Source organism: Pseudoxanthomonas sp. SORGH_AS_0997, from assembly GCF_031453535.1.
Taxonomy (GTDB): Bacteria; Pseudomonadota; Gammaproteobacteria; order Xanthomonadales; family Xanthomonadaceae; genus Pseudoxanthomonas_A; species Pseudoxanthomonas_A winnipegensis.
The window spans coordinates 3,134,900-3,250,242 of the sequence record NZ_JAVIZI010000001.1 but is presented as its reverse complement, the minus strand read 5'-3'; the positions used below and the strand labels follow the sequence as shown (position 1 = coordinate 3,250,242).

General features: G+C 70.5%; 79 protein-coding genes and 3 pseudogenes (1 of these 82 cut by a window edge). 42 read left to right on the top strand and 40 right to left on the bottom strand.

Going from position 1 to position 115,343, the window contains the following annotated elements; genetic code table 11:
* The 7 genes and pseudogenes from QE438_RS14175 to QE438_RS14145 form a co-directional block, all read right to left on the bottom strand.
* Nucleotides 1–321 carry the start of a glycoside hydrolase family 18 protein gene (locus tag QE438_RS14175; RefSeq protein WP_306994786.1) on the bottom strand. It extends 861 nt beyond the left edge of the window, so 321 of the gene's 1,182 nt are visible here — the first part of the coding sequence; it begins with the start codon at nt 319–321; its stop codon lies off the left edge, out of view.
* A 25-nt stretch (nt 322–346) separates the two neighbouring features.
* Nucleotides 347–1,144 (bottom strand): rhomboid family intramembrane serine protease, encoded by a 798-nt coding sequence (locus tag QE438_RS14170; protein ID WP_306994788.1) that lies wholly within the window; start codon nt 1,142–1,144, stop codon nt 347–349.
* A gap of 97 nt (nt 1,145–1,241) precedes the next feature.
* Nucleotides 1,242–2,207 (bottom strand): TerC family protein, encoded by a 966-nt coding sequence (locus QE438_RS14165; RefSeq protein ID WP_130520687.1) that lies wholly within the window; start codon nt 2,205–2,207, stop codon nt 1,242–1,244.
* A gap of 349 nt (nt 2,208–2,556) precedes the next feature.
* A complete protein-coding gene (locus QE438_RS14160) occupies nt 2,557–2,973 on the bottom strand; it encodes a hypothetical protein (protein WP_306994790.1) in 417 nt (138 codons plus the stop codon).
* Between the two features lie 220 nt (nt 2,974–3,193).
* A complete protein-coding gene (locus tag QE438_RS14155) occupies nt 3,194–4,846 on the bottom strand; it encodes a long-chain-fatty-acid--CoA ligase (RefSeq protein WP_306994792.1) in 1,653 nt (550 codons plus the stop codon).
* 3 nt (nt 4,847–4,849) lie between these two features.
* Entirely contained in the window at nt 4,850–5,191 is a 342-nt protein-coding gene (locus QE438_RS14150; protein ID WP_309734849.1) for an alpha/beta hydrolase fold domain-containing protein, read from the bottom strand.
* 148 nt (nt 5,192–5,339) lie between these two features.
* Nucleotides 5,340–5,669: pseudogene (locus tag QE438_RS14145) on the bottom strand (alpha/beta hydrolase fold domain-containing protein); the annotation flags it as partial.
* Between the two features lie 472 nt (nt 5,670–6,141).
* Here QE438_RS14145 and QE438_RS14140 point away from each other — a divergent pair.
* Nucleotides 6,142–7,560 carry an alpha/beta hydrolase gene (locus QE438_RS14140; protein WP_306994796.1) on the top strand — a complete coding sequence of 473 codons (1,419 nt, stop codon included), beginning with the start codon at nt 6,142–6,144 and terminating at the stop codon, nt 7,558–7,560.
* A gap of 219 nt (nt 7,561–7,779) precedes the next feature.
* Here QE438_RS14140 and QE438_RS14135 read toward each other — a convergent pair whose 3' ends face one another.
* The 7 genes and pseudogenes from QE438_RS14135 to QE438_RS14105 form a co-directional block, all read right to left on the bottom strand.
* Nucleotides 7,780–8,745 (bottom strand): hypothetical protein, encoded by a 966-nt coding sequence (locus tag QE438_RS14135; protein WP_306994798.1) that lies wholly within the window; start codon nt 8,743–8,745, stop codon nt 7,780–7,782.
* Nucleotides 8,746–8,863: 118 nt separating this feature from the next.
* Nucleotides 8,864–11,569, bottom strand: coding sequence for a bifunctional acetate--CoA ligase family protein/GNAT family N-acetyltransferase (locus QE438_RS14130; RefSeq protein WP_306994800.1), 2,706 nt, complete (start codon nt 11,567–11,569; stop codon nt 8,864–8,866).
* 460 nt (nt 11,570–12,029) lie between these two features.
* The gene (gene mgtE / locus QE438_RS14125; RefSeq protein WP_306994803.1) at nt 12,030–13,412 is read right to left on the bottom strand and encodes a magnesium transporter; all 1,383 of its coding nucleotides are present in this window, start codon (nt 13,410–13,412) and stop codon (nt 12,030–12,032) included.
* A 239-nt stretch (nt 13,413–13,651) separates the two neighbouring features.
* Complete coding sequence (gene aceK, locus QE438_RS14120; protein WP_306994805.1) at nt 13,652–15,358, bottom strand: bifunctional isocitrate dehydrogenase kinase/phosphatase; 1,707 nt, start codon at nt 15,356–15,358, stop codon at nt 13,652–13,654.
* Between the two features lie 39 nt (nt 15,359–15,397).
* Nucleotides 15,398–16,402 (bottom strand): carbohydrate kinase, encoded by a 1,005-nt coding sequence (locus tag QE438_RS14115; protein ID WP_306994807.1) that lies wholly within the window; start codon nt 16,400–16,402, stop codon nt 15,398–15,400.
* 38 nt (nt 16,403–16,440) lie between these two features.
* Nucleotides 16,441–18,336 (bottom strand): amylosucrase, encoded by a 1,896-nt coding sequence (locus QE438_RS14110; protein ID WP_306994809.1) that lies wholly within the window; start codon nt 18,334–18,336, stop codon nt 16,441–16,443.
* 47 nt (nt 18,337–18,383) lie between these two features.
* Nucleotides 18,384–20,826: pseudogene (locus tag QE438_RS14105) on the bottom strand (TonB-dependent receptor).
* 280 nt (nt 20,827–21,106) lie between these two features.
* Here QE438_RS14105 and QE438_RS14100 point away from each other — a divergent pair.
* The gene (locus QE438_RS14100) at nt 21,107–22,480 is read left to right on the top strand and encodes an MFS transporter (RefSeq protein WP_306994813.1); all 1,374 of its coding nucleotides are present in this window, start codon (nt 21,107–21,109) and stop codon (nt 22,478–22,480) included.
* Here the strand turns inward: QE438_RS14100 and QE438_RS14095 are convergent.
* From QE438_RS14095 to acs, 3 genes are all read right to left on the bottom strand, one after another.
* Entirely contained in the window at nt 22,477–23,514 is a 1,038-nt protein-coding gene (locus tag QE438_RS14095; protein ID WP_306994815.1) for a LacI family DNA-binding transcriptional regulator, read from the bottom strand. The two genes, QE438_RS14100 and QE438_RS14095, sit on opposite strands and share 4 nt — an antisense overlap.
* Nucleotides 23,515–23,679: 165 nt before the next feature.
* Nucleotides 23,680–24,348, bottom strand: coding sequence for a response regulator transcription factor (locus QE438_RS14090; RefSeq protein WP_130520703.1), 669 nt, complete (start codon nt 24,346–24,348; stop codon nt 23,680–23,682).
* Nucleotides 24,349–24,465: 117 nt separating this feature from the next.
* Entirely contained in the window at nt 24,466–26,409 is a 1,944-nt protein-coding gene (gene acs, locus QE438_RS14085) for an acetate--CoA ligase (RefSeq protein WP_306994818.1), read from the bottom strand.
* Between the two features lie 271 nt (nt 26,410–26,680).
* On the opposite strand from acs, the gene QE438_RS14080 reads away from it, so the two are divergent.
* From QE438_RS14080 to zapE, 14 genes are all read left to right on the top strand, one after another.
* Nucleotides 26,681–28,108, top strand: a complete 1,428-nt coding sequence (locus QE438_RS14080; RefSeq protein WP_306994820.1) for a hypothetical protein — start codon at nt 26,681–26,683, stop codon at nt 28,106–28,108.
* A gap of 123 nt (nt 28,109–28,231) precedes the next feature.
* Nucleotides 28,232–29,893: an MFS transporter gene (locus QE438_RS14075; protein ID WP_130520707.1), complete on the top strand. Its 1,662-nt coding sequence runs from the start codon at nt 28,232–28,234 to the stop codon at nt 29,891–29,893.
* A 438-nt stretch (nt 29,894–30,331) separates the two neighbouring features.
* Nucleotides 30,332–33,175 carry a serine/threonine-protein kinase gene (locus tag QE438_RS14070; RefSeq protein ID WP_306994822.1) on the top strand — a complete coding sequence of 948 codons (2,844 nt, stop codon included), beginning with the start codon at nt 30,332–30,334 and terminating at the stop codon, nt 33,173–33,175.
* A 41-nt stretch (nt 33,176–33,216) separates the two neighbouring features.
* A complete protein-coding gene (locus tag QE438_RS14065) occupies nt 33,217–33,744 on the top strand; it encodes an ECF-type sigma factor (protein ID WP_306994824.1) in 528 nt (175 codons plus the stop codon).
* A gap of 1,053 nt (nt 33,745–34,797) precedes the next feature.
* Nucleotides 34,798–38,094 (top strand): autotransporter outer membrane beta-barrel domain-containing protein, encoded by a 3,297-nt coding sequence (locus QE438_RS14060; protein WP_306994826.1) that lies wholly within the window; start codon nt 34,798–34,800, stop codon nt 38,092–38,094.
* 13 nt (nt 38,095–38,107) lie between these two features.
* Nucleotides 38,108–39,643: a DUF6065 family protein gene (locus QE438_RS14055; protein ID WP_306994828.1), complete on the top strand. Its 1,536-nt coding sequence runs from the start codon at nt 38,108–38,110 to the stop codon at nt 39,641–39,643.
* Nucleotides 39,644–39,787: 144 nt separating this feature from the next.
* Entirely contained in the window at nt 39,788–40,258 is a 471-nt protein-coding gene (locus QE438_RS14050) for a nuclear transport factor 2 family protein (protein ID WP_165494553.1), read from the top strand.
* Nucleotides 40,259–40,327: 69 nt separating this feature from the next.
* On the top strand, nt 40,328–40,462 hold the full coding sequence (locus QE438_RS14045) for a hypothetical protein (RefSeq protein WP_306994830.1): 135 nt from the start codon (nt 40,328–40,330) through the stop codon (nt 40,460–40,462).
* A complete protein-coding gene (locus QE438_RS14040; RefSeq protein WP_306994832.1) occupies nt 40,459–41,259 on the top strand; it encodes a hypothetical protein in 801 nt (266 codons plus the stop codon). The genes QE438_RS14045 and QE438_RS14040 overlap by 4 nt, the downstream gene beginning before the upstream one ends.
* Before the next feature lie 130 nt (nt 41,260–41,389).
* Nucleotides 41,390–42,319: a nuclear transport factor 2 family protein gene (locus QE438_RS14035; protein WP_306994834.1), complete on the top strand. Its 930-nt coding sequence runs from the start codon at nt 41,390–41,392 to the stop codon at nt 42,317–42,319.
* 179 nt (nt 42,320–42,498) lie between these two features.
* Nucleotides 42,499–43,377: an ABC transporter ATP-binding protein gene (locus QE438_RS14030; RefSeq protein ID WP_130524571.1), complete on the top strand. Its 879-nt coding sequence runs from the start codon at nt 42,499–42,501 to the stop codon at nt 43,375–43,377.
* 16 nt (nt 43,378–43,393) lie between these two features.
* Nucleotides 43,394–47,083, top strand: a complete 3,690-nt coding sequence (locus QE438_RS14025) for an ABC transporter permease subunit (protein ID WP_307184117.1) — start codon at nt 43,394–43,396, stop codon at nt 47,081–47,083.
* A gap of 51 nt (nt 47,084–47,134) precedes the next feature.
* A complete protein-coding gene (locus tag QE438_RS14020; protein ID WP_130520725.1) occupies nt 47,135–47,806 on the top strand; it encodes an alpha/beta fold hydrolase in 672 nt (223 codons plus the stop codon).
* Between the two features lie 11 nt (nt 47,807–47,817).
* A complete protein-coding gene (gene zapE, locus QE438_RS14015) occupies nt 47,818–48,906 on the top strand; it encodes a cell division protein ZapE (protein ID WP_306996281.1) in 1,089 nt (362 codons plus the stop codon).
* A 304-nt stretch (nt 48,907–49,210) separates the two neighbouring features.
* Here zapE and QE438_RS14010 read toward each other — a convergent pair whose 3' ends face one another.
* From QE438_RS14010 to QE438_RS14000, 3 genes are all read right to left on the bottom strand, one after another.
* A complete protein-coding gene (locus QE438_RS14010) occupies nt 49,211–49,417 on the bottom strand; it encodes a hypothetical protein (protein WP_306994841.1) in 207 nt (68 codons plus the stop codon).
* 213 nt (nt 49,418–49,630) lie between these two features.
* A complete protein-coding gene (locus QE438_RS14005; protein ID WP_306996282.1) occupies nt 49,631–51,310 on the bottom strand; it encodes a phosphoethanolamine--lipid A transferase in 1,680 nt (559 codons plus the stop codon).
* 2 nt (nt 51,311–51,312) lie between these two features.
* Nucleotides 51,313–52,002 (bottom strand): phosphatase PAP2 family protein, encoded by a 690-nt coding sequence (locus QE438_RS14000; protein ID WP_309734810.1) that lies wholly within the window; start codon nt 52,000–52,002, stop codon nt 51,313–51,315.
* A 251-nt stretch (nt 52,003–52,253) separates the two neighbouring features.
* On the opposite strand from QE438_RS14000, the gene QE438_RS13995 reads away from it, so the two are divergent.
* The 4 genes from QE438_RS13995 to QE438_RS13980 all read left to right on the top strand — a co-directional run bounded on the left by QE438_RS13995 (nt 52,254) and on the right by QE438_RS13980 (nt 58,819).
* Complete coding sequence (locus QE438_RS13995; protein ID WP_130520729.1) at nt 52,254–52,949, top strand: response regulator transcription factor; 696 nt, start codon at nt 52,254–52,256, stop codon at nt 52,947–52,949.
* Complete coding sequence (locus QE438_RS13990) at nt 52,939–54,213, top strand: HAMP domain-containing sensor histidine kinase (protein WP_130531911.1); 1,275 nt, start codon at nt 52,939–52,941, stop codon at nt 54,211–54,213. Before QE438_RS13995 ends, QE438_RS13990 begins: the two co-directional genes overlap by 11 nt.
* 430 nt (nt 54,214–54,643) lie before the next feature.
* On the top strand, nt 54,644–58,090 hold the full coding sequence (locus QE438_RS13985) for a PAS domain-containing hybrid sensor histidine kinase/response regulator (RefSeq protein ID WP_306994846.1): 3,447 nt from the start codon (nt 54,644–54,646) through the stop codon (nt 58,088–58,090).
* An 87-nt stretch (nt 58,091–58,177) separates the two neighbouring features.
* Complete coding sequence (locus QE438_RS13980) at nt 58,178–58,819, top strand: exopolysaccharide biosynthesis protein (protein WP_306994848.1); 642 nt, start codon at nt 58,178–58,180, stop codon at nt 58,817–58,819.
* A 6-nt stretch (nt 58,820–58,825) separates the two neighbouring features.
* Here the strand turns inward: QE438_RS13980 and QE438_RS13975 are convergent, their stop codons facing one another.
* Nucleotides 58,826–59,812 carry a DUF1684 domain-containing protein gene (locus tag QE438_RS13975; RefSeq protein ID WP_165394656.1) on the bottom strand — a complete coding sequence of 329 codons (987 nt, stop codon included), beginning with the start codon at nt 59,810–59,812 and terminating at the stop codon, nt 58,826–58,828.
* Nucleotides 59,813–59,844: 32 nt separating this feature from the next.
* A complete protein-coding gene (locus tag QE438_RS13970; RefSeq protein WP_309734766.1) occupies nt 59,845–62,880 on the bottom strand; it encodes a TonB-dependent receptor in 3,036 nt (1,011 codons plus the stop codon).
* Between the two features lie 265 nt (nt 62,881–63,145).
* Here QE438_RS13970 and QE438_RS13965 point away from each other — a divergent pair, with 265 nt between their 5' ends.
* Complete coding sequence (locus QE438_RS13965) at nt 63,146–64,324, top strand: OsmC family protein (RefSeq protein ID WP_306994853.1); 1,179 nt, start codon at nt 63,146–63,148, stop codon at nt 64,322–64,324.
* A 531-nt stretch (nt 64,325–64,855) separates the two neighbouring features.
* Here QE438_RS13965 and aroE read toward each other — a convergent pair.
* The 5 genes from aroE to QE438_RS13940 all read right to left on the bottom strand — a co-directional run bounded on the left by aroE (nt 64,856) and on the right by QE438_RS13940 (nt 68,404).
* A complete protein-coding gene (gene aroE / locus QE438_RS13960) occupies nt 64,856–65,695 on the bottom strand; it encodes a shikimate dehydrogenase (RefSeq protein WP_306994855.1) in 840 nt (279 codons plus the stop codon).
* Nucleotides 65,696–65,723: 28 nt separating this feature from the next.
* Entirely contained in the window at nt 65,724–66,092 is a 369-nt protein-coding gene (locus QE438_RS13955) for a hypothetical protein (RefSeq protein ID WP_309734762.1), read from the bottom strand.
* A 4-nt stretch (nt 66,093–66,096) separates the two neighbouring features.
* The gene (gene hemB, locus QE438_RS13950; RefSeq protein WP_130520742.1) at nt 66,097–67,089 is read right to left on the bottom strand and encodes a porphobilinogen synthase; all 993 of its coding nucleotides are present in this window, start codon (nt 67,087–67,089) and stop codon (nt 66,097–66,099) included.
* 74 nt (nt 67,090–67,163) lie between these two features.
* On the bottom strand, nt 67,164–67,421 hold the full coding sequence (locus QE438_RS13945; protein ID WP_306994857.1) for a bestrophin family ion channel: 258 nt from the start codon (nt 67,419–67,421) through the stop codon (nt 67,164–67,166).
* A gap of 5 nt (nt 67,422–67,426) precedes the next feature.
* A complete protein-coding gene (locus QE438_RS13940; RefSeq protein ID WP_306994859.1) occupies nt 67,427–68,404 on the bottom strand; it encodes a bestrophin family protein in 978 nt (325 codons plus the stop codon).
* 87 nt (nt 68,405–68,491) lie between these two features.
* On the opposite strand from QE438_RS13940, the gene QE438_RS13935 reads away from it, so the two are divergent.
* Complete coding sequence (locus QE438_RS13935) at nt 68,492–68,944, top strand: hypothetical protein (RefSeq protein ID WP_306994861.1); 453 nt, start codon at nt 68,492–68,494, stop codon at nt 68,942–68,944.
* 9 nt (nt 68,945–68,953) lie between these two features.
* Here the strand turns inward: QE438_RS13935 and QE438_RS13930 are convergent, their stop codons facing one another.
* The 4 genes from QE438_RS13930 to QE438_RS13915 all read right to left on the bottom strand — a co-directional run bounded on the left by QE438_RS13930 (nt 68,954) and on the right by QE438_RS13915 (nt 74,543).
* Nucleotides 68,954–69,313, bottom strand: coding sequence for a VOC family protein (locus tag QE438_RS13930; RefSeq protein WP_306996284.1), 360 nt, complete (start codon nt 69,311–69,313; stop codon nt 68,954–68,956).
* A 5-nt stretch (nt 69,314–69,318) separates the two neighbouring features.
* The gene (locus QE438_RS13925) at nt 69,319–71,106 is read right to left on the bottom strand and encodes a DUF885 domain-containing protein (protein ID WP_306996286.1); all 1,788 of its coding nucleotides are present in this window, start codon (nt 71,104–71,106) and stop codon (nt 69,319–69,321) included.
* Nucleotides 71,107–71,416: 310 nt separating this feature from the next.
* Nucleotides 71,417–73,645, bottom strand: coding sequence for a S9 family peptidase (locus QE438_RS13920; RefSeq protein WP_306994863.1), 2,229 nt, complete (start codon nt 73,643–73,645; stop codon nt 71,417–71,419).
* Between the two features lie 211 nt (nt 73,646–73,856).
* Nucleotides 73,857–74,543 carry a glutathione S-transferase N-terminal domain-containing protein gene (locus QE438_RS13915; RefSeq protein ID WP_306994865.1) on the bottom strand — a complete coding sequence of 229 codons (687 nt, stop codon included), beginning with the start codon at nt 74,541–74,543 and terminating at the stop codon, nt 73,857–73,859.
* A 112-nt stretch (nt 74,544–74,655) separates the two neighbouring features.
* Here QE438_RS13915 and QE438_RS13910 point away from each other — a divergent pair, with 112 nt between their 5' ends.
* From QE438_RS13910 to QE438_RS13875, 8 genes are all read left to right on the top strand, one after another.
* On the top strand, nt 74,656–75,276 hold the full coding sequence (locus QE438_RS13910; protein ID WP_130520748.1) for a TIGR00645 family protein: 621 nt from the start codon (nt 74,656–74,658) through the stop codon (nt 75,274–75,276).
* 265 nt (nt 75,277–75,541) lie between these two features.
* A complete protein-coding gene (locus tag QE438_RS13905) occupies nt 75,542–78,637 on the top strand; it encodes a TonB-dependent receptor (RefSeq protein ID WP_306994867.1) in 3,096 nt (1,031 codons plus the stop codon).
* Nucleotides 78,638–78,853: 216 nt separating this feature from the next.
* On the top strand, nt 78,854–80,404 hold the full coding sequence (locus QE438_RS13900) for a tryptophan halogenase family protein (protein ID WP_306994869.1): 1,551 nt from the start codon (nt 78,854–78,856) through the stop codon (nt 80,402–80,404).
* Nucleotides 80,405–80,419: 15 nt separating this feature from the next.
* Nucleotides 80,420–81,115, top strand: a complete 696-nt coding sequence (locus QE438_RS13895) for a SapC family protein (protein ID WP_306994871.1) — start codon at nt 80,420–80,422, stop codon at nt 81,113–81,115.
* Complete coding sequence (locus QE438_RS13890; RefSeq protein WP_306996288.1) at nt 81,115–82,131, top strand: cupin-like domain-containing protein; 1,017 nt, start codon at nt 81,115–81,117, stop codon at nt 82,129–82,131. The genes QE438_RS13895 and QE438_RS13890 overlap by 1 nt, the downstream gene beginning before the upstream one ends.
* 22 nt (nt 82,132–82,153) lie before the next feature.
* Nucleotides 82,154–83,659, top strand: coding sequence for a tryptophan halogenase family protein (locus tag QE438_RS13885; RefSeq protein ID WP_306994873.1), 1,506 nt, complete (start codon nt 82,154–82,156; stop codon nt 83,657–83,659).
* An 882-nt stretch (nt 83,660–84,541) separates the two neighbouring features.
* Nucleotides 84,542–86,752 (top strand): DNA helicase II, encoded by a 2,211-nt coding sequence (gene uvrD, locus QE438_RS13880; protein WP_130535338.1) that lies wholly within the window; start codon nt 84,542–84,544, stop codon nt 86,750–86,752.
* A 658-nt stretch (nt 86,753–87,410) separates the two neighbouring features.
* Nucleotides 87,411–87,857, top strand: coding sequence for a universal stress protein (locus QE438_RS13875; RefSeq protein WP_306994876.1), 447 nt, complete (start codon nt 87,411–87,413; stop codon nt 87,855–87,857).
* 219 nt (nt 87,858–88,076) lie between these two features.
* Here the strand turns inward: QE438_RS13875 and QE438_RS13870 are convergent, their stop codons facing one another.
* The 6 genes from QE438_RS13870 to QE438_RS13845 form a co-directional block, all read right to left on the bottom strand.
* Nucleotides 88,077–89,381: an SAF domain-containing protein gene (locus QE438_RS13870; protein ID WP_130535341.1), complete on the bottom strand. Its 1,305-nt coding sequence runs from the start codon at nt 89,379–89,381 to the stop codon at nt 88,077–88,079.
* Nucleotides 89,382–89,405: 24 nt separating this feature from the next.
* On the bottom strand, nt 89,406–89,969 hold the full coding sequence (gene rfbC / locus QE438_RS13865) for a dTDP-4-dehydrorhamnose 3,5-epimerase (RefSeq protein WP_130524595.1): 564 nt from the start codon (nt 89,967–89,969) through the stop codon (nt 89,406–89,408).
* Nucleotides 89,966–91,012 (bottom strand): SDR family oxidoreductase, encoded by a 1,047-nt coding sequence (locus QE438_RS13860; protein ID WP_130524596.1) that lies wholly within the window; start codon nt 91,010–91,012, stop codon nt 89,966–89,968. The genes rfbC and QE438_RS13860 overlap by 4 nt, the downstream gene beginning before the upstream one ends.
* Before the next feature lie 6 nt (nt 91,013–91,018).
* Nucleotides 91,019–91,792 (bottom strand): glucose-1-phosphate cytidylyltransferase, encoded by a 774-nt coding sequence (rfbF, locus tag QE438_RS13855; protein ID WP_130520769.1) that lies wholly within the window; start codon nt 91,790–91,792, stop codon nt 91,019–91,021.
* A 127-nt stretch (nt 91,793–91,919) separates the two neighbouring features.
* A complete protein-coding gene (locus tag QE438_RS13850; RefSeq protein WP_306994878.1) occupies nt 91,920–93,104 on the bottom strand; it encodes a glycosyltransferase in 1,185 nt (394 codons plus the stop codon).
* A gap of 326 nt (nt 93,105–93,430) precedes the next feature.
* Nucleotides 93,431–95,038 carry a glucan biosynthesis protein D gene (locus QE438_RS13845; protein WP_130524598.1) on the bottom strand — a complete coding sequence of 536 codons (1,608 nt, stop codon included), beginning with the start codon at nt 95,036–95,038 and terminating at the stop codon, nt 93,431–93,433.
* 308 nt (nt 95,039–95,346) lie between these two features.
* Between QE438_RS13845 and QE438_RS13840 the strand changes: the two genes are divergently transcribed.
* The 9 genes and pseudogenes from QE438_RS13840 (at nt 95,347) to QE438_RS13800 (ending at nt 105,525) form a co-directional block, all read left to right on the top strand.
* Nucleotides 95,347–97,179: an ATP-binding protein gene (locus QE438_RS13840; protein WP_306994881.1), complete on the top strand. Its 1,833-nt coding sequence runs from the start codon at nt 95,347–95,349 to the stop codon at nt 97,177–97,179.
* Nucleotides 97,176–97,619, top strand: coding sequence for a response regulator (locus tag QE438_RS13835; RefSeq protein WP_306994883.1), 444 nt, complete (start codon nt 97,176–97,178; stop codon nt 97,617–97,619). Before QE438_RS13840 ends, QE438_RS13835 begins: the two co-directional genes overlap by 4 nt.
* 5 nt (nt 97,620–97,624) lie before the next feature.
* Nucleotides 97,625–99,124, top strand: coding sequence for an ATP-binding protein (locus QE438_RS13830; RefSeq protein ID WP_306994885.1), 1,500 nt, complete (start codon nt 97,625–97,627; stop codon nt 99,122–99,124).
* Nucleotides 99,125–99,136: 12 nt separating this feature from the next.
* Nucleotides 99,137–99,734 (top strand): annotated as a pseudogene (locus QE438_RS13825) (DUF938 domain-containing protein).
* 408 nt (nt 99,735–100,142) lie between these two features.
* The gene (locus tag QE438_RS13820) at nt 100,143–101,369 is read left to right on the top strand and encodes a lytic murein transglycosylase (RefSeq protein WP_306996290.1); all 1,227 of its coding nucleotides are present in this window, start codon (nt 100,143–100,145) and stop codon (nt 101,367–101,369) included.
* Nucleotides 101,366–102,511 carry an acyltransferase gene (locus QE438_RS13815; RefSeq protein ID WP_306994889.1) on the top strand — a complete coding sequence of 382 codons (1,146 nt, stop codon included), beginning with the start codon at nt 101,366–101,368 and terminating at the stop codon, nt 102,509–102,511. Before QE438_RS13820 ends, QE438_RS13815 begins: the two co-directional genes overlap by 4 nt.
* Before the next feature lie 45 nt (nt 102,512–102,556).
* Nucleotides 102,557–103,300, top strand: coding sequence for an ATP-binding cassette domain-containing protein (locus QE438_RS13810; RefSeq protein WP_306994891.1), 744 nt, complete (start codon nt 102,557–102,559; stop codon nt 103,298–103,300).
* Between the two features lie 11 nt (nt 103,301–103,311).
* Nucleotides 103,312–104,775, top strand: a complete 1,464-nt coding sequence (locus QE438_RS13805) for a glycine betaine ABC transporter substrate-binding protein (protein ID WP_306996292.1) — start codon at nt 103,312–103,314, stop codon at nt 104,773–104,775.
* A gap of 390 nt (nt 104,776–105,165) precedes the next feature.
* Nucleotides 105,166–105,525, top strand: a complete 360-nt coding sequence (locus tag QE438_RS13800; RefSeq protein WP_306994893.1) for a hypothetical protein — start codon at nt 105,166–105,168, stop codon at nt 105,523–105,525.
* Here QE438_RS13800 and QE438_RS13795 read toward each other — a convergent pair.
* Nucleotides 105,522–106,697 (bottom strand): aminotransferase class V-fold PLP-dependent enzyme, encoded by a 1,176-nt coding sequence (locus QE438_RS13795; RefSeq protein WP_306994895.1) that lies wholly within the window; start codon nt 106,695–106,697, stop codon nt 105,522–105,524. The two genes, QE438_RS13800 and QE438_RS13795, sit on opposite strands and share 4 nt — an antisense overlap.
* Nucleotides 106,698–106,847: 150 nt before the next feature.
* Here QE438_RS13795 and egtB point away from each other — a divergent pair, with 150 nt between their 5' ends.
* Genes egtB through QE438_RS13780 form a run of 3 tightly spaced genes read left to right on the top strand, consistent with a single transcriptional unit; the run spans nt 106,848 to nt 109,260 of the window.
* Entirely contained in the window at nt 106,848–108,062 is a 1,215-nt protein-coding gene (gene egtB, locus QE438_RS13790) for an ergothioneine biosynthesis protein EgtB (RefSeq protein ID WP_306996294.1), read from the top strand.
* Nucleotides 108,059–109,045 (top strand): L-histidine N(alpha)-methyltransferase, encoded by a 987-nt coding sequence (gene egtD, locus QE438_RS13785; RefSeq protein WP_306994898.1) that lies wholly within the window; start codon nt 108,059–108,061, stop codon nt 109,043–109,045. Before egtB ends, egtD begins: the two co-directional genes overlap by 4 nt.
* Nucleotides 109,042–109,260, top strand: coding sequence for a DUF3253 domain-containing protein (locus tag QE438_RS13780; protein ID WP_306994901.1), 219 nt, complete (start codon nt 109,042–109,044; stop codon nt 109,258–109,260). Before egtD ends, QE438_RS13780 begins: the two co-directional genes overlap by 4 nt.
* A gap of 453 nt (nt 109,261–109,713) precedes the next feature.
* Here QE438_RS13780 and ilvA read toward each other — a convergent pair whose 3' ends face one another.
* Together ilvA and QE438_RS13770 are read right to left on the bottom strand one after the other, a co-directional pair.
* Nucleotides 109,714–111,258, bottom strand: a complete 1,545-nt coding sequence (ilvA, locus tag QE438_RS13775; RefSeq protein ID WP_130524608.1) for a threonine ammonia-lyase, biosynthetic — start codon at nt 111,256–111,258, stop codon at nt 109,714–109,716.
* A 294-nt stretch (nt 111,259–111,552) separates the two neighbouring features.
* Entirely contained in the window at nt 111,553–115,266 is a 3,714-nt protein-coding gene (locus QE438_RS13770; protein WP_306994903.1) for an indolepyruvate ferredoxin oxidoreductase family protein, read from the bottom strand.
* Between the last annotated feature and the right edge of the window lie 77 nt (nt 115,267–115,343).

Genomic DNA, 115,343 nt, shown 5'->3' with positions numbered 1-115,343 from the left:
CCAGCCGCCGATGGACAGCACCACGCGCAGGCCCGGCGCCTGCTGGCGCAGACGCACCAGCGCGGACAGCGCGGCGGCGTTCTGCGTCGTGCCCAGGCTGACCCGGTGCGCGGCATCGGGCGCGGCGAAGGCGAAGTTGGCCACGTCCAGCTTGGCGGCGGCGCTGGCGCGGACCGGTTCGCCGGCGGTGACGTAGCCGACCAGGGTCAGCGGCGTGCGCGGGAAGGTTGGCTGCGCCGGCGAAGGCGCGCTGGCGCAGCCGGTGAGGGTCAGCAGGCAGGCCAGCACGGCCGACAGGCCGGAAGAGGCGATCAGGCGCATGGCAGGGCCGGCAGCGAACGGCCGGCTAGTCTAGCCGCTGACCCGACGCGTCCTGCGGAGGCCGGGGCGGAAACACCAGCACCGTGCCGCGGCCCGGCGGCGCCGGCTGCCACAGCACCGGCACCTCGCGCGGCGAGGGCGGCTCGAGCGTGCTGGCGTCCTCGTCGTGCGCGGCGAGTTCCTCTTCCACTTCCCAGCTGTAGCGCTTGCGCGGCAGCGGCGGGTCGGCGCGGCGCAGCCACCAGGCCGCCAGCAGCCCGGCCACCGCGCCGCCCAGGTGCGCCTGCCAGGACACGCCGGGCTCGCGCGGCAGCACGGTCAGCAGCATGCCGCCGTAGAACAGGAAGGCGATCAGGCCGGCGGCGATCGACGCACGATCGCGGCGCAGCAGGCCCAGCCCGATCACCAGGAACATCAGCCCGTGGCCCAGCCCGCTGGCGCCCAGGTGGCGCGTGCCGGCATCGCCCAGCCACCACGCCCCCAGGCCCGAGCCCAGCCACAGCAGCGGCCACGCACGCAGCGTGGCCTTGGGATACACGCTGCCGGCCAGCGTGCCCAGCATCAGCAGGGCGATGGCGTTGGAGGCGATGTGTTCGACCGAGCCATGCAGCAGCGGCGCGGTCAGGATGCCGACCAGGCCCTGCACGGTGTGCGGCGCGATCGCCAGGGCCCGCCAGTCTAAGCTGGACTGCATCCAGTAGCACAGCACCAGCAGCAGCACGAAGGCCAGCGACGCGTTGAAGGCGCGCAGCAGGCGCCGCCGGTCGGCACGGGCCTGGGCCTGCGCGTCGTAGCGCGGATCGTCGGGGTGGTAGGCGTCCATCCCGCTTCGATGGCGCCGCCAGGCTGCGAAAACAAGCGCGCCGCGACGTCCCATGGATGGAACGCCGCGGCGCGGGTCGATCACCGATCCGGCAGGCTTACGCCTGCGGACCGGCCTGCGGCTTCTGCGGCCGCACCAGGCTCAGCCACACCGTGACCGCCAGGATGCCGAACACCACGCCCAGCGACACCAGCACCGGGATCTTGACCACATCGATCAGCAGCATCTTGGCGCCGATGTAGACCAGCACCACCGCCAGGCCGTAGGGCAGCAGATGGAAGCGGTCGGCCATGCCGGCCAGCAGGAAGAACATCGCGCGCAGGCCCAGCACCGCGAACACGTTGGAGGTCAGCACGATGAACGGGTCGGTGGTGATGGCGAAGATCGCCGGGATCGAGTCGACCGCGAAGATCACGTCGGTCACCGCGATCAGGATCAGCACCACGAACAGCGGCGTGAACCAGCGTTTGCCATCGCGCTTCACCGACAGGTCGTGGCCGACGTAGCCATCGGTCAGGCGCAGATGCTTGCGCATGAACTTCAGCGCCGGATTGGCTTCAAGGTCCGGCTCGCTGCCGGCCGAGAACCACATCTTGATACCGGTGAACAGCAGGAACGCGCCGAACACGTACAGCAGCCAGTGGAACTTGGTCAGCAGCGCGGCGCCGGCGAAGATCATGATCGCGCGCAGGAAGATCGCGCCCAGCACGCCGATCACCAGCACGCGCTGGCGCTGCTCCTCGGGCACGGCGAAGTAGGACATCACCATCAGGAACACGAAGATGTTGTCCACCGCCAGCGACTTCTCGACCAGGTAGCCGGTCAGGAATTCCAGGCTGATGCGGTTGGCGTTGGCCGCGTCGATGGTCTGGTGCAGGTACCACCACAGGCCGGCGTTGAAGGCCAGGGCCAGGGCGACCCAGCCGATCGACCACCACAGCGCTTCCTTGAAGGTGACCTTGTGCGGGCCGCCGTGGCGCATCAGCACCAGGTCGGCCAGCAGGGCGGCGATCACTACCACCACGAATCCACCCCACAGCCAGGGGTTTGCAATTGTCTGCATGCGAATGCTCCACGTGTAAGCCAAGGGACGAAGGCTGCGACGAGTCCAGTGAAGCGCACGGAATCCGGGAAAGAAGGAGATCCGGGACACACACACCTTCGCCGTTGCGGCGAAGGTCTCGCTCACAGCCGGCCCTAGCAGTGGGCCGGTTGCCGCTGGACCGGGGCGTGAAGCCCGTCATGACGATCGCAGCGCGTGGGAGCTACTCCCCTTCTGTGGGCGATTGTCGCGGCGCGGCACGCGCCGGGTCAACGTCCAGGCTGAGCGGGTCGTTCAGATCGGGCCCGATCTGTCCGCATTGTCACGGCGCGTCGTCGACGGCCGACCAGCGCATCGCCGCGGTCGCGGTCTACGGATACCCGCGCCAGTAGCCGCCGTAGGGGCCGCCGCCGAACGGGCCATCGCTCTTGCTGACGTGGATGTCCAGGCGCATCACGCTGGTGCGCCCCTCGTCGCTGGTGAACGCCTTGGCCACGCTCAGATCGGCCGCGTTGTAGGTGCTGCTGCCGTAGCCCTTCGAATAGCCGATGCCGGTGGTGAACGCGCCATGCACGTGGGCCTTGCCGTCGTCCAGCTCGGACACCGGCCGCGCCGGGTCGGTGTCCACGACCGGGCCGCTGTGGTCGCCGTAATAGGTGCCCGGCGGATCGCCCGCGCCGGAGAAGCTGGTGTCGTCCTTGAGCTTGAGGTTCAGCGGCTGGGTCTGGGCCAGGGCGGCGGGCGGCGCGCAGAGCAGCAACAGGGAGACGACGGCGATGGACTTCATGGCGGCAGACCTTGCGGTGCGTGTCCGTTGCGCGGTGCGGGCCGTCTGGCCAGCAGGCCGGCAGGGATCACCCATGCACGCTAGCAGCCGCGCCTTAAACCCAGGCTGGCCGGCGCGATGCCTGTCCGTGACGGTGCGTGCCGTCCGCTGGCGCCGGCACGCCGCCAGCGTGCCGCGGGCCGGGGCCGACGGCGTCAGCGCATCGATCGCCCGGGTCGGATCAGTCGCGCTGGAAGGCATCGCGTTGCGCCAGGCGCGCGCGCAGGGCCTTCTTGTCGATCTTGCCGACGCTGGTGCGTGGCAGCTCCTCGACCACGATCAGCTCGTCGGGCAGGGCGTAGCGGCTGATCGTGCCGCTGTCCACGTGCTGCTGCAGGTGCGCGCGCACGCCCTCCAGCGAGATCTGCGCGCCCTCGGCGGGCACCACGAAGGCCACCGGCCGCTCGCCCCAGCGCGGATCGGCCACGCCCACGTACGATGCCGCGCAGATGCCGGGGCCGGCCACGGTCAGGTCCTCCATTTGCGCTGAGGACACCCATTCGCCGCCGGTCTTGATCACGTCCTTGAGCCGGTCGCGGATCACCACGCGGCCATCGGCGGCGATGCTGGCCACGTCCTGGGTGTGCAGCCAGCCACCCCGCCACAAGGCCTCGCCGGCCTGGACGTTGCCGCCGTAGCTGGCCGTCAGCCACGGCGTGCGCGCGACCAGTTCGCCCTGGTGCTGGCCATCGGCCGGCAGTGCCTGCATGTCCGGGTCGACCACGCGCAGCTGCGCCAGCGGGACCGGGTGCCCGGCGCTGCACAGCTCGGTCTCGCGCTGCGCGCCCGGCGCCGCGAACGAGCGCGCGATGCTCAGCACCGGCGCGGTCTCGGACATGCCGTAGCCGGACAGCGCGGTGATGCCCTTGGCGGCCGCGGCGCGATGCAGCGCGCGCGGCTGCACCGAGCCGCCGACGATGATGGTCCAGCGCCGGTCGACCGGGTCCTCGGGGCCGAAGGCGTCCAGCAGCATCTGCAGGATGGTCGGCACGCAGTGGGAGAAGGTCACGCCCTCCTCGCGCCGCAGCCGCAGCAGCTGCGCCGGCACGTAGCGGCCGGGATAGACCTGCTTGAGGCCCAGCAGCGTGGCCAGGTACGGCAGGCCCCAGGCATGCACGTGGAACATCGGCGTCACCGGCATGTAGACATCGCCGTGGCGCAGCCCCTGGCCCTCGGGCTGCGTGCCCAGCGTGGTGCCGACGGCCAGCGTGTGCAGCACCAGCTGGCGGTGCGAGAAGGCCACCGCCTTCGGGTCGCCGGTGGTGCCGGTGGTGTGGAAGGTGGTGGCCAGCGCGCGCTCGTCGATGTCGACGAAGGCGTGCCGGTCCTCGGCCGCGGCCAGCAGCGCCTCGTACTCGCCTGCGACGGCCAGCGGCAGCGAGGCCGGCGGCTGGCCGTCGTGGGTCAGCACGAAGCGCTCCAGCTGCGGCAGCTGCGTGGCCAGCTGCGCCACCAGCGCGGCGAAGTCGGCGTGGAAGACCACCACGCGCGCGCCGGTGTCGCGCAGCGTGTAGGCGATCTGCTCGGGCGACAGGCGCACGTTGACCGTCTGCAGCACCGCGCCCAGCATCGGGATGGCGAAGTAGCACTCCTGGTAGCGATGGCTGTCCCAGTCCATCACCGCCACCACATCGCCCGGCGACACCCCCAGCGCGGTCAGGACATTGGCCAGGCGGTGCACGCGCCGGCCGAACTCGGGATAGTCGTGGCGGCGTCCGTCGCTGCCGAGGATGGACTGGCCGCTGCGGGTCTCCAGCGCGCTGCGCAGCAGCTGGCCCACGTGCAGCGGATAGTCGTAATGGCCTTCGGCCGGGGTGGCGTAGCGCAGGCCCATGGTCTAGCGCCCCTTGCCCGCGGCCGGCGCCTGGCCGAGGTGGCGGTCGAAGAAGCGCCAGATCACCGCATAGGCCTGGCGCGACTCGGGCAGCTCGGGATCGACGAAGAACGCGTGCCACATGCCGTCCCACACATGCAGTTCGGCGTCCACGCCGGCCGCGTCGAGCAGCGCGTGGCTGTGCAGCACCGAGCTCAGGGCGAAGTCGCGGCTGCCGCTGATCAGCAGCGTGGGCGGGAAGCGGGCGAGGATGGCCTGCGAGTTGGCCGGGAACACCAGCGGATCGGACAGGTCGGCGCCGCGGAAGTACGGGTAGTCCGAGAGCCTGGGCGGGCCGGCGGGCACCTTCTGCCCCTCCAGCGCGGCCGAGGTGTAGATGGAGTCGCCATCGGGCGCGGCCAGCGATCCGCAAAAGGTGCCGATCGCGCCCGGGCAGCGGCAGCTGCTTGGAGATCAGGCGCGCCACCGCCTGCGCGGTGAGATAGCCGCCGGCCGAGCAGCCGTAGATGCCGATGTCCTGCGGGCGGTGGTCGCGCAGCAGCGCGCGGTAGACGGTTTCCACATCCTCGCTGGCGGCGGGGAAGGCGTACTCCGGTCCCTGGCGGTAATCCACCGAGACCACCTTGACTTTGCCCACGCCGGCGATCGGGATGGCCTCGGCCAGCGCGCCGCTGCGCGCGCCCCACAGGAAGGCGCCGCCGTGCAGGTTGATCAGCACACGCGTCTTGTTGGCTGGCACGATGCCGTCGGCCGGCTCGGCCACGTCGGCCAGCACGCCGTCGAAGCGCTGCTCGCTGGTGCGTACCGGCCACAGCTTGCGCATGCGCGCCACGCGGTCGCTGTTCTGCGCGTCGTAGAACGCCCGCGCCGCGGCGATGTCCTGGCCCGGGCCCTCGCCGCGGGCGTGCGCATCGAGCATGGCCTGGAAGCGCACGCGCGCCTCGGGCGAGGCGAAGGCCGACAGCGGCACCTGCACGCCGTTGAGCGGCACGCGCGGATCGGGCGTCTCGGCGGCGCGCACCGTCCACATCGAGGCGAACAGCGCGAGCAGGGTCCCACAAGAAAGGATGGCGGTTCTCAACGCGGTGCTCCAGCGGATGGAAGGAACTCACTCCTGTCCCGCCAAGCTGCCTGATCGCCTGCGCCGGGTCATGCTGCGCCGCACAGGGCGCTTGCCCCCGTCGACTGGCCTTGCCTTGCCTATGACCGCTGCCGGGACAGAGCCGCAGCACGTCCACTTAAGGAGCCCTCCGCAAGGCCATACACTCCGCCCGGTCATTCGAGGGAGTTTCCGCATGAATCCGATCGCACGACGTGCGCGCGGCATGGCCATGACGCTGCTGACCATGACGCTGATATCCGCCTGCAGCGCCACGCACCAGGCCGTCACGCCTGCGCGCCCCGCGGTGGACACCTCCGCCACCACCTCGGCCAAGGCGCCGACCGAGCCGACCAGCGCGCAGCGAGCCCTGGCCGCGCGTGCCGCCGCGCTTGGCGCGACCGAGGTCAGCGCCGTGCCTGGCCCGGAGGGCGGCCTGCTGCTGGGCGGCAAGCTCGGCGGCGATCAGTTCGCCGTCGCCATTCCAGCGCAGTGGAACCACGATGCCCTGCTCTACGCGCACGGATACTCCACGCCGGGCAGCCCCGTGAACGTGCTCGATGACCCCACCGCCCCGGGCACCGGCGCGACCGGGGTCCTGAAGGCCGCCTACGACGCGGGCCTGGCGGCCGGGCACAGCGCCTATGCCAAGGCCGGCATGGGCGTGGAGACCGCGACGGTCAACACGCTGCGGCTGCGCGATTTCCTGGTGCGCCTGGGCGCGGACAAGGTCTATGTCAGCGGCAGCTCGATGGGCGGCAACATCGTGCTCTCGCTGCTGGAGCAGCACCCGCAGGCCTTCGCCGGCGGGCTGGCCATGTGCGGGGTGACCGAGGGCTGGGAGCCGCTGTTCGCGCAGCTGTTCGACATGCGCGTGGCCTGGAACCAGCTCACCCGCGGCACGCCCTACGCGCTGCCGGGCGAGCAGGACGCGCTGCGCACCGCGCTGCCCACCGTGCCGCCGCCGGGCGATGCGACCGATCCGGAGCAGTTCCGCGGGATGCAGATGGCCCGCCTCGCCACGCCGGTGCTGGCGCTGTTCAAGGCGGCGCAGGAACGCCCCGATGGGCCCGAGGCGCGCATCGCGCGGCAGGTGGCGGCGATCGGCGGCTTCGAGAACGAGCCGGCCTCGGTCGCCTATCCGCTGCTCACCATCGCCCTGGGCGCCGACGATCTGCGCCAGACCATGGGCGGCCAGCTGTACGGCAACCGGGGCAAGGTCTATCGCGTGCCGGACATGAGCGCGAATGAGCTGGCCGAGTTCAACCGGCAGGTGCAGCGCTTCGGCGCCGACCCGGCGGCCATCGCCTACGCGCGGCGCTGGCACCAGGCCACCGGCCGCTTCCAGGTGCCGCTGGTGACGCTGCACAACCGGATCGATTCGCTGGTGCCCTATGCGCAGTCGCAGGGCCTGGGCCGCATCGTCCACCAGGCCGGCAACGACGCGCGCCTGGTGCAGTTCACCGTGCCGGGGGTGAAGGCGCCGCTGCCGATCGGCGGCGTGGTGGGCTACACGCACTGCGGCTTCGATCCGGCGCAGACGGTGGCGGCCTGGAACGCATTGCACGCGTGGGTCGAGCGCGGCACGCGGCCGTCCGAGGATCTGGTGCACTGAGCCGCTTGATCGCCTGGGTGGCCGCGGGGCTCGGGGCTTGCGCGCGCAGCGACCGATGCCATGTTTCCCGTGCCAAGCCCGACGCGATGCGACCTCGTCATGCACGCGCCGCGTGTCGACTGGAACGACGGTAGAAGGTTGCTGGCAGTTTCCGAGTGACGCGACACCGGAGGCGTCACGATCGTCGCGGTCGTGCAGGCGGGCTCGGTGCGGGCGGGCTCAGTCGCCGGCGCGGCGGCGCGCGCTGCCGCGCAGGCGCTGCCACAGCCGCGCCAGGGGCGAGGTGCCGGGCGGCGGTGGCGGGGCGTCGGGGGAAGCGGTGGCGAGGGCGTCCGCCTCGCCTTCCAGCACGGCGTGGCCGCTGAGGTAGGCGGCGTTGAAGAAGGCGCGCGCCGCGCCGGGGTCCATGTCCAGCTGCGCGGCGGCCTCGGTGGCGGTCATGGCCTGCTTGAGCAGCAGCGAGCACAGCCGGAAGTCGTCATGGCGGTGGGCCAGCACGCGGAAGTCCGGCCACTGGCGCATGTGCAGGGCGGTGGTCTCGGTCAGCGGCGCGATCAGCTTCGGCACCATGCGCATGCGCAGCGCGGTCTGCCACAGCAGCGGGGTCAGGGCCAGGCGCGGGGCCTGGCCGGCCGGCGAGAACGCCACCTCGCGCAGCACCAGCCGATCGAAGCCCGGCCCCAGCAGTCCCGGCACGTTGTCCACCGCCTGCCGCGCGCTGTGCAGCGGCACGGCCTGGCCGGCGACGAAATCCAGATGCAGCACGTCCACCCCATCCAGCGACAGCACCGCCTGCGTGCGCCGGGCCTGCAGGTGCTCGTGCAGCTGCTCGGCGAAGGGGCGTGCCGGGGTGGACGGGGCGACGTCGGCCTGCGCATGCGGGGCGTGCAGGGCCTGCAGCACCTCACGGATCGCCTGCTCGTGCAGCGGCGCGGCGCCCTGGCGCGGGTCGGACAGGCGCCCGCCGGCATCGATCAGCCACAGCGGCCGGTCCGGCCGCTCCTGCGCCAGGCGTGCGCCGGCCACGCGCGTGGTCGCCGTCTCGTGCAGCACCAGCAGGTCGCAGCCATCGGGGTTGTGGATCAGGGTCAGGCTGTCGGGGGGCAGGCCGGCAATGCGCTGCAGGCGGCGCATCAGCGCCACTTCGGTCTGCACATCCGAACCCACGATCGCCACCCGCACCACGTCACGCCCCTTGTTGCCGCATCCATGCCTTGTGCCGCATGGGACGAGCCTAACGCGCCGCCGCCGCCTCGCAACAGGGGGCAAGTCCCGGAAGGTGACACCCGGCTCGTTTTGCCGCTCAGGTCTGCGCGCGGGCGCTCTGGATCGGCAGGGTGACGTTGACGATGGACGGGTCGTCCGGATCGGGCCTGAGGGTGAAGCCCAGCTGCTGGCACATGGCCAGCATGGTGCGGTTCTCGCGCAGCACCTGGCCCTCGACCTGGCGCAGGCCCTGCCAGTGCGCGTACTCGATCATGATCCGCATCAGCTGCCAGCCCAGGCCCGCGCCCTTCTGGTCCGAGCGCACCAGGATGCCGTACTCGCCGCGATCGTAATCGGCGTCGGCCAGCAGCCGCACCGCGCCGAGCATCTGCCCGTTGGCCGGGTCGATGGCCACCAGCGCGATCGAGCGCGCGTAGTCCAGCTGGGTCAGGCGGGCGATGAACTCGTGGCTGAAATGCTTGACCGACTGGAAGAAGCGCAGGCGCAGGTCCTCGTCGGTGACGCGGGCGAAGAAGGCGCGGAACAGCGCATCGTCCTCAGGCCGCACCGGCCGCACGAAGACCGTGCCGCCATCGCTCAGGGCCAGGGTGCGCTCCCATTCCTTGGGATAGGGGAACACGGCGAAGCGCGGGTGCCCGCGGCCCTTGTGCAGCGCACGCGAGGGGGCCACGGCGATGCGCGCGTCCACCGCCACCACGCCGGTGGCGTCGGCCAGCAGCGGGTTGATGTCCAGGCTGCGGATCTCGGGCAGATCGGCGGCCAGCTGCGCCAGCTTGACCAGCACCAGGGCCACGGCGCGCTCGTCGGCGGCGGGCACGTCGCGGTAGGCCTTGAGGATGCGCGAGACGCGGGTGCGGCCGATCAGCTCATGGGCCAGGCGCAGGTCCAGCGGCGGCAGCGCCAGGGCCACATCGTCGATCACCTCGGCGGCGGTGCCGCCGCGGCCGAACACGATCACCGGGCCGAACACCGCATCGTCGGCGATGCCGGCGATCAGCTCGCGCGCCTTGGGCCGCAGCACCGTCGCCTGCACCACCACGCCGTCGATGCGCGCGTCCGGGCGCAGCCGCCGGGCGCGCTCGATCAGCGTCTGCGCGGCCATGTGCACGGCCTCGGCCGAGACCAGGTTCAGGCGCACGCCATCGACATCGGACTTGTTGGGGATGTCCGGCGAAAGCACCTTCAGCGCCACCGGCTGGCCCTGGTCCAGCAGCGGCTGGGCGAAGCGCACCGCGGCCTGCGCATCGGCCGCCACCCACAGCTGCGCGGTCGGGATGCCGTAGGCGCGCAGCACCGCGTTGGCGGCGACCGGGTCCAGATAGCGCCGTCCCTCGCTCAAGGTCTGTTCGACCAGCGCGCGCGCGGCGGCGGTATCGACCACGAAGTCCTCGGGCAGGCTGGGCGGGGTCTCCATCAGCGCGGTCTGCGCCTGCCGGTAGCGCACCAGGTGCATGAAGCCGGCCACCGCATCGGCCTCGGTGGCGTAGCTGGGGATCTGCGCCGCGTTGAGCGTGGACAGCGCCGCCTCGCCGCCGCCCAGCCACACCGCGAACACCGGCTTGGCATGGCTGTGGCGCGGGCGCGCGCCGGCGCTGCGCACAAGCGCGCTGGCGGCATCGGCCGAGGAGGTGAACGCCGTCGGCACGTTGACCACCAGCAGGGCGTCGTTGTCCGGATCGGCCAGCAGCGCCTCGACCGCGGTCGCGTAGCGCTCGCCATCAGCGTCGACCACGATGTCCACCGGGTTCTCGCGCGTCCAGCCGTGCGGCAGCACGCCGTCCAGGCGCTGCACCGTGGCCGGCGACAGCGTGGCCAGGCTGCCGCCGAGCAGGGTCAGCTGGTCGCGCGCCAGCGCGCCCACGCCGCCGCCGTTGGACAGGATCGCCAGGCGCCGGCCGGGGAAGGTGCCCAGCCGGCCCAGCGTCTGCGCCGCGGCGAACAGCTCGTCCAGCGCGCCCACGCGCAACAGCCCAGCGCGGCGGAAGGCCGCGTCGTAGATCGCGTCGGGCCGGGCCAGCGACTGGCTGTGGGTGTCCTCGCCGCCGCCGGCGCGGGCCACGCCGGATTTGACCACCACCACCGGCTTGGCGCGCGCGGCCGCGCGTGCGGCGGACATGAACTTGCGCGCATCGCGGATCGATTCGACATAGAGCAGGATCGCGCGGGTGCGGTGGTCGATGGCGAAGTGGTCCAGCAGGTCGCTGAAGTCCACGTCGATCGCATCGCCCAGCGACACCACCGCCGAGAACCCGACCTGGTGCTGCACGCCCCATTCGACCAGCGCCGCGGCGATGGCCGAGGACTCGGAGATCAGCGCCAGGTCGCCGGCCATCGGCGTGTGCGCGGCGATGCTGGCGTTGAGCCGCGCGTGCGGGGCGATCACGCCCAGGCAGTGCGGCCCGAGCAGGCGCAGGCCGTGGGCGCGCGCGGCGCGCTCGGTGGCCTCGGCCAGCGAGCCGGAGCCGTGGCCGAGCCCGGCGGTGAGGATGATGGCCGCGGCCACGCCGCGCTGGGCGGCGTTGGCCACGACCTTGGGCACGGTGTGCGCCGGGGTGGTGACGATCACCAGGTCCGGCACGTAGTCCAGGTCGGACAGCCGCGGCACGGTGTCGACCTCGTCGATGCGCTTGTAGCGCGCATTGATCCAGGCGATCCGCCCGGGGAAGCCGGCCGCGCGCAGGTTGCGCACCACCGCCCGCCCGGCCGAGCGATCGCGCGGGCTGCCGCCGATGATGGCGATCGAGGCCGGCGCGAACACGGACTTGAGGCGGTAGGTGCTCATGCGGTGGCGGCGGCGGCCTGGAAGCGGGACATCGCCCCACACGTTACACGCCCCGGCGGCGCCCCTGCATGACGCGCCCCGCGAACGTGTGAGGAGGAGCAAAGGTCCCCTTACGCGTCGGCGATGCGCGCTTAGCCCCCTCCCTTTGGCCGCAGGCCAAGGGGAGCTCGAAGTCGCGACCTAGCGACTGAGGGGAGGGGGTGCTCTCCGCGGGAAAGCTGAAAAGCACCCCCTCCCAGCCTCCCCCTTCGCTACGCGAAAGGGGAGGGGCCCAGCGTGCGTGGCAGCCGTTGTCTCTCCCGAGCGCAGCGCGGCCTCCTTGTAGAGCGGAGCTTGCTCCGCTGGGCCTTCCCGATAATCCGGCCGAAACGCAGCGGAGCAAGCTCCGCTCTACCGGTGGAGGCCGCCCTTGTGGCCTCTTCGCCAATGGTGGCTCCAACGAACCGCGCTCGCCGCGCGCCTACAGCAGCGTCCCGCTCAGGATCAGCAGGGCGATGCTGAAGTAGATGACCAGGCCGGTGACGTCCACCAGCGTGGCCACGAACGGCGCCGAGGCGCTGGCCGGGTCGAAGCGCAGCCGCTGCAGCACGAACGGCAGCATCGAGCCGGCCAGCGAGCCGAAGGTCACGATGCCCACCAGCGCCGCGCCTACGGTCAGGGCCACCAGCGGCCAGTGCGGGCCGTAGTCGTAGATGCCCAGCTGCTGCCAGGCGACCACGCGCACGATGGCGATCACGCCCAGGATCGCGCCGAGCAGCATGCCGGTGGGCAGCTCGCGCAGGGCCACCTTCCACCAGTCGCGCAGGCGCAGCTCGCCCAGGGCCAGGGCGCGGATCAGCAGCGAGGTCGCCTGCGAGCCGGAGTTGCCGCCCGAGCTCATGATCAGCGGGATGAACAAGGTCAGTACCAGCGCCTTGTCCAGCTCGCCCTCGAAGTGCTGCATCGCGCTGGCGGTGAGCATCTCGCCCAGGAACAGCGCGCACAGCCAGCCGGCGCGCTTGCGGATCATCCGCCAGAAGCCGATCTGCATGTACGGCGCGTCCAGCGCCTCCATACCGCCGAACTTGTGCGCGTCCTCGGTGCTCTCCTCCATCATCGTGTCGATGATGTCGTCCACGGTGACGATGCCCAGCATGCGGCGCTGCTCGTCGACCACGGCCAGCGAGAGCAGGTCGTGGCGGCGGATCAGGCGCGCGACCTCCTGCTGGTCGGTCAGCGGCGAGACGGTGACCGGCGGATTGACCTGGGCCACGCTGAGGATGTTGTCGCCCGGCGCGCCGGTGATCAGCCGGCGCAGGGTCACCACCTGCTGCAGCACGTCGCTGCCCGGGGCGAGCACGTAGATGGCGTAGACGGTCTCGCGCTTGCGCTCGACCTCGCGCACGTGGTCCAGGGTCTGGCCCACGGTCCAGTCGGCGGGCACGCCGACGTATTCGGTGGTCATCAGCGCGCCGGCGGTGCGCGGGCGGTAGCGCATCAGCTTCTGTATCGCGTGCGCGCTGGCCGGCGCGCACGCGGCCAGGTCGGCCAGGACCGTGGCCTGGTCGGTCAGCTCCAGCGCCTGGACCACGTCGGCGGCGCGGTCGTCGGCCATGCCTTCGAGCACGCGCGCGCGGCGCGGCCGCGGCAGGGCCTGCAGCAGCTGCGGGGCGCGCAGCAGTTCGGGCGCTTCGAGCACGTTGATCGCGCGCTCGTCGGACAGGCCGGCGAAGGTGGCATCGGCCAGGGCGGGCTTGAGCTTGTTGAGCCGCTCGACCACGTCGGCGGTGTTGAGCGGACGCAGCGCGTCCAGCTGGGCGGCCACCGGGTCGGTGGTCTTGAAGGAGAAGTGCTTCAGGTTCATCGGGACGGCCTGGTTGGGCAGCCGCAACGGCCGCCTGGCCGAACCCGATCAGGACTCAGCGCGCAGCCACCGTTGACGGCAGACAAGATCGACTGGAAGGGTCGCTGGGCATGAGGAGGAAAGCTTCACGAAAGGGACCGGCGCGCTGTGGCCTGCGCCGGGCGGGCGGAAGTCTGTGCCTGCATCCTTGAAGCGTCAACCACTTTCTCGCGATGCGGCATGGCCGATGGGCGCGGCGTTCAGGCCACGCGCAGCGAGGGCGGATAAGGCGGCGTGTCGGGATAGCGGTCCTGCGCCAGCGCGGCCTGCAGCTCGCGCCACCAGGCCGGGTCGAACAGCTGGCCATGCACCGCGCGCACGGCCTGCGTCAGCGCGGCGGGCAGGCCCATGAACTGCGCGAAGCGCTCGGGGAACACATCGCCCGGCGCGACATGGAACCAGGGCTCGTCGGCCATCTGTTCCTCGTAGCTCTGCGCCTTGGGCCAGTCGCGGAAGCGGCAGTCGGTGATCAGCCGCACCTCGTCGTAGTCGTAGAACACCACCCGCCCATGGCGCGAGACGCCGAAGTTCTTCAGCAGCATGTCGCCGGGGAAGATGTTGTTGCGCGCCATGTCGACGATGGCCTGGCCGTAGTCCAGCGCCGCCGCGCGCGCGGCCTCGGCCGGCTGCTCGCGCAGGTACAGGTTGAGCGGGCGCAGCCGGCGCTGCACGTAGCACAGGGCGATGATCACGTCCTCGCCCTCGAAGCTCAGGCTGCTGGCGCAGGTCTGCTGCAGTTCCTCCAGCAGCGCCGGGGCGAAGCGCGCCAGCGGGAAGCGCAGCGAGCGGTAGGGCTGCGCATCGAGCAGGCGGCCGACGCGGTCGCGGTTGAACACCAGCGCGTAGCGGTCCTCCACGTCCTGGCGCGTGACCTGCTTGGTTTCGGCGAAGCGGTCGCGGATCAGCTTGAACACCAGCGGATAGCTGGGCAGGGTGAACACCGCCATCACCAGGCCGCGCGTGCCCTCGGCCTGGATCAGCTGCTCGCCGGGGTGGTCGTTGAAGTGGTGGTAGAAGGTGCGGAAGCGCTCGGTCTTGCCCTGCTTGGCGCGGCCCAGCACGGTGTACAGCTCGTCGATGGGCTTGTGCGGCAGCAGCGTGCGCAGGAACACCACCGCGTCGCCCACCGTGGGCAGGTCGGCGTGGAAGTAGCTGCGCGAGATGCCGAACAGCTGGGCCACGTCCGCGCGCCGGGTCAGCACCGCGTCCACGCGCAGGCCGGCCTCGTCGTGGATCAGCGCGATCATGCACGGGGCGAAGCGCGTCTCGCCCAGCACGCGGCCGACCAGGTAGGCGCGGCGTTCGCGGTAGAACACCGTGTCCAGCAGTTCCACCGCGCGCACCGGCTCGCCCCAGCCGGTCAGGTCGTCGTGCAGGCGCACGGCGATGGCCGCCGCGCAGCGCGCCTGGTGCGCATAGGGCACGGCGAAGACGTAGTCGCCCAGCAGCCGGGCGAAGGTGTCCATCGGCCGGGTCTGCGAGACCAGATAGTTGTGCCGCGCCACCGGATGGGTGATGGCCTCGGTGGGCGCGATGTCCAGCGCCACGAACTCGACCTGCGCATCCACGCCCTGGGTGCGGAAGAAGCGCCGGGTCAGCGTGTTGTAGAAGGTCTTGTACAGCTCACGGTCGATCTGGTTATCGATCAGCGCCGCATAGCGCGCGCGGATGGCATGCCACAGCGTGCGGTCGAACGCGCGCTGGCCCATCACCGCCTGCAGGCGCAGCCGGCACTCGTCCACGCAGGCGTCGTAGAGCGCGATGCGCTCGACCGCATCGTCGCGCGCGCCGTTCCAGTCGCGCTGCTCGAAGCGCGTCTTGGCGCGCCGGGTGATGTCCGCGAAGCGGGCGTGGTAATCGGCGAAGGCCTCGTCGATCAGGCTGGCGTAGGCGGCGGCGTCGTCCATGCGGGCGGCCCGGGGCAGGGGAGCGACAGCCTAGAGCATTCACACCACGATGGCGTCGTCGCGGCGCTCGGTCTCCAGCAGGGCCTGCACCTGCGCCAGGCTGGGCATGGCGGCGAAGGCGCCGGCGCGGGTGACCGCCAGCGCGCCGGTGGCCGCGGCGAAGCGCAGCGGTTCGTCGAGCGCTTCCGCATCCTCGGCCAGCGCATCCAGCCCGGCGGCATCCACGCCGCGTCGGGCCAGCGCGAACAGCAGCCCGGCGACGAAGGCATCGCCGGCCGCGGTCGTGTCGCGCACGGTCACCTCGAAGCCCGCACGCTCGCCGCGCCCGGTGCGCGTGTACCAGCGCAGCGGCGCGCCGCCGTCGGTGATCACCAGCAGCCGCGTGTGGCCGGCCAGCAGCTGGGCGATCGCCGCCTCGTCGGTGGTCTGCAGGAACGCGGCCAGATAGGTCAGCTCCTCGCGCGAGAGCTTGACCAGGTCGGCCAGCGCCAGCGCCTGCGCGATGCGCTCGCCCGGCGTCACATCGGCCGGCCACAGCGCCGGGCGCAGGTTCATGTCGAAGCTGACCAGCGCCCCGGCCTCACGCGCTCGGCGCATGCCGTCCAGGGTGGCCTGCGCGACGCCCTCGCCGGTCAGGCTGTTGGAACACGCGTGGAAGGTGCCGAGCGATTCGAAGCATGCCGGCTGGAAGTGCGCGCATTCGAACAGCAGGTCGGCCGACGGCGGCCGGTAGAAGCTGAAGCTGCGCTCGCCCTGCGCGTCCAGCGAGACGAAGGCCAGCGCGGTGCGCGCCGCGTCGGTGCGCTGGACGTGGCCCAGGTCCACGCCGGCCGCGGCCATGCGTTCGAGCAGGAAGTCGCCGAACAGGTCGCGCCCCAGCATCCCGACGAAACACGCCGCGCCGCCCAGCCGGGCGATGCCGACGGCGACATTGGCCGGCGCGCCGCCGGCGTTCTGATGGAAGGCGGTGGGCGCGTCGGGATGGCCGGTGGGCAGGCCGAGCATGTCGATGAGCGCTTCACCGAAGCAGACGATCTTGCGCATGACTCTCTCCTCAAGGATGGGCGCGTTCGCGCGCGGCGTCAGACGGGGCGGGACAGCCAGGCGAATCCCCACGGCCCCAGGTGCACGGCCGTGTCGGCGTGACGCGCCTGCCCGCCGGCGACCAGCGTCCAGGCGCCGTCGGACAGCACGTCCAGGCTCAGCGTGCAGTCCGCGTCGGAGAAGTTGCCGACGGCTAGGAAGTCCGCGCCGCGGCGCACCGCCAGCACGCGCGCATCGCCGGTGTCGACGGTGTCCAGCGGCTCGGTGCTGGCCAGCGCGGGCAATCGCTTGCGGGTCGCGATCAGCGCGCGCAGGCCGGCCAGCGCCCGGCCATGCGGCGTGCCGGCGTCGGCCTGCGCCTGGGCCAGCAGGTCCCAGTCCATCGGCGGGCGGTGCAGCCAGCGGCCTTCGCCACGGCGCAGCGGGTCCGCGCGCCAGGTCGTATCGTTGCCCAGCGCCAGCTCATCGCCCATGTACAGCATCGGGATGCCGGGCATGGCCATGGCCAGCGAGTACAGCAGCAGCATGCGGTCGATCGCGCGCTGCGCCTGCGCCGGGTCGCCGGCCTCCTCGGCCGCCTGCAGCCCGCACAGCGCCGAGGCCATGCCGTTGCTGCCGTGCACGCCCTCGCCATCGCTCTGGAAGGACTCGCCCCGGGCGAAGGACCCGGGCGTGCGCCCGGCGTAGAAGCCTTCCACCTGCGCCAGCGAGAACGGCGCCAGCCCGGTCGCGCCCGAGGCCTCGGCGCGCAGCACGTTCCAGCCGATGTCGTCGTGGCAGCGCACATAGGCCAGCCAGCCCGCGGCCGGCGGCAGCGGCGGCGTGCGCGCGATGACGTTGGCCACGATGTCGGCGCGCTGCAGCGCCAGCGCCGACCAGCCGGCCGCCATCAGCGAGCTGTGGTAAGCCAGATGGCATTCCTCGCCCGCGTGCGCGCCCTGGCCGAAGTAGGGCGGCAGCTGGTCCATCGGCACGATGGCCTCCGCCTTGAGCGCCACGCAGGGCGCGGCGATGTCCACCAGCGCGCGCAGCGCACGCAGGATGATGTGGGTCTCGGGCTGGTTCATGCAGTCGGTGCCCGGTCGCTTCCACAGATAGGCGGTGGAATCCAGACGGAACACCTCCACGCCCAGGTTGGCCAGCTCCAGCAGCGCCAGCGCCATGTCGCCGAAGACGTGCGGATTGCGCCAGTCCAGGTCCCACTGGAACGGGTAGAACGTGGTCCACGCCCAGGCCTGCGCGTCTTCGACCCAGCTGAAGTTGCCCGGCGCGGTGCGCGGGAAGACCTGACCCAGCGTGCGCTCGTAGGCATCGGGCACGCGGCGGTCGGGATAGAGGTGGTAGTAGTCGCGGTAATGTGGATCGCCGGCGCGCGCGGCCTGTGCCCAGGCGTGGTCGTCGGCGGTGTGGTTGAGGACGAAGTCCGCGCACAGGCTGATGCCGGCCGCGCGTAGCTGCGCGGTCAGGGCGCGCAGGTCGTCATTGCTGCCCAGGCGCGGATCGACCTGCCCGTAGTCGCTGACCGCGAAGCCGCCGTCGCTGTCGCCCGGCCGCATGCGCAGGAACGGCAGCAAGTGCAGATAACGCACGCCCAGGTCCTGCAGGTACGGCACGCGCGCGGTCAGCCCGCGCAGGTCGCCGGCGAAGCGATCCACATAGGTGCTGTAGCCGGCCATGTCCGGCTGGCCGAACCAGTCCGGCGCACGCGTGGCGTCCAACTGCGCCAGCGCCTGTGGCCGTTGCCCCATCTTCTCCGCCACCGCCTGCAGCCAGGACGACAGCCAGCCGGCATAGTCGGGATGCTCGCCGTACAGCGCGCGCAACGCCTCGAGCAGGCGCGGCGCGTGCCGCGCCCAGCGCGGGCCAAGCGCCAGGCCCTCCGGGTCGGGCGCATCGGAAACGAGGGTGGCGCGTGGGGCAGGCGTGTGGGTCATGATGGCGCCGCGCCCGGGCGGGCGCGGCAGGCTCCTTGGGTGATGGATCAGAAGTCGTAGCGCAGGCCGAGGCTGGCGGTACGCCCGGCGATCGAGCGGGCGCGGATGATGTTGTCGCCCGGGATGCTGGCTTCTTCCGCCTCGGTCAGACCGAAGGCGTTGAACAGGTTGTTGACGCTGGCCGAGAGCGTCAGCGCGCTGGTGATGTGGTAGTTGGCGAACAGGTTGACCTGCGTATAGCCGGGCATCTTCAGCTGGTTGGAATCCTGGGTGTAGGCCGAGGTCGTGCCGATCAGGTTGACGCCGGCCTCGTAGCGCTCGCCGCGGTAGCTCGGGGTGAGCTGCCAGACGAACTTGGCCTGGCGGCGCGGGGTGTTGCCGACGTTGCTCGGGGTGATCTGGTCCTTGTCGATCTTCGCGTCGGTCCAGGTCAGGCCGCCGTTGAGGCCGAAGCCGCCGGTGCGATAGGCCGCCTCCAGCTCCAGGCCGTGCGCCTTGTAGCTGCGGTTGAGGAAGCGCTGGCTGGTGGCCTCGTAGTTCTGCTCCTGGGTGTGCGCGGCGAAGGCGGTGGCGAACAGGCTCAGGCCGCCGCTGCGCCACTTCAGGCCGCCCTCGAGCTGCTTGACGAAGTTCACCGCCTCGCTGGAGGACACCGAGCCGTCGTCGCGCACGATGCCGAACAGCAGGCGGTCGGCGTTGGCGCGCGCGCCGCGGCTGTAGCGGGCGAAGGCCGCCAGGTCGTCGTTGATCAGGTAGTTGCCGCCGAAGGAGTAGGACAGGTAGTTCCAGTCGTAGTGCACCGGCTTGCGGTTGGCGTAGTCGATCACCGCCACCTGCTGCTCGGGCGCCTCGATGACGCCATCGCCGTTGACGTCCATCGCGGTGGTCGTGGCGGCCGCGTAGGTGCCGCGTGCGGTGCCCATGTCGTAGCGCAGGCTGCCGTCCAGCGACAGCGGGCCCTGGTCCCAGGTCAGCGCCACGTAGGGCGCGTTGACGGTGTAGCGGGTGTCGTAGTTGCGCGTGCAGCAGTTGCCCCAGTAGGGCTGGCCGTAGGCGTACACGCCGTTCTGCGACAGCGAGGCGCCGGCGGCGTTGTACACGTCCAGCAGTCGCGCGCGGTGCTCCAGCGACTGCACGTACGAGGTCCACAGCCAGTCCACGTCGATCACCTGGCGCGAGGAGTACAGGCCGGCCTTCAGGTCGAGCGAGCCGCCGTCGCCGGCGGCGAAGCTGCGGGTCAGGTTGAGGTCGTTGGTCGTGTTGTTCAGGTCGTTGAGCTTGACGTTGAACAGCATCGTGCGCACCGCCATGCCGGTGTAGGCCTGGCCGGCGCCGGGGCCGCTGGCGACCTGCAGGCGCGAGCCGGCGCCGCCGATCTCCGCGGCCAGGGTCGCCGCGTCGGTCACCTCGGCCGGGAACGGCGCGACGAAGCGCCCGGAGTTGTCGGCGAAGCGGAAGCGGTCGGTCAGCGTCCAGCCGCCCAGGTCGAACTGCGCCTCTGCGCCGATCGCCTGCGACTTGGGATGCATGCCGTCGCCCAGCTGCACCGTCTCGGGCCGGTTGTCGCCGTTCAGCGCCAGGGTGCGGCGGATGTAGGGGCTGTAGAGCGTGTCGCTGCCGGCATCGAAGCCGGGCAGGTCGTAGAAGTGCGGCGAGCCGTCGCTGCCGCGCACGCCCACCGGCGCGGGCAGGTAGCCGGCGGCGCGATCGTCCAGGTACTTGCCGTAGACGCGCACATAGCCGTTCTCGAACAGGCGGGTGAGGTTGGCCTTGATCTGGCCGCCCTTGTCGGTGGCGAAGCCCGCATCGCGCACGCCGTCGCCGCGGCGGTAGAAGCCGCCGACGTTGAACTGCCAGTGCTCGGCGAAGGGCTGGCCGTAGTCGAAGTCCAGGCGCGTGTTGTCCCAGTCGCCCAGGCCGCGGGTGATGCCGACGCTGCCGCCGCGGCTCTCGCCGGTCTTGCTGATGAAGTTGACGATGCCGCCGGGCGAGTTGGAGGCCATGGTCGAGGCCGAACCGCCGCGGATGGCCTCGATGCGTTCGACGGTGTTGTCCGCGCGCAGGAAGATGTCGGCGTTGCCGAAGGCGATGTCGCCGAACTCCATCACCGGCAGGCCGTCCTCGTGCAGCTGCAGGAACTTGGCGCCGCCGGAGGCGACCGGCAGGCCGCGCACGGCGATGTTGGCGTTGCCCTCGCCGCCGCTGGACTCCGAGCGGATGCCGGGGATGTTGCGCAGGATCTCGGCGCTGGAGCGCGGCGCGGACTGCTCGATCGCCTCGGCGCCCACCGTGCTGACCGACACCGCGCTGCGCAGCTTGGTCTTGGCGCTGGTGGTGCCGGTGACGAAGACCATGTCCAGGTTGGTGGCGCCGTCGGCGGGCGAGACGGTCGCCGAGGCGGCCTGCTGGGCCAGCGCGGCCGGTGCGGCCAGAGCCGCGCCTCACCGCGCAGGCCAGGACGTGGATGCGACATGTGGTCTTGATGGACATCGGATTACCCCTCTCACGGTTCGTGGTGTGTGGCGTGATACGCGCACCTGACCGTCCCTCCCCGGGCCGGGCCGACCGGATGGCCGGCGGTGTGGCGGCGGAGTATTGGGGTTTTGCAATCGATTGCAACTTGCACTGCAGCATCGATAGATTGCAAATGAATGTCCTAGCGATTGCAAGGATTTCTTGCTGCGCTGCGTCGTTACAAACGATTGCAAAGCTCGCAGGCTATGTCGCGCCGGCCCTGCCGGACCCGCCTCCCGTTCTCCAAGGCAACGGCATGTCCTCGCGTCCCACCACGTTCCCGCTCATGCGCGTGCTGCTGCTCAACGCCGGCTTCTTCGGCGTGCAGTACAGCTTCGGGCTGCAGCAGAGCAACATGAGCCCGATCTACAGCTACCTGGGCGCCGACCACGCCAGCCTGCCGTACCTGTGGCTGGCCGGCCCGGTGACCGGGCTGGTGCTGCAGCCGCTGGTCGGCGCGATCAGCGACCGCACCAGCACGCGCTGGGGGCGGCGGCTGCCCTTCATCGTGCTCGGCGCGCTGGTGTGCAGCCTGTGCCTGCTGACCATGCCCTTCAGCACCGCGCTGTGGATGGCGGTGTGCCTGCTGTGGGTGCTGGATGCGGCCAACAACGTGGCGATGGAGCCGTATCGCGCGCTGGTCAGCGACGTGCTCACGCCCGAGCAGCGCCCGCTCGGGTTCCTGACCCAGAGCGCGTTCACCGGACTGGGCCAGACCCTGGCCTATCTGACGCCCTCGCTGCTGGTGTGGTTCGGCATGGACCAGGACGCGGCCAACAGCCATCACATCCCCTACGTCACCATCGCCGCGTTCGTGATCGGCGCGGCGTTCTCGGCCGGCTCGATCCTGCTCACCGCGCGCAGCGTGCGCGAGCCGCAGCCCACGCCCGCCGAGCGCGCGCGCCTGCGCCAGGGCGGGCAGGGCCTGGGCGCGGCGCTGCGCGAGATCGTCTGCGCGCTGCGCGAGATGCCGCCGACCATGCGCCAGCTGGCGCCGGTGATGCTGTTCCAGTGGTATGCGATGTTCTGCTACTGGCAGTACATCGTGCTGTCGCTGTCGACCACGCTGTTCGGCACCACCGATCCGGCCTCGCACGCGTTCCGCCAGGCCGGGCTGATCAACGGGCAGATCGGCAGCTTCTACAACTTCGTCGCCTTCGTGGCGGCCTTCGCGATGGTGCCGTTCACGCGGCGCTTCGGCCCCAAGCCGACCCACGCGGCCTGCCTGACCGCGGCCGGCATCGGCATGCTGCTGCTGCCGGTCATCCAGGACCGCTGGCTGCTGCTGCTGCCGATGATCGGCATCGGCCTGGCCTGGGCCAGCATGATGGGCAATCCCTATCTGATGCTGGCCGAGCGCATCCCGCCCGAGCGCACCGGCGTGTACATGGGGCTGTTCAACCTGTTCATCGTGCTGCCGATGCTGATCCAGATCCTGACCTTGCCGCTGTACTTCGACCGCCTGCTCGGCGGCGATGCGCGCAACGTGATCCGGCTGGCCGGGGCGCTGCTGCTGGCCGCGGCGGTGTCGATGCTGTTCGTCGGCGTGCAGCGCGTGCGCGCGCCGCGGGCCGGCGCCGCGCGTTCAAGCGCGGGCGCGGGCTATCCGGGCGTGGAAGAGCGGCGCTAGGCCGACTCGCGCACCACCAGCTGCACCGGCATCTCCAGCGAGTCGGCGGTGCCGCCGTCGACCAGGGCCAGCAGCCGATCGACCATATGGCGCGCGGCCAGCGTCAGGTCCTGGCGCACCGTGGTCAGCGGCGGCTGGCTGTAGCTGGCCAGCGGCAGATCGTCGAAGCCCACCAGCGAGACGTCCTGCGGCACGCGCAGGCCGGCCTCGGCCAGCGCGCGGATCGCGCCGAGCGCGATCAGGTCCGAGGCGGCGAACACCCCGTCCGGCGGGTCGGCCTTCTTCAGCATCGCGCGGGTCAGCCGGTAGGCGTCCTCGCTGACGAAGTGGCTGCGCGCGTGCAGGCGCGGATCGAACACCAGCCCGTGCTGTTCCAGCATCGCCCGATAGCCGGCGAAGCGCGGCGCGACCTCGGGCAGCTGCTCGTCGCCGAGGAAGGCGATGCGCCGGCGCCCGGCCTCGATCAGGTGCGCGGTCGCCAGCTCGCCGCCGCGCCGGTTGTCGCTGCCGACGCTGACATAGGCCTGCCCGGGCATGCGGCTGCCCCAGACGACCATCGGCCAGCCCTCGCGCGCGGCGGCGTTCATCGCCTCGTGCTCGGAGCTCTGGCCCAGCATCACCAGCCCGTCGGCGCGGCTGCTGCGCGCCAGCCGCTCGACCCAGCCGTCCTGGTGCCGGTCCACCTTGGACAGCAGCATGCTGTAGCCGTTGCCGGTCAGCTCCTCGGCCAGCAGCGCCAGCATGGTCATCATGAAGGGGTCCGACAGCGGCTGCTCGAAGGCGTGCATCAGCGGCACCGCCACGCAGATGGTGTTGGAGCGGCGCGAGCGCAGGCTGCGCGCGACCGGGTCCACCTGGTAGCCGGCGCGCGCGGCGAGCTGCTTGACGTAGGCGCGGGTGCGCTCGGCGACCAGCGGGTTGTCGGCCAGCGCGCGCGAGACGGTGGACTCGGACACGCCCGCCATGCGGGCGATGTCGGCCATCTGCACCTTGGCGCGCGGCGCGTCGCCGGACCGGGAGGGTTTGTCGGACATGGAGGGCGCGGTTGGGCCTTCTTGGGCTGATCACCTTACTGCATGGATGCCGCCGCGCCGCCGACGCTCCTACCGTCGTTCCCGCGCGCGCGGGAACCCAGCGACTTTCCCGCAGGCGCCAAGGTCACCCGGTCCCGCCTTCGCGAAAACCGGCGGCCCTGGTGCTCAGTCCTGGTCTTCCGGCGGCGGCGTCAGCCCATCCGGATCCACCGACAGGCGCCCGGCCATCAGCACCGCCTGGGTGCGGTTGGTGACGCCCAGCTTGCGCAGGATCGCGGTGACGTGCGCCTTGATGGTGGCCTCGGATACGCCCAGGTCGTAGGCGATCTGCTTGTTGAGCCGGCCGGCGCCGAGCATCTGCAGCACGCGGAACTGCTGCGGGGTCAGGTCGCGCAGGCGTTGGGCGACCTCCTGCTCGTCACGGCCGATGGCCGGCGCGTTGTGCGCCTCCTCCGGCGCCCAGCGCTCGCCGTCCAGCACCAGGCCGATGGCCTCCCCGATGGTGTCCGAGTCGGCCGACTTGGGGATGAAGCCCAGCGCGCCATGGTCCAGCGCGCGGCGCATCACCGACGGTTCCTCGCGTGCGGACACCACCACCACCGGCAGCTGCGGATGCAGCGCGCGCAGGTGCACCAGCGCATTGAAGCCGTGCGCGCCGGGCATGTTGAGGTCCAGCAGGAGCAGGTCGGCGTCGGGGTTGGCTTCGACCAGCGCGTACAGCGCATCGACGCTGTCGGCTTCGTGCAGGGACACGCCGGGCAGCACGCGCTGCACGGCGCCGCGCAGGGCCTCCCGGAACAGGGGATGGTCGTCGGCGATGAGCAGTGTGGTCATGGAGGCGGGGGGCGTGGGGACGGAAGCGTCCGACGCGTCGTGCGCCGTACGACTGGCATAGTGCCAGACCAGGCGATCGGCTTTCGATGCTTCCTTGCCCACGGCCGCCATCACGTCTTATTTGACCTTGCGCTCGGACACCAGCGAATCGACCACCGAGGGGTCGGCCAGGGTCGAGGTGTCGCCGAGCTGGTCGGGCGCGTTTTCGGCGATCTTGCGCAGGATGCGGCGCATGATCTTGCCCGAGCGCGTCTTGGGCAGGCCCGGCGCCCACTGCAGGTGGTCGGGCGAGGCGATCGGGCCGATCTCCTTGCGCACGTGGGCGATCAGCTCCTTGTGCAACTCCTCGCTGGGCATCTCGCCGGCCACCAGGGTGACGTAGGCGTAGATGCCCTGGCCCTTGATGTCGTGCGGGAAGCCCACCACCGCCGCCTCGGCCACCTTGGGGTGCGAGACCAGCGCGCTTTCCACCTCGGCCGTGCCGATGCGGTGGCCGGAGACGTTGATGACATCGTCCACGCGGCCGGTGATCCAGTAGTAGCCGTCGGCATCGCGGCGGCAGCCGTCGCCGGTGAAGTAGGTGCCCGGATAGGTGCGGAAATAGGTATCGATGAAGCGCTGGTGGTCGCCGTAGACCGTGCGCATCTGGCCCGGCCAGGAGTCCTTGATCACCAGGTTGCCCTCGGCCGCACCGTCCAGCTCGGCGCCGTTGGCGTCCACCAGCGCCGGCTGCACGCCGAAGAAGGGCACGGTGGCCGAGCCGGGCTTGAGCGGGGTGGCGCCGGGGATCGGCGTGATCATGTGGCCGCCGGTCTCGGTCTGCCACCAGGTGTCCACGATCGGGCAGCGGGAATCGCCGACCACCTCGTAATACCAGCGCCAGGCCTCGGGGTTGATCGGCTCGCCCACCGTGCCGAGCAGGCGCAGGCTCTTGCGCGAGGTCTTCTTCACCGGCGCGTCGCCATCGCGCATCAGCGCGCGGATCGCGGTGGGCGCGGTGTAGAACAGGGTGACCTGGTGCTTGTCCACGACCTCCCAGAAGCGCGAGTTGCTCGGGTAGTTGGGCACGCCCTCGAAGATCAGCGAGGTGGCGCCGTTGGCCAGCGGGCCGTAGACGATGTAGCTGTGGCCGGTGACCCAGCCCACGTCGGCCGTGCACCAGTAGATGTCGTCCTCCTTCAGGTCGAACACCACCTCGTGCGTGTAGGCCGCCCACAGCAGGTAGCCGCCGGTGGTGTGCAGCACGCCCTTGGGCTTGCCGGTGCTGCCGGAGGTGTAGAGGATGAACAGCGGATCCTCGGCGTTCATGCGCTCGGGCTCGCAGGTCTCCGGCTGGCCCTCGACCACGTCGTGGAACCAGCGGTCGCGCGGGGCCTGCATCTGCACCGCGCCGCCGGTGTGGCGCACCACCAGCACGGTCTCCACGCTGTTGGTGCCGGGCAGCTTGAGCGCGGCATCGACATTGGCCTTGAGCGGCACCTTCTTGTTGCCGCGCAGGCCTTCGTCGGCGGTGATGATCAGCTTGCTGCCGCAGTCGGACACGCGGTCGGCGATGGAATTGGGCGCGAAGCCGCCGAACACCACCGAATGCACCGCGCCGATGCGCGCGCAGGCCAGCATCGCCACGGCCGCGTCGGGGATCATCGGCAGGTAGATGGTGACTCGGTCCCCCTTGACCACGCCCAGCTTGCGCAGCGCGTTGGCAAGCTTGCACACGCGCGCATGCAGCTCGCGATAGGTCACGCCAACGCTCTGGCTGTCGGGGCTGTCGGGTTCGAACAGCAGGGCGATCTTGTCGCCGCGCTTCTCCAGCTGGCGGTCCAGGCAGTTGACGCTGGCGTTGAGCTCACCATCGGCGAACCAGTTGATGCGGAAGTCGTCGATGTCGAAGCTGACGTCCTTGATCTGCGTCGGCGCCTTCATCCAGTCCAGTCGCTGCGCCGCCTTGGCCCAGAACGCGTCGGGTGCTTCCACCGACGCCTTGTAGTCGCGCGCATAGGCCTGCGCATCGACCAGGGCCTGGCTGGCGAATGCGGGATCGACGGGATACAGATCAGACATGGAATCTCCTTACCTCATCTTGCTTGGAACGTGGCGGATGGACCAACCGTTGCGGGGTGCGGCCAGCGACTTGTCGAGGCCTTGAAGTTTGACCGATCCACTGTTTGCGCAGTGCAGCAGCTGGCTTAGACCATGGTCTTAAAGCCCTTGTTTTGAGACCAAAGGCGAATGGTGGGCGCTGTCATGCGTGCGCAATCTGCGGCGCACATCGCGCTCTCGCAAAGGGGAGGGCGCGCCGCGGTGAATCACCGGACTCTTGGGAGAGGGGAGCATGACCACACGCATCGCAACGATGGCGCGTCGCCCATTGGCGCTCGCCATGATCGTGGCCTTGATGGCGCCGGGCGTGGCCCTGGCGCAGTCGAAGAAGGAGAAGGCGCTCGAGGCGCGCGTCGCCCAGCTCGAGGCGCAGGTGCAGCAGCTGCTCTCGGCGCAGCAGCAGACCCAGGCGCAGGTCGTGCAGACCCAGAGCCAGGTCAGCCAGACCCAGACCCAGGTGGCCGACACCAAGACCGAGCTGGATCAGGTCAAGGCCACCGCCGCCGCCAAGCCGGCCGCGCCGCAGTTCACGACCGCGCCGGGCATGTCGGTGGCCTTCCACGGCTTCGTCAACGCCACGGCCTTCCAGCAGTCGCGGCCGTTCAACTTCGGCAACGGCCAGAACGCCGAGTGGCCCACGCCCGGCGGCAAGGGCGACCTGAGCGGCGTGGACATCCGCAATACCCGCTTCTGGGTGGACATCACCGGCGCCAAGATGGGTGAGCACTGGACCGGCGGCGCGCGTCTGGAGATGGATTTCTTCGGCGGCAACAACGGCACCGGCGCCTACAGCGGCCAGCAGCCGGTCCCGCGCCTGCGCCAGGCCTACCTGGACATGGACAACGCCGCCACCGGCACCAAGGTGCGCGTGGGCCAGCAGTGGACGCTGATGTTCCCGCTGGACAACGTGCCCGACTCGGTCGCCCACGTGGCCTTCCCGCTCGGCTTCGGCACCGGCATGATCGGCTGGCGCTACCCGGGCGTGGTGGTCATGCAGGACCTCAACCACGGTTCGGATGGCCCGAAGTGGCGCCTGGACGTGGGCGCCTTCAGCGGCAACTGGTCCGGCCCGGGCAGCACCACCAACTACCTCACCGGCGGCAACGCCGGCTTCAACCCGCAGTTCGAGGCGCGCGTGCGCGTGGCCGGCAGCAACTGGGTGGCCTATGCCGCCGGGCACTACTCCAAGATCGACCTGGGCGGCGTCGACGGCGCCACGCCCACGCCGATCCGTTCGGACATCAAGAGCACCGCCTTCGAAGTGGGCGGCATGGTCAAGCCGGGCAACTGGAACATCAAGGCGTTCGCCTTCACCGGCAACGGCATGGGCCAGAACTTCGGCGCGCTCTCCCAGTTCGGCGACATCTCCGAAACCGGCGGCTACGCGCAGGTGGGCTACAGCTTCAACAAGAACTGGAGCCTCAACGCGTTCTACGCGGTGGACAACCCCGACAAGGACGACGTGCTGCGCTGGCGCGGCACGGCCGTGGGCCTGCTGGGCAACCGCCAGACCGCGCTCAACCTGATCTACGCCAACGGTCCCTACAAGCTGGGCCTGGAGGCGATGCACGACAAGCTCGAGCACACCGTCGGCACCACCGCCAACACCACCACCGAAAGCGGCAACCAGGTCAGCGTCAGCGCCCAGTACACCTTCTAGGGCGCTGTACCTGCCTGCCCCGTGCCGGAAGGGCTCGCCTTCCGGCGCGAGACCCACGGCTGCTCCATGGCCAACTGACATCCACGCCAGCACCACGGCATCCAGCTTCGAGGGAAAGCTCCCATGTCCAGCGTCAACGTCACCGCCGGCCAGCCGGCCGGACTCACCCAGGGTCACAAGCGGGTCATCCTCGCTTCGTCCCTGGGCACCGTGTTCGAGTGGTACGACTTCTTCCTGTACGGTTCGCTGGCGGCGATCATCGCCAAGCAGTTCTTCAGCGGCGTCAACGAGACCACGGCCTTCATCTTCGCGCTGCTGGCCTTCGCCGCCGGCTTCTTCGTGCGGCCCTTCGGCGCGGCCTTCTTCGGCAGCCTGGGCGATCGCATCGGTCGCAAGTACACCTTCCTGGTGACCATCCTGATCATGGGCCTGTCCACCTTCCTGGTGGGCGTGCTGCCCTCGTACGCCACCATCGGCGTGGCAGCGCCGGTGATCCTGATCTGCCTGCGCCTGGCCCAGGGCCTGGCGATGGGCGGCGAGTACGGCGGTGCGGCGACCTACGTGGCCGAGCACGCGCCGGCCAACAAGCGCGGCTTCTACACCAGCTTCATCCAGTGCACCGCGACCATCGGCCTGTTCCTGTCGCTGCTGATCATCCTGGCCTGCCGCAGCGCGCTGGGCAACGAGGCCTTCGAGGCCTGGGGCTGGCGCATCCCGTTCCTGGTCTCGATCATCCTGCTGGGCGTGTCGGTGTGGATCCGCATGCAGCTGAGCGAGTCGCCGCTGTTCCAGCAGATGAAGGCCGAGGGCAAGGGCTCCAAGACCCCGTTCCGCGACAGCCTCAAGGGCGGCAACTTCAAGCTGATGCTGCTGGTGCTGCTGGGCGCCACCGCCGGCCAGGCCGTGGTGTGGTACGGCGGCCAGTTCTACGCGCTGTTCTTCCTGACCCAGGCGCTCAAGGTGGATGCCACCACCGGCGCGCTGCTGATCGCCGGCGCGCTGGCGCTGGCCACGCCGTTCTTCCTGTTCTTCGGCTGGCTGTCCGACCGCATCGGCCGCAAGGTCATCGTGCTGGGCGGCTGCCTGCTGGCCGCGCTGCTGTACATCCCGATGTTCAAGGCGCTGACCCACTACGCCAACCCGGCCATCGAGGAGGCGCGCACCAGTGCGCCGGTGGTGATCAACGCCGATCCGGACACCTGCAGCTTCCAGTTCGACCCGGTCGGCAAGAAGACCTTCACCAGCTCCTGCGACATCGTCGCCACCGCGCTGACCAAGGCCGGCGTGCCCTACACCGTCAAGGCCGCCCCGCCGGGCACCATCGCCACGGTCAACGTGGGCAGCAACCAGATCAATTCCTACGAAGGCAGCGGGCTGTCCAAGGAAGAAGGCAAGGCCAAGGCCGATGCCTTCGGCAAGCAGCTCAAGGGCGCGCTGACCGGCGCCGGCTATCCGGAGAAGGCCGACCCGGCGCGCATCAACAAGCCGATGGTGATCGCGGTGCTGTTCGTGCTGGCGCTGTTCGTGACCATGGTCTACGCGCCGATCGCGGCCTGGCTGGTCGAGCTGTTCCCGACCCGCATCCGCTACACCTCCATGTCGCTGCCTTATCACATCGGCAACGGCTGGTTCGGCGGCTTCCTGCCAACCATCTCCTTCGGCCTGGTCGCGGCCACCGGCAACATGTATTACGGCCTGTGGTATCCGATCGGCGTCGCGCTGATGACCCTGGTGATCGGCGCGATCTTCCTGCGCGAGACCAAGGACGTGGATATCACCAAGTAAATCTCTGGGAGGGGCAGGGCCTGTCGTCCCTTCCCGGGCAGGTCGCGTTGGCGCTGCAAGGCCGTCAGGTTTGCGTCGCGTGGCGCAGGCTTGACTGGCCGTCAGGCCAAGCCGCGCGGCGCGAAGATGGCGGCCTTGCAGCGCCAACCCGGAGGGCCGCCCTTGCGCGCACCCGGCCTCACCACGCAGTGCGTGGTTCGACGTCATTGCTCGGTCGTGGACGGACGTCCACTCCCTCCCGCTTCCTTGCCCCGGGCACGCGCAAGGGCGGCGCGACCTGCCCGGGAAGGGACGACAGGCCCTAGGCCGGGGCGAATCAACGCCGGCCCACACCGACGCCGGTCCGTGGGGGGCCGGCGTCGCTGCTTGCGGGGCCTGGCCGCGCCGCGCCGCGCTATGCTCCGGCGCGGGGCAGGGGGACTGGCCTGGAACCTTCCGATGACGCAGAGCGACGGGCAGGGCGTGCACGCCCTGCTGGAGCAGCTGTTGGCCTTGCCGCCGGCGCAGCGCCAGGCGGCGCTGGCGCGCGCCTGCGAGGGACGGCCGGATCTGCTCGAACGCCTGCAGCGGCTGCTGGCCCTGGCCGAGGGCGGTGACGGCTTCCTGGACCGTTCTCCGTTCGGCGAAGGCGCGGCCCAGGAGGCCGATCCGCGCACGCCCGGCCGCGTGGTCGGGCCTTATCGATTGCTGCGCTGGCTCGGCGCCGGTGGCATGGCCCAGGTGTGGCTGGCCGAGCGCATCGCCGGCGGCTTCCGCCAGCAGGTGGCGATCAAGCTGATCGCGCAGATGCCCGATCCGCTGCAGGGCCGGCTGTCGGCCGAGCGCGACATCCTGGCCTCGCTGGTGCACCCGGGCATCGCCCGGCTCTACGACGGCGGGGTGACCGACGAGGGCCTGGCCTGGATGGCGATGGAGTACGTGCAGGGCCAGGACCTGGTCAGCTGGTGCCAGGCGCGCCACAGCGGCGTGGCCGAGCGCCTGGCGCTGTTCCTGCAGGTCTGCGATGCGGTGGCCTACGCGCATACCCGGCTGGTCGTCCATCGCGACATCAAGCCGGCCAACATCCTGGTCACCGACGACGGCCAGGCGCGGCTGCTGGATTTCGGCCTGGCCCGGCTGCTCGAGGACGCGCCGGGGGGCGCGGCGGCCAGCACCACGCGCACGCTGCAGCTGTCGCCGTCCTATGCCGCGCCCGAGCAGCTCGACGGCGGCCTGGTCGGCACCGCCACCGACGTCTACGCCCTGGGCGTGACCCTGTACGAACTGCTCGCCGGCCGCCTGCCCTGGGCCCTGCAGGGCAGCGCGCTGGCCACCGCGGTGCGGCGCCTGGCCGCGGCCGAACCGCCGCCGCCCAGCCGCGCCGTGGCCGCCGACGGCCCGGTGCCGGCCCGCGCGCTGCGCGGCGACCTGGATGCCATCGTCGCCCGCGCGATGCGGCCCGCGGCCGAGCAGCGCTATCCCGACGCCCGCGCCCTGGCCGAGGACATCCGCCGCCATCTGGAACACCGCCCGGTGCTGGCACGCGCTGGCGCGCGCAGCTACCAGGCGCGCCGCTACGTGCGCCGGCACTGGCGCGGACTGGCGCTGGTGGGCGTGGCCTTCCTGGCGCTGGGCACCGGCCTGGTGACGCTGGCCTGGCAGGAGCGCCGCACCGAGCGCGAGGCGCAGCGGGCCGCGGCCATGCAGGCCTTCATGGTCGATCTGTTCCGCACCAACACCAGCCGCCAGGCCGACCCGGTGCGCGCGCGCCAGACCACCGCGCGCGAGCTGCTGGACATCGGCGCGGCGCGCATCCAGTCCGAGCTGGACCAGGCGCCGGAGAACAAGCTGGCGCTGCTGCGCCTGTTCGGCAACCTGTACGACGAGTTCGCGCTGAGCGCCGAGCAGCTGCCGATGCGCCAGCAGGCCGTCGCGCTGAGCCGCCAGCTCTACGGGCCCGATTCGGTCGAACTGGCCAGCGACCTGATCGCGCAGGCGCGGATCAGCTTCAGCGATCACGACCAGGCCGAAGCCCTGCTCGCCCAGGCCCGCGCCATCCTCGACCGCCAGGGCGACACGCGCTCGCAGCTGCGTGGCCGGCTGCTGATCGCCTCGGCCGCGAACAACTACACCAACGATCCCGGCCGCGCCCTGGACGATGCGACCCAGGCGGCGGCGGTCCTGTCGGCGTATCCGCCTTCGTCCGAGCTGGCCCGCGCCCTGCAGCTGCAGGGCGTCGCCACCGCTTACCGCGGCAAGACCGCCGAGGCCGTCCCGGTACTGCGGCGCTCGGTGCAGGTCTCCATCCAGGCCGACGGCGATCCCAACCCCGCCCTGGCCGGCTACTACATCCAGCTGGGCGAGACCGAGAGCTACGCCTACGAGCACGCCGCCGCCGAGGCCGATCTGCGCCGCGGCATCCAGCGCGCTGAAGGCTCGACCGCGGAGAACGACCTGGCCCTGGTGCGCGCCCGCGCCACGCTGGCCGTGGCGCTGGTCAATGCCGATCGTGCCCGCGAAGGCCTGGTCGAAGCCGCGCTGGCCCGGGCGGCCGCGCCGCGCCAGGACACAGGCCCCGAGGCCTTGTTCCTCACCATCCAGACCCTGTCGACCAGCAGCCGGGCCAAGGTGCGTGCCGGCGATCCGGCGGCGGCGCTGATCGATGCGCGGCAGGCCGTGCGCCTGGCGCGCCAGGCCGATCCGGGCGGTACCGTGCTGACCAGCAACCTGCAGCGGGAGGCCGAGGCGCTGGTCGAGCTGGGTCGCTACGACGAGGCCCGCCAGCGGCTGGACGAATGCGACCGGCTGATGGACGCGCTCGGCACGCCCGGCCCTAACGACTTCAACATGCTGCTGCGCGTGCGCGCGCTGCTGGCGCAGGGCCAGGTGGCCCAGGCGCAGGCCGGGTACGCCAGGCTCAAGCCGCCCAGTGGCGATGGCCCCAAGGCGCAGACCCGCCGCCTGCAGCGCGCGCTGGCCGAGGCCGAGCTGGCGCTGGCCGGCGGCGATGCCGCTGGCGCCGCGACGCGCGCCCACGCCGCGACCGAAGCGGCCCGCACCAGTGCGCTGGTGCCGTTCCTGCGCTCGATGATCGCCGACGGCCAGCTGCTCGAAGGCCGCGCCGCGCTGGCCCAGGGCGACGCCGCCGGCGCCGCGCGCCTGCTGGATGCCTCGCTGACGCTGCGCCGCACCCTGGACCTGCCGCAGAGCCCGCGCATCGTCCAGGCGCAGCAGCTGCTGGCCCAGGCGCAGCGCAAATCGGGCGCGCCCGCCAAGGGCACGCGCCTGGCGCTGCAAGGGTGAGTCACCCCGGCGCGCGCGGCGTGGGGCAGAATCTAGCCGCCATGGCTTCCGTCCCCTCCCAGCCAGATGCGTCCCTGGTCGATGATCTGGCGCGCATGTTCTATGCCGACCTCAAGCGCCTGGCCCGTCGCGAGCGCGGCCGGGCCTTCCCGCGCGCGGCCACGCTGGAGACCACCGCGCTGGTGCACGAGGCCTACCTCAAGCTGAGCCGCCACGGCGCCTTCGAAGGCCAGGCCCATTTCCTCAACACCGCCGCCCTGGCCATGCGCCAGGTGCTGGTGAGCCACGCCCGCGCGCGCCTGCGTCACAAGCGGGACCCGGGCCGCGCGCTGCTGGACATCGACACCGTCGAGGTGCTGGCCGAGAGCGACGAGCGCATCGTCGCCCTCGACGAGGCCCTGGCCGAACTGGAGCGCCAGCAGCCGCGCCTGGCGCGCATCGTCGAATGCCGCTATTTCGCCGGCTATTCCGACGCCGAGACCGCCCTGGCCCTGGGCGTCTCCGAGCGCACCGTGCAGCGCGACTGGGCCGTCGCCAAGGCCTTGCTGTACGAAGCCCTGGGCACCTGAGCCAGGCGCCCGGACGGGGCCCGTCCAGCGCTCCGTCAAAGCCTTGGTTCTTCGCCGCAGTCGACCACGCCGCGCCCTCCTTGTAGAGCGGAGCTTGCTCCGCTGCCTTTCGACCAGATCATCGGGAATACCCCAGCGGAGCGAGCTCCGCTCTACAGGCGTCGGTCCGATGCTGCTCTTTCGCATTCGGCAAGGACACATCGCACCCGCGTGCCGCCCCGAACCACCCCGCGCCCTCCTTGTAGAGCGGAGCTTGCTCCGCTGCCTTTCGACCAGATCATGGGGAAAGCCCCAGCGGAGCGAGCTCCGCTCTACAGGCGTCGGTCCGATGCTGCCCTTTGGCATTCGACAAGGACGCATCGCACCCGCGTGCCGCCCCGAACCACGCCGCGCCCTCCTTGTAGAGCGGAGCTTGCTCCGCTGTCTTTCGACCAGATCATGGGGAAAGCCCCAGCGGAGCGAGCTCCGCTCTACAGGCGTCGGTCGGGTGCTGCCCTTTGGCACTCGGCAAGGACGCATCGCATCCGCGTGCCGCCCCGCACCACGTCGCGCCCTGCTTGTAGAGCGGAGCTTGCTCCGCTGCCTTTCGACCAGATCATCGGGGAAGCCCCAGCGGAGCGAGCTCCGCTCTACAAGCGTCGGTCCGATGCTGCCCTTTGGCATTCGACAAGGACGCATCGCATCCGCGCGCCGCCCCGAACCACGCCACGCCCTGCTTGTAGAGCGGAGCTTGCTCCGCTGCCTTTCGACCGGATCATCGGGAAAGCCCCAGCGGAGCGAGCTCCGCTGCCTTTCGACCAGATCATCGGGGAAGCCCCAGCGGAGCGAGCTCCGCTCTACAGGCGTCGGTCCGATGCTGTTCTCAGCCTTCCGCAAGGACGCATCGCCCCCACGCTGCGACCCATCGAACACAAGAAGAACAAAAAGCGCTCCACGCGTGGCGGCCACCGCCCCCATGCGGCGTAACAGAGGACTGCGAGTCCGTGCGAGGCGGGCCCGCGCCGCCGTCCCGGTACCGGGGCGGCGGCTTCCTCGTCCCGCCATGGAGCAGACATGAATTCGATCCGGCGCAAGGCCGTGCCGCGCTATGCCGCACTGAGCGTTTCCATCCTGGCCGTGCTGGCCAGCCAACAGGCCGCCCAGGCCGCCTGCGTCCTGCGCACCGACCTGACGCCGCAGACCTGGATCTGCGACGGCCCCGCCAGCGCCAACACCAGCGGGCAGACCATCGTCTTCAGCCCCACCGTCACCACCGCCAGCACGGCCGCCGGCTTCGGCGTGGATGTCGGCAACACGGCCACCGCGCTGACCCTGACCGGCGCGGGCAGCTTCACCGACGCCCAGCAGTCTGGCATCGCGGGCGGCAATGGCATCCTCTGGAACGTGAGCGGCACCAGCGCGCCGCTTTCGCTGGTCAGCAACGGCACGATCACGGCGCGCAATGGCGACGGTCTTTACATCGGTAACACCGGGGGCGCGGTGACGGTGCAGGCCACCGGCAGTATCGACAGCAGCGGCAACGGCCTGCGGGCCACGGCGGGCGATGGCGACCTGTCGCTGCAGGTGGGCAACATCACCTATGGCGGCACCTACGGCATTCAGGCCACCACCAACGGCGGCGCAGGCAAGACTTCGGTGCTGGTTCTGGGCCAGGTGGTCAGTAGCAGCACGGCCATCTTTCCCGGGTTCGGCCTTTACGTCACCAACCGAGGCGCAGCGGGCAGCGATCTCCAGGTGGCCGCCGGCGCGTTGCTGCAGAACGCGACCGGCGGCGGCCTGGTCGTGGACAACTTGAATGGCCCGGTGAACACGGTGATCGCCGGCAACGTGACCACGGGCGGCGCCAACGGCGCGCGCATCAACCAGTGGACCACCACCACGCCTGGGACCAGCGACCGCAGCATGAACGTGCGGGTCGACGGCAACATCGTCGACAGCAACGCCGGCGGCAACGGACTGACGCTCACCGGTCTTGGCGGCAGCGGCAGCGGCGTGGATGGCACCGGTCTGAACGCCGCCGTCCACCTCATCGTCAACGGCACGATCCAGGGCTATACCGGACTGACCGTGGCGGGCGGCGATCAGGTCACCCTGGATGTCGCCCAGGGCGCCACCATCGCGGCCGCCGATGCCGCCGCCAACGATGGCTCCACCCCGCGCGGCGGCATCAACAACGTGGAAGCCGTCTGGGACCAGGGCACCGGTCTGACCGACTCGCCAGCGGGCAACCTGCTCACCCTCAACAACGCCGGCACCCTGGTCGGCGGTCTGAACATCGGCCGTGCGCTGGTGCTCAACAACACCGGCACCATCACTTCGGTGTATACCGCCATCGCGCTGCACGCCGGGGCCACGCTGAATCTGCAGGGTGGGTCGGTCGTCGGCGACACCGTTCCGGATTTCTTCGGTCCCACCGTCGCCGCGCCGACCACGGTGCTGTGGACCGGTGGTGCGGTACGCGGCGGCATCGACATCGGCGTGGGCAACATGACCCTGCGAGGGCTCAGCACGGCCGACCTGGCCGGGCTGACCTTCCTCAACGCCGGCACGTCCGGCGGTGGCGCCAGCACCTTGAACCTGGAAGGGGTGCAGTTGAGTGGCTACGGTGCTTTCCACCAGGCCGACGCGGCGCGCGGCGTGGGAATCATCGGCTGGAATGCCCTGAATCTGCGCAACGGCAGCGTGGTCACCCTGAGCGGCCTCATGGGGCTGGAGGGAACCAACAATCAGAACGATGCGGCACTGAACATCGATGCCACCTCCACTCTGGCCGCAGGCGTCGGCCTTGCGTTCGAAAAGGACGGCGCTCGCCGCATGACGCTCAACAACGCCGGCACGCTGGACTTGAGCCGATCCGGCACGCCGGGCAATACGCTCGCATTGGGCCCCACCTATGGCGGCGTCGACTACGTGCAGACCGCCACCGGCACGCTGGTGGTCGGGGTCACGCCCACGGCCATCGACCAGCTCAACGTCGGCGGCAATCCGGGTTATGCCGGCACCGCCACGCTGGCCGGCACGGTGGCCTTCGCCTGGGCGCCGGGCACCTATGCGTCAGCCACGCGCAGCTTCGTCACCGCCGGCGGCGGCATCAGCGGAACGTTCGCCACCGTGACCAATGCGGCGGGCACCACGCCGCCGGCCGGCTTCCCGACCTCGGTCAGCTACGACGCCAACAATGCCTACCTGACGCTGGGCACGCCGACGCCGACGCCAACGCCCACACCGACTCCGACTCCCACCCCAACACCAACCCCCACGCCCACTCCAACACCGACGCCTACACCTACCCCCACCCCCACCCCAACCCCAACCCCAACACCGACACCGACACCGACACCGACACCGACACCGACACCAACTCCGACACCCACCGCGCCGGTGCGCATCGCGCCCAACGATGGTGAGCTGTTCAGTCGCCAGGCCACCGCGCTGGCGCTGTCCAGCCAGGCCGATGCGATGGGCCTGCTGGCGCGCCTGCGGGCCGAGGGCGACGGCAATACCTTGTTCAACCGCGATGCCGGCCTCGACCCGGCGGCGCGTGGCTGGGTGCAGCTGCGCTACCAGGATCTGGATGTCGAAGGGGCGAGCGATCAGGTCGGCTTCGGCGCGCGCTCCACCGCCACGCAGGTGGGCAACGACTGGACGCTCGGCCAGGGCACGCGGCTGGGCCTGGCGGTCGGCACGGACAACGCCTGGCTGCATGACCAGCTGGGCAGCCGCGGCCGCAGCGATGTCACGCGCGTGACCGTGTACGGCTCGCAGTTGATCGGGCCGCTGGGCGTGTCGGCGATGCTGGGCTATGCCCATGCGCGCGAGCACGCTTGGCGCCAGACCGGCATCGGCCTGGCCTTCTCCAGCCGCGGCACCGACGCGGCCACCGCGGCGCTGCAGCTGGCCCTGCCGCTGGACGTCGGCCAGGCGCAGCTGACGCCGGTGGCCGGGGTGGTGGCCACGCGCCTAACCGGCGAGGCCTTCGTCGAGACCGGCGATGTGCCCGACGCGTTCAAGGTCGGCGGCCAGGCCCGGCGCGAGACCCTGGTGTCGCCGTACGCCGCGCTGGGGCTGTCGCGCAGCTTCGATCAGGCCAGCGGGGTGCGCTGGACGCCGGAGCTGCACGTGGGCTATCGCCGCGCGCAGGCCGGGCAGGGTCAGCGCTACGCGCTCACCGCCGCCGACGGCACGCTGTTCGACGGCAACCGCGATGGCATCGCGCGCGATGTCGGCGAAGCCGGCGCGGCGCTGACCGGGCGTCGCGGGCCGTGGACGCTGTCGCTGGCCTGGCGCGGGCAATGGGCCGACGGCTGGAGCGATCAGCAGGGCACGCTGAGCCTGCGCGCGACGTTCTGAGGCCAGCGCCGCGATGGAGCTGACCTGCTACGTCTATCCGGGCTGGAAGCCGCGGCTGCGTGCGGCCAGCCCGCGGCGCGCCTGGATGGACGCCAGCCCGGAAAGCTTCGCCTACCGCTGCCTGCCGCTGGGCATCGCCAATGCGCACGGCTGGGAGCTGCTCAGTCCGTGCGGCTTCCAGGCGCACTGGAACGGCGGGCCGCTGCCGCAGGACGTGCGCATCCAGGCCGATCCGGGCACGCCGGCGCAGGACGCGCCGGTGGCGCTGTTCGGGCAGGGCACCTTCACCTTCCATGTCCCCGGGCTGTTCCGCACCTCGCCCGGGCACAACCTGTGGGTGGGCGGATCGCCCAACCTGGCCAAGGACGGCGTGGCCGCGCTGGGCGGGATCATCGAGACCGACTGGGCGCCGTACACCTTCACCATGAACTGGCGCTTCACCCGCGCCGGGCACGTGGTGCGCTTCGAGGAAAACGAGCCGCTGGCTTTTCTGTTCCCGCTGCCGCGCGACCTGCTCGACGCGGTGGTGCCGCGCATCGCGCCGATCGACGAGGCGCCCGAGCTCAAGCGCCGCTTCGAGCAGTGGAGCCGGGCGCGCGACGCCTTCCAGGCGCAGGTCGCCGCCACGCCGCAGGCCGCGCCGGGCGCGAAGTGGCAGAAGTTCTATTTCCGCGGCACCGATGCCGACGGCGCGCCCGGGGCGGCCGATCACCGCAGCAGGCTGCGCCTGCCGGGCTTCGAGGGCGCCGCGCCGCCGCCGGCAGGCGCGCCGGCGGCGGCCTGCCCGCATGCGCGCGCGGCGGTCCCGGCCCTGCCGCCATCGCCGGACGCGAGCGAAGTGCTCGCCCGCCTGCAGCGGCTGCGCGCGCTGTCGGCGCGCAACCGCTGCGTGCCGCGCCGTGGCGGCCTGACCGCCGGGGTGTTCCTGGACGAGTACTACGCCGCCAACTGGCCGGTACTGCTGGCCGGGGAGATCGAGGAAGCCCTGGGACGCTGGGCGCCGCAGGCCCTGGTCTCGACCCACGGCGACGCGCCGCTGGTCGATGCCCACGGCCAGGCCAGCACGCTGGGCCGGTTCGTGCAGCAGGCGCTGCGGCCCGCGGACGCGCCCGGCCGTCAGCCGCGCCTGACCGGCGCGCTGGAGACGCTGCCGGACCTGGCCCCGCGCCTGGGCCACCTGATGCGCCTGCTGCGCGGTCACGACCCGGGCCGGCTGTGGCTGGAGGCGGCCGGCAGCGGCACCCTGGCCGCGCCCGAAGCCTGCAACCGCCTGCTGCTGCAGCTGCACGGCCAGCGCCGCCTGTGGCTGGCGCCGCCGGGCGAGGCGGCGCGCCTGCAGCCGCTGGCCCAGGCCGGCGCGCTGGGCGACCTGACCGCGCCGGACCTGTCCGAACGCCAGCCGCAGCTGCGCGGGCTGGAACTGCATGCGGTGCTGCTGCAGCCGGGCGATGCGCTGTTCGTCCCGTTCGGCTGGTGGCGCCAGGGCGCGGCGATGGACTTCAGCGTGTCGGTGACGCGCGAGGACTTTCACTGGCCCAACCCGCCATGAGCGCCGCGGCGATGGCGGGCCGGCGCGCCGTTCGGCGTAACAGAGGGCAGACCGGCCCGCACACGGCCGGCCGCGTGCCCCGCCGCGCCACGTCTGCCCTCGCGCAGATCGCGCATCCCTCCATCCACCCATGAAGGAGTTCCCATGTCCAGGACCTTGAAGCTGACCTTGCTGCTGGCGTTGTTCGTCCCGTGCGCGTTCGCCCAGGCGCAGGAGCTCGACGCCCGCGCCAGGCAGCAGCTGCCGCAGGCGGCCGAGGCGGTGGGGCGGGCCATCGTCGCCCACGACCTGGCCGCGCTGAGCAAGCTCTGGTCGCCCAAGCTGCTGGTCAATTCGCCGGACAACTCGGTCCTGACGCGCGACCAGGTCTTCGGCGCGATCAAGGCGGGGATGCTCGACTACGAGCAGGGCTACACCTTCAAGCTCGAGCGCGCCGAGTTCTACGGCAACGTCGCCGTGTCGATGGGCGAGGACACCTACACCCCGACCTTCGGGCCGGAGAAGGGCCAGCTGCTGCACCGGCGCGCCACCAACGTCTGGCAGTACACCGACGGCGCCTGGGTGCTGATCGCACGCCAGGCCACGATCTACGACCCGGCGGTCAAGCACTACTGAGCCCTGGCGTGGCGCGCCGGCGGTGCGTGACGTCCAAGCGACCAAGGATGTCCTGACAGGAGATCGACGATGACCCTGCTGCTGGTGTTGCTGCTGATTGCGGGTGCGGGCGGTGCGGACAAGGGCGCGCGAGACGCGTCGATGGGCCACCCAGGTGGTGGACCGGCGCGCAGCGGTGTCGGAGGCACGACGGAGCGAAGATGAGCAGCAGCCCCTCGCCGACACACCCGGCCGGCATGGGCGCGACGTCGCGCCCGGCGCCGGCCCTCCACAGGCGCGCGGACGATGTGTTCTTCACCGTCATGTCGCTGGCCATGCTGGCGATCGTCTTCCTGGGGTTCGCTTCGAGCTACTTCCTGCGCGGTGCGACGCTCTCGCATCAGCCCAGCGTGCTCGTCCATGCGCATGGGCTCGTGTTCTCGTCGTGGATGGTGCTGGTGGTCGTGCAGCCCGTGCTGGTGGCGACCGGGCAGCTGCGGCTCCATCGCAGGCTCGGCCTGGCCGGCGCGCTCATCGCCGGGGCGATGGTGGTGCTTGGCGTCCTCACCACGTTCGGGACGCTGGCGCGCGGGCTGGCGCTGCCGCCCGCGCTGGGCAGCCCGGCGTCCTTCCTGATCGGCAATCTCATCGAGATGCTGTTCTTCGGCGCCTTCGTCGCACTCGCGGTCTACAGGCGCAACGACCGCATCGTGCACAAGCGCGCGATGCTCATCGCCAATGCCGCACTGCTGCCGCCGGCGCTGTTCCGGATGGCCTTCCCCGTGGTGGAGCACCCGGCGCTGACGTTTCCGGTAATGGTCCAGCATCCGGCCCTCATCGGCCTGGTGCCGCTGGCCGCGATCGCCGCGCTGTTCGTCTTCGACCTGGCCACCCGCAGGCGCGTCTTCGTCGTGACCGTCATCGGCGGTGCGCTGCTGTGCGCGATGGGACCGCTCTCCGACGCCGTCACCGCGACCACGCTCGCGCAGCGGCTCGCGGCCTGGGCCCAGCTGCCTTCCTGACCTCGATGCGTCGGCTGCCAACCCGGCGTGCGCGTCCTCCGACGCCACGCGCCGCCCCTCTCCAGGCGCAGGGAGATGCGGGACTGAAAGCTGCCTCCACCGACGACAACCAAGAAAAAGGAAAACGCACATGGCGCTGTCGCTTCCCTCATGCACCCCCCGCGCCCTGGCATTGCTGCTGATCGCCTGCTGCGCCCCCGCCTCGGCGGAATGGAAGGCCGCCAACGACAGCGTCACCGCCGCGGCTGCCGATCCGCGCATCGCGGCGGCGCTGGCCGCCGTCGATGCGATGGACGCGGCCCTGATCCGCGACGACCATGCCGCGTTCGCCGCGGGCCTGGGCCAGGGCCTGGTGGTCAACAATCCGCAGAACGGCGTGTCCGTGCGCGACGCGGTCGGGCGCCGCAACAGCAACGGGCTGATCAGTTACAGCCGCTATGCGCGCAGCATCGAGTACGCGGGCAGGCTCGACGACGCCGTGGTCCTGATGGGTGAGGAGCGCGTCGTGCCCAAGGGCGATGCGCCGAACGCCGGCCAGCAGGTCCGCAGGCGTTTCACCGATGTCTGGAAGCAGGACGGCGCGCGCTGGGTGCTGGTGCTGCGCCAGGCGACGATCCTGGGTGTCGACGCGCCACGGCCCGCCGGCGCGGGCCCGGGCGGCGAGGCCGCGGCGCCCGGTCCGGAGGCGCTGGTCGCGGCGTTCGTCGACGCCTGGAACGCGCACCAGGCGCAAGGCTTCGAACGGCTCTTCACCGAACAGGCGGTCTGGGTGCCGATCGCCGAAGTGCGCGACGAGGGGCGCGCGGCCATCGTCCAGGACCTGGCCGCCGCGCATGCGTCCTGGGCCGGCAAGACCACGATCGCGCCGTTCGGCCCCAGCACCGTGCGCATCCCCAGACCGGGCGTGGCCACGCTCTTCTTCCGGGTCAAGTTCCTCGATGCGCAGGGCCAGCCGATCGCCGGCATCGAGCGCGCCCTGCTGCTGGTGGCCGTCCAGACCGCCGAGGGCTGGCGCATCGCTGCCGGGCAGCTCACCAAGGAGAGCCCGGCGCCGAAGTGAGCACCGGCGCCGCTGCCCCCGCGACTGCATGCGGGCATGGCGGCCGTTCGTCGGACGGCTGTCCGTAGCCGCCTAGATCTTTCGTCATCATGACGTCCGGGCGTTCGCGGCGGACCGCATTGCGGTCAGTATCGGTTCCGGTATCCCCCCTCTTCCGTACGTCCTCAAAGGATCCGTGCATGGCGCTTGTCATCGAAGGACTGTCCAAGACCTATCCCAACGGTGTGCAGGCCCTGAAGGACCTGTCGTTGACCATCGGCAACCACATGTTCGGCCTGCTGGGGCCCAACGGCGCGGGCAAGAGTTCGCTGATGCGCACCATCGCCACCCTGCAGGATCCGGACGCCGGCAGCATCACCCTGGACGGCGTGGACGTGGTCCGCGAGAAGGACCGCATCCGCCGCGTGCTGGGCTATCTGCCGCAGGAATTCGGCGTCTATCCCAAGGTCTCGGCGCTGGACATGCTCGAGCACCTGGCGGTGCTCAAGGGCGTGACCCACAAGGGCGAGCGGCGCGAGATGATCGAGGCACTGCTCAACCAGACCAACCTGTGGAACGCGCGCAAGAAGGCCATCGCCACCTATTCGGGCGGCATGAAGCAGCGCTTCGGCATCGCCCAGGCGCTGCTGGCCAACCCGCGGCTGGTGATCGTCGACGAGCCCACCGCCGGCCTGGACCCGGCCGAGCGCAATCGCTTCCTCAACCTGCTGGCCGGCATCGGCCGCGACGTCACGGTCATCCTGTCCACCCACATCGTCGATGACGTGCGCGAGCTGTGCCCGCGCATGGCCATCATCGCCGGCGGCCAGGTGCTGCTGGAGGGCGCGCCCAACGAGGCCATCGGCGCGCTGGACGGCCAGGTGTGGTCCAAGCTGGTGGACAGCGACGCGGAGCTGCGCGCCATCGAGGCCGACATGACGCTCATCAGCACCCATCTGGTCGGCGGCCGCCACGAGGTGCGCGTGCTGGCCGCGCAGGCGCCGGGCGAGGGCTTCGTGCCCGCCGGTGCCGGTCTGGAGGACGTGTACTTCACCCGGCTCGCCGCCGGGCGCGCCTGAGCAGGGGGGGCGCGCCATGCACCAGTTCCTCGAGTTCCTGCGCTTCGAGCTGAAGCTGCGCTTCAAGAGTCCGTCCACCTACGTGTACTTCTTCATGTGGGCCGCGTTCGCGTTCCTGTGCGTGGCCTCGGAGAACTTCGGGCCGGTGTCCAGCCAGAGCGGCAAGGTGATGCTCAACGGGCCCTGGGCGATGGGCTACAACATGTTCGGCGCGTGCATGTTCGGCATGATCGTGATGGCCGCGATCTTCGGCACCTCGATCCTGCGCGACTTCCAGCGCGACACCTTCCAGCTGCTGTTCACCAAGCCGGTGTCGCGGCTGTCGTATCTGGGCGGGCGCTGGTCGGGCTCGATGCTGGTCACCCTGTTCGCCTTCTCCGGCCTGCTGGTCGGGGCCTGGCTGGGCACCTACGCGCCGTGGGCCGACCATGCGCGCATCGGGCCCAACCATCTGGTCTGGTACCTGCAGCCGTTCTTCACCATCGTGGTGGTGCAGGTGTTCTTCATCGGCGCGCTGTTCTTCGCCGTGGCGGCGCTGACCCGCAGCCTGTTCGTGGTGTACGTGCAGGGCGTGGCGCTGTTCGTGCTGTACCTGATCGGCCTCACCGCCTTCTCGGCCACGCGCTCCACCGAGCATTTCTGGTCGGGCATCCTGGACCCCATCGGCCTGCAGCTGGCGCGCGTGGTCAGCGGCTACTGGTCGGTGGTGGAACGCAACAGCTGGCTGTTCCCGATGGACACCACCAGCGGCTATGCGCCGGGCGTGTTCCTCTACAACCGCCTGCTGTGGATCGGCTTCGGCGCGCTGGTGCTGGCGGCGCTGGCCCTGCTGTTCCCGATGTCGGTGGAGGCGCTGGGCGCGCGTTCGCAGGGGCGCCGCGCGGCCAAGCTGCGTACGCTGGAACAGGCGCAGGGCGCGCCGGTGCGCACGCAGATCGCCACCCGGCTGCCGCAGGTGCATCCGCGCCACGATCCGGCCACGCGCTGGCGCCAGTTCCTCGCACTGGCGTCGCTGCGCACGCGCGCCATCCTCAAGGCGGTGCCGTTCTGGGCGCTGTGCGGCGTGCTGTTCGCCTTCATCGTCAACAACGGCTACTACGCCGGGCGCATGAGCGGCACCGACGTGTGGCCGGTGACCTATCTGATGCTCGAATCGGTGGAAGGCAACGCCTACCTGTTCCTGATCATCGTCACCGCGCTGTATGCCGGCGAGCTGGTCTGGCGCGAGCGCGACGTGCGCTTCGACGGCATCTTCGACGCGCTGCCGCTGCGCCCGCTGCCCGACGCGGCCTCCAAGCTGCTCGCCCTCACCGCCGCGCAGGTCGTGATGCTGCTGCTGTCCATGCTCGGCGGCGTGCTGATGCAGACGGTGCTGGGCTACTACCACTACGAGCCGCTGCTGTACTTCAAGGAGCTGTTCGTGCTGGTCCTGCCGCAGCTGGTGGGCTTCTCGATGCTGGCGCTGTTCGTGCAGACGGTGGTGCCCAACAAGTTCCTGGGCCACGCCATCGTGATCGGCCTGTGGGTGATCGTGCCGATCCTGTACAACTTCGGCCTGGAGAACACGCTGTACCTGCCGGGCGCGACGCCGGGCTTCACCTATTCGGACATGAACGGCTATGGGCACTACGTGCCGGCGCTGTTCTGGTCAATCCTGTACTGGCTGGCGATCTTCGCCGCGCTGGGCGTGCTGTCCATGGCCCTGGCCCGGCGCGGTGCCGAGACCGGCCTGCGCCGCCGCATCGGCGCGGCGCTGCGGCGCCCGTCCGGCTGGCTGCCGGCGACCCTGGCCTGCCTGTGCGTGGCCGCCGCGGCCGGCGGCTGGTACTACTACAACACCCACGTGCTCAACGAGTTCCTCAGCAGCAAGGACCGGCGCGCCATCCAGGCCGACTACGAGCGCCGGTTCAAACGCTACCAGGACCTGCCGCAGCCCAAGGTCACGGCCGTGGACACCACGGTGGAGATCTATCCGGAGCGGCGCGCCTTCGAGGCCACCGGCACCTACACCTTGCAGAACCGCGGCAGCGTGCCGGTGACCCAGCTGCACTTCACCGACATCAACCAGTCGCTGCGCGCGCTGTCCTTCGACCGTCCCGCCCACCTGGTCAGCCGCGCGCCGCGCGGGCTGTATGTGATCTACGCACTGGACGCGCCGCTGCAGCCGGGCCAGACGATGACCCTGCACTTCAAGGTCGGCCACGACAGCCCCGGCTTCACCGACGGCAAGGTCGCCGACTTCTCCGGCGGCGATGCCGGCGGCAAGTTCGCCTACAACGGCACGTTCTTCGACCTGGAGTTCTTCCCGATCCTGGGCTACCAGCCCGGCAACGAGCTGGACGATCCGCGCCGCCGCCGCGAGCAGGGCCTGGGCCCGCAGCAGGAGATGGCCAAGCGCGGCGATCCGGCGCAGTCCAAGGTCAACCTGTTCAGTCCCAACGCGGACTGGATCAGCTTTCACACGGTAGTGGGCACCAGCGGCGACCAGACCGCGCTGGCGCCCGGTTATCTGCAGAAGCAGTGGCGCAAGGACGGCCGCCAGTACTTCGAGTACAGCATGGGCCAGCAGCCCATGCAGAACTTCTTCGCCTTCGTCTCCGGGCGCTATGCGGTGCACAAGGAGGTCTACCCCGGCAAGGAAGGGCCGATCAACCTGGAGGTCTATTACCACCCGGGCCACGCCTGGAACATCGGCACCCTGCTGGCGTCCTCGCGTGCGGGGATGGCCTACAACGAGGCGCACTTCAGCCCGTTCCAGTTCCGCCAGTACCGCATCCTGGAGTATCCGCGCTATCGCAGCTTCGCCCAGTCCTTTCCCAACACCGTGCCGTTCTCCGAGGCGCTGGGCTTCATCCAGCGCCGGCGCAAGGACGACGACGTGGACTTCGCCTACTTCATCACCACCCACGAGCTGGGCCATCAGTGGTGGGGCCATCAGCTGATCGGCGGCAACGTGGAGGGCTCGAACATGATGTCCGAGACCCTGGCCGAGTACTCGGCGCTGATGGCGCTCAAGCACCAGTACGGCCCGGACTACATGCGCAAGGTGCTGCGGACCGAGCTGGACAGCTACCTGCGCGGGCGCACCCGCGAACTGCGTCGCGAGCGGCCGCTGGTGCTGGTCCAGAACGAGCCCTACGTCTGGTACAACAAGGGCGGCCTGCTGATGTACACCCTGGCCGACTACATGGGCGAGGACAAGGTCAACGCGGCGCTGCGCGACCTGCTGCTGCGCCGTCGCTACGCCAACGCCGACCCGGCCGACGGGCGCGACGGCAGCTACCCGGACACGCGCGAGTTCGTGGCCGCGCTGCGCGCGCAGGCGCCGGCGGACCTGCAGTCCTTCATCGGGGACAGCTTCGAGCGGATCGTGCTCTACGACAACCGCGCCCGCTCGGCCACGGCGCGCAAGCTGGCCGACGGCCGCTACCAGGTGACCCTGCAGGTGCAGGCCGGCAAGGCCCAGGCCGACGGCGACGGCAACGAGACGCCGGCGCCGATGGACGACCTGGTCGAGGTCGGCGTGTTCGAGGGTGCGGCCGGCAAGGAGAAGCCGCTGGCCGTGCAGCGCGTGCGTCTGGGCGCGGGCCAGCGCGACTTCACCTTCACCGTGGACCGCCTGCCCACGCGCGCCGGGATCGACCCGTACAACAAGCTGGTCGACCGCATCGCCGAGGACAACCTGGTGGACGTCTCGCTGCAGTAGCGGCGAGCGCCGTGCCGCGGCCATGCTGCGGCGCGGCGGTATCATGGGCGCATGTCCCTGCCCGAATTCCCCACCCAGGACACCGTTTTGCAGCTGGCCGGCCCGGCCGGCGCGCTGGAGGTGGCCGTCGACTTCCCCGCGCCCGACGCGGCCCAGCTGCCGGTCGTGGCCGTGGTCTGTCATCCGCTGTCCACCGAGGGCGGCAGCCTGCACAACAAGGTCGTGACCATGGCCGCGCGCGCCCTGCGCGAGCTGGGCGTGCCGACGGTGCGCTTCAACTTCCGCGGCGTCGGCGCCTCGGAAGGCAGCTTCGACGACGGCCAGGGCGAGCAGGACGACCTGGCCGCGGTGGTCGAGTGGGTGCGGGTGATGCGCCCGCGCGCGGCGCTGTGGCTGGTGGGCTTCAGCTTCGGCGCCTACGTCTCGCTGAAGGCCGCCGGCGCGCTGCGGCCCAAGGCGCTGATCTCCATCGCGCCGCCGGCCGGGCGCTGGGATTTCTCGGAGATCCATCCGCCGGCGCACTGGCTGGTGATCCAGGGCGAGGACGATGAGATCGTCGACCCGCAGGCGGTGTACGACTGGCTGGGCGAGATCGGCGAGCGCGCCCCGCACACGCTAGTGCGCATGCCCGACACCAGCCACTTCTTCCACCGCAAGCTGATCGACCTGCGCGGCGCCCTCCAGCACGCGGTCAAGGGCTGGCTGCCGGCGGCCGGCGCGTGAGCGCTCCGCAGGTGGACCTGTTGCCCTCGCAGCGGTACGCGCAGGGCGCCCAGGCCGGGCAGTGGAGCGACGATCCGGCCCAGCACGCGGCCCTGGCCGAGCTGGACCGCATCCATACCGAGCTGTGCGACGAGGCGCAGGACGGCTTCCTGGACCGGCTCTCGGCGTTCTGGAAGAAGCCCCAGGCCGTGCGCGGCCTGTACTTCTGGGGCGGGGTGGGGCGCGGCAAGACCTTCCTGGTGGACCTGTTCTACGAAGGCCTGCCGATCCGGCAGAAGCGGCGCACGCACTTCCACCGCTTCATGCGCGATATCCACGACAAGCTGCGCGAGCACGCCGGCCAGGCCGACCCGCTGGCGCGCATCGCCCAGGACTGGAAGGATTCCTTGCGCGTGCTGGTGCTGGACGAGTTCTTCGTCACCGACATCGGCGATGCGATGCTGCTGGGCCGCCTGCTCGAGCGCCTGTTCGCCCAGGGCGTGACCCTGGTGACCACCTCCAACACCGCGCCGGAGAATCTCTACAAGGACGGCCTGCAGCGCGAGCGCTTCCTGCCGGCGATCGATCTGCTGGTCCGGCACTGCGTGGTGCTCTACGCCGAAGGCCAGCAGGACTACCGGCTGCGCGCGCTGACCCGCTCGCCGGTGTATCGCGCGCCGCTGGATGCCGGCAGCGAGGCCTGGCTGGCCGGGCGCTGGCAGGAGCTGGCCGGCGCCCCGGCGCAGCGCGATGAGATCCAGATCGACGGCCGCACGCTGGTCATGCGCGGGCGCAGCCAGGACCTGGCCTGGTTCGACTTCGCCGAGCTGTGCGAAGGCCCGCGCGCGGCCAGCGACTACATCGCCCTGGCCACCGAGTTCCAGACCCTGCTGGTGGGCGGCATCCCCACCTTCGACCGCATGAACGAGGACGCCGCGCGCCGCTTCGTCAACCTGATCGACGAGGTCTACGACCGCCACGTCAAGCTGGTCTGCACGGCGGCGGCCGCGCCGGTGGCGCTGTATGCGGGTACGCGGTTGGCGGGGGCGTTCGAGCGCACGGCGTCGCGGTTGATCGAGATGCGCAGTGCGGAGTATCTGGGGACCGCGCATCGCGGGTAGGGGTTGGGTGCCGTGCGGCTGGGCTGTTGCTGTTGCTTCGGCTGTTGCCGTTGCTTCGGCTTTTGCTTTTGCTCCACCTGTCTGAGCCGTAAAGCGAGCCGAGCATCGCAGGAAGTCAGGGCCGAAGAGTCGCCCTGTTTGAGCGAAGCGAGTTTGGGCGACGTGCCCTAACTTCCGAGAAGCGCAGGGGACCGCCGCGCAGCGGCGGCTCGCGTCCCGGCGAGAAGCGGTTTTGGCTACTTTTGACAAGACAAAAGTAGCTCGCGCGGCGAAGCCGTGCGAAAGCTTTGCTTTAGCTTTGCTTTTAAGAAGCGCCTACATGACGCTCAAGTTTTACTTGCAAATTTAAAGCAAGACTTGTCAGGAGCTGGCGCTGGAACTTGTAGGACGAAAGCAACGCGCCTGCGGCGCGCCAAGTGCAAAGCTTTCGCGCCTGCGGCGCGACTTCCTTTTGTCTTGTCAAAAGGAAGCAAAACCGCTTCTCGCCGGGACGCACGCCGATGCTGCGCATCGGTCCCCTGCGCTCCTCGCGAAGCAGGGCACGGCGCCCAAACTCGCTTCGCTCAAACAGGGCGCCTCTTCGGCCCTGCTTCGCTGCGGTGCTCGGCGTGCTTTACGGCTCAGACAGGGAGGCAACGGCAACAGCAACAGCCGAAGCAACCGCAACCGCAACAGCCGAAGCAACAGCAACAGCAACAGCAACAGCAACGGCTTGAGCTGTGCGTTACTTGCTCGCCATAGACTTGCTCCTGCACGGCGCAAACAGATCCCGCGACCGGTCGTACACCGACGTCTTGACGTCCATCAGCCCCAGCACCGACGAGAACAGATTGTCGTGGCTGGCCGGCGCGTCCGCGTGCTGGCGCAGGCACTGCACGTCCAGCCCCTCGTCGCGGGCGAAGCCGTCGCCGAACCACATCACCATCGGCACATGGGTCTGCTCGCGCGGGGCGATGGCGTAGGGCACGCCGTGCAGGAACAGGCCCTTCTCGCCCAGCGACTCGCCGTGGTCGGAGACGTACAGCAGCGCGCTGTCCACATCAGTGCGCGCGGCCAGCTGGGCGATGGCGCTGGCCAGGACGTGGTCGGTGTAGGTCAGCGCGTTGTCGTAGGCGTTGACGATCTGCTCGCGCGTGCAGCGGCCCAGGTCGGCCTGCTGGCAGGCCGGGGCATAGCGGGCGAAGGCGGGCGGATAACGGTCGTAGTAGCTCGGCCCGTGGTTGCCCAGCATGTGCAGCACCAGCACGCGGTCGCCGCCCTTGGTCTTGGCCAGCTTCAGCGCGCCGTCCAGGTCCTTGAGCAGGATGCCGTCGAAGCAGCGCGTGCCGTTGCAGAATTCCGGATCGGTCGATTCGGTCACCGACTGGAACGGCAGGCCCTCGCACACGCCCTTGCAGCCGGCCTGGTTGTCGCGCCACACCACGCCGACGCCGGCGTGGTCCAGCACGTGCAGCAGCGACTGGTGGCCGCGGATCTTGGCCTCGTCGTAGTTGGCCCGGCCCCAGGGCGAGAACATGCACGGCACCGAGACCTCGGTGGCGGTGCCGCAGGAGCTGGTGTTGGGGAAGTTGATCACCCCGGCCTGGCGCAGCTGCGGCGTGGTGTCGCGCGCATAGCCGTTGAGCCCCCAGTTCTGCGCGCGGGCGGTCTCGCCGACCACCAATACCAGCAGGCGCGGCTTGGCGCCGGCCGGGCGCAGCGGCAGCTGCACCGCGTCCAGGCCGATGGGCTGCTTGGGCTTCTTGTCGCCGGGCGGACCGGCCAGGGTCACGCGCGCCAGCGAGATCATCCAGTTGCCCGGCGCGGCCAGGTAGCGCAGGTCGTGCTGGTTGCGCATCAGCGCCGACAGCGGCTGGTAGGCGGCCACGGCCGCCAGCACGCAGGCCAGCGCCGCGCCGCCCAGCAGCGCGCCGCGACGTAGCACGGCGACCTTGAGCGGGCGCTGGCGCACGCGCACCCGCCACAGCAGCAGCACCGGAATCAGGGCCAGCAGCAGCGGCGGCAGCAGGGACGGGGTGAGCAGCTCGGACGACTCGCGCCGGTCGGTGGCCAGCACGTTGCGGATCATGTCCGCGTCCAGGTACAGGCCGAACTTCACCATGAAGTGCGAGGCCGCCGCGGTGACCAGCACGATCACCGTCAGCAGCGGCTGCGCGGTGCGGCGGGTCAGCAGCAGGCCCAGCAGCAGCACGTGCAGGCCGACCAGCAGCACCAGCAGCGCCAGTGCCATCGGCCACTGCTGGGTGGGCGAGGTGATCGCCGCCGACCAGAAGCGGGCGTTGCTGAAGCAGGCGAAATACAGGCTGGCCAGCACCACCAGCGCATCGCTGGACAGCAGCGGGCGCTGGCTCAGCCAGGCCGGCAGGCGCAGGCGGCCGCGTCGCGCGTCCAGCGGCACCTCCATGCTCACGCCGGCGCGTCCGCGCGCGGCAGCATCAGCCGCGCCAGCAGCCACGACGCCGTCCAGCACACCGCCACGGCGGCGATGTCGTGCGAGGCGAAGTGCGCCCCGCGCAGCTGCTGGCTCAGCCCGAACAGCAGGCCCGCGCAGAGCGCGGCGATCAGCCCGATCCGGCCCCAGCGCGGCTGCACCGCGCCCAGGCCGAAGAACAGCGCCACCCAGCCGTAGGCGGCGCTGGCGTGGCCGGCCGGGAAACACTGGCCCGGGCCATAGCCGGCCGGGCGCGACTGGAACAGCTCCACGTACACATGCTTGCCGCCGTAGCGGGCCAGGTCCCAGGGGCAGTCCACGTCGGTCCAGGACTTCATCCACGACACCAGCAGCGGGCCGGCCACCGAGGCGATCAGCAGGTAGTCCAGCGGCCGCCACCAGGCGCGGGTCGAGGGCTCGCGCGAGAGCACGATGCGCAGCGCCGCCAGCGTCAGCCAGATCACCACGTCGGTGCGCTTGCCCCACTGGTGGACCAGGGTCTCGGTCGCCCAGGCGTGCTGCAGGGCCCAGTGCCCGCCTTCCCACGTATAGACATGGTCGGCCAGCCACAGATCGCCGCCGGCGCCCTGCAGCAGGGCGACGGCCACGGCCGCCGCACACAGCGGGCCCCACAGCAGCAGATCGGGATGGAAGCGGGCGGCCAACGACGCGCGCGGGCGGAAAACGGCAGGCATCTGCATGGAGAGCGCGCGAGACGAGGGAAGCGGTGGCGATGCTGTGCCGGGCGATGTCGGAGACATGTCGGAACCTGGCGCTCCCGTCATAGGCGTTCAGCCGGTGGAGCATATGGGACAATCGGCCGGCGCGCCCACACGGCTTTCCGACGTGCGGCCGTGCACCATGCGCGCCCGCGCCGCCCGCCTTCCTGCCGGCGGCCCCTGCAAGGACCCTCGCCATGCGTCTGCTGGTGATCGAAGACAATCGCAACCTGGTGGCCAATCTGTTCGACTATTTCGAGCCGCGCGGCCATGCGCTGGACGCCGCGCCCGACGGCGTCACCGGCCTGCACCTGGCCACCACCCAGGCCTTCGACGCCGTCCTGCTGGACTGGATGCTGCCGCGCATGGACGGGCGCGAGGTGCTGCGCCGGCTGCGCGAGGAGCACGCCAGCACCGTGCCGGTGATCATGCTGACCGCGCGCGACGAGCTGCCCGACAAGGTCGACGGCTTCCGCGCCGGCGCCGACGACTACCTGACCAAGCCCTTCGCCATGCAGGAGCTGGAGGTGCGCCTGGAGGCGCTGCTGGCCCGCGCCGAGGGCCGCAACCGGCGCCGCGTGCTGCAGGTGGCCGACCTGACCCTGGACCTGGCCACGCTGGAGGTGCAGCGCGCCGGCCGGCCGCTGCACCTGTACCCGGCCTGCCGCAAGCTGCTGGAGGTGCTGATGCAGGCCAGCCCGGGCGCGGTGGCGCGCCAGCGCCTGGAGCAGGCGCTGTGGGGCGACGAGCCGCCGGACGGGGACATGCTGCGCTCGCATATCTACGAACTGCGCCGCAGCGTGGACGGGCCGTTCGAGACCAAGCTGATCCACACCCTGCCGCGCGTGGGCTACCGCCTGCACGCCCAGCCCATGGCGCGCGATGGCGCGTAGGCCTTCACTGCGGGCGCGCCTGCTGCGCTGGGCGCTGGTCTACCTGGTGGTGGTCACCGCCGCGGTGGTCATCGGCGGGGAGGTCGTCAACGAGCACGCCGAGCGCCAGGTCTGGCGCTCGCTGATGCGCTCGGACCTGCAGCATTTCGTCGAACGCCGGCGGGCCGATCCGGGCTACAACTGGATCGACGACCCGGCCGAGCACATGTACTTCCTGCAGCACGACGCCAACCTGCCCAAGAAGCTGGCCCGGCTCAAACCCGGACTGCACGACGACTTCTTCATCAACCACGTCAAGCATGTGGTGCTGGTGGAGGACACCGAGTTCGGGCGGCTGGCACTGGCCCTGGACCTGACCCGGTTCGAAGGCGTCGAGGGCTGGGTGACCTTCTCCACCGTGGTGACCGCGGCAGTGGCCATCATCATCTTCGGCCTGCTGATGGCGCTGGGGCTGGGCCGGGCGGTGCAGCCGCTGAGCGCGCTGGCGCGGCAGATCGCCGGGCTGCGTCCGGACGCGACCCAGGCGCGCATCGACGTGCCGCCCGACGCCAGCGAGGAGCTGCGCGTGATCGGCGAGGCGTTCAACGGCTACCTGGAGCGCAACGCGCGCTTCGTCGAGCGCGAGCGCGCCTTCATCGACAGCGCCAGCCACGAGCTGCGCACTCCGGTGGCGGTGATCGCCGGCGCCAACGACCTAGCCCTGGAACACCCCGAGCTGCCGCCGGCCGTGCGTGCGCCGCTGCTGCGCGTGCGCCGCACCGCGCGCAAGGTCGAGCAGCTGATCTCGCTGCTGCTGGTGCTCGCCAAGGATCCCTCGCGGCTGACCCGCAACGCCGACCTGGTCGCGCTGCAGGACCTGATCCCCGAGGTCGTGGCCGACCACCAGCACCTGACCGAGGGCCGCGACCTGGAGCTGGTGATCGCGCCCATGGCCGAATGCGTGATCCACGCGCCGCTGGCCATCGTCCAGGCCGCCATCGGCAACCTGCTGCGCAACGCGGTGGAGAACAGCGACCGCGGCCGCATCGAAGTGGGCCTGGAGCCCGGCGCGACCGTGGTGATCCGCGATCCCGGCCACGGCATGTCGCCGGAGGAGATCAGCGCGGTCTACAGCCGCATGGCCCGCGGCGGCGGCCGCGACGGCGGCGGCATCGGCCTGGACCTGATCGCGCGCCTGTGCGAGCACCTGGGCTGGCAGCTGCGCATCGACTCCGATCCCGGCCGCGGCACCGTCGCCCGCCTGCGCTTCTGCGCGGCGGAATGAATCTGCAGCGCCTGTGGCGCTGCGGTGGCCAGTCAGTCCGCTTGGTGGGAGCCGCCATGGCGGCGATGAGGCCTTCCCGGTAAAGCCCCATCGCCGGCATGGCGGCTCCCACCACAAGCGCCGCGGTGCTGACGCGCAACGGCCTGCAACGCCGCCGCTCCCCAGATCCTCCCAATCCGTCATTCCCGCGAAAGCGGGAATCCATGGACGTTCGAGCGGGAGAACCAGGGCGTTGAAGCGCAGGAGCAAAGTCCCTGGATTCCCGCTTTCGCGGGAATGACGGTAGGGGCGGTGCTGGCGGCTGGCGGTGACGGTGACGGCCGGCGCTTTTGTGGGAGCCGCCACGGCGGCGACGGGGCTTTCCCGACGCCGCTCAGTACACTGGCCGCCGGGCGCGCCGTCCGCGCGCCACACATCCTTAAGGAACACGATGATCTCAGGCTGGGTCCTGTTGGGGATTTCCGTCGCCTACGCCGCGGTGCTGTTCGGCGTGGCGTGGCTGGGGGACCGCTATCGGCTGTATCCCAACCTGCGCTGGCTGCGCCCGGTGATCTATTCGGCGGCGCTGGCGGTGTACTGCTCGTCGTGGACCTTCTACGGCGCGGTGGGCACGGCGGTGCGCCACGGCCTGAGCTATCTGCCGATCTACCTGGGCCCGCTGCTGCTGATGGTGTTCGCCTGGCGCATCATCGAGCGGCTGGCGCTGCTGGCGCGCAGCCACAACATCGTCTCCATCGCCGACTTCATCTCCTCGCGCTACGGTCGCTCGCGCCGGCTGGCCGCGCTGGTGACGCTGATCGCGCTGTTCGGCGTCATCCCCTACCTGGCCCTGCAGTACAAGGCCGTGGCGATGAGCCTGGGCGTGCTGACCGGGCACAACCCGGAGACCACCGGCTTCTTCCACGATCCGGCGCTGTACGTGGCGCTGCTGATGGCGCTGTTCGCCGCGCTGTTCGGCACCCGCCAGGTCGATGCCACCGAACACCACCACGGCATGATGGCCGCCCTGGCGCTGGAGTCGGTGGTCAAGCTGGTGGCGCTGGTGGCCGTGGGCCTGGTGTCCTGGCACTGGCTGAGCGTGCGCGACCATCCGCTGGGCGAGGCGGCGCGCACGCTGTTCGAGAGCCAGCCGCCGGCCGGCTTCCTCACCCAGACCCTGCTGGGCTTCCTGGCCATCCTGTGCCTGCCGCGCCAGTTCCAGGTGGCGGTGGTCGAATGCGGCGACGTGGGCGATGTGCGCCGCGCGCGCTGGATGTTCGGCGCCTACCTGGTGATCATCTCGCTGATGGTGGTGCCCATCGCCACCGCCGGGGTGGAGCTGTTCGGCGGGCACGGCGCCCAGGCCGGCGACACCTTCGTGCTGGCCCTGCCGCTGGCCATCGGCCAGGACAAGCTGGCCATGGCCGCCTACATCGGCGGCTTCTCGGCGGCCACCGGCATGGTGATCGTGGCCAGCATCGCGCTGGCGACCATGATCAGCAACGACCTGGTCATGCCGATCCTGCTGCGCCGCGGCTGGGGCGATCGCCACGACGCGGCCGACGTGGCCACGCGCGTGCTGTGGGTGCGCCGGGTCACCATCCTGGTGCTGGCGCTGTGCGCCTATGCCTATCACCGCGGCAGCAACGGCGACAGCACGCTGGCCAGCTACGGCCTGATCGCCTTCGCGGCGGTGGCGCAGTTCGCCCCGGCGCTGATCGGCGGGCTGTACTGGCGCGGGGCCAGCAAGCGCGGCGTGGAGCTGGGCATGGCGGCGGGCTTCGCGGTATGGGGCTACACGCTGCTTCTGCCGACGCTGTCGGCCTCGGGCTGGCTCGGGCCGGAGTGGCTGGAGACCGGGCCGTTCGGCATCGCCTGGCTCAAGCCGCAGCAGCTGTTCAACCTGAGCGGCTGGGATCCTCTTACCCACGGCACGTTCTGGTCGCTGCTGCTCAACACCGCCACGATGATGCTGGTCTCGGCGCGCTGGCGGCCCTCGCTGGACGAGCGCCTGCGCATCGTGCCGTTCCTGGACCCGTACGCGCAGCGGCGCGCGCTGATCGCCAGCGAGTGGCCGGGCAACGTGCGCGTGGCCGACCTGATGTCGCTGGCCCAGCGCGTGGTGGGCGAACGCCACGCCTCGCGCGCCTTCGCCGAGCAGGCGCGCGAGCTGGGCCGCGAGCTCAAGCTCGACGCCAACGCCGACCGCGCCTGGGTGCAGTTCACCGAACGCCTGCTGGCCTCGGCCATCGGCGCGGCCTCGGCGCGGCTGGTGCTGACCAGCGTGCTGCGCGGCTCGGGCATGGAGCTGGGCGAGGTGGTGGCGGTGCTGGACGAGGCCGGCCAGGAGCTGCGCTTCAACCGCGAGATCCTCTCCTCCACGCTGGAGAACATCAGCTCGGGCGTGAGCGTGGTCGATCCGGAGATGCGCCTGGTGGCCTGGAACCGCCGCTACCAGACCATGTTCGGCTATCCCGAGGGCATGCTCTACGTCGGCCGCCCGGTCGCCGACCTGATCCGCTACAACGCCGAGCGCGGCGAGCTGGGCGAGGGCGATGTCGAGGAACAGATCGCCAAGCGCATCGGCTACATGCGCGCCGGCAGCCCGCACGTGTTCGAGCGCACGCGCAGCGACGGCCAGGTGATCGAGATGCGCGGCCAGCCGCTGCCCGGCGGCGGCTATGTCACCAGCTACAACGACGTCACCGAGTTCAAGCGCGTCGAGCTGGCCCTGCTGGAAGCCAACGAGAACCTGGAACAGCGCGTGGCCCAGCGCAGCGAGGAGGCCGAGTCGGCGCAGCAGTCCAAGTCGCGCTTCCTGGCGGCCATCAGCCACGACGTGCTGCAGCCGCTCAACGCGGCGCGGCTGTTCACCTCGGCCCTGCGCGAGAGCGGCGGCGACGCGGCCGAGCAGGTGCGCCTGGCCGAGCGCGTGGACGCCTCGCTGCGCGCGGCCGAGGAGCTGCTCGACGGCCTGCTGGACGTCTCGCGCATGGACCACAACCGCCTGCGCGCCGAGCTGACCGACTTCGACGCGGCCGAGGTCATGCGCGAGCTGGCCGCGCAGTACGCGCCGGTGGCCGCCGGCCGCGGCCTGCAGCTGCGCGTGCACGTGCGCGACCGCGCCCCGGTGCGCAGCGATCGCCGCCTGCTGCGCCGGGTGCTGCAGAACTTCATCGCCAACGCGCTGCGCTACACCCGCTCGGGCCGGATCGTGCTGGGCATGCGCGGCCGCGGCGCGCAGCTGGAGCTGCAGGTGTGGGACACCGGCCCAGGTATTCCGCCGCAGCACATGCGCCAGATCTTCGACGAGTTCCAGCGCTACCAGCAGCCCTTCGACTGGGGCGAGCAGGGCCTGGGGCTGGGCCTGTCGATCTGCCAGCGCATCTCGCGCGTGCTGGACGCGCCGCTGGACGCGCGCAGCAACGTCGGCAAGGGCAGCATGTTCTCGATCACCGTGCCGCGTGCGGCCAGCATCAGCGCCCGCCCGGCCGTGCCGCGGCGGATGCCGGCCAGCGACTCGCTGACCGGGCTCAAGGTGCTGTGCGTGGACAACGATCAGGAGATCCTGGATGGCATGCGCGTGCTGCTGGGCCGCTGGGGCGTGAACGTGGTCACCGCCGCCACCGTCGATGCGGCGCTGGAGCGCGTGGTGGCCGAGGCGCCGGCGGTGATGCTGGTGGACTACCACCTGCACGACCGCCTGGAAGGCCTGGACACCCTGGATGCGCTGCGCGCCGCCAGCCCGGGCCCGATCGCCGGCGCGCTGCTGACCGCCGATGGCCGCGACGAGCTCAAGGCCGAGGCGCGCGAGCGCGGCTATCGTCTGCTGACCAAGCCGGTCAAGCCGGCCTCGCTGCGCGCCTTCCTGGCTGCGCACGGCGCCGCGGCGCGCTGAATCGCGCCTGCTTTGGTCGGCGCCGACTGACAGCGCCGACATGCGCGGCCGGGCTAGGCTCGCGGTCCCGTTCGTTTCGGATCCCGCATGCGCGCCGCGCCCGACCCGTCCACCACCGCGCTGGGCGACCAGCTGCAACAGGCCATCGACCAGCTGCCGCCGGACCAGTTCAGCCTGGACGCGCTGCTCGACCAGTTCGGGCCGCAGGGGTTGTTGCTGCTGACGGCGTTGCTGACCCTGGTGTTCCTGATCCCGGTGTCGATTCCCGGGGTGAGCACGGTGTTCGGCGCCGGCATCCTGCTGGTCGGCGTGTGCCGCCTGCTGCGCCGCCCGCTGTGGCTGCCGGCGCGGCTGCGCGAACGCCAGCTGCCCTCGGACCGGCTGCGCAGCGCGCTGGGCCGCGGCATGGTCTGGGTCGGGCGGCTGCAGAAGATCAGCCGCCCGCACCGGCTGCCTGCCCTGGTCGATTCGCGCCCGGCCGAGACGGTCAACGACGCCGGCCTGGTGCTGGGCGCGCTGCTGCTGATGGCGCCGTTCGGCTTCGTGCCCTTCTCCAACACCTTGCCGGCGCTGGCGATCCTGCTGCTGGCCATCGGCCTGATGCAGCGCGACGGCGTCGCGGCGCTGCTGGGCCATCTGATGAATCTGGCCAGCATCGTCTACTTCGGCGTGCTGATCGGGGGCGGCGGGCTGGCGCTGCGTGAGGCGTTGCAGCGGCTGGCGGGCTAGCCGGGCCTAGTGGTCGACCTGGCCGCGGTACTTCTTCTCTCCGGCCTCCACCGCCAGCTGCGCGACCTGACCGTCGGCGGTCTTGCTGAGCAGGTTCTCCCTGGGAGGGAGCGGGCAGGTCGCATACGCGGTGTAGGCGCAGGGCGGGTTGTAGGCGCGATTGAAGTCGATGAGCACCGTGCCGTCGGCCGCCACCGGCCCGGTGCGCAAGAAGCGCGCGTTCGGATACGTCGTCTTGCCGCTGGTGCCGTCGCGGAAGATGAAGTTCAGGCTCTTGCTCGGGTCGCCGAGGGCCTGCAGGCGCCAGGTCTTGCCGCTCTTCTCGAACTCCACATAGCCCGGATTCGGCGTGTCGGTGACGTTGCCGATGATGTTGGCGATCGGCAGCGTGGTGCCCGGCGGATTGGGATGGAACCTGGCCTTGATCGCCCAGGCCGGGTTGGCCGGATAGAAATCCACCCCCGCGAAGTTCAGCCGTGTCGGCGCGTCGGCATGACGCACGCGCAGCGCCAGCCGGTCGGCGCGCTTGATCAGGCTGATCTTGCCCTTTCCGCCGTCGTACACCAGCTGGGTGCCGCCATCGTGGCCCTCGGGCGCGAGCGCGATCTCATGGTCCAGCGGCTTGCCGTCCACGGTGATCGCGGCCGCCTTGGCCGGGGTGAAGTAGACGGTCTGTCCGCGCTCCTCGATCACGCCCAGCGTGGCCGGCGCGATCGCCAGCTTGATGCGGTTGCCGTCCGCGCCGCCCACCGACTGTTTGCCCGGCTCGATCCAGTGCAGCCCGATCACGCTGGGCCAGCCGTCGGGCTTGCGCAGCCCGGTGGCATAGTCCTGCTCGAATTTGGCCTGCGCCTGGGCGAAGGCGCTTGCGTTGGGCTGGCCGGACGCGGCGCCCGGCTTGGGAAGGTCAGCCGCCCAGGCGCCGGTGCCGGACAGCAGCGCGATGAGCAGGCCGGCGGCGAGTCGCCTGGGCGCGGGATGCGAAGTCTTCACGAGGGTGCTCCGTTGAGGGAAGAGGCGGGCGCTCACCAGGTGGCGCCCACGTTGAGGTAGAGATAGCGGCCGTAGTCTTCGTACAGGGCGGCCAGATAGTTGCCGCCGGCGTCCAGCGGCGGATCCTTGTCGAACAGGTTGCGCGCGCCGACCTCGACGTAGCTGCCCGCCAGCGCGCCCTGGCTGAAGCCCTTCTTCAGCGACAGCGTCCACAGCTGGGTGGCATCGACCTTGTGCGGCGCGGTGCTGGCCACGAAGCTGTAGGCCGTGCTGGTGACGCTGCCGATGTAGTTGTGGCGCAGGCGCACCGTCCAGTCGTCCCGATGCCAGATCAGCGCCGCGCTGCCTCGCCACTCCGGCTTGGCGCCCTCCAGGCCGACCTGGTTGTAGGCGGCCAGCGTGGCGGGGTCGACGATGTTCACCAGCACGCCGCTGGCGATCGCGCCGGCGATGGCCTTGACCTGCGGCAGCGGCTCCTGCGAGTAGCGCTTGAGCTGGCTGACGTTGACGGTGAACGTCCAGTCGCCCCAGGCCGTGCCGCGCTTGCGCCAGCTCAGGTCGTAGTCGATGCCGCGGGCGGTGAGCGGGTTGCCGTTGGCGTAGTAGGTCTTGACGTACTGCAGCGCGCCGACCGGGGCGATGCCGGAGCCGGCGAACTGGGCCGCGTCCTCGGCGGTGGGGTCGAGCCGGACGACGTTGGGACTGCCGCCCTGACCGCTGGCGCGCAGGTAGGCGTCGTAGAGCAGTTCGTTGGTCCCGCCGAGCGCGCTGATCGGGTTGTCGATCCGGATCTGCCAGGCGTTCACGCCCAAGCTCAGCCGGCCGGCCGCGTCGGGCAGGAACGCCGGCTCGAACACGAACCCGTACGAGTACTGCTTGCTGGTCTCCGGCTTGATGCTGCCCTTGTCGAACACCGTGCCGGTGTCGATGTTCGTGGACAGCGGCGCCAGCAGCACCGCGCCGCTCGTGGCGCTGGTGCAGGCGCTGTAGCTGGCGTAGGCGCCGCGCTTGACCAGCGCATCGCAGCGGATCAGGTCGGTGGTACTGCCGCCGCGCCAGATGGTCCCGGAGTTGGCCAGCTCCAGCGCGGGCGCGTGGAAGCCGCCGCTCACCGAGCCGCGCAGCAGCAGGCCGTCCACCACGTTCCAGGCCAGCGCCAGCTTCGGCTTGGCCACCGAGCCGGCGTCGTTGTAGTCCTCGTAACGGCCGGCGACCTGCAGATCGATGGCCTTGACCAGCGGAATGCCCAGCTCGGGCGAGACCAGCGGCACGGCGAGCTCGGCGAAGACGGACTTCACCGTGCGGCTGGCGCTGATGTCGTCGGAATAGCTGGTCAGGAACACGTTGCTCGAGTTGACGTTACCCGTATACCAGTCGAGGTACTGGACGGTGCCGTCGACGTTCGCGTCGCGGTCGTCCTTGGCGGTCTCGCGGCGAAGCTCCACACCCGCGGCCACGCCGATCTCGCCCGCGTACCAGCGCAGCGCATCGGGCCGATCGACCTTGAAGTCCCACGAGGCCAGCGTGGTGGTGCCGATGCGCGTGGTCCAGCCCAGGATGCCGGCCAGGTCGGAGGGCGTGGCGTCGCCCCAGCTCGGATGCGACGGGTCGCCGCCATTGAAGGGGTTGTAGGCGTCGGCGGTGGTCTTGTTCAACGCCGCGACGAACTGATTGAACAGGCCGTTCTGCTGGCTGTCGACCACGCGGGCACGCGCGTAAAGGACGGCGCTCTCCCAGTTCCAGCCGCCCTCGGTGCTGCCGCGCACGCCGGTCAGCACCCGCACTTCCGAGTTGTCGTCCTTCAGGCGCTGCACGGGCTCGTCGACCAGCTGGTAGTTGGTCAGGCGGATCGCGCTGGCGCCGGCCGCGGCGGCGGCGGCGCGCAGGGACGCGGGAACCCAGTACGCGTTGGTGTCGACGTACACGTAGTTGGGCACCGTGGAGCTCAGCACCGAGTTCGGGCCGCCGGAGAAGCGCGATTCGGACTTCGCGCGGTAGTAGCCCAGTTCGCCGAAAAGCTGGGTCGTCTGGCTCAGATCGAAGTGCGCGCTCGCGTAGACGTTGGCCTTGTCGACCGAGGGCTCCTGGGTGATGCCTGGCGCGGCCGAGGTGTCGTAGCGCAGCGAGGTCGGAACCGAACTGGCGCGGCGCAGGGTGCCGGTGGTGTCGACGTAGTACGGCTGGCCCAGCGTCGCGACCGAGCCGTCGGCGTTCTTCCTGACCAGCGTGAACTGACCCCAGGGCGTGTAGGTGCTCAGTCCACCGGCGGTGCCGTTGGGATCGGGCAACGCGCGGCCGTCCTCGGCGATGCTGCGCCGGGCCGTCGCGGTATAGGCCTGGTCGCTGTTGAGCAGCTTGCTCTGGTGCGAGGCGCCGTAGAGCAGGCTGACGTTGCCGCGCCCCTCGGCGAAGTCGCTGCCCCAGTAGCCGTCGAGCGACCGGGTCGAACGGCTGGTGCCCTCGGCGTGGCCATAGCCCAGTTCGACCCCGCCGCCGTTGAGGTTGCTGGGCAGGACCAGGTTGACCACGCCGGCCACCGCATCGGAGCCGTACACGGCCGCGGCGCCATCGAGCAGCACGTCCAGGCGGTCGAGGCCGAAGGTGGGGATCGCGTTGGCGTTGTAGGAAGGCGTGTTGCCGCTGAGCGGGTACTGGACCGTGCGGCGACCATCGACCAGCAGCAGCGTGTACTGCGAGCCGATGTTGCGCAGGTTGATCGAGGCCACGTCGCCGCGCGCATAGTTCTGGTTGCGGCCGGCATTGACGGTCTTCTGGGTGAAGGCCACATCGCCGAACTGCGGCAGGTTGCGGAACAGCTCATCGCCCTTGGTCGCGCCGGTCGAGTCGATCTGCTCCTTGCTCACGCTGACCACCGGCAGCGCCGCCTGCGCGCCACCGCCGGCGATCTGCGAGCCCACCACGGACACCTTGTCCAGCGTCTTGCTGTCGCCGTGCTGCGGCACGTCGGTCGTTTGCGCCGTCGCGTCCTGCGGCTTGATGTCGCGCTCGGTGGTGTCCTGCGCATGCAGCGTGCCGCTGCAAAGCAGTGCGCACAGCGCCAGCGACAACCGGGATCGAGCGCGCGTCTCCAGCACGAGCGGGTTTGGAGAATGACGATGCGGCTGCACGCGGCGCCCTGTGTCGGTGAAGGGGAGCAGCAGCCTGAACAGCGTTCATCGGTTTGCGAAATGCGGATTTATTCGCTGCTTATGCCGGCGCAAGGAGCGGTTGCCGATGAAAGGGTGAGGCGTTTCCACATGGCCGATGGGCATGAGGGGACGCGGGCGTTGTCAGTGAAGATGCACGCTCTTTGTTCATCCGAAGCGTCAGCCCATGCCCACTGTTTCGTCCAAGCTCCTTATCGGCGCCGCCCTGGCGCTGTCATCGTTGCTGTCCGTATCGCCGGCCCGCTCGGCGGAGAGCGACCAGCCCCTGCGCGATTATCTGAAGGACAAGGCGCAGGCCATTTCGGCCCTGCGGCAGCAGGACGCCGCACCCACGCGCCTGCATGCGCATGTGATCGCCGAAGGCCGCTCGGGCGTGCGCCGGTTGCGCGTTGGCGACAAGGAACAGTTCCAGTGGCTGAGCGACAGCCCGCGCCAGGGCGCGGGCTTCAACCTGGCCCCCGGCTCGTGGGAATCGCTGGTGGCGATGCTGTCCAGCGCGGTGGCCGACGAATACATCGTCCAGGCCGCCGTGCGTGGCGTGCCGCTGGATGCGTTGGACATCGTGTTCACCAGTATCCCCGAGCGCAAGAGCGCCAACCTCAGCTATCCCAACAATCTGTCCTACGTGGCCTACATCCAGTCGCCTGCATCGGATGCGGAGCTTCAGGCGTTGAAGGCCGCCGTCCACGCCAACTCCTCGGTCATCGACCTGGTGACGCAGCCGCACCAGGTCAGTCCGCTGACGATCCACTACCAGCAGACCCCGGCCCAGCGCGCGCCCAATACGCAGCCAGGCCTGCGCGAGTTCATCCTCGAAGACCAGGTGCCGGTGACCAAGGGCACGCTGACGTCCAGCAAGCCGCGCGGCGAGGCGCAGGCGCCGCGCACCCTGATCGCGCACACGCGGGTGGAGCCGCATACCGGCCTGCGGCAGACCTGGCTCGGCGACGACGGCTACTTCAGCGCGCTCCACGACAGTGCGCCCGGCCTGCTGGGTCGCGGCCTGGCGCCGACCGTGGAAGAGAATCTGCTGGGCGTGGTGACCACCTGCCCGACGCACATCTTCGAGATCCAGGCGGCCGCCCGCGGCGTGCTGTTGGACAAGCTCGAACTCACCGCCGATGCCGAGCTCAGTCCGCGCTTCGGCAGGAACGCAAAGTCACCGGCGCGCTATGGCTACATCACCTATCAGGTCGACATCGCTTCGCCGAATTCGCGGGCGGACATCGATGCGTTGGCCAAGGCGGTGGAGGACACCTGCCCGCTGTACAACCTGGTCAAGGATTCGCAGAAGCTGGAAGGCAGGATCGTCCACGGGCCCTATGTGGCCGATGCCAAGGGATAAGACCGGGGCTAACAGACCGTCGTTCCCGCGCAGGCGGGAACCCAGGGGCTTTGGCTTTGCAGCGCGAGACACGCTGGGTTCTCGCCTTCGCGGGAACGACGGTTGGGGGGAACGGGGTCCCCTCGTCCCCGGCAACGCTGCGTGGACGTTCTCGCGGGTTGCAAGCTGTGCACTAACACGCTGGCGCTGAAACGCGGTTGATAGCAGGCTTGAGCGCGCTCGACGGGCTTAAAAGCAAAGCTTTCGCACGGCTTCGCCGCGCGAGCTACTTTTGTCTTGTCAAAAGTAGCCAAAACCGCTTCTCGCCGGGACGCGAGCCGCCGCTGCGCGGCGGTCCCCTGCGCTTCTCGGAAGTCAGGGCATTTATCCCCTTTTAGGGACGTCGCCCAAACTCGCTTCGCTCAAACAGGGCGACTCTTCGGCCCTGACTTCCTGCGATGCTCGGCTCGCTTTACGGCTCAGACAGGTAAAGCAAAAGCAAAAGCTCTTGAGCAACCGCAACCGCAACCGCAAAGGCGAACGCTAAGCGGCTCAGGCTGTTGCCGGTTCCGGGGCGCCCTCGCGCAGCAGGGCGTAGACCGGGTCGGTGTCGGGGCGCACGCCGTGCCAGATCTCGAAGCTTTCGGCGGCCTGTTCGACCAGCATGCCCAGGCCATCGACGATGGTGCGCAGGCCGGCGGCGCGGGCCCAGGCCAGGAAGGGGATGGCCACCTCGCCATAGTTGAGGTCCACCGCGCCGGTCATGTCGTTGCACAGGGCGAAGGGCAGCGACAGCGGGGCGCCGGCGTCGCGGCCGGCCGAGGTGGCGTTGATGACCAGTTCAAAGTCGCCGATGCCGGCCAGGTCTTCCCAGTAGCGGGTATGGGCGCGGCCGGGTTCGCCCAGCGCGTCGGCCAGGGCGTCGGCGCGCTCGGGGCTGCGGTTGACGATGACCAGCTCGCGCACGCCGGCCTCCAGCAGCGCCGGGGCCACGCCGCGCGCGGCGCCGCCGGCGCCCAGCAGCAGGGCGCGTCGGCCGCGCAGGTCCAGGCTGTGGCGGCCGGTGAGGTCGCGCACCAGGCCGGCGCCGTCGGTGTTGTCGCCGTACCACTGGCCCTCTTCCAGGCGCAGGGTGTTGACCGCGCCGGCGGCGCGCGCGCGCGCGCTCAGGCGCGTGCAGGCGGCGAAGGCGGCCTGCTTGTGCGGCACGGTGACGTTGGCGCCGCGGCCGCCACGGGCGGCGAAGGCGTCCAGGGCGGCGGGCAGCGCGCCCGGCTCGACGTCCAGGCCGACGTATTCCATCGCGATGCCGGTCTGGCGGGCGAAGGCGGCGTGGATCTGCGGGGAGGGCGACTTGGCCACGGACCGGCCAAACAGCGCGTAACGACTCATGCGGACACTCGGATGGGACGATGAGCGCCTAGTGTCCCATGCCGGGCTTCAGCGCGGCATGGCGCCGGCCGCTGCCCGGGGCCGTGCGCAGGAAGCCGACCGCCAGCAGGCTCAGGCCGACCACCGCGATCACGCCCAGGCCCATGTGGATCAGGCCGATCACCACGCCGGCCTGCTGCAGGCTGCCGCCGCCGGCCAGGGTGCGCTGCAGCAGCAGGGTCTGGCCCACGCTCACGCCCAGCGCGCCCACCTGACCGAGCAGCATCAGCGCCGCGCCCCAGCGCACCAGGGTGCGGCCGGGCACGCGCGGGGCGATCAGCGCCACCAGCAGCGCGAAGGCGGTGGCGCAGACCAGGGGCAGGCCGAGCAGCGCCTGCAGGGCCATGCCGGCGCTCATCGCGTCAGCCGCGCTGGCGCAGCAAGCGTGCCGCGTCCAGGGCGAAGTAGGTCAGCACGCCATCGGCGCCGGCGCGCTTGAAACCGACCAGCGATTCCATCATCACCGCCTCGCCATCCAGCCAGCCATTGGCCGCGGCGGCCTTGAGCATCGCGTACTCGCCGCTGACCTGATAGACGAAGGTCGGGCGGCGGAAGGTGTCCTTGACCCGGCGCAGCACGTCCAGATACGGCATGCCCGGCTTGACCATGACCATGTCCGCGCCTTCCTCCAGGTCCAGCGCGATCTCGTGCAGCGCCTCGTCCAGGTTGGCCGGGTCCATCTGATAGGTGAACTTGTTGCCCTTGCCCAGGTTGCCGGCGCTGCCGACCGCGTTGCGGAACGGGCCGTAGAACGCGCTGGCGTACTTGGCCGAGTAGGCCATGATCTTGGTGTGGATGAAGCCTTCGGCTTCCAGCGCGCCGCGGATGGCGCCGATGCGCCCGTCCATCATGTCGCTGGGCGAGAGGATGTCCACGCCGGCAGCCGCGTGCGAGAGCGACTGCTTGATCAGCGCCTCGATGGTCGCCTCGTTGAGGATGTAGCCGGTCTCGTCGATCAGCCCGTCCTGGCCGTGCGTGGTGTACGGGTCCAGCGCCTGGTCGGTCATCACGCCCAGTTCGGGGAAACGGCTTTTGAGCGCGCGGATCGCGCGCTGGATGATGCCTTGCTCGTCCCAGGCCACGCGGCCGTCGTCGGTCTTGGCGGCCGGGTCGGGCACGCCGAACAGGTCCAGCACCGGCACGCCCAGCTCCAGCGCCTGCTCGCCCACGCGCAGCAGCTCGTCGATCGACAGGCGCTCCACGCCGGGCATCGACGGCACCGGGATGCGGCCCTCGCCCTCGTGGACGAACACCGGCAGGATCAGGTCGTTGGTGGTCAGGGTGTGCTCGCGCATCAGGCGGCGCGAGAAATCGTCGCGGCGCATGCGGCGCGGACGATGGGCGGGGTAGGCCATACGGGAAGAACTCCAGCGTCAACCCGACAAGGATACGCCCCCGCGCCGCGCGGACCGGCGCGGCGTTGGCGCGATCAGGTCAGGACGAAGCGTTGCGGCTGCAGCGGCGCCGGCAGCGCGGTCTCGCCCAGCGCCGCGCGCAGCTCGATCTCCACGCTGCGAGTCAGCGCGTCCAGCGGCAGGTCGTTGTCGGCGCGGCCGAAGGGGTCTTCCAGCTGGTCGCCCAGCGCGTCCAGGCCGAACGTCGCATAGGCCATCAGCATCGACAGCAGCGGCGTGGCCCAGCCTAGGGCCTGCCCTCCACTCCCGAGTAGGCCGCGTTGGCGCTGCAAGGCCGTCAGGTTTGCGTCGCGTGGCGCAGGCTTGACTGGCCGTCAGGCCAAGCCGCGCGGCGCGAAGATGGCGGCCTTGCAGCGCCAACCCGAAGGGCCGCCCTTGCGCGCACCCGGGACAGCGTCATTGCTCGGTCGTGGACGGACGTCCACTCCCTCCCGCTTCCTTGCCCCGGGCACGCGCAAGGGCGGCGCGGCCTACTCGGGAGTGGAGGGCAGGCCCTATTGCCGGCCAGGCCGAACGGCAGCAGCGTGCAGAACAGCAGCGCGGTGCGATGCAGCAGCAGCGTGTAGGCGAACGGCAGCGGCGTGCCGTGGATGCGTTCGCACGCGGCCTGCACCTCGCCCAGGCCGGCGACGGGCGCGGCCAGGCTCGGATACAGCAGCGGATGGACCTGCTGGTCGTGCAGGGCCTGGCCCAGCCGGCGGCTCATCCAGCCCAGCACCGCGTCGGTCGGGTTGGGCGCGGCGGCGATGGTGGTGGCCGCCTCGTCCGGCAGCCAGGGTGCGGCCGCGGCCCCCGTCTGGCCGCCGCGCAGGCGGGCGTTGAGCGCATGGGTGAAGCCGATGGCCGCGCGCAGCAGCTCGGTGCGCAGCGGCGGCGCCTGCGCCAGCAGGGCATCGGTCTGCCGCGCCAGCGCGCGGGTGTGCACCAGCAGCGCGCCCCACTGCTTGCGGCCTTCCCACCAGCGCTCGTGGCAGGCGCTGTTGCGGAAGCCCAGGAACAGCGACAGCGCGATGCCGATCAGGGTGAAGGGCGCGACGGTGATCTGCGCGAACGCGTGCGGCTGACGCTGGGCGAACCACGACGCCAGGCACGCCACCGCGCCGACGAACAGCAGCCGCGGCGCCACCAGCGGCAGGATCGAGCCGCGCATCAGTACAGCAGCTGCCAGGTGGTGGGGCGTGGACGCAGGATCATGCGAAGGGGGGACAGGAAAACCGGACAGGCCATGATCGCCCCGATGCCTGCGCGGCGCCACGCGCCGCCTGGGACGTTGCGGTTCAGCGCGCGGCGTGGATCATGCCGGCCTGGAGGGCCGTCCTCGCCCATTGCCGGAGTTTCGACCATGTCCAAGCGCGCCCTGTTCCTCGCCCCGCTGCTGCTCAGCCTGGCCGCCTGCGCCGGCACCACCAAGGTGATGCTGTCCTCGCCACGCCCGCCGGTGGACCCGGCCACCGTGCGCATCTACACCGCCGTGCCGCCCGGCGCGGTGCAGATCGCCCAGCTCGAGGCGCAGAGCGCGGTCGGCTTCGGCACCCAGGGCCAGACCGACGCGGCCATGCGCCGGCTCAAGAACGAGGCCGCCAAGCTCGGCGCCAATGGCGTGGTGCTGATCGGCGCTGGCGCCGGCGGGCGCTCGCCGGTGGGCCTGTCGGTCGGCGGCGGCAGCTATGGCGGCCATGTCGGCGGCGGGATCGGCATCGGCATCCCGACCCAGCAGAAGCAGGCCAACGGCGTGGCGATCTATGTCCCGCCGGGCGCCGAGCGCGCGGCCGAGACGGCGCCCGCCACGCCCTGACCCCAGGCCCTAGCGCGGCAGGTGCGCCAGCACGTTGAGCAGGTGTCCGGCCGGATCGCGCACGAAGAAGCGCCGCACGCCCCAGGGCTCGTCGGTCAGCGGATACTCGACCGGCGCGCCCAGCGCCTGCACCCGCGCATAGGCGCCGGCCACATCGTCCACCTCGATCGACAGCTGCGGCACCGGCGTGCCGCTGCCGCCCTCGCTGGCCAGCGAGACCTGGGGCGTCATGCTCGCCGCGTCGCTGGCCAGGGTCACGATCCAGCCGTGGTCCATCGCCAGCTCCAGATCGAACACCGCCCGATAGAACGCCGCCAGTCCGGCCGGATTGGGCGTGGCCAGATTGGCGACCACGCGGTGCACGACCAGCGGCTTCATGGCGCGGCCTTGCCCGCGTAACGCGGCACGAACTGCGTGCGCACCGCCTCGGCCAGCTGGTCGGGCGGCAGCAGTCCCTGGTCGAGCAGGAAGTCGTTGAACGCCTGCCGGTCGAACGCCGGCCCCAGCGCCAGTTCGGTCTGCATGCGCAGCTCCAGGATCCGGCTGTAGCCGTAGAAGTAGCTGCCGGCCTGGCCGGGCGCGTTGAAGGTGTAGCGGTCCAGCTCCTGGCGCGCCATCGCCGGCGACAGCCCGACGTCGTGCTCCAGCACCAGGCGCGCGCGCTCGCGGTCGATCAGGCCCAGGTTGAGCATCGGGTCCAGCATTGCGCGCGCCGCGCGCAGCAGGCGGAACTGCAGCGCGATCATCTGCCCCTCGGCCGGCTCGTAGGGCACCATCTCGGCCTCGGCGTACAGCGCCCAGCCCTCGACGTTGACCGAGTTGAACGCGAACAGCGTGCGCGCCAGCGACAGCCCGCGTTCGACCATCGCGGCGAACTGCAGGTCGTGGCCCGGACGGCCCTCGTGCGCGCTCAGTGTCCAGGCCGCGGCGGCGAAGTTGAAATCGTCGTAGCGGCTGCCGGCGTCCTGGCCATCGGCCGACGGGTTGCCGATGGGCAGCACGAACTGGCCCTGCTGGCCGGTGTTGCCCACCAGCGGCGGCGGCAGGTAATGCGGCGCGGGCGAGGCGGCGCTCTCGGCGGCCGAGCCCAGCCGCATCTGCAGCGGCCGCCTGGGCACGGTGACGATGCGCTCGCGCTTCATGATCGGATCGATCCGGTCGATCACATCGCGGTAGTGCGCCTCCAGTTGGTCGTTGGCGATGGTGCCGCGCTTGAGCGCCTTGATCACCGCGCGGTAGTCGGTGTCGCGCAGCCCCTGCGCCTTGGCCACCTGCGGCGCCAACTGCTGCATGGCCGCGCGGGTCTCCATGAACTCCACCTGCGCGCGCTGCATCAGCTGCTGCGGATCGATGTCGATGCCGACCTGCCTGAGCTGGAAGGCGTACAGCTGCGGCGGCAGGCGCGTGTCGGTGCGCGCCTTGGGCAGCACGGTGCTGCGGGTCCAGTCGGCGTAGTCCTTGAGCTCGGCGGCCATCCGCGCCAGCGCCGGCTCGGCGCCGGCGATCTTGTATTCGGTGAACAGCTCGCGGATGCCGTCGATGTAGGTGTCCACGTTGGACATCGCGCGCTCGACCTCGAGCCTGGTCGGCGGCAGCAGCGCCGGATTGGTCAGCTTCTCCTCGTAGCGCTGGCGCGCGAGCGTGGTGAACGGCGTGCTGCCCGGGGTCAGGCCCACGTAGGCCTTGAGCCGGTCCAGCGCCTTGGCCCGGCGCGCGGGCGGCACCTGGTCGGAGAGCAGGTTGTTGATGCCGTTGAACACCGACTGCGGTGCGTCGACCCACGGCAGCAGCAGGTCCTCGTTGAGCTGGCTGCCCTGGAGTTCCATGTCCACCGCGTGCAGCAGGATCTGCAGGTCCTGGCGCACGTTGGCATCGCGCTCGGTCTGCAGCGCGGCCTGGAGCTTGGCGCGCGCCGCGGTCATCGCGGCGCGATAGCGCGCCGGCTGGTTGGGCCCCAGATCGGCGACCCGCGCGTCGTAGGCCGACAGGCCTACCTGGCTCGCCATCTCCGGCATGAAGGTCGCCTGCGCCTCCAGCAGCGCCTCGGCGTAGGTGTTGCTGCGCGCGACCCAGGCCGGCGCGGCCGGCGAGGCGGCCTCGGCCGCCACGCCGGGCAGCGGCGCGCACAGCGCCAGGGCAAGGGCGAACACCAGCGGCTTGATCATGGACGACACCTGGCAGGCAAGGAGAGTGCGGCGACGCTACGCACTGCTGTGGGCGGAGGCAACCATAGGCCCCCTCCCTTGCGCGCAGCGCAGGGGAGCTCGAAATCGCGGCTAGCGATTGAGGGGGAGGGGTTGGGGGCTTTCCCGGGCAAGCCGCCGAAGCGAAGAGCAAGAGCACCCCACCCCCTCAGTCGCTAGCCGCGACTTCGAGCTCCCCTTCGCCTTCGGCGAAAGGGAGGGGGCGAAGCGCTTGGAGGCTTCGGCGTGCGTCGCGCGATGGGGAGCGCAGAGCGGTGGGCCGAGGCGGTCAGCCTGCGCTGCCAACGCCCAGCTTGCGCGCGAAGAAGTCTTCCATCATCCGGTAGCGGAACCGCGCGTCGTGTCCGAGCAGGCCGTGCCGGGCGCCGGGGAAGGCCATCAGTTCGAAGGCGGTGCCGCGCGCCTGCAGGGCGCTCATCAGGGCGGTGGCATTGGAGAACAGCACGTTGTCGTCGGCCATGCCGTGCAGCAGCAACAGCGCGCCCGGGGCGATGCCCGCCACATGGGTCAGCACGCTGGCCTGGGCGTAGCCGTCGGCGTTGTCGCGCGGATGGCCCATGTAGCGTTCGGTGTAATGGGTGTCGTACAGCGCCCAGTCGACCACCGGGGCGCCGGCCACGCCGCAGGCGAACCGCTGCGGCGCGCGCGCCAGCAGCATCAGCGTCAGGTAGCCGCCGTTGGACCAGCCGTACACGCCGATGCGCGCCGGGTCGACCCAGGGCTGCGCGTGCAGCCAGTCCACCGCCGCGCACTGGTCGTCCACCTCGACCGTGCCCTGCCGCCCGTACAGCGCACCGCCGAACGCGCGCCCGCGCCGCGGCGTGCCGCGGTTGTCCACGCTGAAGACCACGTAGCCGCGCTGGGCCAGGACCTGGTCCAGCCAGGCATCGCCGCGCGTAGGCCAGCTTTCGGTCACCGTCTGCGCGGCCGGGCCGCCGTAGACATGCACGATCACCGGATGGCGCCGCGCCGGGTCGAAGCCGGGCGGCAGCAGCAGGCTGGTATGCAGCGGCGTGACGCCGTCGGCGGCCAGGCAGGTGCCGAACCGCGGCGGGCGATGCGCGGCGCGATAGGGCGCATACGGATGGCGGGGATCGTCGAGGTCGTTGGCCAGCAGCGCGGCCAGCGGCGTGCCGTCGGCATGATGCAGGACCAGTTGCGGCGGCACCGACGGGCTGGACCAGTGATCGACGAACACGCTGGCATCGCGCGCGAAGCTCACCGCATGCATGCCCGCCTCCCGCGTCAGCGCCCGCGGCGCGCCGCCGTCGAAGGACACGGCGAACGCATGGGCCTGCGTCGGCGCCGCCTCGCCGCCGCGCACGCCGGCGCTGAAGTACACCTGTTCGCGCGCCGCATCGACGGCGAGCAGCGCATCGACCGGCCAAGCGCCCGCGGTCAGCGGCGTGCGCAGCCTGCCGTCCTCCTCGTGCAGCGACAGATGCAGGAAGCCGCTGCGTTCGGACGCCCATACGAAGCGCCCGTCGGCGAGGAAGTGCAGCGCATCGTGCAGCGGCACCCAGGTCGGCGAGGTCTCGGTGATCAGGGTGCGCTGCGCGTCGGTGCGCAGATCGTGCTCGATCAGGTCCAGGCGCTGCTGGTCGCGCGACTGGCGCTGGAAGGTCAGGCGCTGCGCATCGCGCCAGGTCACCCGCGCCAGATAGAAGTCCGCCTCGTCGCCCAGGTCGATCCAGCGCGGCGCCGCGCCTGCGCGGGGCGCGATCACGCCCAGCCTCACCCGAACATTGGGCTCGCCGGCGGCCGGATAGCGCTGCTCGACCACCACCGTGTGGGCGGCGTGGATCTCGCTGCGCTGCTTGAGCGGCACCGGCGATTCGTCGATGCGCGCGAACGCCAGGGCGCTGTCGTCCGGGGCCCACCAGTAGCCGGTGTGGCGCCCCATCTCCTCGTCGGCGACGAACTCGGCCACGCCGTTGCCGATGACCGCATCGCCGTCGTGGGTCAGCCGGTGCTGCGCGCCGTCGGCCAGGTCCACCACCCACAGGTCGCGTCCGCGGATGAAGCCGACGAAGCCGTCGCGCGGCGAGAAGCGCGCATCGGTGGCGAAGCCCTCCTCGGCGTGCGTCAGCGTCCGTACCGCCTGCGCGGGCGCGGCGCGCAGGTCGTAGAGGTAGAGCGCGCCGCCCAGCGGGAACAGCAGCCGCGCGCCGTCCTGCGAGAACTGGTAGTCGACGATGCCGCTGTAGGCGGCGATGCGCTGGCGCTCGCGGCGCGCGGCTTCCTCGGCGCTGAGCCGTTCCCCGCCTGGCGGCAGCACGTGGTCGGCATCGACCAGCAGCCGGTGTTCGCCGGCCGCGACCTCGTAACACCACAGGTCCAGCCGGTGCCGCGCGCCGTCGCGGCCGCGCAGATAGGCCACGCGCGCGCCGTCGGGCGACAGGGTGGGCTTGAGCAGGCTCGGGCCGCTCAGCGGCGCATCGCCGGTGATGGCGTCGAGGGTGAGTGGCTGCGGGGAGGGGGCAGTAGCGCGGTTCATGTGGACATGATCGTCGATGCCACATGCGCTTGCTTGGCGGCTCCCCCCTGTAGAGCGGAGCTTGCTCCGCTGGGGCTTTCCCATGATCCGGCAGAAAAGCAGCGGAGTCCCCAAAAGGGGATTGCCACAAGCTCCGCTCTACAAGAAGGCCGCGGCTTGAACTGACAGACCGTTCTCCCACCGAGCAAGCGGCTTCCGCCGCGCGGAAGGCTTACCGCGGGCCGAACATGTGCCGGCGCTGTTCCTCGGTCAGCGGTTCGCCCAGGGCGGGATTGACCTGCGGGCCCAGGGCGTAGGCGCGTGCGGTCGCCGGGCGCTGGCTGATGGCGTCGAACCAGCGCGCCACGTTGGGGAAGTCCACCAGGTCCATCTTCTGCTTGGCATGCGGCACGATCCACGGATAGGCCGCCATGTCGGCGATGGAATAGTCCCCGGCGATGAAGTCGCGCCCGTCCAGGCGCTTGTCCAGCACGCCGTACAGGCGCCGGGTCTCGTTGGTGTAGCGGTCCATCGCGTAGGGGATCTTCTCCGGCGCGTACTGGTTGAAGTGGTGGTTCTGGCCGAGCATCGGCCCCAGCCCGCCTACCTGCCAGAACAGCCACTCCAGCACGTCGATGCGCGCGCGGGGCTCGGTCGGCAGGAAGGCGCCGGTCTTCTCGGCCAGGTACAGCAGGATCGCGCCGGACTCGAACACGCTCTGCGCCGCGCCGCCGTCGGCCGGGGCGTGGTCGACGATGGCCGGCATCTTGTTGTTGGGCGAGATGGCCAGGAACGCGGCGGCGAACTGGTCGCCCTTGCCGATGTCCACCGGCTTGATCGTGTAGTCCAGCCCGGCCTCCTCCAGGAACAGGGTGATCTTGTGCCCGTTGGGCGTGGGCCAGTAGTACAGGTCGATCATCGCGCCGGTTCCTTACAGTGCTGAAAGAAGCCGAGTCTACGGCGCGGCTTCGCTTGGCAGTGTCATGGGCGGCTGGCTACGCTGCCGCGCCCACGAGACGAATCGTTCCGCCATGTCGCCCCAGCCGCCCGCCCGCCTCAACCCCATCGCCGGCCTGATCTTCGCCTCGCGCTGGCTGCAGCTGCCGCTGTACCTGGGGCTGATCCTGGCCCAGTGCGTCTACGTGTTCCTGTTCGGCAAGGAGCTGTGGCACCTGATCCACGAGGCGCCCAGCCTGGGCGAGCAGCAGATCATGCTGATCGTGCTGGGGCTGATCGACGTGGTGATGATCTCCAACCTGCTGGTGATGGTGATCGTGGGCGGCTACGAGACCTTCGTCTCGCGCCTGGGGCTGGAAGGCCATCCCGACCAGCCCGAGTGGCTCAGCCACGTCAACGCCAGCGTGCTCAAGGTCAAGCTGGCGATGGCGATCATCGGCATCTCCTCGATCCATCTGCTCAAGACCTTCATCGCCGCCGGAGCGCTGGGCGGGTTGCCGTTCTGCTCGCCCGAGCTGCTGGCCAGCGCCACCGCGGCCAGCGCGATCGGCACCACCGGCTGCTCCACGCTCACCCCGCAGGGCGTGCTGTGGCAGACCATCATCCACTGCGTCTTCATCCTGTCGGCCATCGGCATCGCCTGGACCGACCGCCTGATGCAGGGCGCGCAATCCGCGCAACGCGCCGCGCACTGAGCGCCACGGCGCCAGTCGCGCCGGTGACCAACGTTGTCATCGCTCCCTAACGGAACGTAAACGATTCCAGCCCCGCGTGGCGGGCCTTTGCCGCCGGCGCCATCCGCGTCCGCTTCCGATGGCGGCGCATGCCCCTGCGGCGCGGTGCTGCGATGCGGCGTGACAGCGCTGTCACCCTCTGACAAAACGGCGCACCTGCCGTGTACGAGACCTGAATTCAAGGGCTCGGACGGCATTCGTCATATCCGCACCTGGGGAGGTTCGTATGAAGCAGATGGTTGCCATGCCGCGTCGGCGGTTGCTGGTGTCGGCGATGCTGGTCGCGTTGTCCGCGACGGCCGCCGCGCAGACCGCGCCGGAATCGAATCAAGCGCCGGCCAGTTCGGCCGCGCAGGCCACGCCTGGCAACGCCAGCGCGCAGTCCAGCACCGATGCCACCAACCTGGACGCCGTGCAGGTCAAGGGCATCCGCCAGAGCATGATGTCCTCGGCCAACCTCAAGCGCGATTCGCAGGGTGTGGTCGACGGCATCGTGGCCGAGGACATGGGCAAGTTCCCGGACACCAACCTGGCCGAGTCCCTGCAGCGCATCACCGGCGTGTCCATCGACCGCAGCAACGGCGAGGGCTCCAAGGTCACCGTGCGCGGCGTCGGCCCGGACTTCAACCTGGTGCTGCTCAACGGCCGCCAGATGCCGACCGCCACCGGCGGCCGCGCGTTCGAGTTCTCCGATCTGGCCTCCGAGGCGATCTCGGCGGTGGAGGTCTACAAGACCAGCCGCGCCAGCACCCCGGCCGGCGGCATCGGCGCCACGATCAACATCAAGACCTCCCGTCCGCTGGAGAACCCGGGCTTCCACGCCAGCGCCGGCGTCAAGGGCGTGGTGGACACCTCCGACGACGATCTGCCGGGCCATTACGAAGGCAAGACCGTCACGCCGGAAATCTCCGGCATCTTCAGCAACACCTGGGCCGACAACCGCTTCGGCATCTCGCTGAGCGCCAGCCGCCAGGACCGCGAGTCCGGGTCGGCCCTGGCCCAGGTCGCGCCGGGCAACGGCTGGCAGACCTACATCGATACCCCGCAGGCCAACGGCGTGGGCGGCCCCAACGGCGCGCTGGCCGCTTCGCCCAACGTCACCAACCGTCCCGGCCCGAACGATGTGTATTCGATGCCGCAGAGCCTGGGCTATTCGGTCAACTCGGTGCATCGCCAGCGCACCAACGGCCAGCTGGCCTTCCAGTTCGCCCCGACCGACAACCTGACCGCCACGCTCGACTACACCTACTCGGAAAACAAGATCCAGTCGGCGCGCAACGACATGTCGGTGTGGTTCAACTTCACGCCGGATCAGAGTTCCTGGACCGATGGCTCCGGCTCCTCGCCGCTGACCTATCACGAGACCTACGGCTGCACGCCGCGCGTCTATCCGGGCGGCGCGAGCGACCCGGGCTGCTCGGACCTGGCCATGGGCGCGTCCAAGACCGCCGTGGTGCACGAGAACAAGTCGCTGGGCTTCAACGTCGACTGGCGGGTGACCGACAGCTTCAGCCTGAACTTCGACTACCACGACTCCAGCGCCGAGTCGCGTCCGGACAGCCCGTACGGCACCAGCAACACCATGTCCACCGCCGGCTTCTTCCGCCAGGGCGCCGGCTTCGACATGAGCGGCGACTTCCCGATCCTGATGCTCAACCTGCCGCCCGGCATGAGCGAGATCGACCCGTCGATGATGCAGGCCACCGGCTCGGTGTTCCGCAACGACTACCAGAAGGCCAAGATCAAGCAGGGCCAGCTCTCCGGCCAGTTCCAGTTCGAGGACTACTCCAAGCTGAACTTCGGCGTGTCCAGCACCGAGTACAAGAACCGCTCGGCCTTCACCAACGTGCAGCTGGATACCTGGGGCGGCAACGTGCCCGCCGGCCCGGGCGCCTATGACGACTCGCTGTTCAAGCTGGCGCACATGGGCGACTACTTCGACGGCGGCGGCGCCAACAGCCCGGCCTTCTCCGATGCGTTCTTCCTGTTCGACTTCGAGGCCATGCGCCAGGCCGCGGCCAATGCCCGCACCAACGCCGGCCTGGGCGTGCCGGAGGACTATCTGGCCTCGACCGACTACTCCGGCGCCGCGGTGCCGGGCAGCTCGGCCAGCCGCACGGTGGGCGACAGCCGCGTGCAGGAGAAGTCGCACAGCGCCTACCTGGAGTGGAGCAACACCTTTGATCTGTCCATGCCGCTGAGCGTGGCCGTCGGCGTGCGCTACGAGGACACCAAGGTCACCGCCTCGGCGCTGCAGCCGGCGCCGGTGGCGGTCAACTGGGCCAGCGCCAACGAGTTCAACCTGGTCTACCAGGGCAACGAGTTCTACACCCTGGGCGGCGACTACAAGTACTGGCTGCCGAACCTGGACCTGGCCCTGGACCTGACCTCCGACATGAAGCTGCGCTTCAGCGCCGGCAAGACCATCGGCCGTCCGAACTGGGGCGACCTGAATGCCGCGCAGACGCTCGGCAGCCCGGCGCGCTACGACGGCGGCGGCGGCGGTTCGGGCAACCCGGCGCTCAAGCCGCTGGTGTCCAGGAATCTGGACCTGTCCTGGGAGTGGTACTACGCCGAGGGCAGCTATGTCTCGGTCGGCTACTTCTACAAGAAGATCGACAACTTCATCGCCCGCCAGACCCAGCGCGAGACCCCGATCTCGGACCTGTACACTCCGGCCGGTGGCGCGTACTGGAACGAGGCCGTGGCCGCCGGCTGCGCGCAGACCGACCGTCCCTGCATCCGCGACTACATCTTCGCCAACCACGACGGCGATCCGGGCGTGAACGCGGCCACGGGCAGCATCGTCGGCCAGCCGGGCGACCCGGTGCTGGCGTTCAACATCTCCAAGCCGGTCAACAACCGCTCGGACAAGCTCGATGGCTGGGAGTTCAACATCCAGCACGTGTTCGGCGAGACCGGCTTCGGTGTGGCGGCCAACTACACCAAGGTCGATTCGGGCCTGACCTACAACAACGGCGTGCTGGGCACCCAGTTCGCGCTGACCGGCCTGAGCGACACGGCCAACTTCGTGGTGTTCTACGACAAGGGCCCGTGGCAGGCGCGTGCGGCGTACAACTGGCGCGACGAGTTCCTCAGCGCCCTGGGCGATGGCAAGGGCGACAACCCGCTCTACGTCGAAGCCTATGGCCAGCTGGATCTCAGCTTCAGCTACGAGATCAACGACCACTTCAGCGTGTCGCTGGAAGGCATCAACGTGACCGACGAGTCCACCCGCGTGCACGGCCGCAACAAGCATCAGGTGTACTCGCTGGAGCAGTTCGGGCCGCGCTACATGTTCGGCGCGCGCTACAAGTTCTAAGCGCACGCTGAGCCGTCATTCCCGCGCAAGCGGGAATCCAGTGCCTTCGGCGCTCCGCGCCAAGTCGCTGGGTTCCCGCCTTCGCGGGAACGACGAGGTGAGGTGGGTAGAGGCGTTGCAGGAAATGCCGCGTGGCGGGCGGACGCGGCGCACGGGCCACTGGCAAACCAGTGGCCCGTCGCGTTTGATAGGCAGGCTGAAGGTTCGGGAAGCGCGATGGACGAGGCAATCCGGCATGTGGTGATCGTGGGCGGCGGCTCGGCCGGCTGGCTGACGGCCGGACTGATCGCCGCCGAGCATCGCGATCGCCACGGCCCCACGCTGCGGGTGAGCGTGCTCGAGTCGCCCGATGTGCCGGCGATCGGCGTCGGCGAGGGCACCTGGCCGACCATGCGCGACACGCTGCGCCGGATCGGCGTGGGCGAGGCGGACTTCGTGCGCGCCTGCGATGCGACCTTCAAGCAGGGCTCGCAGTTCGTCGGCTGGGTCGATGGCGGCGCGCACGATCGCTATACCCATCCCTTCACCCTGCCCAAGGGCTATGGCGAGACGCAGCTGGCCGCGGCCTGGGCGGCGCAGGGCGAGCTGCCCTTCGCGCATCTGGCCTGCTTCCAGCCGCATCTGTGCGATGCCGGGCGCGGGCCGAAGCAGTTCGCGACCCCGGAGTTCGCCGCGGTGGCCAACTACGCCTATCACCTGGACGCGACCCGGCTCGGCGCCTTCCTGCGCCAGCACTGCGTCGAGCGTCTCGGCGTGCAGCACATCGTCGGCCACATGGATGCGGTGGTCAGCCATGAGAACGGCGACATCGCCGCACTGAAGGTGCGCGACCAGCCCGCGCTGCAAGGCGACCTGTTCGTGGACTGCACGGGCCTGCGCGCGCTGCTGCTGGGCGCGCACTACGGCATCGCGCCGGTCGGCGTCGAAGACATCCTGTTCAACGATCGTGCGCTGGCCCTGCAGGTGCCCTATGCGGACCTCAATGCGCCGATCGCCTGCCAGACGCTGTCCACTGCCCAGCGCGCCGGCTGGATCTGGGACATCGGCCTGTCGGCGCGGCGCGGCGTCGGCCACGTCTACAGCAGCGCGTTCACCTCCGATGAGGAGGCCGAAGCGGATCTGCGGGCCTATATCCAAGCCAGCGGCGGCCCCGCCGCGGCGACGCTGCCGCCGGCGCGGCGGATCGATCTCCAGCCGGGCTATCGGCCCACGGCCTGGCACCGCAACTGCGTGGCCGTCGGCCTGGCCAGCGGCTTCGTCGAACCGCTGGAGGCCTCCTCGCTGGTGCTGGTGGAACTGGCCGCCGCGCGCCTGGCCGACGAGATGCCGGCCACGCGCGGGCAGATGGATCTGCTGGCCGCGCGCTTCAACGAGACCTTCGCCTATCGCTGGCAGCGGGTGATCGAGTTCCTCAAGCTGCACTACGTGCTCAGCCGCCGGCCCACGCCCTATTGGCAGGCGCATCGCGAGGACGCCAGCCTGCCGCCGCGCCTGCGTGAGCTGCTGCAGCTGTGGCGCCATCAGTCGCCCTCGCGCAGCGATTTTCCGCGCAGCGAGGAGATCTTTCCTTCGGCCAGCTGGCAGTACATCCTCTACGGCATGGGCGCGCGTCCGCATTCCCGTCCCGCGCGGCGCTCGGAAGACCTGCAGGCCGCGCAGGCCTGCTTCGCCGAAAGCGCGGCGCTGGTGCAGCGCATGCTGCCGGCGCTGCCCAGCCATCGCGCGCTGGTCGAGCACATCAAGGCCCATGGCCTGCCCCGTCTTTGATTCTCAGGAATGCCGATGCCGCGTCACGCCCTGCTCAACAACATCGACCATCGCGACCTGCGCGTCTCCACCCGCCACGGCGCGGGGGTGGACGATGCGGCGATGTCGGTGGTGACCTTCCCGGGCGAGTTCCGCGCGCTGCAGGCCTATTACCCGATCGTGTTCCAGAAGGACGCCCAGGGCGTGTTCCATCCGCTGGCGCTGCTGGGCCTGCAGCCGGGGCAGAACCTGTTCCTGCGCGGCGATCGCTGGGATGCCCACTACGTGCCGATGGCGGTCGAGCGTCAGCCGTTCGCGATCGGGCACGACGCGCAGGGCGAGCCGATGCTGCACGTGGACCTGGAACATCCGCGCATCGATCCGCAGGGCGAGCCACTGTTCCTCGAACACGGCGGCCACGCGCCGCTGCTGCAGCACATGGTCGCGCTGCTGCGCACCCTGCATGACGGGCTGGCCGGCAATGGCGCCTTCATCCAGGCGCTGTTGTCGCATGAGCTGCTGGAGTCGTTCGTGCTGGACGTGAAGCTGACGGGCGGGCAGGAGATCCATCTGCGCGGCTGCTACACCATCCACGAGGAGCGCCTGCGTGCGCTGGACGGCGAGGCGCTGCAGGCGCTGTCGCGTGCGGGTCACCTGGAGCCGATCTACATGGCCCTGGCCTCGATGACCCATCTGCGCGACCTGATCGGCCGCCTCGAGCAGGGCGCGTGATGCAGCCCGCCACGCCGCGCCCGATCGAGGAACGCCACGGCCTGCGCGCCGACACGCTCGGCCCCGAGCTGCTGGCCTCCGATCAGCCGCTGGTGCTGCGTGGCGTGGTGGCCGACTGGCCGATGGCCAGGGCCGGTGCGGCGTCGGCGCAGGAGGCGGTGGCCTATCTGCGCCGCTTCGCGCGCCCCGACCCGGTGGTCGCCACCGTGGCCGCGCCCGAGACCGGCGGCCGGTTCTTCTATACCGATGGGCAGCAGGGCTTCAATTTCCGCCAGGAGCGCGTGCCGCTGCCGGTGGTGCTGGACACCTTGCTGGGCTATCTGCACGCGCCCGCGCCGCCGGCGATCTATGTCGGCTCGACGACCATCGATACCTGGCTGCCGGGCTTCCGCGCCGAGAACGATCTGGACCTGGGCGCCCGGATGCCGCTGGCCAGCATCTGGATCGGCAACCGTACCCGCATCGCCGCGCACCAGGACATCCCCGACAACATCGCCTGCGTCGTGGCGGGCCGCCGCCGGGTCACGCTGTTCCCGCCCGAGCAGCTGGCCAATCTGTACATCGGCCCGCTGGACCGCACGCCGGCCGGGCAGGCGATCAGCCTGGTGGACTTCGCCGATCCCGACTTCGAAGCCCATCCGCGCTTCGCCGAGGCGCTGCGCCATGCGCAGGTCGCGGTGCTGGAGCCCGGCGACGCGGTGCTGATCCCCTCGCTGTGGTGGCACCACATGGAAGGCCTGGCGCCGTTCAACATCCTGGTGAACTACTGGTGGCGGCGCAGCCCGGCCTATATGGATTCGCCGATGAACGCGCTGATGCTGGCGCTGCTGAGCGTGCGCGATCTGCCCGCGCACGAGCGCGAACACTGGCGCGAGGTGTTCCGCCACTACGTGTTCGACGCCGATGCCGAGACGGTGGCGCATATCGCGCCCGAGGCGCGCGGCGCGCTGGCGCCGATGGACGACATCCGCGCGCGCGAGCTGCGCGCGCGCCTGCTGCAGCGGCTCAACCGCTGAGCGCCACGAGGGATCGAGCCGCATGACGGACAGTTCGCAGCCCCGCCCGGTCAAGCGCGTGGTCATCGCCGGCGGCGGCACCGCCGGCTGGATGGCCGCCGCGGCCCTCTCTCGCACCCTGGGCAAGGTGCTGGACATCACCCTGGTCGAGTCCGAGGAGATCGGCACGGTCGGCGTGGGCGAGGCCACCATCCCCACGCTGGTCACCTTCCACCGCCTGCTGGACATCGACGAGCAGGCGTTCATGGCCGCCACCGGCGCCACGATCAAGCTCGGCATCCAGTTCGAAGGCTGGCGCGAGCCCGGCCAGGACTACATCCATTCCTTCGGCACCACCGGCAAGGACCACTGGACCGCCGGCTTCCAGCATTTCTGGATGAAGGGCCGCCAGCGCGGGCTGGCGCGCGACTACGGCGACTACTGCCTGGAGCTGCGCGCCGCGCAGGAGCAGCGCTTCGCCCACCTGGCGCGCAACGGCATGAACTACGCCTTCCATCTCGATGCCGGCCTGTACGCCCGGTTCCTGCGCCGCTTCAGCGAGGGCTTCGGCGCCCGCCGCATCGAGGGCAGGATCGCCACCGTCCAGACCAGCGCGCAGGGCGACATCGCCGCACTGGTGATGGAGGACGGCACGCGCGTGGAGGGCGACCTGTTCATCGACTGCACCGGCTTCCGCGCGCTGCTGCTGGGGCAGACGCTGGGGGTCGCCCTCCAGGACTGGTCGCACTGGCTGTTCGCCGACAGCGCGCTGGCCGTGCAGACCGAATCGGTCGCCCCGCCGGTGCCGTACACGCGCTCGATGGCCGGCCCAGCCGGCTGGCAGTGGCGCATCCCGCTGCAGCACCGCGTCGGCAACGGCATCGTCTATTCCAGCCGCTTCATGGACCAGGAGGCCGCGCGCGCGGCGCTGCTGGACAACCTGGAAGGGCCGCCGCTGTTCGAACCGCGCCCGCTGCGCTTCACGCCCGGCCAGCGCCAGGTCACCTGGAAGCGCAACTGCGTGGCGCTGGGCCTGGCCAGCGGCTTCCTGGAGCCGCTGGAGTCGACCAACATCCATCTGGTCTCGCGCAACCTGACCCGGCTGCTGCAGTCCTTCCCGCATGTGATCCGCCAAGTGGACATCGACGAATACAACGCGCAGACCGAGGCCGAGATGGTCCACATCCGCGACTTCGTCATCCTGCATTACCACGTGACCCGGCGCCGCGACACGCCGTTCTGGCAGGCCTGCGCGCAGATGGACATCCCGGCCACGCTGCGGCACCGGATCGACCTGTTCGCCCAGACCGGCCGCGTGTTCCATGTGCCCAACGAGCTGTTCGCCGAGAACTCCTGGATCCAGGTGATGCTGGGCCAGGGCATCGCGCCGGCGCAGTACCACCCGGTCGCCGACCTGATGGACGACGCCGAGCTGGCGCGCTTCCTGGACGGCATCCACCAGCAGGTCGAACAGACCGTGGCCCGCCTGCCGACCCACGCCGACTACCTGCGCAGCTACTGCGCCCAGCCGCGCCCCGCGATGGCCTGAGCCGGCGATCTTCAACGCCTCCGCCAGCGCGACGGCGCGCTCAGAAGGCCCCAGCGGAGCGAGCTTCGCTCTACAGGTGGGAGCCGGCATGCCGGCGATGAGGCGTTCCCGGCAAAGCCCCTCGCCGCCATGGCGGCTCCCACCGGGGAAGTTCCGCCTTCTGGAAGCGGACGGCGCGCCCGCTGGTGTGGAAGCAACTGTCTCCTCAAATCTCGCAGCGGCCCGCCTGTAGAGCGGAGCTTGCTCCGCTGCTCTTCGTTCGGTTCACGGAGAAGGCCCCAGCGGAGCGAGCTCCGCTCTACAGGTGGGAGCCGGCATGCCGGCGATGAGGCTTTCCCGACAAAGCCCCTCGCCGCCATGGCGGCTCCACCGGGGAATTTCCGCCTTCTGGAAGCGGACGGTGCGCCCGCTGGTGTGGGAGCAACTGTCTCCTCAAATCTCGCAGCGGCCCGCCTGTAGAGCGGAGCTTGCTCCGCTGCTCTTCGTTCGGTTCACGGGGAAGGCCCCAGCGGAGCGAGCTCCGCTCTACAGGTGGGGCCGGCATGCCGGCGATGAGGCGTTCCCGGCAAAGCCCCTCGCCGCCATGGCGGCTCCCACGGGGGAATTTCCGCCCTCTGGAAAGCAGACGGTGCGCCCGCTGTTGTGAAAGCAACTGTCTCCTCAAATCTTCCGGCCGCCTGCCTGTAGAGCGGAGCTTGCTCCGCTGCTCTTCGTTCGGTTCGCGGAGAAGGCCCCAGCGGAGCGAGCTCCGCTCTACAGGGGGGAGCCGGCATGCCGGCGATGAGGCTTTCCCGGCAAAGGCCCTCGCCGCCTTGGCGGCTCCCACGGGGCGATTTCCGTTTTCTCAAGGCCTGAGGACGGCCCCGGTAGAATGGGCGGGCAATGGATGTCTCCCACCTGCTCGACGATCTCAATCCGGCCCAGCGCGAGGCCGTGTCCGCCCCTTCGGGGCATTACCTGGTGCTGGCCGGCGCCGGCTCTGGCAAGACGCGGGTGCTCACCCACCGCATTGCCTGGCTGAACGAGGTCCTGGGCGTGCCCACCCACGGCATCCTGGCGGTGACCTTCACCAACAAGGCCGCCGCCGAGATGCGCCATCGCACCGACGCGCAGCTGCGCAACGGCAGCCGCGGCATGTGGATCGGCACCTTCCACGGCCTGGCCCACCGCCTGCTGCGCCTGCACTTCAACGAAGCGCGGCTGCCCGAAGGCTTCCAGGTGCTGGACTCCGACGACCAGCAGCGTCTGGTCAAGCGCGTGGCCCAGGCGCTGGAGCTGGACGAGGGCAAGTACCCGCCGCGCCAGATCGCCTGGTGGATTAACCAGCAGAAGGACGAGGGCCGCCGCCCCCAGCACATCCAGCCCGAGGGCCGCGACGAATGGCTCAGCGCCATGGTCGCCGCCTACACCGAGTACCAGGCGCGCTGCGACCGCGCCGGGCTGGTGGATTTCGCCGAGCTGCTGCTGCGCGCGCACGAACTGCTGCGCGACACCCCGGCGCTGCTGGCGCATTACCGGCGCCGCTTCGGCCAGCTGCTGGTGGACGAGTTCCAGGACACCAACGCCATCCAGTACGGCTTCATCCGCCTGCTGGCCGGCGACAGCGGGCAGGTGTTCGTGGTCGGCGACGACGACCAGGCCATCTACGGCTGGCGCGGGGCCAAGGTGGAGAACGTGCAGCGCTTCCTCACCGACTTCCCCGGCGCCCAGACCATCCGCCTGGAGCAGAACTACCGCTCCACCGCCAACATCCTGGGCGCGGCCAACGCGGTGATCGCGCACAACCCCGACCGCATCGGCAAGCAGCTGTGGACCGATGCCGGCCAGGGCGATCCGATCGACCTCTACGCGGCCTACAACGAGGTCGACGAGGCGCGCTATGTGGTCGAGCGCGCGCGCCAGTGGGTGCGCGAGGGCGGCAGCTACGGCGAGGTGGCCGTGCTCTACCGCAGCAACGCCCAGTCGCGCGCGCTGGAAGAGGCCCTGCTGGCCGAACAGGTGCCGTATCGCGTCTACGGCGGCATGCGCTTCTTCGAGCGCGCCGAGGTCAAGGACGCGCTGGCCTACCTGCGCCTGGTCGCCAACCGCGCCGACGACGCCGCGTTCGAACGCGCGGTCAACACGCCGCCGCGCGGCATCGGCGAGCGCACCCTGGACGAGGTGCGGCGCGTGGCCCGCGGCGCTTCGCTGTCGCTGTGGGACGCCGCGCGCCAGGCCGCGCAGGGCGGCGACCTGGCCGGGCGCGCGCGCAACGCGCTGGCCGCGTTCGTGCAGCTGATCCAGGCGCTGGGCGAGGAAACCGCCGCGCTGGACCTGAAGGACAAGATCGACCACGTGCTGGCGCGCTCGGCGCTGCGCGAGCACTGGGCGCGCGAGAACAAGGGCGGGCTGGACGCCGAGTCGCGCACCGAGAACCTGGACGAACTGGTCTCGGTGGCCTCGCGCTTCGCCCGCGCCGAGGTCAACCCGCTGGAGCTGGACGACACGCCCGATGCGGCGCAGAGCATGGACGAGCTGGTGGCGTTCCTGTCCTACGCGGCACTGGAGGCGGGCGAAGGCCAGGCTCAGGCCGGCGAGGACGGGGTGCAGCTGATGACGCTGCATTCGGCCAAGGGGCTGGAGTTCCCGCTGGTGTTCCTGGTCGGGCTGGAGGACGGGCTGTTCCCCAGCGCGCGCTCGGTCGAGGAGCCGGGCAAGCTGGAGGAGGAGCGGCGCCTGGCCTACGTCGGCATCACCCGCGCGCGGCAGAAACTGGTGCTGGCCTACGCAGAGTCGCGCCGCATCCACGGCATGGACAACTACAACGTGCCCTCGCGCTTCCTGCGCGAGATTCCGCGCGAGCTGCTCAACGAGGTGCGGCCCAAGGTGCAGGTGTCGCGGCCGGCTTCGCTGGGGGCGATGCGGGGTGCGGGGGGGCATGCGGCGCTGGAGGTGCCGGCGCTCAAGCTGGGCGCCAATGTGTCGCATCCGAAATTCGGGGCCGGGGTGGTCATCGACTATGAGGGGGCGGGCGCGCATGCGCGGGTGCAAGTGCAGTTCGACGAGGGGGCCAAGTGGCTCGTGCTGGCTTACGCGAATCTGTCGCCGGCTTAAGGCGTTGGGCTTGCTTGGCGGTTTAGAGCCGCCAATGAATTCTCTATCGTCGTTCCCGCGCATGCGGGAATCCAGCGACTTTCGCGCGGCAAGGTCGAAGGCTCTGGGTTCTCTTCTTCGCGGGAACGGTAGGTTTGTCAGCGGCTCTTAGTGGGTTTCTGCTCTGATGCTGTTGGCGCGCGATAGTTCTTGAATCAAAGGCTTTCGCGCGGCTTCGCCGCCCGACCTACTTTTCTTTGCTTGTGCAAAGAAAAGTAGGCAAAAGAAACACACCCCGGGCGGCACGCCTGCGCTGCGCGCAGGTCCGCTGCGGGGCGAGGGATTTTCCAAGGGGACATCCTGTCCCCTCGGAAAACGCCGCACATCCATGTGCGGCGCCCTTCGGGTCTTGTCCTCACCCCTCCGCCGTGCCTTACGGGGGACCTGGAAGCCAAAGCCAAAGCCAAAGCCGGAGCCAAAGCCGGAGTTGGCGCCGCGGGTGGGGCGGGGCGGGTGTAGGCGGGGAAGGTGGGGTGAGGGAGGAGGCGGTAGCACGCGCTTCGCGCTGGCGGTTGGGGCTGGGGCTGGGCGGCGGTTTTGCGGGGCTTTGATCGCGATCAAGGCGGGGAGGGGGCGATCGCGCTTGAATGGGGCATCACTGCAGCGCGTGGAGGGTCCCATGTACCGACGCATTCTGATTGCCATCGATGGTTCCGAGCTTTCCCTGCGTGGCCTTGACCAAGGCCTGGGGCTCGCGGCGCGGCTGGGCGCCAAGGTCGACATCCTGACCGTGTCCGAGCCTTGGGCCGGCGGTATGGTCGATGCGCAGGGCTGGGTGGTGGGCTATGAATCCGGTCCCGAATACCGGGCCGAGCGGGAGCGGACCGCCAACGCCATCTTGCAGCCGGCGCTGGACCGGGCCGAGGCGATGGACGTGGAGGCCGAGCCGATCCATGTGCTGGACCGGTATGCCGCCGACGGCATCCTGGAGACCATGGCGGCACGCGGCAATGACCTGGTGGTGATGGCCTCGCACGGCCGCCGCGGCGTGACCCGCGTGCTGCTGGGCAGCCAGACCGCCGAGGTCCTGACCCGCAGCACCGTGCCGGTGCTGGTGGTGCGCTGATCGGTCGGGCGCACCGCGCCGCGGTTGCGCACGTCCATGGACTCCCGCGTTCGCGGGAGTGACGCGTCCGGATGGGCGCCGGTATCTGGGGAAAAGCCGTCATCCCTGCGAACGCGGGGATCCATGGACGTCCGCCCAGATCGCGTCAGCCGTCATCTACCGCGTCCACATCGGCACCACGACACGCCGCACGCGCGGATCCGGCGACCCTGACGCCACTCAGACCGTCGCGGCCTGCCCAGCGGGCTCGAACAGCGCAGCCTGCTCGACCCGCAGCCGATCGATCAAGCGCCCCTGCGGCAGCTCCACATCGGCATAGGTCAACACCTGGTCCTTGGCCACGTCGTGCCGGAGCACGCAGCCCTCGGCCACGCCCATCGGCAGCAGCGCGTCGCGCGCGGTGACGTCGGCGCGCTCGCACTGGCCATAGGTCAGGTAGCCGCCCAGCGCGTCGATCGTCTCGCCGGCGGCCAGGTCGCGCTTGGCGGTGGCGACCACCTCGACCAGCGGGCCACCCAGCGGCTGCAGCACCGCATCGCGCAGCAGCACCACGCGCGCCACCGACAGCGGCACCTCGAAATGGCACAGGTGGTACGGCGTGTAGAAGCTGTATAGCGGGCCCTCGCCCAGCTTGTAGAGGTTGAGGTAGTGCTGCTGCTTGGGATCGTCGTGACTGGCCAGCACGTACACGCCCGGGCTGGGCAGCGCGCCGACCACGTAGTCGACCGCGCCGCCGACGGCCTTGAGCGCGTCGATGTCGTATTTCCTGGTCAGCTCGTCCACGTGGCCACGGTGGTCGTAGCCGGTCATGCCGCGCTGTAGGATCGACATGCCGGTGCCGTTGGCGACGATGGCCTGCTCGAAGCTGATCTTGGTGCCGTCGGCGAAGCTGGTGACCATGTACGGGTCCTGGCCCCACTTGGCGGCGAAGCCGGCCTGCGTGGTCGGCGTGCGGTACGGGTCCTGCAGGCCCTTGATGTTGCCGCACATCAGCGGCGTCAGCCCGATGGACTTGACGAAGCGGAACAGGTTCATCTGCACGCCGGGCTGGTCGCCGTCGCAGGCGGTGAAGATCACGCCGGCCGCATCCGCCTTGCGCTTGAGCAGCGGGCCGACGGTGCCGTCCAGCTCGGCGTTCATCGTGACCATGTCGCGGCCGTGGGCGATGGCGGCCAGCGAGATGTGCGCGCCGTACTCCACCGCGCCGGTCGCATCGACCAGGCAGTCGAGCAGGTCGCATTCGTATAGCAGCGCCGGGTCGTGGGTGACCGCGGGCACGCCGCTGGTGATGGCGTCGGCCAGCGCGCGGCCGGTCTCGACCACGCGCGCCTGCACGCCGGCCAGGGCGAAGGCGGCCAGCGCCTTGTCCACGTTGCGGTTGCAGATCACCGACAGCACCATGCCCGGCACCGAATGCACGATCTGGTTGACGATGCCCTTGGCCATGAAGCCGGCGCCGTACAGCCCGACGCGGATGGGGGTGCCGGCGGCCTGTCGCGCCTGCAGCAGTCGATCGATGACCATGGGGGAAACTCCTTGAAGCGTGGCTCAGTAGCCGATCAGCCGATCGACACCGTGATAAGTAGGGTCGAAGTCCGGCCAGGCCGCATCCTTGTCCGAGACGATCCGGCCCGCCGCCGGCCACTGGATGTCGAAGGTCGGGTCGTTCCAGCGCAGCCCACGCTCGGCGCTGGGCTCGTAGAACGCGCTGGCCAGGTAAAAGGCCTCGGTGTCCGGTTCCAGCGTGACGAAGCCATGGGCGAAGCCGCGCGGCACGTAGTAGGCCAGCCGGTTCTCCGCCGTCAGTTCCACCCCGTGCCACTTCAGGTACGTGGGCGAATCCGGCCGCAGGTCGACGATGCAGTCCCACAGCGCGCCGCGCACGCAGCGCACGATCTTGACCTCGGCGGCCGGCGGCAGCTGGTAGTGCATGCCGCGCAGCGTGCCGGCCTCGGCGTTGTAGGAGTTGTTGACCTGCACGAAGCGGTCCACCAGCCCGGCCGCGGCCATTTCCTTCTCGCAGAACACCCGGGCGAACCAGCCGCGCGCGTCGCCGCGCTGCTCCGGCTCGATCACATAGGCGCCATGCAGCGGCGTGCTGTGGAACTTCATGCCGCCGCCCGCAGATCGGGCGCCAGCACCCCGCTGTCGACCAGCCCCTCCAGGATGCGCAGGCGGATGAAGCCGCTCTGGCGGAAGTTGCGGTCGGAGAAGGCGGTGCGCTGCAGCTCGTCGCGCAGCTCGGCGATGGTGCCTTCCAGCGTCTCGATCGGCTGGTGGTCCGGCGCCAGCCGCTCGAACAGCGAGAAGTCCACGCGATAAGAGCGGTTGTCCGCCGGCGCGTTGGTCGAGATGGAGACCTCGGCGGTGGGGATGGCCGCGCCCACGGCACGGGCCAGGTCGCGCACCTGCACGTTCCAGCGCTCCGAGCCGGCGTTGACGAACAGGTAGCGTCCGCCCTGCGCGGCCGGGCGCTGGATCGCCCATTCGATCGCGCGCGCCATGTCGCGCACGTGGATCAGCGGGCGCCACGGCGTGCCGTCGGAGAGCACGTCGACCTTGCCGCTGGCCACCGCGCCGGCGACGAAGTCGTTCAGCACCAGGTCCAGGCGCAGGCGCGGCGAGGCGCCGCAGGCGGTGGCGAAGCGCAGCGCGGTGACGGTCATGTCCGTGTCCAGCGCCGCCAGCCCGGTCTCGGTGTCGATCTTGGAGTGGGCGTAGGCGGTCAGCGGCGCCACGGCGCTGGATTCCGAGCGCGGCGTGCCGTCGGCGGCGGCGCCGTAGACGCTGCAGCTGGAGGCGAACACGAAGTGCTTCACGCCCGCCTCGGCCGCCGCGCGGGCCACCGACAGGCTGGCCTTGCAGTTGATCTGGTCGGTGACCTGCTCGAAGCGCTTGCCCATCGCATCGTTGGACACCGCGGCCAGGTGCACCACCGCGTCGAAGCCGGCCAGCTCCCGCGCGGTCAGGTCGCGCACGTCGCGGAACCACTGTTCGTCCAGCACCACCTCGGGCAGGCCGCGCTTGTCCGACAGGCAGTGGGCGAACCAGCCGCGGTCTACGCCGACCAGCCAGGCCTGCGGGAAGCGCTGGCGCAGGTGCCTGGCCAGGACCGGCCCGATGTAGCCCATGTTGCCGGTGATCAGGATGCGCATCGTTGCTTACTCCCAGACGCGCCAGGGCGCCTTGTTGTGGTTCCAGAGATCGTTGAGATAGTTCTTGTCGCGCAGGGTGTCCATCGGCTGCCAGAAGCCTTCGTGCTTGTACACGCTCAGCTGGCCCTGCTCGACCAGGCCTTCCAGCGGCGCGCTCTCCCACACCGTGTCGTCGCCCTCGATGAAGTCGGCGACCTTGGGCGAGAGCACGAAGAAGCCGCCGTTGATCAGGCCGTCGCCGTCGGCCGGCTTCTCGCGGAAGCCGGTGACCGCATCGCTCTCCACCCGCAGCGCGCCGAAGCGGCCGGGCGGCTGCACCGCGGTCACCGTCGCCAGCCGGCCCTCGCGCCGGTGCAGGGCGATGCCGGCGCCGATGTCCACGTCGGACACGCCGTCGCCGTAGGTCAGGCAGAAGGCCTCTTCGTCCTTCAGGTAAGGCATCACCCGCTTGAGGCGACCGCCGGTCATGGTGTCCGCGCCGGTGTCCACCAGGGTCACGCGCCAGGGCTCGGCGCGGCTGTCGTGCAGGGTGGTGGTGTTGCTGGCCAGGTCGCAGGTGATGTCCGAGCCCATCAGGTGGTAATTGATGAAGAAGTCCTTGATGACCTCGCCGCGGTAGCCCAGGCAGACGATGAAGTCGTTGATGCCGTGGTGGCTGTACATCTTCATGATGTGCCACAGCACCGGCCTGCCGCCGATCTCCACCATCGGCTTGGGCCGCACGGAGGTCTCCTCGGAGATGCGGGTGCCCAGGCCACCGGCCAGGATGACTGCCTTCATTGCTGCTCCTTCCGCGTCACGTCTTGGTCTCCTGCGAAAAAGTCATGGCTCGCGCGTCCTGGCCGCGCCGGCGAAAGCACGGCGCGACGGGCGGCCCTGACCGCAACGCGCAAGGGGGACTGCCCGATCAGACGGTGACGTCGCGGCGACGCACCAGCGGCGTGCCATGCGCGACATCGACCATGCCGGCCATGCGGGCCAGTCGCTCGATCCGTTGTTGAAGACGCGGACTGCGGGGAAGGCCGGCCACATCCAGCAGCTGGCCCCAGCGATGCGCCCAGTCGTGGCGGCGCAGGGCCTGGCTGACATTGGTCGCGCGCGCCTGTTCCAGGCGCGCGCTCTGGCTGCCCAGGTCGGCCAGGAACGCGCCCACGTCCGGCGTGCCGGGCGGCAGCTCGATCACCGCATCGGGCCAGTCGAAGTGGTCGTCGAACTCCGGGCAGTGCTGGCGCGAGCCCAGCACGATCGCCCCGCCGGCCGTGCCCTCGAAATAGCGCGTGGCCAGCGCGTTCTTGCGTACGCCCTTGAACACCCCGGTGGTGTCCACGGTGAAGTCGTAGGCGATGAAGTACTTGGCGCGCTTGATCATCGCCGCCGACTGGGCGCGGTGTTCGGCCCAGTCGGTGACCGCGCCGGCCTTGAGCACGTCGTGCACGTAGAAGAAGTTGCCGTCGTGCGCGGCCAGCGCGCTGAGCTTGGTGTGCAGCTCGGGCATGCGCCGGCCCATGGAGAGCACGTCGATGCTGCGCGGCGGCGCCTCGGGATAGGGACAGGACAGCAGCGTGTCGCAGGCGCTGGGCAGGAAGGAGATCGGCGTGGAGGTGTACTGGCGCAGCGCCGGGATGCTCTCGGCGTTGAGCACGAACACATGATCGAACGCGTCGAGCATGCGCAGCTCCTGCGCCTGGTGCGGGAAACGCTCGGGCCAGCCCTCGAGCAGGTAGCAGTACGCCTTGCCGCAGCGCTCGCGCCAGCCCTTGATCCGCGCCAGCGTGGTCAGCTCGGGCGGGAACTGGCATACGAACACGAACACGTCGTAGTCGCGGCCGACCTGCGTCTGGCCGGCGTTGGACAGGCCCGGCCGGCCCAGCCGGCGCCAGGCCTGCGACACCACCCGGTGGCGCAGCTCGTTCCACAGATAGCCCACGCTGGGATTGACCCCGCGCCCGGCCGTATGCGGCGCGGCGGACGGGATCAGCAGGTCGGCGTTCTCGACCTGGGCGATCACGTTGAGGAAGGCGTAGGCCTGGCCGTTGAACGGCTCGGGCCAGGCGTTGTAATTGCTCGACAGCAGGACCGATCGGTCGGCCATGGGCATTCCTTCGTCAAGTGTGGGGAAACCTGACGCATCGCCTCGCGCCTTCCTGCAGGCGTCCGCCCATGCGCAGCGGCGCAGGGCGGACCGGACCTTTGAGGAACGCGCGGCCACGATGGACCGGCACGGCACCGCATTCAGCCCACCGGTCGCGACCCGGCGCGCCTCCCGCGCGCGCCCTAGGTCGTGTCCCCCCCGATGCCGCTGCACTGGCATCTTTCGGTGGCTTACTGCGGTTAACGCAGTCGCGCGCGCGGACAGGACAGCGGGGCGCATCGTGCGTCCCGCGCTTCAAGAGCTGGCGGTTCGCCGCCCGCGGCGGCTCAGTAGATCTTGCGCTCGGCCGCCGGCGGCGGGCTGAACTGGTACAGCCAGGTCTCGCTCAAGGAGCCGGTGGCGTCCTTGAGGTACAGGCGCAGATCGATCTGGCTGCTGTCTTCCTTCTCCGGCACCACGTCGAACATCACCCGGTAGCCGTGCAGCTCGCGCAGCGGCCGGCACGACACCGTCTCCAGCGTACCGCCGCGGATCTCCAGCGCCGGGTCGACCTTGGCGTTGGCCGCTTCCAGCGCGGCCAGCTTGCCGCCGACGAAGTCCACGGCGAAGCGCTGCGACCACTTGCTGCGCTTCTGCCCCACCACGCCGCCCAGGCCGGTGCGGGTGGCCACGCAGTGCGCCTGCGGCGGCTGCGAGGGCGCGGCCGAGCCCCAGAACAGCTTGTAGCCGTAGAGCAGCTCCTGGCCGGCCTGCGGCTTCTCCTTGGGGTTCCAGAACGCCACGATGTTGTCGAAGGTCTCATCGACCGTGGGGATCTCCACCAGCTGCACCGAGCCGGCGCCCCAGCCGCCCTTGGGCTCGATCCACAGGCACGGGCGCTTCTCGTAGAACACGCCATCGTCCTGGTAGTGGTCGAAGTCGCGATCGCGCTGGAGCAGGCCGAAGCCCTTCGGGTCGTTGTCGGCGAAGGCGTTGAAGCGCAGCTGCGGCGGGTTGGTCAGCGGGCGCCAGATCCATTCGCCGCTGCCGGTGTGCAGGGCCAGGCCGTCGGTGTCGTGGATCTCCGGACGCCAGTCCCAGGCCATGCGGCGGTCGTTCTCGCCGGTCTGGTACATGCTGGTGCACGGCGCCAGGCCCAGGCGCTCGATGCTGGTGCGCGGGTAGAGCGCGCAGTCGATGTCCATCAGCAGCGGCTCGCCCGGGGTCAGCGCGAAGCGGTAGGCGCCGGCCACGCTGGGCGAATCCAGCAGGCCATAGACCACCAGCGTATTGGAGCCCTTGGCCGGTCGTTCCAGGTAATAGGCGACGAAGTCCGGGAACTCCTCCGGCTTGCCCATGCCCGTGTCGATGGCCAGGCCGCGCGCGGACTGGCCGTACTGGCCCTCCTTGCCGACCGCGCGGAAGTAGCTGGCGCCCAGGAAGGCGGCGAAGTCGCGGTTCGGATCGTCCTTGGTGTTGAGGCGAAAGCCCGCGAAGCCCAGCGTGTCCGGCAGCTTGACCTTGGCCAGGCCGCTGTCGCCGTAGTCGAACATGCCCGCGTTGTACTTGATCTCGCGCGCCTGGCCGTCGGCGACCTCGTGCATGGTCACCGGCCGCTTGAAGTACAGGCCCATGTGGAAGAACTGGGCCAGGAAGGCGTCGTCCTGGCCGGTCCACAGCGCATGGTCCTTGCGGTAGCGGATGGCCTGGTAGTGGTCCCAGCTGATCCCGTCCAGCGCCGCCGGCAGCGGGCCGCCATGCGGCTTGTACGGCGCGCTGGCCAGTGCCCGCGCCTGGCCCTTCAGGCTGGCGTAGTCGAAGGGCTGGGCCGGGCCGAACACCAGGTTGGACTTGCCGGGCGCGGCCAGCGCGGCCTGCGAGGCCAGCAGCGAGGGGGGCAGGCCCAGGGCGGCCAGGGTCCCGGCGGCGCGGGTGAGGAATTGACGTCGGATCATGCAGGCGGGGGCAGGGCCGGGAGAGAAGGAGTCGGGTAGATGCTAAGCGTTGTGGCGTTGGCGGTCTGCTGACAAAGCGGCCGTTGCCTGTCTGGCCTATTCATCTTCACGCGCTTTCACGGATTCTTTACATCTCAAACGGTCCACTTGTTGCGTGCTCCACAAGCACGCGTTTCGCGTGTCGGGTCGCAGTCCACAGCTGGGAGGGGGCGGCGCGCGACGGACGGGAAGCAAGCGGATGCTGTCGCATTAACTTTCGTAGAGTCCGGGTGAAGATCCGGGCTTCCCGTCACCCTCACCATAGACCCATGTCCGTGTCCTTTCGGTCGCAGTGGCTGGATTGGCGTCTGCCTCTGCTGACGCTGATCGTCCTGCTCATCGTCATCCTGCCGACCCTGCTGCTGCAGCAGCTGTTCACGTCCACGCTCAACGCGGCGGCGTGGGTCACGCACACCCATCAGGTCGAGGCGCAGGTCAATGCGCTGACGGTGGAGCTGCGCGAGGCCGAGGAGTGCAGCCTGCTGCTGGCCATGGGCGTGGACGCCAAGATTCCGCGCGAGCGCCTGAAGGCCTCCCCGGCCGTGCTCGAGCGCATGCTCGACCAGCTGCAGGCGCTGACCAAGGACAACCCCGACACCCAGGTGCGGGTGGGCCGCCTGCGCGAGATCGCGACCCGGCGCATCGCCCTGGCGACCGAGCTGCCGGACAGCGTCGGCCCGCGCCGCGCCCAGATCCTGCAGCTGCTGGCCAGCGACCTGCCCGCGCATCCGGTCCTGCAGGAAATCCTGCAGGACGAGCAGCGCATGAAGGCCCAGCGCGAGCGCGATTTCCAGGACCGGCGCGAGCAGGTGCGCTGGCTGGGCCTGGGGGCGATGGTGCTGCAGCTGCTGCTGCTGGTGCTGATCATCTGGCTGCTGGCCCGGCAGATGGGCCAGCGGCTGTCGGCCGAACAGGCCTCCTCGCGCGCCGACGCGCGCGCGGCCACCGTGCTGCAGACCGTGCGTGAGCCGATCGTGGTGCTGGACCGCGACCAGCGCGTGCTGCTGCACAACGCGGCCTTCGCCGAGCTCTACGCCATCGACGAGGACGACCTGGCCGAGCGCCATCCGCGCCTGGACGAGCTCAGCGACGCCTGGGACGACGATGTGGTGCGCCAACGCCTGGCCGACGTGCTGGCGCGCGGGCGCGAGCTGTGGGACTACGAGGTCCAGCAGCCCACCGCCGGCAGCGTGCAGCGGACCCTGCTGCTCAATGCACGGCGCATGGCGCTGCCCGACGGCGGCGACGACGCGGTGCTGATGACCTTGAGCGATGTGACCACGCAGAAGACAAGCCAGCAGCGCATCATCGACCTCAACCGCCAGCTGGAAGGCAAGATCGAGCAGGTCTCGGACGTCAACCGCGAGCTGGAGGCCTTCAGCTACTCGGTCTCGCACGACCTGCGCGCGCCGCTGCGCCACGTGTCCGGCTTCGCCGACAAGCTGGCCCGCCACCTGGGCGAGGACACCGACGAGCGCAGCCGCCACTACCTGCAGGTGATCGGCGACTCGGCGCGGCGCATGTCGGCGCTGATCGACGACCTGCTGGTGTATTCGCGCCTGGGCCGGGTCGTGCTGCGCCTGCAGGCGGTGGACATGCAGTCGCTGGTCGCCGAGACGCGCTCGATGCTCGATGCGCAGGTCAGCGCGGACAAGCACGCCCTGCCGCTGCGCGTGGACTGGGACATCGACCCGCTGCCGATCCTGGTGGGCGACGAGAACATGCTGCGCCAGGTCTGGCAGAACCTGCTGGGCAACGCGGTCAAGTACAGCGGCAAGCGCGAGGTCGCCCAGATCCACGTCGGCTACCGGCTGGAGGGCGATGGCGAGCATCACTTCTGGGTGCGCGATAATGGCGCCGGTTTCGACATGGCCTACGCCGGCAAGCTGTTCGGCGTGTTCCAGCGGCTGCACAAATCCAGCGAGTACGCCGGCACGGGCATCGGCCTGGCCAGCGTGCGCCGCGTGGTGACGCGCCATGGCGGCCGTGTCTGGGCCGAGGCCGAGCTCGACCAGGGCGCCACGTTCCACTTCATCATCCCCAGCTCGCCGGACGACGCGTTCGTCCCGCGCGGGCCCACCCCTGCCGAGTTCCTCTCATGAGTACCCCGATCCGCACCATCCTGCTGGCCGAAGACAGCATCGCCGACGCCGAGATGGCGATCGACGCGCTGCGCGAGGCCAACCTGGCCAACCCCATCGTGCACGTGGAGGACGGCGTGGAGGCGCTGGACTACCTGCTGCGCCGCGGCGCCTATGCCGAGCGCTCCGAAGGCCTGCCGGCGGTGCTGCTGCTGGACATCAAGATGCCGCGCATGGACGGGCTGGAGGTGCTGCGCGCGATCCGCGAAGACGAGGCGCTCAAGTCGCTGCCGGTGGTCATCCTGTCGTCCTCGCGCGAGGAAAGCGATCTGGTGCGCAGCTGGGACCTGGGCGCCAACGCCTACGTGGTCAAGCCGGTGGACATCGACCAGTTCTTCACCGCGGTCAAGACGCTGGGCACCTTCTGGGCCGTGTTCAACGAAGCCCCGGGACAGGCCTGAACGGCATGCCGCAGAGCGCCGCCCCGATCGGTCCCGTGCGCATCCTCCTGGTGGAGGATTCGCCGGAGGACGCTGAGCTGACGTCCATGCAGCTGGTGGACGCGGGGCTGGAAGCCGAGTTCGAGCGGGTCGATACCGAGGCCGAGCTCGCGCGCGCGCTGGCGACGTTCAGGCCGGACCTGGTGCTGTCGGACCTGAGCATGCCGGGCTTCTCCGGGCATCAGGCGCTGCAGCTGGTGCGCAGCCATCAGCCGCCGATTCCCTTCATCTTCGTCTCCGGCACCATGGGCGAGGAGACCGCGGTGCAGGCGCTGCGCGAGGGCGCGGCCGACTACATCCTCAAGGACAAGACCGCGCGCCTGCCGTCGGCGGCCGCGCGCGCGATCCGCGAGGCGCGTAGCGAGCACGAACGCGCGCGCGTGGAGAAGGAGCTGCTGCGCTCGCAGCGGCTGGATTCGATGGCGATGCTGGCCGCGGGCCTGAGCCACGACCTGCGCAACATCCTGCAGCCGCTGCTGATCGTGCCGGACCTGCTGGCCATCCACAGCGACAACCCCAAGATCCACAAGCTGGGCCAGGTGATCGCCGAGTCCGGCCGGCGCGGCCACGAGATGGCCGAGTCGATGCTGTCCTTCGTCCGCGGCGCGCGCAAGGCGCGCGAGGACGTGTCGGTGGGCGAGCTGTTCCAGGCCGTGCAGGTGCTGCTGCAGGGCACGCTGCCGGACAACGTGCGCCTGGACCTGCAGCCGCCGGCCACGCCGGTGCAGATCGACGCCAACTACGTCGAGCTGCAGCAGGTGCTGATCAACCTGTGCCTCAACGCGATCCAGGCCATGCCCACGGGCGGCACGCTGACCCTGTCGGCGCGGCCGGTCGAGGAAGGCGTCTGCATCCGCGTGGCCGATCAGGGCGTCGGCATGGACGCCAAGACGCGCAGCCAGCTGTTCACCCCGTTCTTCACCACCAAGTCAGAGGGCACGGGCCTGGGGCTGATGTCCTGCCTGCGCATCGTCGAGCAGTACCAGGGCCGCATCGAAGTGGACAGCACGCCGGGCGTCGGCACGACCTTCGCGGTGGTGCTGCCGGTCACCGGCGGCGCCGCGCCGCAGTCCAGCGTGCCGGCCCCGGGCCAGGGCCAGCGCATCCTGCTGGTCGACGGCGACAGCACGCGCCAGTCGCTGCTGCGCAACGCGCTGGAAAGCCAGGGCTATGCGCCGGCCACCGCGCCCGACGGCGCCTACGCGCTGCGCGCGGCCGTGGTCGACGGCATGCCCGAGTTGTTCATCATCGACAGCGACTTCGTGCTGCTGCCGGCCACCGCGCTGGTGCAGGCGCTGGTCCAGCGCGGCTATCTCGGCCCGGTGCTGCTGCTGCAGGATCCGGCGCGCCCGTTCGACCGCTCCGAACTGCCGGCGGGCCTGCGCGCGCAGTTCCTCGACAAGCCGCTGGAAATGGGCCGGCTCTTCCACGCCGTGGCCGAGGCGCTGCAGCCCGCCGAGGGCTGAGCCGGCCGGCGCATGGTGGACAAGCCGTTCGCGCCGTCCTGCGCGCGCAACCGCGACCCGATCCTGGCGGTGTTGCGCCCGCTGCTGGCCCGGACTCGCCGCGTGCTGGAGATCGGCAGCGGCACCGGCCAGCACGCGGTGCATTTCGCCCGCCGCGCTGCCGCAGCTGTGCTGGCAGACCAGCGAGCGCGCCGAACACCTGCCCGGCATCGGCGCGTGGCTGGACGAGGCCGCCCTGCCCAACACCCCGCCGCCGCTTGAGCTGGACGTGGCGCGCGGGCCGTGGCCGGCGCAGGCCTTCGATGCCGTGTTCACCGCCAATACGCTGCACATCATGGGCTGGCCGCAGGTGCAGGCCTGCTTCGCCGGGCTTGCCGGTGTGCTGGAGGAGGGCGGCGTCCTGGCGGTGTACGGGCCGTTCAACTACGGCGGTGCCTTCACCAGCGACAGCAATGCGCAGTTCGACCAGTGGCTGAAGGCGCGCGATCCGGTCAGCGGGATCCGCGATCTCGAGGCGGTCGATGCGCTGGCGCGCGGCATCGGCCTGCGGCTGGAGGCCGATCATGCGATGCCGGCGAACAATCGCTTGCTGGTGTGGCGGCGGGGGTAGGGTTTGCTCCCTCCCTTTGGCCGCAGGCCAAGGGGAGCTCGAAGTCGCGGCTGGCGACTGAGGGGGAGGGGGGCTCTTCGCGGGAAACTCAAAAGCAAAAGCACCCCCTCCCAGCCTCCCCCTTCGCTGCGCGAAAGGGGAGGGGCCTTGAAGCCAGAGCAACAGCAATAGCGCAGCGGATGCTTCAGGTCGTCATTCCCGCGAAGGCGGGAATCCAGCGCCTTTGCACTTGATGCGCCGCGTCGCCCGCAGACCTCCGTCTGCACCAAGCCGTGCGCAACGTCGCAGCCAAAGCCCCGGCAGCGGCCCGCTGCTTACAATCGACGCTGGCAATGGCAGCGCGGGAGTGGATGCATGCGACGCAACCTGGCGGGAATCCTGATGGCCTCGATGGCTACGATGGCCTCGATGGCGTGGGCGGCGCAGGCGCAGCAGCCGGCCGTCGATGCGGGAGCGCCCAGCGACGCCGATCGCGCCACCTACGCCAGCTGCATGGCGCGCACGCGAGCGGGCGCCACAGGGATCGCGCCTGCCGCGTTCGATCGCTTCATGGCCGGCGTGGTGCCGGACATGAGCGTGCTGCCGCTGCTGGACAGCCAGCCCGAGTTCTCCACGCCGATCTGGGACTACCTGGCGCCGCTGGTCGACGCCCAGCGCGTCGCCGATGGCCAGGCGATGCGCGCCCAGCACGCCGAGGTGCTGGCGCGCGTGGCGCAGGACAGCGGCGTGGATGCGGCCACGGTGGTGGCGGTCTGGGGCGTGGAGAGCGACTACGGCCGGGTGCAGGGCAAGCGGCCGCTGCTGGTGTCGCTGTCCACGCTGGCGTGCTTCGGCCGGCGGCAGGAGTTCTTCCGCGGCGAACTGCTGGCGACCCTGGCGCTGCTGCAGTCGGGCGATCTGACCCCCGACGGGCTGACCGGCTCGTGGGCCGGCGCGTTCGGGCAGACCCAGTTCATGCCCAGCACCTACCAGCGCATCGCGGTGGACGGCGATGGCGACGGGCGCCGCGATCTGGTCCACAGCGTGCCCGATGCGCTGGCGTCCACCGCCAACTATCTCAAGCGCGCCGGCTGGCAGACCGGCCAGCCCTGGGGCTTCGAGGTGCGCGTGCCGGCGGGCTGGGACGCGTCCCGCGCGGGGCGCAAGGCCAAGCGCCCGCTGCGCGAGTGGGTCGCCGCGGGCATCACCCGCGCCGACGGCGGCGCGATCGCGGCCGACGACACGCCGGCCGCGCTGCTGCTGCCGGCCGGCGTGGCCGGGCCGGCGTTCCTGGTGTTCCGCAACTTCGATGCGATCTACAGCTACAACGCCGCCGAGAGCTATGCGCTGGCCATCGCGCTGCTGTCCGACCGCCTGCGCGGCGGCGGCCCGCTGATCGCCTCCTGGCCCACCGACGATCCGCCGCTGGACCGCGCGCAGCGCAAGGAGCTGCAGCTGCTGCTGCTCGGGCGCGGCCATGACCTCGGCACGCCCGATGGCCTGGTCGGCGCGCAGACCCGCCGCGCCATCGCCAGCGAACAGCAGGCCCTGGGCCTGGCGCCGGTCGATGGCCGCGCCGGTCGGAAGATCCTGCAGGCCCTGCGCACGGCCGGCCCGCCGGTGCTGCTGCCGGCCTCCACGCAGGGCGCGCCATGACCGTGCCTGCGCAGCGCAATCCCGGCATCGACACGCTGCGCGGCGTGTCGATCCTGCTGGTGGTCGTGCACCACCTGGCGCTGCGCATCCCGCTGCGCGACACCGCGCTGGCCGACTGGCTGCCGCTGCGCCTGCTGCGCGCGCTGAGCTACAACGGCTACGAGGCGGTGTTCGTGTTCTTCGTCATTTCCGGCTTCCTGATCACGCTGCATGCCGTGCAGCGCTGGTCGTCGCTGGCGCGCATCGACCTGCGCGCGTTCTATGCGCGGCGCGCGGCCCGCATCCTGCCGGCGCTGCTGCTGCTTCTGGCGGTGCTGGCGCTGCTGCATGGCCTGGGCGTGCCGAACTTCGTGATCGACAAGCCCGGCCAGTCGCTGGGCGGCGCGCTGTGGTCCGCGCTGAGCCTGCAGCTGAACTGGTACGAGGGCCGCACCGGCTGGCTGCCCGGCGGCTGGGATGTGCTGTGGTCGCTGTCGATCGAGGAGGCGTTCTATCTCGCCTTCCCGCTGGTGTGTCTGCTGCTGCGCCGGCGCGCGCTGCTGGTGTCGGCCCTGCTGCTGCTGGCGCTGTCGTTACCGTTGACCCGCGCGGCGATCGCCGACAACGAGATCTGGCAGGAGAAGGCCTACCTGCCGGGCTTCTCCGCCATCGCCGTCGGCGTGCTGGCGGCCCTGGCGGTGACCCGTTGGCCGGTGCCGGCTTCCACCGCGCGCGGCCTGCGCGTGCTCGGCGTGATCGCGCTGGCGGCGGTGCTGCTGTGCGGCGGCGAGCTGTGGCGCTCGCTGGGCAACGGCGCCATGCTGGTGCTGGTCGGCGGCGCGGGCGCGCTGCTGGTCGGCCTGCACGCGATGCCGGCCCGTGCGCCGCTGCCGGCGCTGGCGTGGCTGCGGGCCTGGGGCCGGCTCAGCTACGAGCTCTATCTGACGCACATGTTCGTCGTGTTCGCGCTGGTCGGGCTGTATCGCGCCAGTGGCGGCCAGGTGCGTCTGGGCGCGTGGTGGTATCTGGCGCTGCTGCCGCTGTGCTGGCTGCTGGCCTGGGCGTTCGCGCGGCTGTGGACGCTGCCGGCCGAGCGCTGGCTCAAGCGGCGCTGGCTGCGTGCGCCGCCCGCGCCCGCCGCCGATGCCGCCGCGGCGGCCTGAGCGCCCTTCGCGACATGGCCCAGCGCGGTATGCCAGCATCGGGCCATGGCGATCTTTTCCCTGCAGCGGGTCACGCGCCGCTACGGCCACGCCGTCGCGCTCGATGACGTCGACCTCAAGATCCAACAGGGTCGCACCACCGCCCTGATCGGGCCCAGCGGCGCGGGCAAGTCCAGCGTGCTGCGCATGCTGATCGGGCTGGAATGGCCCGACAGCGGGCAGGTGCGCTTCGAGGGCGCTCCGCTGCAGCGCAAGACGCTGCTGGCGCAGCGCCGACGCATCGGCTACGTGATCCAGGAAGGCGGCCTGTTCCCGCATCTGAGCGCGCGCGACAACGCCGCGCTGCTGGCGCGCGCGCTGGGCTGGCCGCGTGAGCGCATCGAGGCGCGCCTGGCCGAGCTGGCCGAGGTCTGCCAGCTGCCGCCCGCGCTGCTGGCGCGCTATCCGGCCGAACTCTCCGGTGGCCAGCGCCAGCGCATGGGACTGGTGCGCGCGCTGATGCTCGATCCGCCGGTGCTGCTGCTGGACGAGCCGCTCGGCGCGCTCGACCCCATCGTGCGCCACGAGCTGCAGACTCAGATACGCGCCCTGATCGCGCAGCTGGGCAAGACCGTGGTGCTGGTGACCCACGACGTGGCCGAGGCGGCCTACCTGGCCGACACCCTGGTGCTGATGCGGGCCGGGCGCATCGTCCAGCAGGGCAGCGCCCGGACCTTGCTGGACGACCCGGCCGAGGACTTCGTCACCCGCTTCATGACCGCCCAGCGCACGCTGGAGGATGCCGCATGAGGCGCGCGGCGATGCGCGCCTGGCTGGTCTGCGTGCTGCTGTGTCTGCTGTCCCCGGCGATGGCCAGGCAGGTCACCGTCGGCTCGAAGAACTTCACCGAAGGTGTGATCCTGGCCGAGATCGCCGTGGCGCAGGCGCGCAAGGACGGCGTGGAGGTGGCGCACAAGCGCCAGCTCGGCGGCACGCGCATCCTCTGGCGCGCGCTGCAGGAGGGCGACATCGACGCCTATGCCGAATACACCGGCACGCTGCGCCAGGAACTGCTGCAGCAGCCCGATGCCACCGAGGCGCAGCTCGTCGCCGCGCTGGCGCAGCAGGGGCTGGGCATGACGCGCTCGCTCGGCTTCCAGAACACCTATGCCCTGGGCATGCGCAAGGCGCGCGCGCAGGCGCTGGGCATCCGCACGCTGAGCGATCTGGCGCGGCATCCCGAACTCAGGCTGGGCCTGAGCAACGAGTTCCTGCAGCGCGCCGACGGCTGGCCCGGCGTGCGCGCCGCCTACGGGCTGCCGCAGCAGGCCAACGGGCTGGACCACGACCTGGCCTACCGCGCGCTGCAGAGCGGGGCGATCGATGTGACCGACCTGTACAGCACCGATGCGGAGATTCCGTACTACGACCTGGTGGTGCTGGACGACGACCGCCACTACTTCCCCGATTACCAGGCGGTGTTCCTGTATCGGCTGGCGCTGGAGCGCAGTGCGCCGGCCTTCGTGCAGGCGCTGCGCGTGCTGCAGGGGCGCATCGATGTGGCGGACATGCGCCGGCTCAACGCGCAGGTCAAGCTGGAGCATCGCGGCGAGGCGCAGGTGGCCGCCGCGTTCGTCGGCGTCGATGCGCCGCAGGGCAGCGGCCGCGCCGCACGCATCGCCCAGCGCACCGGCGAACACCTCGCCCTGGTCGGCCTTTCGCTCGGCTGCGCACTGCTGGTCGCGCTGCCGCTGGGCGTGCTGGCCGCGCGCCGCCCGCGCCTGGGTCAGGTCGTGCTGTCGCTGACCGGCGTGCTGCAGACGCTGCCGTCGCTGGCGGTGTTCGTCTTCATGATCCCGCTGTTCGGCATCGGCGCGAAGCCGGCGATCGCGGCGCTGTTCCTGTATTCGCTGCTGCCGATCGTGCGCAACACCCACGCCGGCCTGACCGGCATCCCGCGCGACCTGCGCGAGACCGCCGCGGCCCTGGGCCTGCCGCCGCGCACGCGCCTGTGGCGGGTGGAGCTGCCGCTGGCGCTGCGCACGATCCTGGCGGGGGTGAAGACCGCTGCGGTGATCAATGTCGGCACGGCGACGCTGGGGGCCCTGATCGGCGCCGGCGGCTATGGTCAGCCGATCCTGACCGGGATCCGGCTCGATAATCTGGGGATGATTCTGGAGGGGGCGGTGCCGGCGGCGGTGCTGGCGTTGCTGGTGCAGGGGGGGTTCGAGCTCTTCGAGCGGGTCATGACGCCCAAGGGCCTGAGGCTCGCAGCGCGGGCCTAGCGGGTTGCTACTGTCGCCGTTGCCGTTGCCGTTGCCGTTGCGGTTGCTGTTGCCTTTGCGGTTGTTGTTGCTGTTGCTTTACCTGTCTGAGCCGTAAAGCACGCCGAGCACCGCAGCAAAGCAGGGCCGAAGAGGCGCCCTGTTTGAGCGAAGCGAGTTTGGGCGCCGTGCCCTGCTTTGCGAGGAGCGCAGGGGACCGATGCGCAGCATCGGCGTGCGTCCCGGCGAGAAGCGGTTTTGCTTCCTTTTGACAAGACAAAAGGAAGTCGCGCCGCAGGCGCGAAAGCTTTGCACTTGGCGCGCCGCAGGCGCGTTGCTTTCGTCCTACAAGTTCCGGCGCCAGCTCCTGACAAGTATTGCTTTTAATTTGCAAGCAAAACTTGACCTGCCATGCAGGCGCTTCTTAAAGGCAAAGCTAAAGCAAAGCTTTCGCACGGCTTCGCCGCGCGAGCTACTTTTGTCTTGTCAAAAGTAGCCAAAACCGCTTCTCGCCGGGACGCGAGCCGCCGCTGCGCGGCGGTCCCCTGCGCTTCTCGGAAGACGGGGCACGGCGCCCAAACTCGCTTCGCTCAAACAGGGCGCCTCTTCGGCCCCGTCTTCCTGCGATGCTCGGCTCGCTTTACGGCTCAGACAGGTAAAGCAAAAGCAAAAGCAGAAGCTCTTGAGCAACAGCAACAGCAACAGCAACAGCAACAGCAACAGCAACAGCAACAGCAACAGCAACAGCAACAGCAACAGCAACGGCGCTAGGCGTTCGCTGCGATCTCGACCAATTCCCCCATCTGCTCCGCAGTCACCATCAAGTACGGCGCCAACCGCAAACACCCCTGCCGCCGCGAACAGATCACCCCCCGCCGCGCGAACGCCCCCGCCACGGCATCAACGCGCTCGGCCGGCACCCGCAACCCCGCAATATGCGGCGCATGCCCCGGCGTCTTCCACGCCGACAGCCCACGCGCGTCCAGCGCCGCATCCAGCGCGGCGGTGACCTCGCCCAGCGCCGCGGCGATGCGGGCCGGCTGCCAGGCCTGCAGCTGGGCCAGCCCGCCGTGGGTCAGGAGCAGGCGCAGCGGATCGGCGATGCCGCCGGCGTCGAAGCGGCGTGCGCCCGGCAGGTAGGGCGGCGGCGTGTCGAGCGGGAACACCCAGTCCGCGCCCGCATCGCGCGCGACCCAGTGCTGCTCCAGCGGCACGCCTTCGTCGCGCCAGCGTGGGCTGGCCCACAGCCAGGACAGCCCCATCGTGCCCAGCAGCCACTTGTAGCCCACCGCCACCACGAAGTCCGGCCGCCAGCGCGCCAGCTGCAGCGGCAGCACGCCCAGGCTCTGGCTCAGGTCCAGCACCAGGGCCGCGCCGCGCGCGTGCACGGCGTCGGCGATGGCGTCGAGATCGAGCAGGCGGCCGTCGTGCCAGTAGCAATGGGGCAGGGTGGCGATGGCCAGCTGGGGCGTGCGGTCGATGGTGCGCAGCACCGCCTCGGTGAGCGTCTCGTCCGCGCGCGGTGCGGCGCCGACCACGTGCGCGCCGGTCTGCGCGCAGCGCTGCTGCCAGGCGAGCAGGTTGGATGGGAACTGGCCTTCCAGTACCAGCACGGCCTGGCCGCGCCGCAGCGGCAGGTTGGCGGCGGCGGTGGCCAGGCCGTGCGCGGCCGAGGGCACCATCGCCAGGCCCTCGCCATCGTCGTCGAACAGCACCTGCGCGGCCAGCGCGCGCGCGTCCTCGATGCGCCGCATCCAGTCGGCGTGCGGCAGCCACCACGGCGCGGCCTCGGCCTCCAGCATGGCGTGCGCGCCGTCCAGCACATGGCGCAGCCGTGCGCCCTTGGAGGCCGCGTCCAGATAGACGGCGTCGGTCGGCGTGGCGAAGGCACGCTGGCGCTGCGGCCACGGGACAGGGGCGGGGAACGTCGGCGTATCGCGCATGTGTGCAGCCTAGCTGCACAGGACGCAGGTGGGCATAACAGGGCGTTCACCGCCGCCCCCTAGCATGGGCCCATGCATGCCCTCCCACCCCGCCAGGCGCATCGCGACCGCGACGCGCGGTCGCAGACGCTGCTGTCCGCGTTCCAGACCATGCGCGCCCTCACCGCCCGGCTGGCCGCGCCGCTCAGCGCCGAGGACGCGATGGTGCAGAGCATGGACGACGCCAGTCCGGCCAAGTGGCATCTGGCGCATACGACCTGGTTCTTCGAGCGCTTCGTGCTGAGCGCCGACGCGGGCTATCGCGCCTTCGACCCGGCTTGGGACTACCTGTTCAACAGCTACTACAACAGCGTCGGGCCGATGCATGCGCGCGCGCGCCGCGGGATGCTGTCGCGACCGACGCTGGCGCAGGTGCGCGCCTATCGCGCTGCGGTCGAAGACGCGCTGTGCGCGCGGTTGCAGGCGCGGGCGCTGGACGATCAGGCGCTGGACATCGTGCAGCTCGGCATCCAGCACGAACAGCAGCACCAGGAGCTGCTGCTGACCGACATCCGCCACGCGCTGTGGAGCAACCCGCTGCAGCCGGCCTATCGCGAGGATCTGCCCGCGCCGCGCGCCGCAGGCGCGCCGCTGCGCTGGTGCGCGCGCGAGGAACAGATCGCCCAGATCGGCGCGGCGCCCTGGCCGCAGGCGCAGGACTTCGCCTACGACAACGAATCGCCGCGCCATCGCACGCTGGTGGCGGCGCACGCCCTGGCCAGCCGGCCGGTGAGCAATGCCGAGTTCGCCGCCTTCGTCGACGACGGTGGCTATCGCACGCCGGCGCACTGGCTCAGCGACGGCTGGGCGACGGTGCGCGGCCGCGATTGGCAGCGTCCGCTGTACTGGCACGAGGACGGCGCGCGCGAGTTCACCCTGGGCGGCTGGCGTGAGCGCGATCCCGATGCGCCGGTCAGCGGCCTGAGCCTGTTCGAGGCCGACGCCTTCGCGCGCTGGGCCGGCGCGCGCCTGCCGACCGAGGCCGAGTGGGAACTGGCCGCCTCCGGCGTGCCGGCCGAAGGCCATTTCGTCGAGGACGGCCTGCTCCACCCGCGCTCGCAGCCCGGCACCGACACCGGCCTGTCGCAGCTGTTCGGCGATGTGTGGGAATGGACCAGCAGCGCCTACCTGCCGTATCCCGGCTTCGCGCCCTGGCCCGGCTCGCTGGGCGAATACAACGGCAAGTTCATGAACGCCCAGTGGGTGCTGCGCGGCGGCAGCTGCGCCACCTCGCGCACGCATATCCGCGCCAGTTACCGCAATTTCTTCCCCTCCGACGCGCGCTGGCAGTACGCCGGCATGCGCCTTGCCAAGGACCTGCCTTGAACGCTGCCGCCTGCGCCATGACCCGCGCCCGTGACGCGCTGACCGACCTGCGCCCCAAGCCCGACGACATCACCGCCGACGCGCTGGAGGGCCTGTCGCGCGATCCCAAGACGCTGCCGTCCAAGTACTTCTACGATGCGGAGGGCTCGCGCCTGTTTGAGGCGATCACGCATCTGCCCGAGTACTACCTGACCCGCACCGAGCTGGCCCTGCTGGAGCAGCGCCTGCCCTCCATCGCCCAGGCCATCGGCCCGGGCGCGCACGTGGTCGAGTACGGCAGCGGCAGCGGCCGCAAGACCGAGCTGCTGCTCGAACACCTGCACGCCCCGGTGGCCTACACGCCGGTGGAGATTTCGCGCACGGCGGTGGTGCAGGCCACCGCGCGCCTGTCCGAGCATTTCCCCGCGATCGAGATGCTGCCGGTGTGCGCGGACTTCACCAGGCCGCTGGACCTGCCGCAGAGCGCGCGTCCGGCGCAGCGCACGGTGATGTTCTTCCCCGGCTCGACCCTGGGCAACTTCACCGACGAGGCCGCGCAGGCCTTGCTGGACGGGATGCGCCAGACGATGGGGCCGGGCGGCTGCGCCCTGGTCGGCATCGACCTGGACAAGGATCCGGCGCTGATCGAGGCGGCCTACAACGATGCCGCCGGGATCACGGCGGCCTTCACCCTCAACCTGCTGGCGCGGCTCAACCGCGAGATCGGCAGCGATTTCGACCTGGACGCGTTCGCCCATCGCGCCGTCTACGTGCGCGAGCGGCTGCGCATCGAGACCTTCCTGGTCAGCCAGCGTGCGCAGACCGTGCAGGTGGGCGGGCGGCGTTTTGACTTCGCGCAAGGCGAGGCCATGCAGGTCGAGTACAGCCACAAGTACACCGATGCGCGCTTCGCCCAGCTGGCCGCGCGCGCGGGGCTGAAGGTGACCCACGGCTGGAACGACGCCCGCGACTGGTTCGGCCTGCGCCTGTTGCAGCCGCTGTGACCGCGCCCGACGCACGGGCGTGCGTCGAGGCGACCATCCTGCGGCTGCTGGCCGAGCGCGAGGCGCAGGCCTCGATCTGCCCGTCCGAAGTGGCGCGCGCCCTGGGCGATGACGAGGCCGCCTGGCGCGCGCTGATGCCGGCGGTGCGCCAGGCGGCCGCGCACCTGGCGCAGGCGCAGCGGATTGAGGTCACCCAGCGGCAGCGCACCGTGTGAATCGAGGACGCCAAGGGCCCCGTGCGCCTGCGCCGCGGCGAACGCTTCGACGCACCCTAGCCGCGCGTCTCGCGCGGCGTACGCCTGCTCGAGCCGCTGATCTTTGCCCCCTCCCTTTCGCGAAGCGAAGGGGAGGGCTGGGGAGGCGTTAGTTGTTGCAGTTGCTTTTGCTCGTGCTTGTGCCAACAGCAAAAGCACCCCCTCCCAACCTCCCCCTTGCGCTGCGCGCAAAGGGGAGGGGCAAAAGCGGTGTTCGCAGCAGCGCATACAGCGCTGCCCAGGGATCCCCTGATTGCAGCAAGTTTGTGAGCCTCTGCCCCCTCCCTTTCGCGAAGCGAAGGGGAGGGCGGGGGTGGGGTTGGCTGTTGCAGTTGCTCCTGCTTGTGCCAACAGCAACAGCATCCTCTCCTCACCTCCCCCTTGCGCTGCGCGCAAAGGGGAGGGGCAAGAGCGCTACTTGCGCAGGAACAGCCGGTACACCGGGTTGTCGGTCTCTTCCACGCAGGGATAGCCCAGCGTGTCCAGGAAACGGGCGAAGGCGGCGTTGTCCTTGGCCGGCACCTGCAGGCCGACCAGCGTGCGCGCATAGTCGGCGCCCTGGTTGCGGTAGTGGAACAGGCTGATGTTCCAGCTCGGCTTGAGCAGGGTCAGGAACTTGAGCAGCGCGCCGGGCCGCTCGGGGAACACGAAGCGCAGCAGCCGCTCGTCCTGGGCCAGCGTCGAGTGCCCGCCCACCATGTGCCGCACGTGTTCCTTGGCCAGCTCGTCGAAGGTCAGGTCCAGCGTGGCGAAGCCGTGTCGCTGGAAGTTGGCCGCGATCTTCGACGACTCGCCCTTGCCGTGCGTGGTCAGGCCGACGAACACGTGCGCCTGCGCCGCGTCGCTGATGCGGTAGTTGAATTCGGTGACGTTGCGTGGCCCGCCGGGCAGCTGGTCGACCAGTTCGCAGAAGCGCAGGAAGCTGCCGCGCTCCTCCGGGATGGTGACGGCGAACAGCGCCTCGCGCTCCTCGCCGACCTCGGCGCGCTCGGCGACGAAGCGCAGGCGGTCGAAGTTCATGTTGGCCCCGCACAGGATCGCCGCGTAGGTGGCGCCCTTGGTCTTGTGCGTGGCCACGTACTGCTTGATCGCCGCCACCGCCATCGCGCCGGAGGGCTCGACGATGCCGCGCGTGTCGACGAAGACGTCCTTGATCGCCGCGCACACCGCGTCGGTGTCGACCACGACGAACGCGTCCACCAGGCCGCGGGCGATGCGGAAGGTCTCCCGGCCGACCTGCTTGACCGCCGTGCCGTCGGCGAACAGGCCGACCTCGGTCAGCGCCACGCGCTTGCGCGCCTTGACCGAGCGGACCATCGCATCGGAGTCGGCCATCTGCACGCCGATCACCTTGATCTCCGGGCGCAGGGCCTTGATGTAGTTGGCCACGCCCGAGATCAGCCCGCCGCCGCCGACCGCCACGAACACCGCATCCAGCGGACCGGGATGCTGCCGCAGCAGCTCCATGGCGATGGTGCCCTGGCCGGCGATCACGTCCGGGTCGTCGAAGGGATGGACGAAGGTCAGGCCCTGCTGCTGCTCCAGGGTCACGGCATGGGTATAGGCGTCCGAATAGCTGTCGCCGTGCAGCACCACTTCGCCGCCCAGCGCCTTGACCGCGTCGATCTTCAGGCGCGGCGTGGTCACCGGCATCACGATCACCGCGCGCGTGCCCAGCCGGTGCGCGCCCAGCGCCACGCCCTGGGCGTGGTTGCCGGCCGAGGCGCAGATCACTCCGCGCTGCAGCTGTTCGGGGCTCAGATGCGCCATCTTGTTGTAGGCGCCGCGCAGCTTGAAGCTGAAGACCGGCTGCTGATCCTCGCGCTTGAGCAGCACCTTGTTGTGCAGCCGCTGGCTGAGAATGCGCGCCGGCTCCAGCGGTGTCTCGACGGCGACGTCGTAGACGCGCGCGGTGAGGATTTTCCTGAGGTAATCGGCAGGCTTGAGCGGTGCGGTCATAGGGCCGCCATGCTACAGCGCGCGTTAGGTTTGCTGGGGCTTGGTTGCGGTTGGAAGCATTGGCCGCCGCAGCATCTTTTGCTTCCGTGGGAGCCCCCATGGCGGCGATGGGGCCTTACCCGGAAAGCCTCATCGCCGCCATGGCGGCCCGCACCTGTAGAGCGGAGCTCGCTCCGCTGGGGCCTTCCCCACGAATCGAACGAAGGGCAGCGGAGTCCCCAAGAGGGGATTGCCACAAGCTCCGCTCTACAAGGGATCTGGGGAGACCGTAGCCTCCACAGGAGGAGGCGACCCTCAGGCCGCCTGCACGATCGGGATGGCCTTCGGGTTGCGCCACTGGGCCAGCAGCTGCGCCTCCTGCGCACGGGCCGCGTGCAGGTGGCGCTCCTTGATGTGGCCATAGCCGCGGATCTGCTCGGGCAGGCTGGCGATGCGCACGGCCAGCGGCAGGCGCTCGGCGTCGAGCGTGTCCAGCAGGCCGGCCACCGTGCGGCGGTAGTCCTCGATCAGCTGGCGCTCGGTGCGCCGCTCGGCGCTGCGGCCGAACACGTCGAACACGCCGCCGCGCAGGAACTTCAGCCGGGCCAGCACGCCGAACGCGCGCAGCATCCATGGCCCGTAGGCGCGCTTGACCAGCTCGCCTTTGGCGTTGCGCCTGGCCAGCAGCGGCGGGGCCAGGTGGAACTGCAGGGTGTAGTCGCCTTCGAACTGCTGTTCGAGCTGGCGCTGGAATTCCCCGCTGGTGTACAGCCGCGCGACCTCGTACTCGTCCTTGTAGGCCATCAGCTTGAACAGATAGCGCGCCACGGCCTCGGTCAGCGCCGTCGAGCCGGGCGCCCGGGCGTTCTCGGCCTCGCGCACCCGGGCGACGAAGTCGGTATAGCGCGCCGCGTAGGCGGCCTCCTGATAGTCGATGAGGAAGGCGCTGCGGCGCGCGATGGCCTCGTCCAGGGTGCGCGACAGCCGCGCGTCGTCCAGCGGCAGCAGCACCACACCGTCGGCCGTTGCCGCGGCGGTGTCGGGCAGGCCGCGCACGCTGCGCGCGTTGTCGGGATTGCGCGGCGCGCTGGTGGCGCCCCACTCGGTGCCTTCCCAGTCGCCCGGCGGCAGCACGCGCAGGTTGCGCGGCACGTGCTCCTCGCGGGTCTCGGTGTTGCGCACCAGGCCGGCGGCCTGCTGCACGGCGGGCAGATCGACCGCGGCCAGGCGGCCCCAGGCGAAAGCGCTCTTGTTCATCTCGATGGCCGCGCCGTTGAGCTCGATGGCGCGCATCAGCGCCTCGAATGCGATCGGCACCAGCCCCTGCTGCCAGGCATAGCCCAGCATGAACAGATTGGTGGCGATGGCATCGCCCAGCAGCGCGGTGGCCAGCTGGGTGGCATCGAGCAGCAGCGGGTCGCGGCCGCCCAGGGCGACGTTGACCCCGGCGATGATCTCGGCCGCGGGGAACTGCATGTCCGGGTGCGTGGTGAAGGTGCCGGGCATGGCCTCGTAGGTGTTGAGCACCACCTGCGCGCGCTCGCCGCGCACCTTGGACAGCACCCAGTAGTCGTTGACCACCACCATGTCGCAGCCCAGCACCAGGTCGGCCTCGCCGGCGGCGATGCGCACGGCGTGCAGGTCCTGCGGCGCGCGCGCCAGGCGCACGTGGGTGGTGACCGCACCGCCCTTCTGCGCCAGTCCGGTCTGGTCGAGCACGCTGGCGCCCTTGCCCTCCAGGTGCCCGGCCATGCCCAGCAGCGCGCCGATGGTCACCACGCCGGTGCCGCCGACGCCGGTGATCAGGATGTTCCAGGGCTCGCCCAGGTCGGACTTGAACACCGGCGCCGGCAGCGCCTCGAGCAGCGCGGAGGCCTCGCTGCGCTGGCCCTTGCGCGGCCGGCCGCCGTGCACGGTGACGAAGCTGGGGCAGAAGCCCGACACGCAGGAATAGTCCTTGTTGCAGTTGGACTGGTCGATGGCGCGCTTGCGGCCGAACTCGGTCTCCTTGGGCAGCACCGACACGCAGAAGCTCTTCTGCCCGCAGTCGCCGCAGCCCTCGCACACCAGCGAGTTGATCATCACCCGCTTGGGCGGATCGACCAGCTTGCCGCGCTTGCGGCGGCGGCGCTTCTCGGTGGCGCAGGTCTGCTCATAGATCAGCACCGACACGCCGCGCACCTGGCGCAGGCGATCCTGCACGCTGTCCAGCTCGGCGCGGTCGTGGAATTCGGTGTCCGGCGGGAACAGGTCGCGCCGCCGCGACCACTTGGCGATCTCGTCGGACACCAGCACGAGGGTCTGCACACCCTCGGCGCGCATCTGCGCGGCGATGTCCGGCACGCTCAGCGGACCATCGACGGGCTGGCCGCCGGTCATGGCGACCGCGTCGTTGTAGAGAATCTTGTAGGTGATGTTGACGCCGGTGGCGATCGACTGGCGGATGGCCAACGAGCCGCTGTGGAAATAGGTGCCGTCGCCCAGGTTCTGGAACACATGCTCGGTCGCGGTGAACGGTGCCTGCCCCGACCAGGTCACGCCTTCGCCGCCCATGTGGGTGAAGGTGTCGGTGCTGCGGTCCATCCAGGTGACCATGTAGTGGCAGCCGATGCCGCCCATCGCGCGCGCGCCCTCGGGCACGACGGTGGAGGTGTTGTGCGGGCAGCCGCTGCAGTAGTGCGGCACGCGCGGGAAGCTGGCGCGCGGCAGGGCCATCTCGGCCTCCTTGGCCTCCATCCAGCGCAGGCGCTGCTCGATCGATTCGGTCCTGGCGAAGCGCAGGATGCGCGCGCCGATCACGCCGGCGATGGTGGCCGGGGTCAGCTCGCCGGTGGAGGGCAGGATCCAGGCGCCGGCCTCGTCGTACTTGCCCACGATGCTGGGCCGCGCGCCGGCGCTGGCCGGCCAGTTGTAGAACAGCTCCTTCATCTGCCGCTCGATGAAGGCCTTCTTCTCCTCCACCACGACGATGTCCTCCAGCCCGCGCGCGAAGGCGGTGATGCCCACCGGCTCCAGCGGCCAGCTCATGCCGACCTTGTAGACGCGGATGCCGATGTCGCGGCAGGCCGCCTCGTCCAGGCCCAGGTACTCCAGCGCCTGCAGTACGTCCAGGTAGCTCTTGCCGGTGGTGACGATGCCCAGCCGCGCGCGCGGCGAGTCCAGCACCACCCGGTCGATCCGGTTGGCGCGGGCGAAGGCCTGTGCGGCGGCCACCGCGTAGCGATGCAGGCGCATCTCCTGGTCCAGCGGCGGATCGGGCCAGCGGATGCTCAGGCCGCCGGCCGGCATGGTGAAGTCCTCCGGCAGCACGATCCGCCGCGCGAACGGATCCACGTCCACCGAGGCCGAGGACTCCACGGTCTCGGCGATGGTCTTGAAGCCGATCCAGCGCCCGGTGTAGCGGCTCATCGCCCAGCCGACCAGGCCCAGGTCGAGGATGTCCTGCACGCCGGCCGGGTTGAGCACCGGCATCATCGCGCTGACGAATTCCTCCTCGCTGCCGTGCGGCAGGGTCGAGCTGCGGCAGGCGTGGTCGTCGGCGGCAAGCGCCAGCACGCCGCCCAGCGGCGAGGTGCCGGCCGCGTTGGCGTGCTTGAACACATCGCCGCTGCGGTCCACGCCGGGGCCCTTGCCGTACCACATGCCGTACACGCCCGCGACGGTGGCGCCCGGGAACAGCGTGGTCTGCTGCGTGCCCCACAGCATGGTGGCGGCCAGGTCCTCGTTGAGGCCGGGCTGGAACTTCACCTTGGCCGCGTCCAGGTGCCGGCGCGCGCGCCACAGCTCCAGGTCGAAGCCGCCCAGCGGGCTGCCGCGATAGCCGCTGACGAAGCCGGCGGTGTTCAGGCCGGCGGCATCGTCGCGCAGGCGCTGCATCAGCGGCAGCCGCACCAGCGCCTGCACGCCGGACAGGTAGATGCGCCCGTCGGTGCGCGTGTACTTGTGCTCCAGGGTGTAGTCGGCATCCAGCGTGGCCAGCGCCGGCGTGTCGGCGGACGAGGGCGAGGTGAGTTCTGCGGTGCTGGTCATGGGCTGGCCCGGTGGAAAGCGGCGTGGCGTGCGCGTGGCGATGGGCCTGGCGCGGCGGCAGTCTACAACCGCCTCGG

Coding starts and splice junctions, on each gene's coding strand:
- QE438_RS14170 (WP_306994788.1), bottom strand. CDS start 1,144: ATGGACGCCTACCACCCCGACGATCCGCGCTACGACGCGCAGGCCCAG.
- QE438_RS14165 (WP_130520687.1), bottom strand. CDS start 2,207: ATGCAGACAATTGCAAACCCCTGGCTGTGGGGTGGATTCGTGGTGGTA.
- QE438_RS14160 (WP_306994790.1), bottom strand. CDS start 2,973: ATGAAGTCCATCGCCGTCGTCTCCCTGTTGCTGCTCTGCGCGCCGCCC.
- QE438_RS14155 (WP_306994792.1), bottom strand. CDS start 4,846: ATGGGCCTGCGCTACGCCACCCCGGCCGAAGGCCATTACGACTATCCG.
- QE438_RS14140 (WP_306994796.1), top strand. CDS start 6,142: ATGAATCCGATCGCACGACGTGCGCGCGGCATGGCCATGACGCTGCTG.
- QE438_RS14130 (WP_306994800.1), bottom strand. CDS start 11,569: ATGAGCACCTACCGCCTCAAGTCCGTGTTCGCGCCGGCCTCGATCGCC.
- mgtE (WP_306994803.1), bottom strand. CDS start 13,412: ATGAACCTGAAGCACTTCTCCTTCAAGACCACCGACCCGGTGGCCGCC.
- aceK (WP_306994805.1), bottom strand. CDS start 15,358: ATGGACGACGCCGCCGCCTACGCCAGCCTGATCGACGAGGCCTTCGCC.
- QE438_RS14115 (WP_306994807.1), bottom strand. CDS start 16,402: ATGCGCAAGATCGTCTGCTTCGGTGAAGCGCTCATCGACATGCTCGGC.
- QE438_RS14110 (WP_306994809.1), bottom strand. CDS start 18,336: ATGACCCACACGCCTGCCCCACGCGCCACCCTCGTTTCCGATGCGCCC.
- QE438_RS14100 (WP_306994813.1), top strand. CDS start 21,107: ATGTCCTCGCGTCCCACCACGTTCCCGCTCATGCGCGTGCTGCTGCTC.
- QE438_RS14095 (WP_306994815.1), bottom strand. CDS start 23,514: ATGTCCGACAAACCCTCCCGGTCCGGCGACGCGCCGCGCGCCAAGGTG.
- QE438_RS14090 (WP_130520703.1), bottom strand. CDS start 24,348: ATGACCACACTGCTCATCGCCGACGACCATCCCCTGTTCCGGGAGGCC.
- acs (WP_306994818.1), bottom strand. CDS start 26,409: ATGTCTGATCTGTATCCCGTCGATCCCGCATTCGCCAGCCAGGCCCTG.
- QE438_RS14080 (WP_306994820.1), top strand. CDS start 26,681: ATGACCACACGCATCGCAACGATGGCGCGTCGCCCATTGGCGCTCGCC.
- QE438_RS14075 (WP_130520707.1), top strand. CDS start 28,232: ATGTCCAGCGTCAACGTCACCGCCGGCCAGCCGGCCGGACTCACCCAG.
- QE438_RS14070 (WP_306994822.1), top strand. CDS start 30,332: ATGACGCAGAGCGACGGGCAGGGCGTGCACGCCCTGCTGGAGCAGCTG.
- QE438_RS14065 (WP_306994824.1), top strand. CDS start 33,217: ATGGCTTCCGTCCCCTCCCAGCCAGATGCGTCCCTGGTCGATGATCTG.
- QE438_RS14060 (WP_306994826.1), top strand. CDS start 34,798: ATGAATTCGATCCGGCGCAAGGCCGTGCCGCGCTATGCCGCACTGAGC.
- QE438_RS14055 (WP_306994828.1), top strand. CDS start 38,108: ATGGAGCTGACCTGCTACGTCTATCCGGGCTGGAAGCCGCGGCTGCGT.
- QE438_RS14050 (WP_165494553.1), top strand. CDS start 39,788: ATGTCCAGGACCTTGAAGCTGACCTTGCTGCTGGCGTTGTTCGTCCCG.
- QE438_RS14045 (WP_306994830.1), top strand. CDS start 40,328: ATGACCCTGCTGCTGGTGTTGCTGCTGATTGCGGGTGCGGGCGGTGCG.
- QE438_RS14040 (WP_306994832.1), top strand. CDS start 40,459: ATGAGCAGCAGCCCCTCGCCGACACACCCGGCCGGCATGGGCGCGACG.
- QE438_RS14035 (WP_306994834.1), top strand. CDS start 41,390: ATGGCGCTGTCGCTTCCCTCATGCACCCCCCGCGCCCTGGCATTGCTG.
- QE438_RS14030 (WP_130524571.1), top strand. CDS start 42,499: ATGGCGCTTGTCATCGAAGGACTGTCCAAGACCTATCCCAACGGTGTG.
- QE438_RS14025 (WP_307184117.1), top strand. CDS start 43,394: ATGCACCAGTTCCTCGAGTTCCTGCGCTTCGAGCTGAAGCTGCGCTTC.
- QE438_RS14020 (WP_130520725.1), top strand. CDS start 47,135: ATGTCCCTGCCCGAATTCCCCACCCAGGACACCGTTTTGCAGCTGGCC.
- QE438_RS14010 (WP_306994841.1), bottom strand. CDS start 49,417: ATGCGCAGCATCGGCGTGCGTCCCGGCGAGAAGCGGTTTTGCTTCCTT.
- QE438_RS14005 (WP_306996282.1), bottom strand. CDS start 51,310: ATGGAGGTGCCGCTGGACGCGCGACGCGGCCGCCTGCGCCTGCCGGCC.
- QE438_RS13995 (WP_130520729.1), top strand. CDS start 52,254: ATGCGTCTGCTGGTGATCGAAGACAATCGCAACCTGGTGGCCAATCTG.
- QE438_RS13990 (WP_130531911.1), top strand. CDS start 52,939: ATGGCGCGTAGGCCTTCACTGCGGGCGCGCCTGCTGCGCTGGGCGCTG.
- QE438_RS13985 (WP_306994846.1), top strand. CDS start 54,644: ATGATCTCAGGCTGGGTCCTGTTGGGGATTTCCGTCGCCTACGCCGCG.
- QE438_RS13980 (WP_306994848.1), top strand. CDS start 58,178: ATGCGCGCCGCGCCCGACCCGTCCACCACCGCGCTGGGCGACCAGCTG.
- QE438_RS13965 (WP_306994853.1), top strand. CDS start 63,146: ATGCCCACTGTTTCGTCCAAGCTCCTTATCGGCGCCGCCCTGGCGCTG.
- aroE (WP_306994855.1), bottom strand. CDS start 65,695: ATGAGTCGTTACGCGCTGTTTGGCCGGTCCGTGGCCAAGTCGCCCTCC.
- QE438_RS13955 (WP_309734762.1), bottom strand. CDS start 66,092: ATGAGCGCCGGCATGGCCCTGCAGGCGCTGCTCGGCCTGCCCCTGGTC.
- hemB (WP_130520742.1), bottom strand. CDS start 67,089: ATGGCCTACCCCGCCCATCGTCCGCGCCGCATGCGCCGCGACGATTTC.
- QE438_RS13935 (WP_306994861.1), top strand. CDS start 68,492: ATGTCCAAGCGCGCCCTGTTCCTCGCCCCGCTGCTGCTCAGCCTGGCC.
- QE438_RS13920 (WP_306994863.1), bottom strand. CDS start 73,645: ATGAACCGCGCTACTGCCCCCTCCCCGCAGCCACTCACCCTCGACGCC.
- QE438_RS13915 (WP_306994865.1), bottom strand. CDS start 74,543: ATGATCGACCTGTACTACTGGCCCACGCCCAACGGGCACAAGATCACC.
- QE438_RS13910 (WP_130520748.1), top strand. CDS start 74,656: ATGTCGCCCCAGCCGCCCGCCCGCCTCAACCCCATCGCCGGCCTGATC.
- QE438_RS13905 (WP_306994867.1), top strand. CDS start 75,542: ATGAAGCAGATGGTTGCCATGCCGCGTCGGCGGTTGCTGGTGTCGGCG.
- QE438_RS13900 (WP_306994869.1), top strand. CDS start 78,854: ATGGACGAGGCAATCCGGCATGTGGTGATCGTGGGCGGCGGCTCGGCC.
- QE438_RS13895 (WP_306994871.1), top strand. CDS start 80,420: ATGCCGCGTCACGCCCTGCTCAACAACATCGACCATCGCGACCTGCGC.
- QE438_RS13890 (WP_306996288.1), top strand. CDS start 81,115: ATGCAGCCCGCCACGCCGCGCCCGATCGAGGAACGCCACGGCCTGCGC.
- QE438_RS13885 (WP_306994873.1), top strand. CDS start 82,154: ATGACGGACAGTTCGCAGCCCCGCCCGGTCAAGCGCGTGGTCATCGCC.
- uvrD (WP_130535338.1), top strand. CDS start 84,542: ATGGATGTCTCCCACCTGCTCGACGATCTCAATCCGGCCCAGCGCGAG.
- QE438_RS13875 (WP_306994876.1), top strand. CDS start 87,411: ATGTACCGACGCATTCTGATTGCCATCGATGGTTCCGAGCTTTCCCTG.
- QE438_RS13870 (WP_130535341.1), bottom strand. CDS start 89,381: ATGGTCATCGATCGACTGCTGCAGGCGCGACAGGCCGCCGGCACCCCC.
- rfbC (WP_130524595.1), bottom strand. CDS start 89,969: ATGAAGTTCCACAGCACGCCGCTGCATGGCGCCTATGTGATCGAGCCG.
- QE438_RS13860 (WP_130524596.1), bottom strand. CDS start 91,012: ATGCGCATCCTGATCACCGGCAACATGGGCTACATCGGGCCGGTCCTG.
- rfbF (WP_130520769.1), bottom strand. CDS start 91,792: ATGAAGGCAGTCATCCTGGCCGGTGGCCTGGGCACCCGCATCTCCGAG.
- QE438_RS13850 (WP_306994878.1), bottom strand. CDS start 93,104: ATGGCCGACCGATCGGTCCTGCTGTCGAGCAATTACAACGCCTGGCCC.
- QE438_RS13845 (WP_130524598.1), bottom strand. CDS start 95,038: ATGATCCGACGTCAATTCCTCACCCGCGCCGCCGGGACCCTGGCCGCC.
- QE438_RS13840 (WP_306994881.1), top strand. CDS start 95,347: ATGTCCGTGTCCTTTCGGTCGCAGTGGCTGGATTGGCGTCTGCCTCTG.
- QE438_RS13835 (WP_306994883.1), top strand. CDS start 97,176: ATGAGTACCCCGATCCGCACCATCCTGCTGGCCGAAGACAGCATCGCC.
- QE438_RS13830 (WP_306994885.1), top strand. CDS start 97,625: ATGCCGCAGAGCGCCGCCCCGATCGGTCCCGTGCGCATCCTCCTGGTG.
- QE438_RS13820 (WP_306996290.1), top strand. CDS start 100,143: ATGGCGTGGGCGGCGCAGGCGCAGCAGCCGGCCGTCGATGCGGGAGCG.
- QE438_RS13815 (WP_306994889.1), top strand. CDS start 101,366: ATGACCGTGCCTGCGCAGCGCAATCCCGGCATCGACACGCTGCGCGGC.
- QE438_RS13810 (WP_306994891.1), top strand. CDS start 102,557: ATGGCGATCTTTTCCCTGCAGCGGGTCACGCGCCGCTACGGCCACGCC.
- QE438_RS13805 (WP_306996292.1), top strand. CDS start 103,312: ATGCGCGCCTGGCTGGTCTGCGTGCTGCTGTGTCTGCTGTCCCCGGCG.
- QE438_RS13800 (WP_306994893.1), top strand. CDS start 105,166: ATGCAGGCGCTTCTTAAAGGCAAAGCTAAAGCAAAGCTTTCGCACGGC.
- QE438_RS13795 (WP_306994895.1), bottom strand. CDS start 106,697: ATGCGCGATACGCCGACGTTCCCCGCCCCTGTCCCGTGGCCGCAGCGC.
- egtB (WP_306996294.1), top strand. CDS start 106,848: ATGCGCGCCCTCACCGCCCGGCTGGCCGCGCCGCTCAGCGCCGAGGAC.
- ilvA (WP_130524608.1), bottom strand. CDS start 111,258: ATGACCGCACCGCTCAAGCCTGCCGATTACCTCAGGAAAATCCTCACC.
- QE438_RS13770 (WP_306994903.1), bottom strand. CDS start 115,266: ATGACCAGCACCGCAGAACTCACCTCGCCCTCGTCCGCCGACACGCCG.